The sequence below is a fragment of the Streptomyces sp. DSM 41931 genome, assembly GCF_050271085.1.
GTDB lineage: Bacteria > Actinomycetota > Actinomycetes > Streptomycetales > Streptomycetaceae > Streptomyces > Streptomyces albogriseolus.
In genome coordinates, this window is sequence record NZ_CP189902.1 from 2622367 (window position 1) to 2737709 (window position 115343).

General features: G+C 72.6%; 83 protein-coding genes, 1 tRNA gene, 3 rRNA genes and 1 other RNA gene (2 of these 88 only partly in view). 29 read left to right on the forward strand and 59 right to left on the reverse strand.

Features of this window, described 5'->3' with window-relative positions:
- From ACP7TJ_RS12160 to ACP7TJ_RS12180, 5 genes are all read right to left on the reverse strand, one after another.
- Positions 1-172 carry the 5' end (the start) of an IclR family transcriptional regulator gene (locus ACP7TJ_RS12160; RefSeq protein WP_093767105.1) on the reverse strand. The gene continues 470 nt to the left of window position 1, outside the view, so the window shows 172 of its 642 coding nt (coding positions 1-172); the start codon lies at positions 170-172; its stop codon lies off the left edge, out of view.
- A gap of 324 nt (positions 173-496) precedes the next feature.
- Complete coding sequence (locus ACP7TJ_RS12165) at positions 497-2320, reverse strand: DEAD/DEAH box helicase (protein ID WP_367548695.1); 1824 nt, start codon at positions 2318-2320, stop codon at positions 497-499.
- A gap of 87 nt (positions 2321-2407) precedes the next feature.
- On the reverse strand, positions 2408-2782 hold the full coding sequence (locus ACP7TJ_RS12170) for a type II toxin-antitoxin system death-on-curing family toxin (protein WP_189912457.1): 375 nt from the start codon (positions 2780-2782) through the stop codon (positions 2408-2410).
- The gene (locus ACP7TJ_RS12175; protein WP_037639831.1) at positions 2779-2979 is read right to left on the reverse strand and encodes a hypothetical protein; all 201 of its coding nucleotides are present in this window, start codon (positions 2977-2979) and stop codon (positions 2779-2781) included. Before ACP7TJ_RS12175 ends, ACP7TJ_RS12170 begins: the two co-directional genes overlap by 4 nt.
- A gap of 48 nt (positions 2980-3027) precedes the next feature.
- Complete coding sequence (locus ACP7TJ_RS12180; RefSeq protein ID WP_386002463.1) at positions 3028-4479, reverse strand: MFS transporter; 1452 nt, start codon at positions 4477-4479, stop codon at positions 3028-3030.
- A gap of 222 nt (positions 4480-4701) precedes the next feature.
- Here ACP7TJ_RS12180 and ACP7TJ_RS12185 point away from each other — a divergent pair.
- Positions 4702-4773, forward strand: a tRNA-Cys gene (locus tag ACP7TJ_RS12185).
- A gap of 119 nt (positions 4774-4892) precedes the next feature.
- On the opposite strand, the gene ACP7TJ_RS12190 is transcribed toward ACP7TJ_RS12185, so the two are convergent.
- The 10 genes from ACP7TJ_RS12190 to ACP7TJ_RS12235 all read right to left on the reverse strand — a co-directional run bounded on the left by ACP7TJ_RS12190 (position 4893) and on the right by ACP7TJ_RS12235 (position 17546).
- Positions 4893-6068, reverse strand: a complete 1176-nt coding sequence (locus tag ACP7TJ_RS12190; protein ID WP_189912459.1) for an SUKH-4 family immunity protein — start codon at positions 6066-6068, stop codon at positions 4893-4895.
- A gap of 227 nt (positions 6069-6295) precedes the next feature.
- Positions 6296-8602 (reverse strand): xanthine dehydrogenase family protein molybdopterin-binding subunit, encoded by a 2307-nt coding sequence (locus ACP7TJ_RS12195; protein WP_167741925.1) that lies wholly within the window; start codon positions 8600-8602, stop codon positions 6296-6298.
- A complete protein-coding gene (locus tag ACP7TJ_RS12200) occupies positions 8599-10434 on the reverse strand; it encodes a 2Fe-2S iron-sulfur cluster-binding protein (RefSeq protein WP_427763123.1) in 1836 nt (611 codons plus the stop codon). The genes ACP7TJ_RS12195 and ACP7TJ_RS12200 overlap by 4 nt, the downstream gene beginning before the upstream one ends.
- Positions 10431-11324 carry an FAD binding domain-containing protein gene (locus ACP7TJ_RS12205; RefSeq protein WP_093767098.1) on the reverse strand — a complete coding sequence of 298 codons (894 nt, stop codon included), beginning with the start codon at positions 11322-11324 and terminating at the stop codon, positions 10431-10433. The genes ACP7TJ_RS12200 and ACP7TJ_RS12205 overlap by 4 nt, the downstream gene beginning before the upstream one ends.
- 323 nt (positions 11325-11647) lie before the next feature.
- Entirely contained in the window at positions 11648-13291 is a 1644-nt protein-coding gene (locus ACP7TJ_RS12210; protein ID WP_427763125.1) for a beta-N-acetylhexosaminidase, read from the reverse strand.
- Positions 13292-13295: 4 nt separating this feature from the next.
- Positions 13296-14141 (reverse strand): carbohydrate ABC transporter permease, encoded by an 846-nt coding sequence (locus ACP7TJ_RS12215; protein ID WP_093767096.1) that lies wholly within the window; start codon positions 14139-14141, stop codon positions 13296-13298.
- Between the two features lie 29 nt (positions 14142-14170).
- Positions 14171-15133: a carbohydrate ABC transporter permease gene (locus tag ACP7TJ_RS12220; protein ID WP_427763127.1), complete on the reverse strand. Its 963-nt coding sequence runs from the start codon at positions 15131-15133 to the stop codon at positions 14171-14173.
- A complete protein-coding gene (locus ACP7TJ_RS12225) occupies positions 15130-16422 on the reverse strand; it encodes an extracellular solute-binding protein (protein WP_427763128.1) in 1293 nt (430 codons plus the stop codon). Before ACP7TJ_RS12225 ends, ACP7TJ_RS12220 begins: the two co-directional genes overlap by 4 nt.
- Before the next feature lie 239 nt (positions 16423-16661).
- Positions 16662-16943 carry a DUF3039 domain-containing protein gene (locus tag ACP7TJ_RS12230; RefSeq protein ID WP_006134439.1) on the reverse strand — a complete coding sequence of 94 codons (282 nt, stop codon included), beginning with the start codon at positions 16941-16943 and terminating at the stop codon, positions 16662-16664.
- A 30-nt stretch (positions 16944-16973) separates the two neighbouring features.
- Positions 16974-17546, reverse strand: coding sequence for a YqgE/AlgH family protein (locus tag ACP7TJ_RS12235; protein ID WP_167741930.1), 573 nt, complete (start codon positions 17544-17546; stop codon positions 16974-16976).
- Positions 17547-17856: 310 nt separating this feature from the next.
- On the opposite strand from ACP7TJ_RS12235, the gene murA reads away from it, so the two are divergent.
- The gene (murA, locus tag ACP7TJ_RS12240) at positions 17857-19203 is read left to right on the forward strand and encodes a UDP-N-acetylglucosamine 1-carboxyvinyltransferase (protein ID WP_093767092.1); all 1347 of its coding nucleotides are present in this window, start codon (positions 17857-17859) and stop codon (positions 19201-19203) included.
- 187 nt (positions 19204-19390) lie between these two features.
- Here murA and ACP7TJ_RS12245 read toward each other — a convergent pair whose 3' ends face one another.
- From ACP7TJ_RS12245 to ACP7TJ_RS12320, 16 genes are all read right to left on the reverse strand, one after another.
- On the reverse strand, positions 19391-19672 hold the full coding sequence (locus ACP7TJ_RS12245) for an HU family DNA-binding protein (protein ID WP_003990598.1): 282 nt from the start codon (positions 19670-19672) through the stop codon (positions 19391-19393).
- Positions 19673-20065: 393 nt separating this feature from the next.
- Positions 20066-21475, reverse strand: coding sequence for an NAD-dependent malic enzyme (locus ACP7TJ_RS12250; RefSeq protein WP_093767091.1), 1410 nt, complete (start codon positions 21473-21475; stop codon positions 20066-20068).
- A gap of 383 nt (positions 21476-21858) precedes the next feature.
- Positions 21859-24156: a HelD family protein gene (locus ACP7TJ_RS12255; RefSeq protein ID WP_266397595.1), complete on the reverse strand. Its 2298-nt coding sequence runs from the start codon at positions 24154-24156 to the stop codon at positions 21859-21861.
- 60 nt (positions 24157-24216) lie between these two features.
- Positions 24217-24981 carry an anti-sigma factor family protein gene (locus tag ACP7TJ_RS12260; RefSeq protein WP_093767089.1) on the reverse strand — a complete coding sequence of 255 codons (765 nt, stop codon included), beginning with the start codon at positions 24979-24981 and terminating at the stop codon, positions 24217-24219.
- 74 nt (positions 24982-25055) lie between these two features.
- Entirely contained in the window at positions 25056-25640 is a 585-nt protein-coding gene (locus tag ACP7TJ_RS12265; RefSeq protein WP_078492847.1) for a sigma-70 family RNA polymerase sigma factor, read from the reverse strand.
- Positions 25641-25945: 305 nt separating this feature from the next.
- A complete protein-coding gene (locus ACP7TJ_RS12270; RefSeq protein ID WP_189912466.1) occupies positions 25946-26533 on the reverse strand; it encodes a CGNR zinc finger domain-containing protein in 588 nt (195 codons plus the stop codon).
- Positions 26534-26687: 154 nt separating this feature from the next.
- Positions 26688-27845, reverse strand: a complete 1158-nt coding sequence (locus ACP7TJ_RS12275) for a uroporphyrinogen-III synthase (protein WP_266397600.1) — start codon at positions 27843-27845, stop codon at positions 26688-26690.
- 129 nt (positions 27846-27974) lie between these two features.
- On the reverse strand, positions 27975-29333 hold the full coding sequence (locus ACP7TJ_RS12280; RefSeq protein WP_266397603.1) for a nitrate/nitrite transporter: 1359 nt from the start codon (positions 29331-29333) through the stop codon (positions 27975-27977).
- Positions 29334-29506: 173 nt separating this feature from the next.
- Positions 29507-30361 (reverse strand): hypothetical protein, encoded by an 855-nt coding sequence (locus tag ACP7TJ_RS12285; protein ID WP_427763134.1) that lies wholly within the window; start codon positions 30359-30361, stop codon positions 29507-29509.
- Positions 30362-30513: 152 nt separating this feature from the next.
- Positions 30514-30750, reverse strand: coding sequence for a helix-turn-helix domain-containing protein (locus ACP7TJ_RS12290; RefSeq protein ID WP_164313931.1), 237 nt, complete (start codon positions 30748-30750; stop codon positions 30514-30516).
- 14 nt (positions 30751-30764) lie between these two features.
- A complete protein-coding gene (locus ACP7TJ_RS12295; protein ID WP_266397609.1) occupies positions 30765-31103 on the reverse strand; it encodes a helix-turn-helix domain-containing protein in 339 nt (112 codons plus the stop codon).
- A complete protein-coding gene (locus ACP7TJ_RS12300) occupies positions 31100-31483 on the reverse strand; it encodes a type II toxin-antitoxin system RelE/ParE family toxin (protein WP_266397611.1) in 384 nt (127 codons plus the stop codon). Before ACP7TJ_RS12300 ends, ACP7TJ_RS12295 begins: the two co-directional genes overlap by 4 nt.
- Positions 31484-31778: 295 nt before the next feature.
- Positions 31779-33101 carry an acyltransferase family protein gene (locus ACP7TJ_RS12305; RefSeq protein ID WP_427763137.1) on the reverse strand — a complete coding sequence of 441 codons (1323 nt, stop codon included), beginning with the start codon at positions 33099-33101 and terminating at the stop codon, positions 31779-31781.
- A complete protein-coding gene (locus tag ACP7TJ_RS12310; RefSeq protein WP_427763139.1) occupies positions 33098-35284 on the reverse strand; it encodes a polysaccharide deacetylase family protein in 2187 nt (728 codons plus the stop codon). The genes ACP7TJ_RS12305 and ACP7TJ_RS12310 overlap by 4 nt, the downstream gene beginning before the upstream one ends.
- Entirely contained in the window at positions 35284-36651 is a 1368-nt protein-coding gene (locus ACP7TJ_RS12315; RefSeq protein WP_427763141.1) for a hypothetical protein, read from the reverse strand. Before ACP7TJ_RS12315 ends, ACP7TJ_RS12310 begins: the two co-directional genes overlap by 1 nt.
- Positions 36652-36951: 300 nt before the next feature.
- Positions 36952-37935 (reverse strand): LysR family transcriptional regulator, encoded by a 984-nt coding sequence (locus ACP7TJ_RS12320; protein ID WP_427763143.1) that lies wholly within the window; start codon positions 37933-37935, stop codon positions 36952-36954.
- A gap of 84 nt (positions 37936-38019) precedes the next feature.
- Here ACP7TJ_RS12320 and ACP7TJ_RS12325 point away from each other — a divergent pair, with 84 nt between their 5' ends.
- Both ACP7TJ_RS12325 and ACP7TJ_RS12330 read left to right on the forward strand, forming a co-directional pair.
- Positions 38020-39324 (forward strand): MFS transporter, encoded by a 1305-nt coding sequence (locus tag ACP7TJ_RS12325; RefSeq protein ID WP_093767077.1) that lies wholly within the window; start codon positions 38020-38022, stop codon positions 39322-39324.
- 98 nt (positions 39325-39422) lie between these two features.
- A complete protein-coding gene (locus tag ACP7TJ_RS12330; RefSeq protein WP_189912694.1) occupies positions 39423-40430 on the forward strand; it encodes a LacI family DNA-binding transcriptional regulator in 1008 nt (335 codons plus the stop codon).
- Between the two features lie 3 nt (positions 40431-40433).
- On the opposite strand, the gene ACP7TJ_RS12335 is transcribed toward ACP7TJ_RS12330, so the two are convergent.
- The 6 genes from ACP7TJ_RS12335 to ftsE form a co-directional block, all read right to left on the reverse strand.
- Positions 40434-41414 carry an extracellular catalytic domain type 1 short-chain-length polyhydroxyalkanoate depolymerase gene (locus ACP7TJ_RS12335; RefSeq protein WP_427763146.1) on the reverse strand — a complete coding sequence of 327 codons (981 nt, stop codon included), beginning with the start codon at positions 41412-41414 and terminating at the stop codon, positions 40434-40436.
- A gap of 132 nt (positions 41415-41546) precedes the next feature.
- Positions 41547-41950: a transfer-messenger RNA gene (gene ssrA / locus ACP7TJ_RS12340) on the reverse strand.
- Between the two features lie 117 nt (positions 41951-42067).
- Complete coding sequence (smpB, locus tag ACP7TJ_RS12345; protein ID WP_093767074.1) at positions 42068-42547, reverse strand: SsrA-binding protein SmpB; 480 nt, start codon at positions 42545-42547, stop codon at positions 42068-42070.
- A 60-nt stretch (positions 42548-42607) separates the two neighbouring features.
- Positions 42608-43768, reverse strand: a complete 1161-nt coding sequence (locus ACP7TJ_RS12350) for a S41 family peptidase (protein WP_427763148.1) — start codon at positions 43766-43768, stop codon at positions 42608-42610.
- Positions 43769-43835: 67 nt separating this feature from the next.
- Entirely contained in the window at positions 43836-44753 is a 918-nt protein-coding gene (ftsX, locus tag ACP7TJ_RS12355; protein ID WP_093767072.1) for a permease-like cell division protein FtsX, read from the reverse strand.
- 29 nt (positions 44754-44782) lie between these two features.
- Entirely contained in the window at positions 44783-45472 is a 690-nt protein-coding gene (gene ftsE / locus ACP7TJ_RS12360) for a cell division ATP-binding protein FtsE (RefSeq protein WP_093767071.1), read from the reverse strand.
- A 310-nt stretch (positions 45473-45782) separates the two neighbouring features.
- On the opposite strand from ftsE, the gene ACP7TJ_RS12365 reads away from it, so the two are divergent.
- Entirely contained in the window at positions 45783-45974 is a 192-nt protein-coding gene (locus tag ACP7TJ_RS12365) for a hypothetical protein (protein ID WP_019525816.1), read from the forward strand.
- Between the two features lie 106 nt (positions 45975-46080).
- Here the strand turns inward: ACP7TJ_RS12365 and ACP7TJ_RS12370 are convergent, their stop codons facing one another.
- The 4 genes from ACP7TJ_RS12370 to ACP7TJ_RS12385 all read right to left on the reverse strand — a co-directional run bounded on the left by ACP7TJ_RS12370 (position 46081) and on the right by ACP7TJ_RS12385 (position 51271).
- The gene (locus tag ACP7TJ_RS12370) at positions 46081-46698 is read right to left on the reverse strand and encodes a hypothetical protein (RefSeq protein ID WP_193459120.1); all 618 of its coding nucleotides are present in this window, start codon (positions 46696-46698) and stop codon (positions 46081-46083) included.
- A 307-nt stretch (positions 46699-47005) separates the two neighbouring features.
- Positions 47006-48112 (reverse strand): peptide chain release factor 2, encoded by a 1107-nt coding sequence (prfB, locus tag ACP7TJ_RS12375; RefSeq protein ID WP_093767069.1) that lies wholly within the window; start codon positions 48110-48112, stop codon positions 47006-47008.
- Between the two features lie 161 nt (positions 48113-48273).
- The gene (locus ACP7TJ_RS12380) at positions 48274-49512 is read right to left on the reverse strand and encodes a serine/threonine-protein kinase (protein WP_093767068.1); all 1239 of its coding nucleotides are present in this window, start codon (positions 49510-49512) and stop codon (positions 48274-48276) included.
- A gap of 109 nt (positions 49513-49621) precedes the next feature.
- Positions 49622-51271 (reverse strand): serine/threonine-protein kinase, encoded by a 1650-nt coding sequence (locus ACP7TJ_RS12385; protein ID WP_093767067.1) that lies wholly within the window; start codon positions 51269-51271, stop codon positions 49622-49624.
- 508 nt (positions 51272-51779) lie between these two features.
- On the opposite strand from ACP7TJ_RS12385, the gene ACP7TJ_RS12390 reads away from it, so the two are divergent.
- The 9 genes from ACP7TJ_RS12390 to ACP7TJ_RS12430 all read left to right on the forward strand — a co-directional run bounded on the left by ACP7TJ_RS12390 (position 51780) and on the right by ACP7TJ_RS12430 (position 69283).
- Positions 51780-55181, forward strand: a complete 3402-nt coding sequence (locus ACP7TJ_RS12390; RefSeq protein ID WP_427763153.1) for an FHA domain-containing protein — start codon at positions 51780-51782, stop codon at positions 55179-55181.
- A 509-nt stretch (positions 55182-55690) separates the two neighbouring features.
- Positions 55691-57118, forward strand: a complete 1428-nt coding sequence (locus ACP7TJ_RS12395) for an ABC transporter substrate-binding protein (protein WP_427763155.1) — start codon at positions 55691-55693, stop codon at positions 57116-57118.
- Positions 57119-57124: 6 nt separating this feature from the next.
- Positions 57125-58474 (forward strand): carbohydrate ABC transporter permease, encoded by a 1350-nt coding sequence (locus ACP7TJ_RS12400; RefSeq protein WP_387749509.1) that lies wholly within the window; start codon positions 57125-57127, stop codon positions 58472-58474.
- Positions 58471-59385, forward strand: a complete 915-nt coding sequence (locus tag ACP7TJ_RS12405; protein WP_387580296.1) for a carbohydrate ABC transporter permease — start codon at positions 58471-58473, stop codon at positions 59383-59385. The genes ACP7TJ_RS12400 and ACP7TJ_RS12405 overlap by 4 nt, the downstream gene beginning before the upstream one ends.
- Before the next feature lie 147 nt (positions 59386-59532).
- The gene (locus ACP7TJ_RS12410) at positions 59533-61773 is read left to right on the forward strand and encodes a bifunctional glycosyltransferase/CDP-glycerol:glycerophosphate glycerophosphotransferase (protein WP_427763158.1); all 2241 of its coding nucleotides are present in this window, start codon (positions 59533-59535) and stop codon (positions 61771-61773) included.
- A gap of 172 nt (positions 61774-61945) precedes the next feature.
- A complete protein-coding gene (locus ACP7TJ_RS12415; protein WP_427763160.1) occupies positions 61946-64147 on the forward strand; it encodes a bifunctional glycosyltransferase/CDP-glycerol:glycerophosphate glycerophosphotransferase in 2202 nt (733 codons plus the stop codon).
- A gap of 1 nt (position 64148) precedes the next feature.
- Positions 64149-66365, forward strand: coding sequence for a bifunctional glycosyltransferase/CDP-glycerol:glycerophosphate glycerophosphotransferase (locus tag ACP7TJ_RS12420; protein ID WP_167741953.1), 2217 nt, complete (start codon positions 64149-64151; stop codon positions 66363-66365).
- Entirely contained in the window at positions 66362-67627 is a 1266-nt protein-coding gene (locus ACP7TJ_RS12425) for a hypothetical protein (RefSeq protein WP_387793322.1), read from the forward strand. The genes ACP7TJ_RS12420 and ACP7TJ_RS12425 overlap by 4 nt, the downstream gene beginning before the upstream one ends.
- Positions 67628-67723: 96 nt before the next feature.
- The gene (locus ACP7TJ_RS12430) at positions 67724-69283 is read left to right on the forward strand and encodes a hypothetical protein (protein WP_189912707.1); all 1560 of its coding nucleotides are present in this window, start codon (positions 67724-67726) and stop codon (positions 69281-69283) included.
- 3 nt (positions 69284-69286) lie between these two features.
- Here the strand turns inward: ACP7TJ_RS12430 and ACP7TJ_RS12435 are convergent, their stop codons facing one another.
- Entirely contained in the window at positions 69287-69700 is a 414-nt protein-coding gene (locus tag ACP7TJ_RS12435; RefSeq protein WP_093767060.1) for an organic hydroperoxide resistance protein, read from the reverse strand.
- 126 nt (positions 69701-69826) lie between these two features.
- On the opposite strand from ACP7TJ_RS12435, the gene ACP7TJ_RS12440 reads away from it, so the two are divergent.
- Both ACP7TJ_RS12440 and ACP7TJ_RS12445 read left to right on the forward strand, forming a co-directional pair.
- Positions 69827-70321, forward strand: coding sequence for a MarR family winged helix-turn-helix transcriptional regulator (locus ACP7TJ_RS12440; protein WP_093767059.1), 495 nt, complete (start codon positions 69827-69829; stop codon positions 70319-70321).
- Between the two features lie 85 nt (positions 70322-70406).
- Positions 70407-72017 (forward strand): glycosyltransferase, encoded by a 1611-nt coding sequence (locus ACP7TJ_RS12445; RefSeq protein WP_427763164.1) that lies wholly within the window; start codon positions 70407-70409, stop codon positions 72015-72017.
- Between the two features lie 439 nt (positions 72018-72456).
- Here the strand turns inward: ACP7TJ_RS12445 and ACP7TJ_RS12450 are convergent, their stop codons facing one another.
- Entirely contained in the window at positions 72457-73092 is a 636-nt protein-coding gene (locus ACP7TJ_RS12450) for a TetR/AcrR family transcriptional regulator (protein WP_093767057.1), read from the reverse strand.
- Between the two features lie 131 nt (positions 73093-73223).
- Between ACP7TJ_RS12450 and ACP7TJ_RS12455 the strand changes: the two genes are divergently transcribed.
- The 4 genes from ACP7TJ_RS12455 to ACP7TJ_RS12470 all read left to right on the forward strand — a co-directional run bounded on the left by ACP7TJ_RS12455 (position 73224) and on the right by ACP7TJ_RS12470 (position 78941).
- Positions 73224-74153 (forward strand): ABC transporter permease, encoded by a 930-nt coding sequence (locus ACP7TJ_RS12455; RefSeq protein ID WP_266397676.1) that lies wholly within the window; start codon positions 73224-73226, stop codon positions 74151-74153.
- Complete coding sequence (locus tag ACP7TJ_RS12460) at positions 74146-74937, forward strand: ABC transporter ATP-binding protein (RefSeq protein ID WP_266397678.1); 792 nt, start codon at positions 74146-74148, stop codon at positions 74935-74937. The genes ACP7TJ_RS12455 and ACP7TJ_RS12460 overlap by 8 nt, the downstream gene beginning before the upstream one ends.
- Positions 74938-75069: 132 nt before the next feature.
- Positions 75070-77265, forward strand: a complete 2196-nt coding sequence (locus tag ACP7TJ_RS12465) for a CDP-glycerol glycerophosphotransferase family protein (protein WP_427763167.1) — start codon at positions 75070-75072, stop codon at positions 77263-77265.
- The gene (locus ACP7TJ_RS12470) at positions 77265-78941 is read left to right on the forward strand and encodes a glycosyltransferase (RefSeq protein ID WP_427763169.1); all 1677 of its coding nucleotides are present in this window, start codon (positions 77265-77267) and stop codon (positions 78939-78941) included. The genes ACP7TJ_RS12465 and ACP7TJ_RS12470 overlap by 1 nt, the downstream gene beginning before the upstream one ends.
- A 32-nt stretch (positions 78942-78973) precedes the next feature.
- On the opposite strand, the gene ACP7TJ_RS12475 is transcribed toward ACP7TJ_RS12470, so the two are convergent.
- From ACP7TJ_RS12475 to ACP7TJ_RS12490, 4 genes are all read right to left on the reverse strand, one after another.
- A complete protein-coding gene (locus ACP7TJ_RS12475; RefSeq protein ID WP_427763171.1) occupies positions 78974-80494 on the reverse strand; it encodes a hypothetical protein in 1521 nt (506 codons plus the stop codon).
- Between the two features lie 130 nt (positions 80495-80624).
- On the reverse strand, positions 80625-85577 hold the full coding sequence (locus tag ACP7TJ_RS12480; RefSeq protein WP_093763915.1) for an NAD-glutamate dehydrogenase: 4953 nt from the start codon (positions 85575-85577) through the stop codon (positions 80625-80627).
- A gap of 422 nt (positions 85578-85999) precedes the next feature.
- Positions 86000-86680, reverse strand: a complete 681-nt coding sequence (locus ACP7TJ_RS12485) for an HAD family hydrolase (RefSeq protein ID WP_167741960.1) — start codon at positions 86678-86680, stop codon at positions 86000-86002.
- Positions 86681-86689: 9 nt separating this feature from the next.
- Positions 86690-87208, reverse strand: coding sequence for a DUF6912 family protein (locus ACP7TJ_RS12490; RefSeq protein WP_266397692.1), 519 nt, complete (start codon positions 87206-87208; stop codon positions 86690-86692).
- Positions 87209-87520: 312 nt separating this feature from the next.
- On the opposite strand from ACP7TJ_RS12490, the gene ACP7TJ_RS12495 reads away from it, so the two are divergent.
- Positions 87521-88117, forward strand: coding sequence for an Rv3235 family protein (locus tag ACP7TJ_RS12495; protein ID WP_380877302.1), 597 nt, complete (start codon positions 87521-87523; stop codon positions 88115-88117).
- A gap of 75 nt (positions 88118-88192) precedes the next feature.
- Here the strand turns inward: ACP7TJ_RS12495 and secA are convergent, their stop codons facing one another.
- Positions 88193-91033, reverse strand: a complete 2841-nt coding sequence (gene secA / locus ACP7TJ_RS12500) for a preprotein translocase subunit SecA (protein ID WP_093763912.1) — start codon at positions 91031-91033, stop codon at positions 88193-88195.
- Positions 91034-91311: 278 nt separating this feature from the next.
- On the opposite strand from secA, the gene ACP7TJ_RS12505 reads away from it, so the two are divergent.
- Positions 91312-91881 (forward strand): GNAT family N-acetyltransferase, encoded by a 570-nt coding sequence (locus ACP7TJ_RS12505; protein WP_427763175.1) that lies wholly within the window; start codon positions 91312-91314, stop codon positions 91879-91881.
- Positions 91882-91939: 58 nt separating this feature from the next.
- Positions 91940-93127, forward strand: a complete 1188-nt coding sequence (locus ACP7TJ_RS12510; RefSeq protein WP_427763177.1) for a winged helix-turn-helix domain-containing protein — start codon at positions 91940-91942, stop codon at positions 93125-93127.
- Between the two features lie 41 nt (positions 93128-93168).
- On the opposite strand, the gene ACP7TJ_RS12515 is transcribed toward ACP7TJ_RS12510, so the two are convergent.
- The 7 genes from ACP7TJ_RS12515 to mtnA form a co-directional block, all read right to left on the reverse strand.
- A complete protein-coding gene (locus ACP7TJ_RS12515; RefSeq protein WP_006132445.1) occupies positions 93169-93915 on the reverse strand; it encodes a response regulator in 747 nt (248 codons plus the stop codon).
- A gap of 204 nt (positions 93916-94119) precedes the next feature.
- The gene (gene hpf, locus ACP7TJ_RS12520; RefSeq protein WP_093763909.1) at positions 94120-94812 is read right to left on the reverse strand and encodes a ribosome hibernation-promoting factor, HPF/YfiA family; all 693 of its coding nucleotides are present in this window, start codon (positions 94810-94812) and stop codon (positions 94120-94122) included.
- 315 nt (positions 94813-95127) lie between these two features.
- Positions 95128-96030 (reverse strand): ComF family protein, encoded by a 903-nt coding sequence (locus tag ACP7TJ_RS12525; protein WP_380796985.1) that lies wholly within the window; start codon positions 96028-96030, stop codon positions 95128-95130.
- A gap of 118 nt (positions 96031-96148) precedes the next feature.
- Positions 96149-97987: an LpqB family beta-propeller domain-containing protein gene (locus tag ACP7TJ_RS12530; protein ID WP_193460438.1), complete on the reverse strand. Its 1839-nt coding sequence runs from the start codon at positions 97985-97987 to the stop codon at positions 96149-96151.
- On the reverse strand, positions 97977-100085 hold the full coding sequence (gene mtrB, locus ACP7TJ_RS12535) for an MtrAB system histidine kinase MtrB (RefSeq protein WP_266397711.1): 2109 nt from the start codon (positions 100083-100085) through the stop codon (positions 97977-97979). The genes ACP7TJ_RS12530 and mtrB overlap by 11 nt, the downstream gene beginning before the upstream one ends.
- 1 nt (position 100086) lies before the next feature.
- Entirely contained in the window at positions 100087-100776 is a 690-nt protein-coding gene (mtrA, locus tag ACP7TJ_RS12540; protein WP_004987303.1) for a two-component system response regulator MtrA, read from the reverse strand.
- A gap of 4 nt (positions 100777-100780) precedes the next feature.
- Positions 100781-101929, reverse strand: a complete 1149-nt coding sequence (mtnA, locus tag ACP7TJ_RS12545; RefSeq protein ID WP_167741966.1) for an S-methyl-5-thioribose-1-phosphate isomerase — start codon at positions 101927-101929, stop codon at positions 100781-100783.
- Positions 101930-102069: 140 nt separating this feature from the next.
- Here mtnA and ACP7TJ_RS12550 point away from each other — a divergent pair, with 140 nt between their 5' ends.
- The 5 genes from ACP7TJ_RS12550 to ACP7TJ_RS12570 are packed head-to-tail and all read left to right on the forward strand — an operon-like array spanning position 102070 to position 107641.
- Positions 102070-103398, forward strand: coding sequence for a hypothetical protein (locus ACP7TJ_RS12550; protein ID WP_380865956.1), 1329 nt, complete (start codon positions 102070-102072; stop codon positions 103396-103398).
- Between the two features lie 4 nt (positions 103399-103402).
- Positions 103403-104155: a DUF4129 domain-containing protein gene (locus tag ACP7TJ_RS12555; protein WP_266397722.1), complete on the forward strand. Its 753-nt coding sequence runs from the start codon at positions 103403-103405 to the stop codon at positions 104153-104155.
- The gene (locus ACP7TJ_RS12560; RefSeq protein ID WP_266546570.1) at positions 104152-105342 is read left to right on the forward strand and encodes a DUF4350 domain-containing protein; all 1191 of its coding nucleotides are present in this window, start codon (positions 104152-104154) and stop codon (positions 105340-105342) included. Before ACP7TJ_RS12555 ends, ACP7TJ_RS12560 begins: the two co-directional genes overlap by 4 nt.
- Positions 105339-106331: an AAA family ATPase gene (locus ACP7TJ_RS12565; protein ID WP_427763183.1), complete on the forward strand. Its 993-nt coding sequence runs from the start codon at positions 105339-105341 to the stop codon at positions 106329-106331. Before ACP7TJ_RS12560 ends, ACP7TJ_RS12565 begins: the two co-directional genes overlap by 4 nt.
- Positions 106331-107641 carry a DUF58 domain-containing protein gene (locus ACP7TJ_RS12570; protein ID WP_427763185.1) on the forward strand — a complete coding sequence of 437 codons (1311 nt, stop codon included), beginning with the start codon at positions 106331-106333 and terminating at the stop codon, positions 107639-107641. The genes ACP7TJ_RS12565 and ACP7TJ_RS12570 overlap by 1 nt, the downstream gene beginning before the upstream one ends.
- Positions 107642-107708: 67 nt before the next feature.
- Here the strand turns inward: ACP7TJ_RS12570 and rrf are convergent.
- The 4 genes from rrf to ACP7TJ_RS12590 all read right to left on the reverse strand — a co-directional run bounded on the left by rrf (position 107709) and on the right by ACP7TJ_RS12590 (position 114439).
- Positions 107709-107825, reverse strand: a 5S ribosomal RNA gene (gene rrf, locus ACP7TJ_RS12575).
- 90 nt (positions 107826-107915) lie between these two features.
- A 23S ribosomal RNA gene (locus tag ACP7TJ_RS12580) occupies positions 107916-111039 on the reverse strand.
- A 309-nt stretch (positions 111040-111348) separates the two neighbouring features.
- Positions 111349-112875: ribosomal RNA gene (locus ACP7TJ_RS12585) — 16S ribosomal RNA — on the reverse strand.
- Together the 16S, 23S and 5S rRNA genes form the textbook arrangement of a ribosomal RNA operon.
- 556 nt (positions 112876-113431) lie before the next feature.
- Positions 113432-114439 carry a stage II sporulation protein M gene (locus tag ACP7TJ_RS12590; RefSeq protein ID WP_093764862.1) on the reverse strand — a complete coding sequence of 336 codons (1008 nt, stop codon included), beginning with the start codon at positions 114437-114439 and terminating at the stop codon, positions 113432-113434.
- 126 nt (positions 114440-114565) lie between these two features.
- On the opposite strand from ACP7TJ_RS12590, the gene ACP7TJ_RS12595 reads away from it, so the two are divergent.
- Positions 114566-115343 carry the 5' portion of an RDD family protein gene (locus tag ACP7TJ_RS12595; protein ID WP_427763187.1) on the forward strand. The gene runs 188 nt beyond the window's last position, so the window shows 778 of its 966 coding nt (coding positions 1-778); the start codon lies at positions 114566-114568; its stop codon lies beyond the right edge, outside the window.

The following is a 115343-nucleotide window of genomic DNA, read 5'->3' on the forward strand; positions in this document are numbered from 1 at the left end:
CGCGGCGGACCAGCGCGTGCTGCTCGAGCGTGGCGAGCAGCCGGTACACCACGGTCCGGTTCACGCCCAGTTTGTGGGAAAGCTCGGTGACGGTCAGCCCGTGGTCCGTGTCGGCGAGCAGCTTCAGGACCCGTAGGCCCCTGTCGAGCGTCTGAGAGGTCTCCGCGGTCACGACGCCCACTCCTTCAGTGGTGAGGTCGACGGCCCCCTCGCCGCATGTGCGTCACCGCGTCCCGGCGGTCACGCGCTTCAGAGGGCCGCCGATCGGCCGGCGGCCCGGACCAGTCCCGGGCACAGTCGCTTCACGGCTGCGCTCCGCGGCGGCGCTGCCACGGGGCGTGTGCGTAGCGGGGACAGTAGCGAGCCGGTCCGCTGAGCGGAAGGCTCCGTCCAGAATCCGGTCACCAGTTGAACAAACCGGTCACTTTTGTCCCGGTACGCACGCAGGGTGACCGCTCTCGCACGCCTCACCGTCCACAGATGACGCCCAGGCGTCTCACCGCATACGCGTGGCCCACTCCTGCACCTTGGCGATCCGCTGGCGCAGCTGTCCCGCGGTGGCCTCGGCGGAGGGCGGGCCGCCGCAGACCCGGCGCAGCTCGGTGTGGATCACGCCGTGCGGCTTGCCGCTCTGGTGGACGTAGGCGCCGACGAGCGAGTTGAGCTTCTTGCGCAGCTCCATCATCTCCTTGTGGGAGACCACGGGCCGCCGCTCGGCGGGCAGTTCGAGCAGGTCGGCCTCCTCGGCCGGCTTCTTCCTGCTGTGCGCGATCTGCCGGGCCTGCCGCTTCTGCAGCAGCAGCTGCACCTGGTCGGGCTCCAGCAGGCCGGGGATGCCGAGGTAGTCCTGCTCCTCCTCGCTGCCGGGGTGCGCCTGCATGCCGAACTCGGCGCCGTTGTACATGACCCGGTCGAAGACGGCGTCGGACTCCAGCGCCTCGAAGGGCAGCATGTCCTGCTCGCCGGTGTCCTCGTCCTGCTGCTTGTTCGCCTCGTCCATCTCCTTCTCGGACTCGGCGTACGGGTCCTCCTCGCCCTCCTTCTTGGGCTTGTCGAGGACGTGGTCGCGCTCGCGCTCCATCTCGTTGGCGAAACCGAGCAGGTCCGGCACGGTCGGCAGGAACACGGACGCGGTCTCGCCGCGCCGCCGGGACCGTACGAAACGGCCGACGGCCTGGGCGAAGAACAGGGGTGTGGAGATGGTGGTGGCGTACACGCCGACCGCGAGGCGCGGGACGTCGACGCCCTCGGACACCATGCGGACGGCGACCATCCAGCGGTCGTCGCTCGCGCTGAACTCGTCGATCCGCTGGGACGCGCCGGCGTCGTCGGAGAGGACCAGCGTGGCCTTGTGGCCGGTGATGTCGCGGATCAGCTTGGCGTAGGCGCGGGCGGACTCCTGGTCGGACGCGATGACCAGGGCGCCGGCGTCCGGGATGGCCTTCCTGACCTCGGTGAGCCGCTGGTCGGCGGCGCGCAGCACGGACGGCATCCACTCGCCGCGCGGGTCGAGGGCGGTGCGCCAGGCCTGGCTGATCGCGTCCTTGGTCATGGGCTCGCCCAGCCGGGCGGCGATCTCGTCGCCCGCCTTGGTGCGCCAGCGCATGTTGCCGCTGTACGACATGAAGATGACCGGCCTGACGACGCCGTCGGCGAGGGCGGAGCCGTACCCGTAGGTGTAGTCGGCCGACGACCGGCGGATCCCGTCGTCGCCCTCCTCGTACGTCACGAACGGGATGGGGTTGGTGTCCGAGCGGAACGGCGTACCGGTCAGCGCGAGGCGGCGGGTGGCCGGCTCGAACGCCTCCAGACACGCCTCGCCCCACGACTTCGAGTCGCCGGCGTGGTGGATCTCGTCCAGGATCACGAGCGTCTTGCGCTGCTCGACGCGGTTGCGGTGCAGCATGGGGCGCACGCCGACACCGGCGTACGTGACGGCGACGCCGTCGTACTCCTTGCCGAGCGGGCCCGCGCTGTACTCCGGGTCGAGCTTGATGCCTATCCGGGCGGCTGCCTCCGCCCACTGCTTCTTCAGGTGCTCGGTGGGCGCGACGACGGTCACCTGCTGCACGACGTGGTGGTGCAGCAGCCAGGACGCCAGCGTCAGCGCGAACGTGGTCTTTCCGGCGCCGGGCGTGGCGACCGCGAGGAAGTCACGGGGCTGGGCCTGGATGTACTTGTCCATCGCCCCCTGCTGCCAGGCGCGCAGCTTGCCGGCCGTGCCCCAGGGGGCACGGCCGGGGAAGGCCGGGGACAGGTGGTGCGAGGCGGTGCCGGCGGTGGTAGTCACGATCTCCGAGGGGTGGGTCGGTCGGCGCATCTGGGTGAGACAACCGGGCCACCCTACCGATGCGGCGGTGACGCACATGCCGCTACACGGCCGTCCCGCCCGAGGGTGGGACCCACGTCACAACTGCCTCAGCCGCCGAGCGATTTCTCTCACATCACTCTCCGCCCCGGATGCCACGTCGACGACCAGCGTGTACGCCGTGTCCTGGTCCACGCCCGCGAGATCGACCCCGTTCACCGCGAGGAAGGTGGCAGTGGCCAGCCAGGCGGTGCGTTTGTTGCCGTCGACGAACGGGTGGTTCGTCGCGAGGGCGTGGAGGAGCGCCGCGGCCTGCTCGTGCGGATCCTCGTACGCCGCGGTGCCGAACATCCGGGCGCGGGGGCGGTGCACGGCCGAGGCCAGCAGGCCCGGCGCCCGGGTCTCGGGCGGCTGCCCGCCGAAGGCGACCTCGGCGATGGCCGTGACCTCGTCGACGGTGAGGTGCCGGGTCATTCGCCGAGCCTCCTCAGCAACTCGGCGTGCTCCCGCGCGATGCGCTCGGCGACGGCACGCACCAGCGTGCCCTCCTCGTGCAGGTGGCGGCGCAGCGCTTCCCGCGCAACCTCCTCCGGGGCGCGGTCCTGCGCGTCCGCGAGGTCGTGGAGAGCTTGGTGCACGTCGGGGTCGAGGCGGAGAACCAGTTCGGACATGGCGGGAGACTACTGTCGGCGATCACCCGACGACGACCGGTTTACGGGTCACCGCTCCCGGAGGCGGGTGGCTATCCAGACGCCCACCAGCGCCACCGCCGCCATCGGCAGGAACACCGCGGCGAAGGCGGCCGGGTGGGAGCCGGACGCCTCCGTCGCCGCGTGGCTGACGGTGCCGCCGCCGAGGGCGGCGAAAGCCGCGCCGCCGATCGCCAGCAGGAGGACGTTGGAGAGGCCGTCGGAGATCTGGAGGGCGGCGGAGTTGGTGCCGGCCTCCTCGGGGGCGGAGAGATGGAGCAGCAGCACGCTGGTGGAGGAGATCACCAGGCCCATGCCGAAGCAGCCGAACGCCCACGCGACCGCCAGCGTCCAGGCGGGCACGGCGTGGATCAGCACGCTCGGCGCGGCCGCGATGGCGAACGCGACCAGCAGCATCCCGGCGGTCATCAGCCGCTCCCGGTGCTGCTCCAGGCGGGGCCGGGACTGCACCCAGGAGCCCAGCGCCCAGGTGGCGCCGCCCGCCGCGAGGGAGAAGCCGGCCAGCGTCGGGCTGAGCCCCCGCTGGGTGACCAGCATCAGCGGGACGAAGGACTCCGCCGCGATGAAGGAGCCGGCGGCGACACCGCGCAGCAGCACCACCGACGGCAGACCGCGGGCCGCCCGCCAGGTGCCGGGCGGGAGCAGGCCGAGGACCGCGGGGACCAGCAGGGCCACGCCCAGCGCGCCCGGCAGCAGGGACAGCAGGCGCAGGTCCTGGGCGGCGTACTGGAGCAGGCCCGCGCCGACGGAGATCGCGAACGCCAGCCGGATGCGGCGGCGGTCGAAGGACGCCGGGGCCTCGGCGTCCCCGACCGGGCCGGCCGCGAGACGCCGGATCTGGGGCAGGGCGAGCGCCATCGGGAGCAGCACGATCACGGGTATGCCGAGGAACACCCAGCGCCAGCCGAGGTGCTCGGTCACCGCGCCGGAGGCGAGCGGACCGACGATGGACGGGACGACCCACGCGGCCGCGAACGCCGCCATGATCGCCGGGCGCAGCCGCTCCGGATAGGCGCGGCCGACGACGACGTACAGGGCGACGATCACCAGGCCGCCGCCGAGGCCCTGCACCGCCCGCCCCAGGATGAACAGCCACATCGCGCCCGCCGTGCCGCCGATCAGCAGCCCGGCCGCGAAGGAGGCGATGCCCCAGGTCAGCGGGGCGAGCGGGCCGCGCCGGTCGGACCACTGGCCGGACAGCACCATGCCGAACAGGCTGGTGGTGAAGTACCCGGAGAACGCGAACGCGTACAGCGGGACGCCGTTCAGCTCGCGGGCCGCGACGGGCATGGCCGTGCCCACCGCGGTCGCCTCGAAGGCGATCAGCAGCACCACGGAGACGACCCCGATGCTCAGCGCGCGGTACCGGCTGCTGAGGACGGTGTCGTCGGGGACGACGGCCGGGGCGGGCGCGCCGGCGGGCTCGGCGACACCCGTGTCGCGGGGGTTCGGGGCGGTCATGCCCGCCAGCGTAAGGGCCACGACCGTGTTTGACCCCTGTCGGGGGTCGGGTCCGGCACCGGGACCTTGGTCGTAGGACCGGCGCCTCCCCTTTGTGAACGGGGCATGGCAGTCACGTTGCACGCCACGGAGTTCCCTTGAGCCCCGCGAACCCACTCCGTACGGTCGACGTACCGGTTCGGGACGGTGAGGCGCCGCACGGCACCTCTCCCCCACCGACACGGCCGTGTGCCCGAGTGGTTCAGGGACTCGCCTGCAAAGCGAGTTACGCGGGTTCGATTCCCGCCACGGCCTCGGCGAAGGGCGGGGCGCTTCAGGCGCTCCGCCCTTCGACGCGCGCGGCGGTACGACTCACCCGCCGCGCTCCGGTGACACCGTGTCGAAGTGGCCCGCCCTCGTCGGGGCGACCCGCCTCAGAGCACCCCGCCCGCCTCGTCCTGGAAGAGCCGCGTCCAGTAGTGCCAGTCCGTGTCCGGGGTCGTGCCCGTGGGGTCGACCGAGGCGAGGACCTGGATCATCGTCAGGGCGAGCTGGTCGTAGGCGTCGCTGGTGAGGGCGTGGCCGGAGGCCTCGTCGAGGGAGCGCTCGCGGTGCAGGAGCCACAGCGTGAACGCCAGGGTGGAGATGTCCGTGTTCAGCGGGCGGAGCGCCCCGTCCCCCTCGCTCCAGCTGAGCACCGCTCCCGTCGCCCCGTCGACGACCAGGCTGTGGTCGTCGATCAGGTGCCCGACGCGTACCAGGCGGTCGGCGTGGGCGGGGAGGAGCGCCGGCGGGAAGCCGCCGCCGCAGTCGTCGGCCGCGTACTCCGTGAGCGTGCGCAGCGGCTGGTCGGTGTCCAGGGAGAACAGGAAGCCGTCCTCGGGCAGGCCCGTCTCGCGCAGGAAGCGGCGGGTCGGCTCGTGCGTGAGCGTCGCGGGGAAGTCGACGTCCTCGAAGCGGACCACGCCGCCCCGGCCGAACTCCTCGTCCAGCAGGCGCAGGGGGAGGTCCAGGGCGAGGCCGGAGGCCGTGCCGGGGCCCGCGACCAGGGCGAGGGGGCGGATCAGCGCCGCCATCCGCCAGAACGGCGCCGGCTCGCCGTCCGCGCCCTCCTCGAACACCGCGAGCAGTTGCCGTGAGGCCTCCGCGACCGCCTTGGTGCCGTACCGCCCGGCGTAGGCGGCGAACTGGCCGCGCAGTCCCGCCAGTTCGTCCGTGGCCGCGGCGAAGCGGACCAGGGTGGGCAGGGACGGGGCGAGCGGACGGCAGTCCATGAGGTCGGGCCGGTCGTGGACGTACGCGCTGGAGACCTCGCCGGTCGCGCCGTCGAGCAGCACCGCCTCCGGCTCCAGGCCCGCCGGGGCGGCGAACGCGCCGATGACGAGCTGGTCGCGCAGCGCGGGCGGCAGCCGGTCGGCGGCGCCCGTCGCCTCGGCGACCGTGTGCGGCCCGCCGGGGCGGGCCGGCTCCGTGAAGCGGAACAGGCCGGTGTCGCACGGCAGTCCGGGTCCGGTCAGCCAGCTCCGCGTCGACGCGTGCGTGACCTGGGGACCGAGGTCGTCCTCGGTGAGTGTGATCGCCCTCGCGACAACGGTGTCGGTCGTGCTCATGATTCCCCCGCGATACGTGTGCTCGGTCCCGGGCCCGCGAACGTCCCGCCCCGGGCAGGACGCCCCGCGCCCTGCCGGACACACGGCCGTCCCCCACTGCTCCGAAGAGTACGCGGCGCCACTGACAACGCCTCAGGACCGACAGGGCGCGACCGGCGCCCTGTCCTTCAAGACGCCCGGGAGGCCCCTCGCGTTGCCCGGATGCGGCGATCGCCCCGGAAATCGGCTCAGTTACCGGTGACCACGGCGGCCTGCGGGCGGATCGGCAGCCGGTTCACCGGCCGGCCGGTGGCGGCGCGCACGGCCGAGGCGATCGCGGCCGGCGAGGTCACCACCGGCACCGCGCTGACCGCCTTCGCGCCGAACGGCGCGACCACGTCCCGCTCCTCCACCAGCTTCACGATCCGGATGTCGGGCGCGTCCAGCGCCGTCGGCAGGGCGTACCCGGTGAGGTCGGGGTGGCGGATCAGACCGCGCGGGGTGCGCAGGTTCTCCGTGAGCGCGGCGCCCAGGCCCTGGGTCACGCCCGCCTCGATCCGCGCGGCGAGCTGCGCCGGGTTGAGCACCCGGCCCACGTCCTGCGCGACGGCCAGCTCCACCACCCGGACCGAGCCCAGCTCGATGTCGACGTCCACCACCGCGCGGATCGCGCAGAAGGAGATGCCGACGAAGGCGTCGCCCTGCCCCGCGTCGTCCAGCGGCTCGGTGGGGTGCGGCCGGCACTGCGCGGTCGCCCACAGCTCCTTGCCGTCCATCGCCTCGGTGACGGTCGTGGACAGCACCCCGTCGTACGAGGTGATCTTGCCGTCGGTGATCTGCAGCAGCTCGGTGGACATGCCGAACTTGTGCGCCAGCGGCTGGAGGAGCTGGGTGCGGACCATCTTGGCCGCGCGCTCCACCGCTCCGCCCGACACCCAGGTGTGGCGGCCGCGGCAGCCCGCCCCGGCCGGGGGCTGGTCGGTGTCGACGGGCACCACGTGCACCTCGTCGATGCCGAGGGTCTCCTGCACGATCTGCCGGGCCAGCGTGGAGAAGCCCTGCCCGGTCTCGACGGCCGCGCACAGCACGGTCGCCACGCCGTTCTGCACGCGCACGGTGGCCGTGGACACCTCGTCGGCGCCCTCCGCGCCCAGCATGTGCACCATGCCCAGGCCGTAGCCCACGCCCCGGCGCACCGCGGCCGGCTCGCCCGCGCCTTCGGGGCCGCCCGGCAGCAGCCACTCGTCCTCGGGGGTGTCCTTGGGCAGCGGGGGCAGCGGGAAGTCGCGTACGGCCTCCAGCAGTTCGGCGACGGGGGCGGGGCAGGTGACGGTCTGGCCGGTGGGCAGCACGTCGCCGGTGGCCATCACGTTGCGCAGGCGCACCTCGGCCGGGTCCAGGCCGAGCTTCTTGGCGAGCTTGTCCATCTGCGCCTCGTACGCGGCGCAGACCTGCATCGCGCCCTCGCCGCGCACATGGCCGGAGGGCGGGTTGTTGGTGCGCACCGCCCAGCCCTCGATGAAGGCGTTGGGCACGACGTACGGGCCGCACGCGAAGGCGACGGCCGCGGCCAGGGCGTCGGAGGAGGTGCCGGCGTAGGCGCCCGCGTCGAGCAGGATCTGCGCCTCGACCTTGACCAGCTTGCCCTCGGCGTCGGCGTGGTGGCGGTAGCGCAGCAGGGTGGGGTGGCGGTGGGTGTGGCCGAGGAAGGACTCCTCGCGCGTGGCGGCGAGCTTCACCGGGCAGCCGGTCTTCAGCGCGAGCAGCCCGAGGGGCAGCTGGAAGCTCTGGTCCTCGCGGTCGGCGGTGGCGCCGGGCACCCCGGTGACGACGATCTTGACCTGGTCCTGCTGGAGGCCGAACGCGGCGGCGGCGGTGTCCCGGTCGCCGTGCGGGTCGGTGGACGCCAGGTACAGCTCGACCCCGCCGTCCGGGCGGGGCACGGCGAGCCCGGCCTCGGCCCCTATGGGGGCGGGGTCCTGGCGGCCGATGCGGTACAGCCCCTCGACGACGACCTCGCCGACCGCCTCCGCGTCGCCGTGGCGCAGCGGGATGTGCCGGATCAGGTTGCCGTCGGGGTGCAGCGGTTCGGCCTCGAAGGCCTGCTCCGGGTCGGTCACCGGGTCGAGCACCTCGTACTCGACGATGACCGCGGCGGCGGCCATGCGCGCGGTGTCCGGGTGGTCGGCGGCGACGGCGGCCAGCGGCTCGCCGTGGTGGCGTACGACCTCGGAGGCGAAGACCGGGCGGTCGGCCTTGCCGCGGCCGGGCACCGGGGTGCCGGGGACGTCCTCGTGGGTGACGACCGCGCGGACGCCGGGCATCTCGCGCGCGTGCGTGGTGTCGATCGACGTGATGCGCGCGTGCGGGTGCGGGGAGCGCAGCACGGCGGCCCACAGCAGGCCCTCGGCCCACAGGTCGGCGGCGTACGGGAAGGTGCCCTCGGTCTTGGCGCGCGCGTCGGCGGCCGGGAGGGAGACGCCGAGTCCGCGCGGGGCGGCCTCCTCCTCGGGGGCCGCCTCGGCGGTCTGCACGGTGGCTGCCTCGTTGCTCACGCCTGGCCTCCGTCCTGGCCGTGGGGCTGGTCCTGCGGTGCGACGCCGAACGCCGAGGGGTTCACCCCGCCGGCGCCGGGGCCCGCCTGGTGCGGGATGCGGGGGGTGCCGTCGCCGTCGTCCGCCGCGGCCTCGGCGTGGGCCTCGCGTTCGGCGACGACCTCCTGCACGGCGTTCACCACGCCCCGGTAGCCGGAGCAGCGGCACAGGTTGCCGCACAGGGCCTGGCGGGTCTCCAGCTCGGTCGGGGCCGGGTTGCCCTCCAGCAGGTCGTGGACGGTCATCGCCATGCCGGGCACGCAGAAGCCGCACTGCACGGCGCCGCAGCGGGCGAGGGCGCGCTGCACGTCCGAGGGGCGGCCGTCCTGGGCCAGTCCCTCGACGGTGCGGACCTCGCTGCCGGCCGCGGTGACGGCGGGGACCAGGCAGGACGCGACGAGCCGGCCGTCCACCTGCACGTTGCACGCGCCGCACTCGCCCTGCGAGCAGCCGTCCTTGGCGCCCGCCAGGCCGAGCCGCTCGCGCAGCACGTAGAGCAGCGACTCGCCGATCCAGGCGTCGGTGACGGGCCGGTCGGTGCCGTTGACGCGGAGCACGTAGGAGGCGAGGGGGTGGTCCTCGTGGGGGGCCACGAGGACGTCGGCGACGGGAGCGTCCGGTGCGTCGGCGGCCTCCGGAGCGCCCGGACCGTCCGCGTCGGGGGCGTCGTCGCCGTCGGAGGGCTCCGGGGCCTCCGAGGGCCCTTCGGAGGGCTCGGCGGCCGCCTGGGCTTCCCCGGCGTCCTCGGGGGTGCCGTCGGCCTCGGACGCGCCGGAGGCGGGCTCCTCGGCGCCCTGGAGGGCGTGCGGGTGCTCGCGGCCTCCGGCGGCCTCGGCGTCACCGGCGTCCGCGCCGTCGCCGGACTGCCACGGCTGCTCGGGGTGTTCCTCGGCGGGCAGCGGCTGGGACGCGTGCGGTGCCTCGTGGGCGGGGGCGTCCTCGGCGGCGGGGCGCGCCTGCGGCTGGTCGCCGCCCTGCTGCCCGCCGTACGCGGGAGCGGCGCCGTGTTCGGCGCCCTGGGGGGCGTACGAGCCGGGCTGCTGTCCGTCGGCGCCGGGCTGCGGCGCGTACTCGTCGGCGGCGGGCCGCGGGTCGTGGGCGCCGGGCTGCTGCCCGTGCGGGCCCGCGCCCGTCCGCCCGTCGTGCTGCTCGTGGTCCTGCGGGACGCCGGGTACGCCCGGTCCCCACGGGGTGCCGATGGACTGCGACTCGGCCCAGGGGGCCGCGGCGCCGCCCGGGAGGGTCGCCGGAGGGGTGCCGCCCCACTGCTCGACCAGGGAGGACGTGGTGAACTCGCCGGACTCGTCCGGCAGGTCGCCGCCCGCCACGGGGATCGACCACTGCCCGGTGACGTCCTGCCCCGGCGCCTGGCCGTGCCCCTGGTGCTGCCCCGCGGGCTCCTGACCGTGGCCCTGCGCGTGGGGGTCGTAGGTCCACTGACCGCTCGCGCCGGGGTCGTAGCCGTACGGGTCGCCCGCCGCCGCGTCGTGCTCCGCGGACGCCGGGTCGTGCCACTGGGCACCGTCGACGGGGGCGCCGGGCGCGGCCCAGCTGCCGGTGGCCGCCGGGTCGGTGCCCGCCGTGGTGGCCGGCGTGACCGTTATCTGCGGCGGGACGTAACCGTGGCCGGGCGCGGCCAGCGGGCTCTCCATGGCGTCCAGCAGGGCGTCGATGCCGCCCTCCGGGAGGTTCACGAAGGCCGTGGCGCCGTCGTCGTAGTCGCCCTGCGGCAGCGGGTCCCAGCGGCTGCCGCCCGGAGGCGTGCCGCCCTGTCCGTGCTGGTCGTCGGTCACGACAACGCCCTCCCCAGTGCTCGTCGGGCCAGCGCGGCGACGGTGCGCCGCAGGTGCAGTACCGCGGGCGGCAGCGGCGGAACGGTGCCGTCCTCGCCGGGCGCGGCGTCGGGGATGCAGGCCGCGGCGACGTACTCCCCGAACGCGCTGAGCGCCTCCGGCACGATCGCGCGGTTGTTGTCCCAGTCGATGAGCTGCGCGACCCACTGCTCGGCGTCCAGGGGCCGCAGCGGCATCGGCGCTATGGCGCCCACCGCGCAGCGCACCCCGCGCCGGGCGGGGTCAAGCACGAGGGCGACGGAGGCGACCGCGCGGCCGGGTCCGGTGCGGCCGGTCGCCTTCAGGAAGACCTGGGGGGCGTGCAGCAGCGGCACGCGCACATAGCCGATCAGCTCGCCGGGGCGCAGGACGTCCATGCCGGCCAGCAGGTGCGACACCGGGACCTCGCGGCGGGCGCCGCCCGTGCCCGCGACGATCAGCGTCGCCTCCAGGGCGGCCAGCACGGGCAGGGCGTCCCCGGTGGGGGCGGCGGAGGCGATGTTGCCGCCGAGGGTGCCGGCGTTGCGGATGTGCGGGGGTCCCGCGGCCCGCGCGGCGGCGGCGAGCGCCGGGATGAGCGCGGCGAAGTCGGGGCGTCCCATGCGCGCGTGGGTGAGTCCGGCGCCGAGCAGCGCGTGTCCGTCCAGGTACTGCCAGCCGCGGATCTCGCTGATCTTGCCGAGGCCGACCAGCGCGGCGGGCCTGAGCTGCCCGGAGTTGACGGCGGCCATCAGGTCGGTGCCGCCCGCCACGGGCACGGCGGCGGGCATGGCGGTGAGCGCCGCCACGGCCTCGTCCAGCGTCGTGGGCAGCGTCACGGCCTGCGCCGCCTGCGGTGCGTGCGTGCTCAAAACCGGCTGCCCCTTCCCGCTGCCCCACCTGGTCCCACCCGTGCGCCGTACGGTACGTGCTGACAGGGCGGACGTGGCAACTCTGGCACATCTTGGCAGGTGCCGAGGACGGGGGTCCGCTAGGAGGCATTCGCCCGCCTGGGCCCGTACCTGGCCGACTCCGTCCCCGAATCGCCGCGGCGCCGCGCAATCACAGGCTTCGCAGGCTCTTGTGCCGTTATGGCCCGACCTGTTCGGCCCGCAGCGAACGCGGGGGGCACGGGTCGTCCCCCGGGGCGGAGGAGCACCGGGGGACGGCCGGGACACGCGCGACGGGGGCGCGTCTACACCGCGGGCGGAGGCCCGTCGACCGGGCGGCCGAGGACGCCCGGGCGGCGCTGCCACGGACGCGGGCCGCCGGGCGGACGGTAGGCGACGCCGAGGGCGTCCAGGCGCCGGTAGTGCTCGGTCATGCGCCGCTCGAAGCCGGGGAAGTCCCGGTCGGCGGGGGCGGGCAGCTCGCTCCAGGCGACCTCGGCCAGCGCGGCGAGCCGGGGGAACGTCTGGTAGTCGACCCGCCCCTGGTCCTCCATCACCTCGGTCCACACGTTGGCCTGCGTGCCCAGCACGCGCGTCCGCTCCTCGGGCGTCAGCTCCGCCGGGACCGGCTCGAAGCGGTAGACGTCCTCCAGGGTGCGCACGTACCCGATCGGCACCGGCTCGTCGGGGCCCGCGTCCTGGCGGTGGTCCAGGTAGACCTGCTGTTCGGGGCACATCACCACGTCGTGGCCCGCGCGGGCCGCGGTGACCCCGCCCGCGTAGCCGCGCCAGGACGACACGGCGGCGCCCGGCGCGAGTCCGCCCTGGAGGATCTCGTCCCAGCCGATGAGCCGCCGCCCGCGTTCGGCCAGCCAGCGGCCGAAGTGGCCGATGAACCAGGACTGCAGGGCGTCCTCGTCGGCGAGCCCGAGGGACGCGATCTGTTCGCGCGCGGTGGGCGAGGCGCGCCACTGGTCCTTGACGCATTCGTCGCCGCCGATGTGCACGAACGGCGAGAACGGCCCGGCGTCGGCGGGGAACAGGTCCAGGACTTCCTCCAGCACCCCCTCGTAGAAGCGCAGGGTGTCCTCGGTGGGGGCGAGGACGTTCGGATTGATGCCCCAGGTGTCCCAGACGGTCAGCGCGGCGGTGTCGGCGACGTCGGAGTTCCCGAGTTCCGGATACGCGGCGATGGCGGCCTGCGAGTGCCCGGGCACGTCGATTTCGGGGACGACGCCGATATGCCGTTCGGCGGCGTAGGCGACGATCTCCCGGAGATCGTCCTGGGTGTAGTGGCCGCCGTGCGGCCGGTCGTCCCAGAGCGGCGAGGCGCGGTGGCCGATTTTGGTGCGGGCACGCCAGGATCCGACCTCGGTGAGGCGCGGATACCGCTGGATCTCGACGCGCCAGCCCTGGTCGTCCGTCAGATGCAGATGCAGCACGTTGAGTTTGTGCGCGGACATCAGATCGAGATAACGCAGCACGCCTTCCTTCGGCATGAAATGGCGTGCCACGTCGAGCATCAGCCCGCGCCAGCGGAAGCGGGGCGCGTCCTCGACGGTCAGGTGCGGCACCGTCCACACCCGGTCGCGGCGGACGGGCGCCCTGCGGAACGCGTCGGCGCCGAGGAGCTGCCGCAGCGTCTGCGCGCCGTGCAGCACGCCCGCCGCGTCGCCGCCCTCGACGAGCACGCCCGTACGGTCGCTGACGAGCCGGTACGCCTCGGGAGCGAGCCCCGGCGCGAGCGCGAGCCGGACGCCGTCACGCGCCTCGGCGGGCTCCCGCGCCTCCCGCCAGGGCAGCCCGGTGGCGGCCCGCAGCACGCCCCCGAGCCACCGCCCCACGCCCTCCGTCCCGGCGCCGGCGTACAGCCCCGAGTCCTCCGTCAGGCGGGTCTCCCCGGCGCCGGCGACGACGCCACGGGGCGCCGGAATCAGTGCGGTCGGCATCACGTCAGTCCTTTACCGCGCCGCCCAGTCCGGAGACCAGACGCCGCTGCACGAGTACGAAGAAGATCAGCACGGGAATCGTCATCACGGTGGACGCCGCCATCACCCCGCCCCAGTCGGGGTCGTCGGGTTTGTAGAACACCAGCAGCGCCATCGGCAGGGTCGACCGGGAGATGTCGCTGATGATGAACGACTTGGCGAACAGGAAGTCGTTCCAGGCGGAGATGAACGAGAACACACTGGTGGCCACGAGGCCCGGCAGGACGAGCGGGAAAAGGATCTGCCAAAGGAACCGCGCACGGCTCGCGCCGTCCATGTACGCGGCCTCCTCCAGCGCCTCCGGAACGCCCTTCACGAACCCCCTGAGCATCCAGATCGCGAAGGGCAGCGAGAAGGCGATGTGCGGCAGGATCAGCGACCACAGGGTGTTCAGCTGGCCGAGATCCCGCATCACGAAGAACAGGGGGATCGTCAGCGCCTCCACGGGCACCATCTGGGCCACCAGAAACATGATCAGCAGGGTGGTCCGCAAACGGAACCGGAATCGCGTCACGGCGGTCGCGGCGAGAAACGCGATGAACGCGGAGGCGATCACCACGGCGACCGCGACGACGACGCTGTTGAGGAAGTAACGGCCGAAGTCCTGCTGCCCGAACACCCGCCGGAACGAGTCGAGCGTCGGTGCGAGCGTCCACGGCCGCGGCTCGCTCGACTCGATCTCCCCGGCCGGCTTGAAGGCGCTCAGCACCATCCAGTACAGCGGGAAGGCCACCACGGCGGCGACGACCAGGGCGGTCGCCTCGGCCGCCGTCCGGCCCGGGCGGCGCGTGAACCGGCGCAGAAGATTCACCCGGGATTCCCCGTCCTGCCTCACGAGACTCACAGTTCCTCCCCCTGGCGGCGCAGCAGCCGCAGGTACACCAGCGTCACGGCGAGCAGGATCAGCAGCATCACCACGCCGATCGCGGCGCCCAGGCTGTACTGCGAGGACGCGAACGCCTTCTGGTACGCGTACACGTTGAGCACCAGGTTCTGTCCCGCGATGCCCCCGCCGCCCGTCATGACGTAGATCTGCGTGAAGACCTTGAAGTCCCAGATGACCGACTGGATGGTCACGACCACCAGGATCGGGCGGAGCATCGGCGCGAGCACCGACCGCCAGATCCGCCACTGCGAGGCCCCGTCCAGGGCGGCCGCCTCCAGCACCTCGGCGGGCACGGCGCGGATGCCCGCGTAGACGGTGACCATCACGAACGGGAAGGAGCACCACACCACTTCGAGCAGCACCAGGAAGAACGCGCTGAACCGCCCGTACGTCCAGGAGTGGTCGCCGAGCCCCAGCACCCGGTTGACCGGGCCGAAGTCGGCGTCGAAGAGGAACAGCCACACCGTGGACCCGGTGATCGCCGGCGTCGCCCAGGCGCCCAGCGCGGCCAGCATCAACGCCAGCCGCGGCACCGCCCGCACCCGGGTGAGCAGCACGGCGAGCGCACATCCCACGGCCAGCGTGGAGACGACACAGGCCGCCGCGAACACCACGGTGGCCAGCAGCACCTCCCAGAACTGCCCGTCCCCGAACAGCTCGGTGTAGTTCCCGAACCCCTCGAAGGTGGTCGGCTCCCCGCCACTGACCTGAGCCTGGGTGTAGTGGAAGACGGAGATCAGCCCGAGCTGGTAGATCGGGTAGGCGAGCAACCCCCCGAGCACCACGAGCGCCGGCGCGAGATACAGCCACGGGGTCCGGGAACGCCCTGCTTGGGGGCGCGGGGAACTGCGCGCCGAGCCCCCACCGGCCCGCACCCGCGACCGCTCGAGAACCCCCGACCCAGTAGGCACCGTCATCCGACGGACCCGAACGCGTCGTTCATCTTCTTCGCAGCGTCCGCCGCGGCGGAGTCCACATCCTTCTTGCCGGACACGACCTCCTGGAACATCGTCGGCAGCACCTGCCCCGCGTCGATCTGCGCCCACGCCGGCGACGCCGGCACGAACTTCGTGTCAGCCGCGAGCGTCTCGACGAACGGCTTCACGAAGGCCTCCTTCGCGGCCACCTGCTGCCGCACGTCGGAGAAGGTCGGCAGAAAGCCCATCGCCTCGAACAGCTCGCCCTGCGCCTCCTTGGACGCGAGCCGCTTCATCAGGTCGACGGCGAGGGTGCGGTGGGTGGTGGACTTCACCACACCGAGGTTGTTGCCGCCGGCGAACGCGGGAGCGATCGACCCGGCCTTCACGCCCGGCAGCGGCACGACCGCGTACGCGCCCTTGACCGTGCCGGCCTCCACGGCGGCGTGGCTGAAGTCGCCGCCGATCGCCATGGCCGCCTTGCCCGCGGCGAAGGCGGTGATCGTGTCGTTGCCGGTCATCGCGGCGCACTTGGCGGCCGGGCAGTTGTCGTCGCCGAACAGCGAGGTGTACGCCTCGATGCCCTTGCGCGCGGCGGCACTGTCGATGGCGGCGGCGTACGACCCTCCCTTGCCGGTGGCGAGTTCGCCGCCGTGGGCCCAGATGAAGGGCATCGCGCCGTAGGTGTAGGCGCCGCCGACGGCGAGCCCGTACAGCTCGGGCTTCGCGGCGCGGATCCGCTTCGCCGTGGAGATCAGCTCGGCCTGGGTCCTCGGGACGTCCAGGCCCAGCTCCTCGAACACGTCGGTGCGGTAGTACAGCGCGCGGACGCCGACGAAGTAGGGGACGCCGTAGACCCTGCCGCCGACCGTGACGGACTGGCGGGCGGTGGGGTCGGTGTCCTCGGCCTCGTCCCAGGCGCGGAAGTCCTCGGTGACGTCGGCGAGTCCGCCGTCCTTCACATAGCCCGCGGTGTCGGTGTTGCCGTACTCGATGAGGTCGGGCGCGGACCCGGGGTCGTTGAAGGCGGCCTTGATGCGCTGGGCGCGGGTCTCGACGGGGATGTACTCGACGGTGACCTCGGCGCCCTCGTGCTCCTTCTCGAACTCGGCGAGGACGGAGTCGACGACCTGTTCCTTGGGCGTGTTGTTGACCTCCTGGAAGAGCCAGACGCGCAGGGTGCCGGTCTTCTCGTCCTTGTCGGAGGAGGAGGTGCCGGAGGTCTGAGGGGCGCAGGCGGCGGTGGCGAGGACGGCCGCGACGGCGACCATGCGGATGGACAGCTTCATGGAGTGCTCCTCCGAGCGCGTTGCAGCATATGCAATGGCGATTTCGCTGTGCACAACACACCGGAGGCTAGGGACTGGGTGAACCACGCCACAAGAGGTCTCCACCACTCTGTGACCGGCCGGCGCACCCTGCGCAACGGGCAAGCAGCACAAAGGCCCCCGCGGGCACGCAAAGCGCACCCCGGGGGCCTCGGAGGACTCGGACCGGCGTCAGGAGGGGAGGGGGACTACGAGGGGGACTACTTGTCGCCCTTGCCCTTGTCGTCGCCGCCGTCGCCCATGGACTCGTAGATCTCCTTGCACATGGGGCAGACCGGGTACTTCTTCGGGTCGCGGCCGGGCACCCACACCTTGCCGCACAGCGCCACGACGGGAGTGCCGTCGAGGGCGCTCGCCATGATCTTGTCCTTCTGGACGTAGTGGGCGAAGCGCTCGTGGTCACCGTCGCCGTGGGAGGTCTGCGGCGTCGGCTCGACGAGGGTCCCCGTACCAGTCCCGCGCTCGGGCTCAAGAGTGCTCATAACTGCCAAGGGTACTGAAGCCCGCCCGGCTCAGTTGAGCGAAGGGTCGTCCGGATACGTGGCGACCATCGCCAGCTCGTTGCGCTGCCGGCGCAGCACCTCGCGCCAGAGCCGCTCGGGCACCGGACAGGACACGTCACCGGGCTCGGACTCCACCACGTACCAGGCGCCGTCGACCAGCTCGTCCTCCAGCTGGCCGGGGCCCCAGCCCGCGTAGCCGGCGAAGATCCGCAGCGAGCCGAGGACGGAGGCGAGCAGCTCCGGCGGCGCCTCCAGGTCGACCAGGCCGATCGCGCCGTGCACCCGGCGCCAGCCCAGCGGCGGCTCCTCCCCCGCCGCCCCGCCCGGGACGACGGCGACGCCGAGGGCCGAGTCCAGCGACACCGGGCCGCCCTGGAACACCACGCCGGGTTCGCCGGCCAGGTCCGCCCAGCCCTCCAGGATGTCGCCCACGTCCACCGGGGTCGGCCGGTTGAGGACGACGCCGAGGGAGCCCTCCTCGTCGTGGTCGAGAAGGAGCACCACCGCGCGGTCGAAGTTCGGGTCCGCCAGAGCGGGAGTGGCCACGAGCAGCCGCCCTGTGAGCGAGGACACCTCGGTCATGCCAGACATGATCCCGCATCTTCCCGCCGCGCGGGGAGGCAATGCGGGTGACGGAGTGAACACGGCCGCCGCGCGCGAGAGCTTCCTGGTCGGGCGTCGTCCGGCCGAGGTGAAGGGGTGCGGACGGGCGGCCGGGAGCGCGCCCGGCGCACGGCCGCCCGTGGTGACCCCGCGTGGCCGCCGGGGAACGGTTCGTGTTGTGACAGACCCATGACGTCCCCGGGGCGTCCTCAGGCTTACGGAAGGGGGGTGGAGGGCGATTACCCTTTCCCTTCTGACCCTCTGCCCCACTCCACGGAACGCGAGATTCATGACCGTCAACGACGTCGATGACGTACTGCTTGTCCACGGCGGAACCCCGCTGGAGGGCGAGATCCGGGTCCGCGGTGCGAAGAACCTCGTACCGAAGGCCATGGTCGCCGCGCTGCTGGGAAGCTCACCGAGCCGGCTGCGCAACGTCCCGGACATCCGTGACGTCCGGGTCGTCCGGGGTCTGCTGCAGCTGCACGGCGTGACGGTCCGTCCGGGCGAGGAGCCCGGCGAGCTGGTGCTCGACCCCACGTACGTGGAGAGCGCCAACGTCGCTGACATCGATGCCCACGCCGGTTCCTCGCGCATCCCGATCCTGTTCTGCGGTCCGCTGCTGCACCGCCTCGGGCACGCGTTCATCCCGGGCCTCGGCGGCTGCGACATCGGCGGACGCCCCATCGACTTCCACTTCGACGTGCTGCGGCAGTTCGGCGCGACGATCGAGAAGCGCGCGGACGGCCAGTACCTGGAGGCCCCGCAGCGGCTGCGCGGCACCAAGATCCGGCTGCCGTACCCGTCCGTCGGCACCACCGAGCAGGTGCTGCTCACGGCGGTTCTCGCGGAGGGCGTCACCGAGCTGTCCAACGCGGCGGTGGAGCCGGAGATCGAGGACCTGATCTGCGTCCTGCAGAAGATGGGCGCCATCATCGCGATGGACACCGACCGGACGATCCGCATCACCGGTGTGGACAAGCTCGGCGGCTACACCCACCGCGCCCTGCCGGACCGCCTGGAGGCCGCCTCCTGGGCGTCCGCGGCGCTCGCCACCGAGGGCAACATCTACGTCCACGGCGCCCAGCAGCGCTCGATGATGACGTTCCTCAACACCTACCGGAAGGTCGGCGGCGCCTTCGAGATCGACGACGAGGGCATCCGCTTCTGGCACCCGGGCGGGCAGTTGAAGTCCATCGCCCTGGAGACGGACGTGCACCCCGGCTTCCAGACCGACTGGCAGCAGCCGCTGGTGGTCGCCCTGACGCAGGCCACGGGCCTGTCCATCATCCACGAGACGGTCTACGAGTCCCGTCTGGGCTTCACGTCCGCGCTCAACCAGATGGGCGCCCACATCCAGCTCTACCGCGAGTGCCTGGGCGGCTCCGACTGCCGCTTCGGCCAGCGCAACTTCCTGCACTCGGCGGTCGTCTCCGGCCCGACGAAGCTCCAGGGCGCGGACCTCGTGATCCCCGACCTGCGCGGCGGCTTCTCGTACCTGATCGCGGCCCTGGCCGCCCAGGGCACCTCCCGCGTCCACGGCATCGGCCTGATCAACCGCGGCTACGAGAACTTCATGGAGAAGCTCTCCGAACTGGGCGCGAAGGTGGAACTCCCGGGCAAGGCCCTCGGCTGACCCCCGGCCCGCGAACGCCGATGGGGCGGTCACCCGACTCGGGTGACCGCCCCATCGGCGTTCACTGCAACGCCCCGAAAGGGGCGCGGGGAACTGCGCGACCGGCCACGAGCGGCCGGCACACGGCACGGGCGCCCAGCCCGAACGGCGCTGACCCGCTCGGGCGTGAGGCGCCCGCAGAGGCGCCTTACTTGCCCTTGGCCGCTTCCTTCAGCTTCGAGCCCGCCGACACCTTCACGCTGTAACCCGCGGGGATCTGGATCGGCTCACCGGTCTGCGGGTTGCGCGCGGTGCGCGCAGCGCGGTGGGTGCGCTCGAAGGTCAGGAAGCCGGGGATGGTGACCTTCTCGTCGCCCTTGGAGACGATGTCGCCGACGACGTCGGCGAACGCGGCCAGCACGGCGTCGGCGTCCTTGCGGGTCACCTCGGCGCGGTCGGCCAGCGCGGCCACCAGCTCACTGCGGTTCATGTTCTTACTCCCGTGTTCTTCTTGCCGTTGAGGCGTGCCACGCGGCGGAGCCGCATGTCGGGCACGGCGAAAGCCGATGCTGCCAGGTTCCTCGGTGAGTCCCCGGACCCGGGTCCTTCGTCGGACCCTCGCGCCCAGGGACGCATCCTGCCTCTACCTGCGGCGGTAATGCCAATCCGGCACCCGCAGGAGTCGTGAGAACACCCGAGGGAGTCACACGAAGAGCGCCACGGCCTCCGCACGGTGACGCTCCGTCCGCTTCCGGCAGCGGACAGCAGGGGCCGGAGCCCAGGCCCGGCCGCCCACCCTAGAGGGCGGCCAGGACTACGGGTTCCGCGACGCGCCGGTTCAAACCCCGTGGCGATCCTCACAGCGTGCGGACCGCCGCGGAGGTCACGCGCCGGCGGCCTTCGCGGCTTCCCGGACGGCGCCGGCGACCGCGCCCGCGACCTTCTCGTTGAAGACGCTGGGGATGATGTAGTTCGGGTTGAGCTCGTCCTCGGTGACCACGTCGGCCAGGGCCTGCGCGGCGGCCAGCATCATCTCGGTGTTGACGGTGTGGGACTGGGCGTCCAGCAGGCCGCGGAAGACGCCGGGGAAGACCAGCACGTTGTTGATCTGGTTGGGGAAGTCGGAGCGGCCGGTGGCCACAACCGCCGCCGTCTGACGGGCGATTGCCGGGTCCACCTCCGGGTCGGGGTTCGCGAGCGCGAACACGATCGCGCCCTCGGCCATCGCGGAGACGTCCTCGGCGCTCAGCACGTTGGGGGCGGAGACGCCGATGAAGACGTCCGCGCCGCGCACGGCCTCCTTGAGCGTGCCGGTGAGGTTCTCCGGGTTGGTGTTGTCGGCGATCCAGCTCAGCGCGGAACCCGGGGCGGCGCCGGCCAGGTCCTCACGGCCGGCGTGCACCACGCCGTGGATGTCGGCCACCACGGCGTTCTTCACCCCGGCGGCCAGCAGCAGTTTGAGGATGGCGGTGCCGGCCGCGCCGGCGCCCGACATGACGACGCGGATGCTCTCGATGGTCTTGCCGGTGACCCGCAGCGCGTTGGTCAGGGCGGCGAGCACCACGATCGCGGTGCCGTGCTGGTCGTCGTGGAAGACGGGGATGTCGAGGGCCTCGCGCAGCCGGGCCTCGATCTCGAAGCAGCGAGGCGCGGAGATGTCCTCGAGGTTGATGCCGGCGAAACCGGGGGCGATCGCCTTGACGATCTCCACGATCGCGTCGGTGTCCTGGGTGTCCAGGCACAGCGGCCAGGCGTCGATGCCGGCGAACCGCTTGAAGAGGGCGGCCTTGCCCTCCATCACGGGCAGCGCGGCCTTGGGGCCGATGTTGCCCAGTCCCAGCACGGCGGACCCGTCCGTCACGACCGCAACGGAGTTGCGCTTGATGGTGAGGCGGCGGGCGTCCTCGGGGTTCTCGGCGATCGCCATGCAGACCCGGGCCACGCCGGGCGTGTAGATCATGGACAGGTCGTCACGGGTGCGGATGGGGTGCTTCGACGCCATCTCGATCTTGCCGCCGAGGTGCATCAGGAACGTACGGTCGGAGACCTTGCCGAGGGTGACGCCCTCGATCTGGCGCAGCTGTTCGACGATCTCGTCGGCGTGGGCGGTGGAGGTGGCCGCGATCGTGACGTCGATCCGGAGCCGCTCGTGGCCCGACGCGGTCACGTCGAGGCCGGTCACCAGGCCTCCGTGGGACTCGACTGCCCCGGTGAGCTGGGACACCGCGGTTCCTCCCGCGGGCACCTCCAGCCGGATGGTCATCGAGTAGGAGACGCTGGGCGCCGTTGCCATGGCCGACTTCCTCTGCTTTTCAACCGTGTCGCGAATCGTGCCGTCCGATCGTCGCACCTACCGCCGAGTACGTGGTAGCCGCCCCGGATTGCGGACGTTTTGTTCATGGCCGTCTGCCGGCAGACGGAAAGAGAGTTCCACCGTACGAGAGGAATCACGGCAACAGAAGAGGCCCCCGTCACATCTCGTGACGAGGACCTCCTGCACGCTCATGACACCGACCCGCCATGCTCGCCTCGCGGCAAGTGGTCGCTCGAAGCGACTAAGGTTGGGCCCGGGGGCTTGGATCGGGCCGGTGCCACGTCCAGGCTAACAAACGGATCGCCCGGGGCCATTCCCATGACCCGGGGATATTTCCCGCACCCCTCCGCGGCGCCGTCCGCTCAGTCCCGCAGCAGGTCGGGGACCCCCTCGGCGTCCGGTTCGTCGCGCTCCGCGGACACCACGGTGAGCTGCTGCGTCGCGCGCGTCAGGGCGACGTAGAGCACCCGCAGGCCGGCCGGGGACTCGTCGGCGATCTCCGCGGGCGAGACGACCACCGTCGCGTCGTACTCCAGGCCCTTGGCCTCCAGGCTGCCGAGCGCCACCACCCGGTCGCCGAGCCCGTCGAGCCAGCGCCGCGCCTCCTCACGCCGCCGCATGGCGACGACCACGCCGACCGTGCCGTCCACCCGCTCCAGCAGCCGGGCGGCCTCGGCGCGCACGGTGGCGCCCAGCGTCTCCCCGGCCACGGCGAAGCGCGGCTCCACGCCGGTGGAGCGCACCGCGCGCGGCGACTCGGAGCCCGGCATGGCGAGGGCGAGGACCTTCGCCGCCAGCCCGGCGATCTCGGCCGGGTTGCGGTAGTTCACGGTGAGCTCGAAGCGGCGGCGCGGACGGGTGCCGAGGGCCTCGTCGCGGGCCTGCGCCGCCTCGTCGGGGTCGGACCAGGAGGACTGGGCGGGGTCGCCGACGATCGTCCAGGTGGCGTGGCGGCCGCGGCGGCCGACCATGCGCCACTGCATCGGCGTGAGGTCCTGCGCCTCGTCGACGATGACGTGCGCGTACTCGACGCGCTCCTGGGCGAGCCGCTCGGCCCGCTCGCGCTGGGTCTCCTCGCGCACCGGCATCAGCTCCTCCAGGCCGGTGAGCTGGTCCAGCGGGTCGATCTCGCGCTTCTTGCGGGGCCGGGCGGGGGCGCCCAGGATCGCCTGGAGCTCGTCCAGCATCGCGATGTCGTGCACGGAGCGCCCGTCCCGCTGGAGGGCGCGCGCCAGCTTGCGCACCTCCCCCGGGTTGAGGATGCGCCGGGCCCAGCGGCCGAGGCGCCGCTCGTCGGCCATGGCGTCCAGGACGGCGGCGGGGGTGAGTTCCGGCCACCAAGCGCCGAGGAAGGCGGTGAAGTCGTCCTCCGAGGTGATGTCCTCGTCGAAGGAGGAGCGCAGCTCGGCGGCGAGCTCGGGGTCGGTGTGCCGGTTGCCGGCGCCGGAGCGCTCCCACAGGGCGTCCAGGAGCAGCTTGCGGGCGCGGGGGCGCAGCAGGTTGACCGGGGCGGTGCCGCCGAGGGCGGTGCGGCGGATGCCCGCCAGTTCCTCCGCCTCCAGCTCCAGGCGCCGGCCAAAGGCGACGACCCGCAGCCGCCGCGGCGAATCGTTCAGCTCCAGGGCGCCGCGCGCGGCCTTCCGCAGCACCTTGAGCATGCGGTACGAGCCCTTGATCCGGGCCACGGCCGGGGAGTCGTACACGGTGGCCTCGGCGCCGTCCACGAGGGAGCCGATGGCGCGGATGGCGACCTGGCCCTCCTCGCCGAGGGACGGCAGCACGCCCTCGGTGTAGGCGACCAGCAGCGGCGTCGGGGAGACGATCAGGATGCCGCCCGCGTAGCGGCGCCGGTCCTGGTAGAGCAGGTAGGCGGCGCGGTGCAGGGCGACGGCGGTCTTGCCGGTGCCGGGGCCGCCCTCGACGTAGGTGACGGAGGCGGCGGGGGCGCGGATCACCAGGTCCTGCTCGGCCTGGATGGACGCGACGATGTCCCGCATGGTGTGCGTACGGGCCTGGCCGAGCGCGGCCATCAGGGCGCCGTCGCCGATCACGGCCAGCTCGCGGCCGTCGAGGGCGGCCGTCAGCTCGGGGCGCATCAGGTCGTCCTCGACGCTCTGCACCCGGCGTCCCTTGGAGCGGATCACCCGGCGCCGCACGACCCGGCCGGGGTCGACCGGGGTGGAGCGGTAGAAGGGCGCCGCGGCGGGCGCCCGCCAGTCGATGACCAGCGGGGCGTAGTCCTCGTCGAGAACGCCGATGCGGCCGATGTGCAGGGTCTCGGCGATGTCGGCCGTGTTGTCGGGGCGGACGGCGCCCTCGGCGGGCTCGACGGCGGTGTACGCGCCGTCCGGGCCCTTCTTGCCGTCCTTGCCGAGCAGCAGGTCGATCCGGCCGAAGAGGAAGTCCTCGTACTCGTGGTGCAGCCGGTTGAGATGGACGCCGGCCCGGAAGACCTGGGCGTCCCGCTCGGCGAGGGCGCCGGGCGTGCCGACGTGGCCGCGCTGGGCGGCGTCGCGCATGAGGAACTCGGCCTCGGAGATCTTCTCCTCGAGGCGCCGGTACACCCGGTCCAGGTGTTCCTGTTCCACACGGATCTCCCGGTCGCGAACGGAGTCGTGAACCGGGACGACCGCGGTTTCCTGTTGAGCCTGAGCGGCCACCGGGCCCCCTTCTGACGTGCTGGGCAGCCGTCAACCGTACGCGAAGGGGACCCCGTGAGGCTACGCGTCGACCTCCACGAGCGTCTTGCCGTCGAAGGTCGCGATCACGAAGTGGTCGATCTGGTTGCGCTCGAAGGCGGCGCCGCCCTGGACGTACAGCGGCTGCTTGCCCTTGTCGGTCGTGGCGTCGGGCAGTCCGTAGCCCTCGCCGGTGACCGCCCAGGAGTTCACCGTCTCGCGCTCGCCGTTCTTGCCGACGGCGATGAGCGAGCACTTCTGTTCGCCCTTGACGTTCTTCAGCTCGGTGACGATCTCGGTGCCCCAGAGCTTGTCCTCCAGGGCCACGGTGGCGGTCACCCCGGTGCCGGGGTCCGTCGCCGTGATCTTCTCGGAGCTCTTGTCGAAGGCGTCCTTGACCGGGTTGGCCGCGAGGGTGCGGCCGGTGTTGCCCCCGCCGCCGCTGCCGCCGTCCCCGCCGCTCGCCGCGACGGCCACGAACGGGCCGCTGACGATCAGCGCGCCGGCCGCGGCGACCATGTAGAAGTTCCGGCGGCGCTTGCGCGCCCGGCGCTCGGCCACCTCGTCGACGAGCTTCTCCACCACGCGCGGCGACGGCTTCGCGGACAGCGACTCGCCGATCGCGGGCGATCCGGCGGCGTCGGGCAGGTCCGCCAGCGCGGCCAGCATCGGTTCCATCCCGGCGAGTTCGTCGAGCTGCTGGGCGCACCACTCGCACGTCGCCAGGTGGGCCTCGAAGGCGGTCGCCTCGGCGTCGTCGAGGATTCCGAGGGCGTAGGCGCCGACGGTCTCGTGCTCGTTCGGCACCGGTGATCCCTCCATGGCACCAGACATACCCGTCCCGCCTGTGCCGAATCCCTGGTTTCCCCCGTACACACTCATCACGCCGTCACCCCCCGCTCCTCCAGAGCCAGCTTCATCGACCGCAGGGCGTAGAACACCCGGGAGCGTACGGTGCCGCTCGGTATGCCGAGTGTCTGGGCCGCCTCATTGACGGTACGCCCCTTGAAGTAGGTCTCGACGAGGACCTCCCGGTGCGCCGGGGTCAGGTCGTCGAGTGCGTCCGACAGCGTCATCAGCCACAGCGCCTTGTCGATCTCGTCCTCCGCGGGGATGACCTCCAGCGGCGACGGATCGACCTCCTGCGGCCGGGCCTGCCGGCTGCGGTGGCCGTCGATGACGATGCGCCGGGCGACCGTCACCAGCCAGGGGCGTACCGAACCGGTCGCCCGATTGAGCTGACCGGCGTTCTTCCAGGCACGGATGAGCGTTTCCTGGACGACGTCCTCGGCGCGCTGCCGGTCTCCGGCGACCAGCCTGAGGACGTACGCCAGCAGGGGTCCTGCGTGCTCGCGGTACAGCGCACGCATCAGCTCCTCGTCAGGTTCCGAGGGCTGTGAAGACATGCGATGTCGGGCCCTCGTTCCACGTTCATTGGCCACGGCCGCATCCTTGCGCACGCCCACCTCCGGTGTCCGGGGGATCCCCCAGTCGGTCGCTCGACAACCGGTACGCACGGGGGGCGTTGGGTGTTCAAAGAGAGACGGCGGTTTTCTCGGGGACGTCACACCGACCGGGACATGAGCGCACATTCCCCCCGCCTCCCCTTCACATTTCCGACACACCGCGGAAGGGAGGTCTCCGACGGGCGGCCACCGGACCCCAACACGGGCGTGACGGAGATCACTTGAGTGATTTTCGGGATCCTCGGCGCGCGAAAACCGCGAAGGGGATAAGGGAGTTCAATCGGGCGCGGGTGGCAGCTGTCCGTTCAGGCGCGGGTGAGGGCTGCCGTGCGCCGGCGGTGGCGGGCCACGCGCTCGCGGTTGCCGCACACCTCGCTGGAGCACCAGCGGCGCCGCCGGCCCCGGGAGGTGTCGACGTACACGATGGGGCAGTTGTCGCCCTCACACTGACGCAGGCTCGCGCGGGCGGCCGGGTCGGTCAGCAGGTCTACCGCGTCCCGCGCCACCGCGCCGAGCAGCGCGTCACGGCCGGGCGGGCCGTCCAGCCGGCGCACCAGCGTCCCGTCCGCGCCCGGGACCGCCCGCGGCGCCGGAGGCGCGGAGCGCGCGAGGTCGTTGACCCGGGCGAGCGCGTGACCGTACGACGGGGAGCCGGGAGCGCGCACCAACGGGACAAGGCACGCGCGCAGTTCGCGGAAGGCGTCCAGCCAGGACGGGCCGGCGTGGGCGAGCGGGGTGCCCTCGGGGACGAGTCCGGCGCCGGTGATCCAGGCCCGCAGCGCGTCGACGGAGCCCAGCCGTTCCCCTGGATGGGTGGTCGCGAGCAGATCCAGGCAGACCCGCCCGGTGTCGAACCTCAGCTCGTAGGACGCCGTGACCGTGCCCAGTGCCATGTCCTGCCACCGCCTAGGTGGGCCCCCGCGCGCGTGGGGGGCCGTGCGCGAACCGGGAAACCGTGCTGTCTCCACAGTGCCCGCCCGCCCCGGCCCCCGGAACCCCTCCCGCCGCCCGCTTTCGGCCCGGCCCTTCCGCCTGGAGGGTTCGGACTCAGACCCCCGCGTCGTACTTGGCGTCCGCCGCCGGGTCGAGGGCGAGGCGGTAGCCGCGTTTGACCACCGTCTGGATCAGCTTCGGGGCGCCCAGGGCCGTGCGCAGGCGGGCCATCGCGGTCTCCACCGCGTGTTCGTCACGGCCGGCGCCCGGGAGCGCGCGCAGCAGGTCCGCGCGGGAGACGACCCAGCCGGGCTTGCGGGACAGCGCCCGCAGCAGGGACATCCCGGCGGGCGGCACGGGCCGCAGCTCGCCGTCGACCAGCACCGCGTGCCCCCGGATCTCCACCCGGTGCCCGGCGACGGGCAACGTGCGGGCACGGGAGGGGAGTTCGCGGCACAGCAGCTGGACAAGCGGGCCCAGGCGGAAGCGTTCGGGCTGCACCGTGCCGACGCCCCGCGCCTGGAGCGGCAGGGCGGTGACCGGTCCGACGCAGGCGGGCAGCACGTCGTGGCCGAGCGCGGCCAGCAGGTCGTCCAGCAGACCCCGCTCCTCGGCGCGGGACAGCAGCGACGCGGCGGCGGGCGCGCTGGTGAAGGTGACCGCGTCCAGGGTGCGGGCGACGACCGCGTCGACCAGGCGGTCCACCGGCCCGATGTCCTCCGGCGGCAGCCACCGGTACACCGGCACGCCCACCACCTCCGCTCCCCCGGCCCGCAGCGACTCCACGAACCCGGGCAGCGGCTCCCCGTGCAGCTGGACGGCGATGCGCAGGCCGTCCACGCCCTCCTCGAGGAGCCGGTCCAGCACCTCCGCCATCGACTCCGAGGCCGGCGACCACTCCTCGGTCAGACCGGCCGCCCGGATCGCGCCCTTCACCTTGGGCCCGCGCGCCAGGATCCGCACCTCGCGCAGCCGCTCCACCAGGTCCTCGCCGAGCCCCCAGCCGTCGGCGGCCTCCACCCAGCCGCGGAACCCGATGGCGGTGGTGGCGACCGCGATGTCCGGGGCCCGACCGATGATCTCCTTGGTGGCGGCCAGCAGCTCGCTGTCGTCGGAGAGCGGCACGATCCGCAGCGCCGGGGCGTGCAGCACCGCCGCGCCGCGCCGCTCCAGCAGCGCGCCCAGCTCGTCGGCCCGGCGCGCCGCGGTCACGCCCACGGTGAACCCCGCGAGGGGGCCGTGCTCCGGTGACTGCTCTCGTTCGTCGTACATCACTCTCGTCCCGGCTCGAGTCGGCGTCCTGCACGGAGGTGCGGCTCCACGTCCGTGCCGAGCGAGCCTGTCAACCAACCATGACAGGCTCGGTTCGGCTTCATGTCACCAGTGTTACGTCACCCGCCGTCACACCTCGGCGTAGCTGAGCTGCGGCTTCTCCTCCGTGGCGGGGGCCGCTCCGGCCGGGCGGGCGGCGGGCCGGCGAAGGTATACCGCCCATGTGACCGCGAAACAGACCGCGTAGCAGGCGAGGAACGCCACGAACGCGCCGGTGCCGGAGCCGTAGGAGAGGAAGGACTGGCGGAAGGCCAGGTTGATGCCGACGCCGCCGAGCGCGCCCACCGCGCCGATCAGCCCCATGGACGCCCCGGACAGCCGCCGCCCGTACCCGGCCGCCGCCTCCCCTTCGAGGCCCAGCGCGTGCGCCTTGGCCTGGAAGATGCCGGGGATCATCTTGTACGTCGACCCGTTGCCGAGGCCGGTCAGCACGAACAGCACCACGAAGGCGACGGTGAACAGCGCCAGCGACTCCCGCATGGAGGCGACGATCAGCACGGAGGTCGCCGCGCCCATGGCGACGAAGTTCCACAGCGTGATCCGCGCGCCGCCGTACCGGTCGGCGAGCGAGCCGCCCACCGGGCGGATCAGGGAGCCGAGCAGCGGACCGATGAAGGTGACGTAGGCGGCTTCGAGCGGGGTGCGGTCGAACTGGCTCTGCAGCACCTGCCCGAAGGCGAAGCTGTAGCCGATGAACGAGCCGAAGGTGCCGATGTAGAGGAAGGACATGATCCAGGTGTGCGCCTCCCTGGCGGCGTCCTTGGCGGCGCCGGTGTCGTTCTTCACCGAGGCGAGGTTGTCCATGTAGGACGCGGCGAGCACGGCGGCGACGACGATCAGCGGGATGTAGATGCCGAGCAGCACGCGCGGCCCGCCGCTCGCCCCGATGATCGCGAGGGCGGCGAGCTGGATCACCGGGACGCCGATGTTGCCGCCGCCGGCGTTCAGCCCGAGCGCCCAGCCCTTCTTCCTGAGCGGGAAGAAGGCGTTGATGTTGGTCATGGAGGACGCGAAGTTGCCGCCGCCGATACCGGCCAGCAGGCCGACGAGGAGGAAGGTGGAGAAGGACGTCCCCGGCTCCATCACGGCGAACGCGGCGACGGTGGGCACGAGCAGCAGCGCCGCGCTGATCACCGTCCAGTTCCGACCGCCGAAGATCGCGACGGCGAAGGTGTACGGCACCCGGACCACGGCGCCGACCAGCGTGACCAGCGACGTCAGCAGGAACTTGTCGGCGGGCGTCAGCCCGTACTCCGGTCCCATGAAGAGCACCAGCACGGACCACATGGTCCAGACGGAGAAGCCGATGTGCTCGGACAGGACGGAGAAGACGAGATTGCGGCGGGCGATCCGCTCTCCGGTGCGGTTCCAGAAGGTCTCGTCCTCCGGGTCCCACTGCTGGATCCAACGGCCGCTGCGGGCTGTCATGGGGCCTCCACTGCTCTCCGGGGCGCGGCGGTGCCGCGAGGGCTGATCCCGAAGGTAGGGAGGGAGCGTTTCCGGCCTGTGGCACGCGGTGACCGGCAGGGAACGTTGCTCTCACCCCCGCCGGGGGCGGGGTGAGAGAAGTCCGTCACCGGTCACCGACGGCGCGGTGAGGGTCAGTGCTGCGGGGGCTGCCCGTAGGGGCCGGGCGCCTGCTGCGGCGGAACGCCGTACGGACCCGGCTGGCCGTAGGCGGGCGGCTGCGGGGCGTACGGGCCGGGCTGCGCGTACCCCGGGGCGGGCTGCTGCTGCGGGAACGGCTGGCCGTACGCCGGAGGCTGCGGGGCGTATTCCGGGGCGGGCTGCTGCTGCGGGAACGGCGGCGCGCCCTGGGCCTGCGCGCCGTACGGCCCGTACGGGCCGGCCCCGTACGGGGTGCCGGAGCCCGGCGGCAGGTAGCGCACCCGGCCCGTCTCGTCCGCCACCGGTGCGAAACCGGCCGCCTGGAGCCGCGCCGCGAACTTGGCGTTGCGCTTGCGGGTGACGACGAACCCGATGCCGAAGACCGCCATGAGGGCCAGCCAGATGATCCCCGCGATCACGAAGTCGTCCGAGGTGCCGCCCAGCCGGTAGGCGATGATCACGGAGCCGATGGAGACGCCGATCGCGCCGTAGCCCATGCGCTTCTCGGCGCTCTTGCCCGTGAGGTCGAAGTTGATCCGCGCCTTGAGCAGTTCGAACGCGTCCGGCACGAGCGGCGGCACGGAGACGCCGTCGTGGGCGTTGGGGTACTGCGCCCAGTTCTGCGCGGCGCGGGCCCGCGCCTGCGGGCTGGGGTCGGGCACGATCAGCATCTTCAGCTGGCTGTTGTTCCCGCCGCCCTGCCGGACGTCGGCGTACTCGTAGCCGAACTGCTGGGCGACGAAGGCGAGTCGGGCGAGTTTCTTCACGGATGCCATGGGGCTGGTGAGCTCCACCGGCTCCCCGCTCGCCATCAACCGCAGCATCTTCTGCGTCTGCCGCTTGCTCATTCGCCCCGCGCCCCCTGGCCCACCGTTCACTTCAGCAACAGGGGCAGTGTGGCACGCCCGCCCACCTCACACCACGGGGGCTGCGGTTTCCTGGACGCGGAGACACAGGTGGCCAAGTACCGAGCCGTAAGTCCAGGAATTCCGCATGCGCGTCAAGCGGCTTTGTCGTGCGGGGTGAGGCTGATGGTCAGGTCGGCTCCGAGAGCCTGAGCCAGGCGGCGCAGGAGGGGAAGCGTGGGCACGGTCCCGCCGCCCTCGAAGCGGGAGATCTGCGGCTGTTTCATCCCGCACCGCTCGGCCAGCTCGGCCTGGGACAGCCCGAGCTCGATGCGCCGGTCGTGGACGAGTTGCCCGAGCTCACGGGCGAGCGCGGAAGGCGGGTCCTGCATGGCTGCTCCCCCTCTCAGGCCGCTGGGGCGACGATGGTGACGGTGGGCTCGTCTCCGCCGGCGAGGTGCACGTCAACCGTGAGGTCCAGTGCGCGGGCCAGGCGCATGATGACCGCGATGGGCGGCAGCTCGGTGGCCGTCTCGATGCCTTCGATGTCATCGACGTCGACGTGCATGCGCTCGGCGAGGTCGGCCTCGCTCAGGCCCAGCTGCTTGCGCCGGTTGTAGACGGCTTTACCCAACGTCATGGCGAGCCCGGCCTCTTCGTAGACCCGGTCGTACTCGGGGTCGGTGTCCAGGTGTTCGCCCAACAGCCGGCGGTGGCGACGGGTCCTCCATTCGCTGTGGTTCATCGGTTCTCCTTGAGGTTGCGGCTGTAGAGGTCGTGCTCGGCGGCGGCTTCGTGCTCTGCCTCGCACAATCGCTGTGCGTCGTGGGCGCGGTCCACTTCGGCCTGCTCGCGCATCTTGGTCTTACGAAACACAGTGAGCAGCACGACACGTCGGCCGGGCGCCAGCCAGTAGGTGATCCGCTGATGGGCATCGCCGAGGCGGAAGCGCAGCTCGCGGAGCTTGCCGCCCAAATGGCGGGAGTGCGGTTCGTCGAGCGTGGTGGGCTGCTCGGCGAGCAGGTCGGCGACGCGTTCGGCCTGCTTGTAGTGATGGGCGGGAATGGTCTCCAGCCACAGCCGCACCTCCGGCTCGATCTCGATCGAGTAGCGCCCGCCGTCCATAGCGCCGATGGTATATGACACGGCGGGCGAGAGCGCGACTTCGCAGTTCAGGTCGTATGCCGTTGCCGCGATCGCAGCCACTCCGGCGTCGTGTCCGCGTCTACGGCGTCACCCGCGAAGACGTTGTCGTCCGCGTCGGCGGCAGACTCCGGGTCTACCCCGGCGATGGGGCTCCGCCAACATCTACCTGCTCATCGGGGATGAACCGGCAGCGGCGCGGGTGAACGGACGGAGGGGCCGTCGGACGTGTCGTCCGACGGCCCCTCCACTCTCGGTGCCTCAGCAAACCTGGCGATCAGCTCCGGTGTGCCCCCGCCCTCGGGCGAGAACTCTTGCTTCCGTCCGGCCACAGCTGCGGCCTGCGCTTCGCCGCCACGTCCTCCATCCAGCCGAACCAGACGACGCAGCTGCCGATCAGCACCCAGGTCAGGGCCAGCACCGGCCACGAACTCTCCAGCAGCCAGGGCACGTTCTCGTACATCACGTCGAAGCCCCACAGCTGGTCCCAGAGCGTGGCCGCGACGACGATGCAGACGTTGTGCCACAGGTAGATCGTCACGGCTCGCGAGTTCAGCAGGGTGATCGCCTTGTCCCACCGGCGCAGCCAGCTCGGCCAGTCGGTCCACGAGGGGCTCAGGTGCAGCAGCAGGAGCACCGTCGCGAAGGACCACACCGCCTGGGCGAAGGGAATGGAGTCGAGGTCGTACCCCGTCTTGAACCCTTCCCTGAAGGCGTACCAGAGTCCCAGTGCCGCGATCACCGGCGCCACCGAGGGCACGATGTAGCGCGGGAGACGCTTCAGGATGCCTTCCTGGTGGGCCATGCCCAGGATCCAGCAGGCGCCGAAGGTGCTGAAGTCGGTGAGGGCCGAGGGGAACCGCTCACCGGGGAGTTCGAGGTAACCGAAGTGGAGCGCGGCCGAGAGCGCGAGCGGAGCCAGGAGCGTCACCCAGGGCAGGGCGCGAAGGGCACGCAGGAGGAGCGGGGAGAGCAGGACGTACCAGAGGTACGCGCGGATGTACCACAGCGGACCCGCGAAGTCGGCGGCCCAGTTCTCCGCCAGGATGCCGTGCACACCGGGGAGCCCTTCGCCGTAAGGCGGATCGCTCAGCGGCAGGATCCAGTAGACGAGGTGGAACCACCACCAGCCCGGGTGCCCGTCGGCGTCGGGTCCCCAGCCCTGGAGCACCATCGCCGTCACGCCGATCGCGCCCATCAGCCACAGCGGCGGCAGCAGGCGGCGCATCCGGCTCCGCACGACCTGGACGGCCGGGCGCTTCAGGGAACGCGCCATGAGGTTGCCGGCGAGGGCGAACATCACACCCATGGACGGGAAGACCACGGGCAGCCACGCCCAGCCCATCAGGTGGTACAGCACCACCCGGAAGAGGGCCACCGCGCGCAGGAAGTCGAAGTACCGGTCCCGGCCCGGCTTCGTCGGAGCGGCCGAGGTTTCCTCCGGAGCCGGCTCCACCGCCGCCGGTTCCGTCGTGTGCTGCCGCGGGAACGGATGCGCCGGCTCCGGAGCCACGCCCGCGGGGGCGCCGTACGGGGTCGGGAAAACGGGGCCGGCCGGGTCCGGGACCGGACCGGCGCCGGACGGGTGTCCGTGGGTCATGCCACCGGCCTCCGGTCGTCGTTGTACACCTGGCCGCCCTGCACGGTCCCGTTCACGGGCGCCCCGACGACGCCGGTGCGGCGCAGCTTCTGCCAGCGCAGCCGGCCGCCGGTGAGCGCCGTGATCCAGGACTGGAGCAGCACGACGTACATGAGCTGGCGGTACAGGATCTGCTGGAGCGGCAGCGAGATCAGATGGGTCATGCGTTCCTTGTCGAGGCGGAACGCGTACGCGGCGCACACCGCCTGGATGGCCAGGACGCCCAGCCACGCCAGGATCGTCTGCTGGGTCGGCCCGAAGACCAGGCCGTACAGCAGGAAGACGTCGATCAGCGGGGCCACGATCATGAACAGGGAGACGAAGGGCAGGCCCACCCGCCCGAAGCGGCCGGAGGGGCCCTTGTCGACGAGGGCGCGGCGGTGCTTCCAGATGGCCTGCATGGTGCCGTAGGACCAGCGGTAACGCTGGGACCAGAGCTGCTGCACGGTCTCCGGGGCCTCGGTCCAGGCGCGGGCGTTCTCCGCGTAGACCACGCGCCAGCCGGCGCGGTGCAGCGCCATGGTGACGTCGGTGTCCTCGGCGAGCGTGTCGTCGCTCATGCCGCCGATGGGCTCCAGCGCCGACTTCCGGAAGGCGCCGACGGCGCCCGGGATGGTCGGCATGCAGCGCAGGATGTCGTACATCCGGCGGTCCAGGTTGAAGCCCATCACGTACTCGATGTGCTGCCAGGCGCCGATGAGGCTGTCCTTGTTGCCGACCTTGGCGTTGCCAGCGACGGCGCCGACCCTCGGGTCGCCGAAGGGCTGGACGAGCTCGCGGACGGTGGACGGCTCGAAGACCGTGTCGCCGTCCATCATCACGACGATGCCGTAGCGGGCGTTGGCCAGACCCCGGTTGAGGGCGGCGGGCTTGCCCGCGTTGAGCTGGCGGATGACCCGGACGTTGGGCAGGCCCATCGCCTCGACGATGCGGGCGGTGCCGTCGGTGGACCCGTCGTCGATGACCAGCACCTCGATCGGATGGTCGCTGGCCATCAGGGAGGTGACGGTGTTCTCGATGCACTTGGCCTCGTTGTACGCCGGGACCAGCACCGTGACCGGCTCGGTGACCGGCGGGCCCCAGCGGAAGCCCTTGCGGCGCACCCGGCGGGCGTGGGCGCCGGACAGCAGCAGCATCAGCACGAAGCGGGCGATGACCAGGGTGCCGATGACGGCCAGGCCGACCACCAGCACGTCGGTGATCTTCTCGGAGGCCTGCACCAGGAAGATCCAGGCCTTGCCCTTCCACAGCTCGGGCCCGGTGACCGGGCTGTGCGCGCTGGGGGCGTCCAGGGCCTCGGTCAGGTTGTCGAACTCGTAGCCCTTGTCCTTCAGGTCGGGCAGGAACCGGTCGAGCGCGGCCACAGTCTGGCTGCGGTCGCCGCCGGAGTCGTGCATGAGGACGATGGCGCCCTTGCCGTTCTCCGGGGTGGCGCGGCGGATGATCTCGTCGACGCCGGGCCGCTTCCAGTCCTCGCTGTCGGTGTTGTTCACGACGGTGAGGTAGCCGCGGCTGCCGATGTATTTGGTGACCGGCCAGGACTCGTTGTCCATGGCGGCGGAGAAGGACGAGTAGGGCGGGCGGAACAGCGAGGTGCGGATGCCGGCCGCGCCGGTGAGGGCGAGCTGGTTCTGCGACAGCTCCCAGTCGATGCGCTTCGTGGACTGCAGCGACAGGTCGGGGTGGTTGAAGGTGTGCAGACCGAGCTCGTGGCCCTCGTCGACCATGCGCTGGACAAGGTCCGGGTGGCGGGAGGCCATGGTGCCGGTGACGAAGAAGACGGCGTGCGCGTCGTGCTTCTTCAGCACGTCGAGCACCTTCGGCGTCCAGGTGGGGTCCGGGCCGTCGTCGAAGGTGAGCACCAGCCGGCGGTCGGGGACGCTGAGGGTGGCGGCCTTGCCCGTGCGGGCGTCGATCACCGGGCCCCCCTCGAGTATCTCCTTGGGCACCTCGGTGGTGGGCGCCGGGTCCTGCACCCGGTGGTCGGCGAGGATCTCGCTGTGCACGTAGCCGCGGAGCATCAGCATGGCGGCGAGGGCGACCAGGACGAGCAGCGGCAGCGCAAGGCGCAGGGGGATGCGACGGCGCAGTGCGCCGCGCCGGTCCGGGCGGGGCGCCCGGCGGCGGTGGGACGGGGGTGCCATCAGAGGACGTTCTCCGGGGACGGTGCGGCCGGGGCGGAGTCGTCGCCCGCGGCGGGTTCGGCGGCGACCGGGCGGTCGGCGGAGGGAGCGGACAGGCTGTCGGTGCCGTCGGCCTGGCCGCCGCCGGTGGGGTCGGACGTCGCGGGGGGAGCCGTGTCGTCCGGGGTGATCGGCGTCGTGGGCTGAGTGGCGGTGCCGCCTCCGGCCGGGGGCGTCTCGACGGCGGTCCCGCCGCCTCCGTCGCCGCCGCCGGTGGCCGGCTGGGAGCTGGCGCGGTCCGCCGGACTGGTCGCCGGGGAGCCGCCCTCCGGCTGCCGCACCGTGCCGCCGGTGCCGCCCGCCGCGGGGGCGGAGGCGCCGGGCCCGGGCAGGTCGGAGGCGCCCGGGGTGGGCGTGCCGAGGCCCGGGTCGAGGCTGGTGCCGGAGCTGGGCACGGGGTCGGTCGCGGAGGGCCCGGGCGTGGTCTCGACCTGCTCGGCCGGCTTGCCCTCCTGGCCGGGAACGGGCATCCACGGGGCGTCGGAGTTGCCGGACAGCAGGGTGGCGACCATGACGACGGCGTAGCCCGCGCAGGCGAGGCCGACGGCCAGGCCGATGCGGCGGTAGAGCCGGTTGCGGCGGCCCGACTCGTCGACGAACACGGGGGCCGCCTCGGGCGCCGCGCCCGCTCCGGGTGTACGGCGCAGCACCGCGCCGGCGCCGATCTGCACGGCGTCGAGCTGGACCGTCACCTCGTGCGGGTCGTGGGTGGCCTCGTGGGTGCCGGGCTCCTCCTGCCACGGGTCGCGGACGGCGGTGCCGGCGTCGCCGGGGACCGCGGCGTCCACGGCGGGGATCCGGGCGGTGGCGCCGGCGTCCGGCGCCACCGCGGCCGGGCGCGGCACGCGCAGGGCGGTGGTGCGCTCGGAGTCGTAGGCGTCGTCGGCGGTCCGGCGGGCCGCGGGCGGCTTGCCGAAGGCGTCGAAGCGGTCGCGGCCGGCGGGTGCGGCGGGCGCGGGCGGCTTGCCGAACGCGTCGAAGCGGGCACGGCCCGCGGACGCGGCGGGGCCGTCGGCGCGCCGGGTACCGCCGGCCGGGCCGGGGCGGGAGGGCGGAGCCGGGCGGCCGCCCACCTCGGGCAGCACCTGCGTGCGGTCCTCGCCGGGCCGGGGCGCGCCGGACGGGCGGGGGCGGCCGCCCGTCCCGGGCAGGCCCTCGGTCCTGTCGTCGCTCCCGATCGGGGGCAGCACCTGGGTGCGGTCGTCGTCCCCGGCGTTCCCGGCGTTCCCGGCGTTCCCGCCGTTCCCGGACGGGAGGACACCGAGACGCGCCCAGCGTTCGTCCAGGGAATCGGAACCGGAACCGAGGCTCTCCGCGCCGTCTCTCACGCCGGGTTCGCCGGGTCTCTCCGCCAGGGGGAGCACCCGTGTCTCGCGGGCGTCCTCGTCCGCTTCCGCGAACCTCCAGGAACCGTCGGCCGGCTGCGGCCGCCCTGGTTGGGCGTCTTCTCGCCACTTCTCCACGCGCTCGCACATCCCCCCAACGGAACCATCGGCGCGCGTACGACCCGAGCACCCGTCGGCGGACCGGGCCCCCCACCCGCTCCGAGCGCCCCGTTTATCACACCGTGCTCGAGCATCGAATGTAGCGCACGCGGAGGTGGTGTGTTTGCGTGGAGACCTTTTGTGTCAGCAGCGAGACATTGGGTGCGCTCCCATCACCTGGGCGTCCGTTTCCGGGAGCCAGGAGTCCGCTGGGCGCTTCAACCAGCCCCGCTCGGCGGCGAGATCGGCCGCCGTCCTGCGCAGTTCGGTCAGAGCGGGATGGATCACGCCCTTCCGCCACACAAGAGACACGGGTGAGAGGGGGACCGGCTCGACCAGGGGCCGCGACACGGTTCCGGGAAGTGGCGGAAAAGCGACTACGGCGAGGATCGGGTTCCGGGTGCGCGCCATCACGCGCTGGAACTCCTCCTCCCCCACCGCCAGCGGGGCGGGCGACGCGAGCGCGATGCCCCGCCCGTCGAACAGCCGCCGCGCCAGGTCCGTCCACTCCTCGGTGCGGGTGTTGCCCGCCCCGGCGTAGACGGTCTCCCCGGCCAGCGCGGCCAGCGGCACCTCCGGCAGGCCGGCCAGCGCGTGGTCGTCGGGCAGCACCACGGCCATCGGCTCGTACCGCACCGGCTGCTGGTCGAGCCCGGCCCGCACGGCCGGGGCGAGCCCCGCGAACCGGCCGAACGACGCGTCGAGCCGCCCGGCGAGCAGCTCCCCCGCGGCCCAGGTCAGCCCGCTCTCGTAACGGGCCATCAGCTCGTGCCCGGGGGCCCGCTCCCGCGCCCGGTGCAGCACCTCGCGGTGGGTCTCCAGGCCCGGGGAGTTGAGGTCCACGAGCAGCGGGCGGCTCTGTCCGGCGGCGGCGAGCAGGTCGTCCTGCGCCTGGAGCGCCGCACGGGCGTAGGGCAGCAGGCGCTCGCCGTCGGCGGTGAGCGTGACCCGGCGCGTGCTGCGGACGAACAGCTCGCAGCCCAGCTCCCGCTCCAGGCGCCGCACATCCCGGCTGAGCGCCTGCTGGGCGACGTAGAGGCGGACCGCGGCCCGGGTGAAGTGCAGCTCCTCGGCGACGGTGACGAAGGCGCGCAGCAGGCGGGGGTCGACGTGGGCGGGGGCGGGCATGGCCGTGAACCTACAACACGGGTGCGTCAATCGGTGCGGAGAAGGTGTTGGACCGGCGCCACCGCCAGGGGCGACGGTGGGGCCATGCCGCAGCCGACCTCCGGGGACACCCGTCTGTTCACCGTCACCGCCGACACCCTCGTGGCCGTCGACTTCACTCCGCGCGCCCCGCGCGAGCCGGGCCCGTACCGCCGTCTGTTCGCCGTGCCGGGCGCCCGCGCCTTCACGGCGGGGAACCTGCTCGCCCGGCTGCCGATGGGGATGTTCGGGGTGAGCGCGATCGTGATGATCGCCGGGAGCCGCGGGTCGTACGCCCTGGCCGGCGCCGTCACCGCGACCGGGCTCGCCGCCACGGCGGTGGTCGCCCCGTGGACCGCGCGCCTGGTGGACCGCCACGGGCAGGCCCGCGTCGCGCTGCCGGCCACGCTGATCGCGGTGCTCGGCTCGCTGGCGCTGGTGCTCTGCGTGCGGTACGGCGCCCCGGACTGGACGCTGTTCGCCGCCTACGCCGCGACCGCCACCACCCCGAACACCGGGGGCATGTCCCGGGCCCGCTGGGCGCATCTGCTGAAGGGCAGACCCGACGCGCTGCACACCGCGAACTCCTTCGAGCAGGCCGCCGACGAGCTGTGCTTCATGCTCGGCCCGGTGCTCGCGGCCGTGCTGTGCGGGACGTTCTTCCCGGAGGCGGGGACGCTGACCGGCGCGGTGCTGCTGCTGACGGGCGTCGCCCTGTTCACCGCGCAGCGCTCCACGGAGCCCCCGGCCGTCCGCCGCGCCCCCGGGCGGGCTCCCCTGCGCGCGCCCGGCGTGCGGCCGTTGCTGCTGGTCTGCCTGGCGACGGGCGCGGTGTTCGGCTCGATGGAGGTCGTGACGATCGCGTTCGCGGACGGACAGGGGCACCGTACGGCGGCCGGTGCGGTGCTGGCGCTCCAGGCGGCGGGTTCCTGCGCGGCGGGTCTGCTGTACGGGGCGGCGCGCCCGGCCGGGTCGGCACGGTCCCGCCTGCTGTGGTGCCTGGCCGCGATGGCCGCGCTGATGACGCTGCCGCTGCTGGCCGCCGCCCTCACCGGTTCGCTCCTGGTCCTGGCGGGCGCGTTGCTGGTGGCGGGCATGGCCACCGCCCCGACGATGGTCACCACGATGACCCTGGTGCAGCGGCACACCCCGGAGGGGCGGCTGAACGAGGGCATGACGCTGGCGGTCACCGGGCTGCTGGGCGGGATCGCCTGCGGCAGCGCGACCGGCGGCTGGGTCGTGGAGCACGTTTCGGCCACCGCCGGGTACGGGGTGCCGGTGGCGGCGGCGCTGACCGCCTTCGCGGTCGCCGGGTCCCTCCTCTCGTTCGGCTCGTCGAACCGCTCCATGGATCACCGTCCGCACCATTGACGGCCACAGATCCCGCACATACCTTCACCCGTCGAAGCGCTTCGACAAGGGCGTCGGCCGCTTCCTCCCCCCACGGACCGTGCCCACGAGGACTCCCGATGGTGAAGATCACGGATGTGGCCCGGCGCGCCGGCGTCTCCCCCAGTACGGTCTCGTACGCGCTGAGCGGCAAGCGGCCGATCTCCGACGCGACCCGGCGCCGGGTGCAGGCCGCCGTGCGCGAGCTGGGCTATCGCGCGGACGGCGGCGGGCGCTCCAGGTCCGGCGCCAGGGCGAAGGTGCTCGCGCTGGCGGTGCCGATGCGGCCCGGCATCCATGTGCCGGTGGTCACCCAGTTCGCCGTGTCGGTGGTCACCGCCGCCCGGGCCCGTGACCACGACGTGCTGCTGCTCACCCAGGCCGAGGGCGACGAGGGCATCGGGCGGGTCACGGAGACGGGGCTGGCGGACGGGGTGATCGTGACGGACGTGCAGCTGCAGGACCCGCGGCTGCCGCTGCTGCGCTCCTGCTCCCTGCCGTCCGTGCTGATCGGCGTGCCCGCCGAGGCGGACGGCCTGACCTGCGTCGACCTGGACTTCCGGGCGGCCGGGGAGCTGTGCGTGGACCATCTGGCGGGGCTCGGGCACCGCGCGGTGGCGCTGGTCGGCTCGCCGCCGGAGGTGTACGTGCGGCGGACCGCGTTCGCCCGGCGGCTGGTGGAGGGCTTCACCGCGGCCGCCGACCGGCACGGGCTGGCCTCGGCGGTGCTGCCGTGCGGCACCGGCCGGGAGGCGGCCCGCGCGGTCGTGGAGCGGCTGCTGCGCGACCTGCCCGCGCTGACCGCGGTGGTGGTGCACAACGAGCCGCTCGTCGACCCGCTGATCGAGGCGTTCGAGGAGCTGGGGATGCGGGTCCCCGGCGATCTGTCCCTGACCGCCGTCTGCCCGGCCCCGGTCGCCGCGGCGGCCCGCGTCCCGGTCACCTCGGTGGCCGTGCCGGCCGCCGAGCTGGGCGCCCGCGCGGTGCATCTGCTGGTGCGGAAGCTGTCCGGGGCCCCCGTACCGGGCACCACCCTGCTGCCGCCCCGGCTGACGGAGCGGGCGAGCACGGCGCCGCGCGGGCACTGACGCTCAGCCGAGCTGCCAGGCCTTCCCCAGCCGGTAGGCGGCGCACAGGTTCACGTCCAGGAAGTACGCCCCGGCCGCCCCGCACTGCGCGTCGCCGGTCCCGGGGTCGACGGGCTGGCCGTGCCCCATCCCGGTGAGGCTGTACGTCTCCACGACGGCGTTCCCGCCGGGGCCGCGGTAGACGCGGTGCGGGTGGCCGGCGACGGTGTCGGCGACGTCGGCGGTGCGGTCGGCGCCGTGCACGTTCGTCCACTGGTCCACCAGGGCGGTCATGTTGACCGGCTTCACCGTGTAGTCGGCCGTGCCCTGGAACACGGTGAGCGCCGGCCAGGGCCCGGCGTACCCGGGCCGCGCGGCCCGCACCCGGTCGCCCCACTGCGCCGGGGTCTGGGTGGCCCCGACGTACATGCACACGTACGGCGACCCGGCGGCCTGGGCGCAGCCGTAGGGCAGTCCGGCGACGATCCCGCCCGCGGCGAACTTCTCCGGGTAGGCGGCCATCATCACGGCGGTCATCCCGCCGCCGGCGGACAGCCCGGTGACGTAGACGCGGGACGGGTCGCCGGAGACGTCGGCGAGCTGCCGGTCGACCATCTGGGCGACCGAGGCGGCCTCGCCCTGGCCGCGCGTGATGTCGGCGGACCCGAACCAGTTGAAGCACTGGCTGAGGTTGTTGCCGCTCTGCTGCTGCGGCAGCACGACGGAGAAGCCCCAGCGGTCGGCGAGCGTGGTCCAGCCGGTGCCGGAGGCGTACCCGGCGGCGTTCTGGGTGCAGCCGTGCAGGGCGACGACCACGGGGCGGCCGGCGGGCAGCCCGTCGGGGACGTAGCGGTACATCTTCAGGGCGCCGGGGTTGCTGCCGAAGCCGGTGACCTCCTGGAGGGAGGCGGCGGAGGCGGGCGCGGGGGCGAGCAGGACGGAGAGGAGGGCGGCCAGGAGGGCCGTCAGCACGGTGGGGCGCAGTGCGGCTCTGGTCTGTGTCATGGAGAGCGAAGGTAGAAGCGTGAACCACCCACCGATATGGGCGCGGCCCCCATATCCCGGGGGTGCACACATGTGGCCGGGCATGACAGAGGCCCCGCCGCTCGCGCGACGGGGCCTCTGCCCACATGGGGTCTGTGGAGATGGCGGGAATCGAACCCGCGTCCAACGGTGCGGAACCAGGGCTTCTCCGTGTGCAGTCGGCTGTGCTTTTCTCGGCCCCGGAGATCACGCCGACAAGTCTCCGACGGGCCCAGTCACTGTGAGATTTCCCTTTTCACCCCGTGACCGGGATCAAGGTTTAGTTCCCTAGCTGATGCCAGGATCCGGGTCGGGAACACCCCCGGGCTGACACTCCCTTAAGTAGGGGAGCCGCTGCTCGCTACCTGAAGATCAGGCAGCGAGGGCGAGCTCGCCCTGGGAGATGGATCGCTTGGAATTGGCGATTATTTTTTTCGGCCTGTGGTTTACGAGATCATGGCCGCTTCCTCGACACGCTTCCCCTGCTTCGACAGCCGCTGTCGAAACCGATCATCCCCATGTTGTGTTGTCAAACCCTCCCGGAGGAGGTGACCCGCACCTTCTGTGAGGTGCGAAGCCATCGTACGTGACCAACGCGGGTCGATGCCAGCCTATTCCCGCGGGGCCCGGGGGCCTCAGGCCCGCTGCTTCCTGCGCACCGCGGAGATCGCCCGCTCGGTCTCGCGCCGGTCCTGCTTCTCGCGCAGCGTCTGCCGCTTGTCGTACTCCTTCTTGCCCTTGGCGAGCGCGATCTCGACCTTCGCCCTGCCGTCCTTGAAGTACAGGGCGAGCGGCACGATGGTGTGGCCGGTCTCCTGGGACTTGGCCTCCAGCTTGTCGATCTCCTCGCGGTGCAGCAGCAGCTTCCGCTTGCGCCGGGCGCTGTGGTTGGTCCAGGTGCCCTGGCTGTACTCCGGGACGTGCACGTTGTGCAGCCACGCCTCGTGGTCGGTGAGCTGGACGAAGCCGTCCACCAGCGACGCCCGGCCCTGGCGCAGCGACTTCACCTCGGTACCGGTGAGCACCAGGCCCGCCTCGTAGGTGTCGATGATGAGGTAGTCGTGGCGCGCCTTCTTGTTCTGCGCGATCAGCTTGCGCCCTTTTTCCTTAGCCATAGTGCCGCCCATTTTCGCACTACGGAGGGGCTTCCCGGGAAGCCGATTACCGGGGGCGGGTCACCGGCCGAGTCCGCTGATGACCGTCTCGGCGCGCTTCAGCGCCTGCCCGCCGGCCTCCAGGTCGGGGGTGATGCCGTGGCCGTCGACGCCACGGCCGGAGGGGGTGCGGTAGTGGCCGACGGTCAGCTCGGCGACGGAGCCGTCGGGCAGCTCGGTCGGCATCTGCACCGAGCCCTTGCCGAAGGTGCGGGAGCCCACGACGACCGCCCGTCCGCGGTCCTGGAGGGCGCCGGTGAGGAGTTCGGCCGCGCTCATCGTCCCCGCGTCGACCAGCGCGACCAGGGGTCTCTTCGTGTCGCCGCCGGGCTCGGCGTGCAGGGCGCGCTGCTCGCCGGCGACGTCGTAGGTGGCGACCAGGCCGCCGTCGAGGAAGGCGGAGGCCGCGGTGACCGCCTCGGCGACCAGGCCGCCGGGGTTGCCCCGCAGGTCGAGGACGATGCCGGACCCCTTCGGCGCCTTGCGCACGGCGGCGCCGACCTGCTCGCCGGAGCCCTTGGTGAAGGCGGCCACCTGGATGACCGTGACTCCGGAGGCCAGGGAGCGGACGGTGACCGACTCCCGGGAGAGCCGGGCGCGCCGCACGGTCTCGCTCCACGAGCGCGAGCCGCGCTCCAGTCCGAGCCGCACGGTGCTGCCTGCGGTCTTGCCCGCCCTGTCGCCGCGCAGCAGGGAGACGACCTCGGTGACGGGCCGCCCGTCGACCTTCTCGCCGTCGACGCTGCGCAGCCGGTCGCCCGGACGGATGCCCGCCTCGGCGGCGGGCGTGCCGCTGCCGACCCTGCTCACCTCGATACGCCCGTCCCGCTCGCGGGCCCACAGGCCGACGCCGGTGTAGGCGCCGTCGAGGGTGGCCTCGAACTCCTCGTACTCGCCGCGTGAGTAGACGGCGCCCCAGCGGTCGCCGCTGCGGCTGACGGCGCGCTCCGCGGCCTCCAGCGGGGACGCCCCGTGGGCGGCGGCCTCCTCGGCCGCCCGGGCGACCTCGGCGTGATGGCCGACGGGAGCGGCCTTCCCCGCACCGTCCGCGGGGTCCCCGCGGTCGGCGCCGGGGAGGCTGCCCGTGGCCGCGCCGGCGACGAGCACGCTCGCGAAGACCAAGGTCAGGGCGGCGCCGCGGCGGACGCTGCGGGGCCGACAGAACGGGTCACGACCTGACATGCCGGTGAGTCTAGGACAACGGAAAGGGGCGCACGGCCCGTTGGCCGCGCGCCCCTGTTGGCAAGAGTCACACCTTCAGATACTTGCGCAACGCGAAGAACGCGGCCAACGCGGGCATCAGGAGACTGGTCGCCAGGATGAGCGGAAGCTTCGTCAGGACGGCGTCCCAGCCGATGAAGTTGATCAGGCTCAGCTTCTCCGACAGGGCGAGTCCGTGGTCGATGATGAAGTACCGCGCGAGGAGGAGGAAGGCGCACGCGAGGGTGCCGCCGATGAGTCCGGCGACCGCGGCCTCCATGATGAACGGCGCCTGGATGTAGAAGCCGGAGGCGCCCACCAGGCGCATGATCCCGGTCTCGCGCCGGCGGCTGAACGCGGACACCCGGACGGTGTTCACGATCAGCATCAGGGCGACGACCAGCATCAGCGCCATCACCGCCCGGGCCGCCCAGTTCATGCCGTTCAGCAGCTCGAAGAGGTTGTCCAGCAGGCCTTTCTGGTCCTGCACGGACTGCACGCCCTCACGCCCGTCGAAGGCGGTCGCGATGACCTGGTACTTCTCCGGGTCCTTCAGCTTGATGCGGTACGACTCCTGCATCTGGTCGGGCGTGAGGGAGCTGGCCAGCGGCGAGTCGCCGAACTGCTCCTTGTAGTGCTTGTACGCCTCGTCCTGCGACTCGTACGTCACCGTGTCGACGACCGACATCTTCTCCAGGTCGGCCTTGATCTGGCTCTTCTGGTCGTCGGTCACCGCGCCCTTGGCGCAGTTGGGGTCGGACTCGGCGTCGGACTTGTTGCAGAGGAAGATGGAGACGTTGACCTTGTCGTACCAGTAGCCCTTCATCGTGCTCACCTGGTCGCTCATCAGGAGCGACCCGCCGAACAGGGCGAGCGACAGGGCGACGGAGACGACGACCGCGAAGGTCATCGTCAGGTTGCGGCGGAGACCGACGCCGATCTCCGACAGGACGAACTGGGCGCGCATGGCGTCTGATCAAGCCTTTCCGTGGAGCGTCAGTGCTGGTAGCCGTAGACGCCGCGTGCCTGGTCGCGCACGAGGCGGCCCTTCTCCAGCTCGATGACGCGCTTGCGCATCTGGTCCACGATGTTCTGGTCGTGCGTCGCCATCACCACGGTGGTGCCCGTCCGGTTGATCCGGTCGAGCAGCTTCATGATGCCGACGGAGGTCTGCGGGTCGAGGTTGCCGGTCGGCTCGTCGCAGATGAGCAGCTTGGGCCGGTTGACGAAGGCCCGCGCGATGGCGACGCGCTGCTGCTCACCGCCGGACAGCTCGCCCGGCATGCGCTCCTCCTTGCCGCCGAGCCCGACCAGGTCGAGCACCTGCGGCACGGACTTGCGGATCTCGCCGCGCGACTTGCCGATGACCTCCTGGGCGAAGGCCACGTTCTCGGCGACCGTCTTGTTCGGCAGCAGGCGGAAGTCCTGGAACACGGTCCCCAGCTGCCGCCGGATCTGCGGCACCTTCCAGTTGGAGACGCGGGCGAGATCCTTGCCGAGGACGTGCACCTGCCCGTGGCTGGCCCGCTCCTCGCGGAGGACGAGCCGCAGGAAGGTGGACTTTCCGGAGCCGGAGGACCCGACGAGGAACACGAACTCGCCCTTCTCGACCTCCAGGGAGACGTCCCGGAGGGCTGGGCGGGTCTGCTTGGGATAGACCTTGGACACGTTGTCGAATCGGATCACGGATGCACCACGGGTAGCCGGGGGTAGATGAGCGTGACCTTACGCGACGCGGGTAGGCGTGCGCAGGCACCGGTAGGGGTTGCGTAAGACTTGCGCCCATTTGTTCCGGTGCCGGGTGAGGGCAGCATCCCCAGGGGCGCGGGGAACTGCGCGAGCAACTCCAACGGCGCCGCAGCCGCGTATCCTCATCAACCACCCTCTCTGGGAGCGACCCGGCGCAGCTTCCGCAGGAACCTGGCACAGTGGAAGGGGAACGTTCACGCGGTGGTGGGCGTTGAACCCCAGGAATCGGCGCGAGGAGGGCGAGCGCATGACGTACGACCGGCTGGTGTGCGCGAACTGCGCCGCGCCCGTGAGCGAGGGCCGGTGCCCCGTGTGCCGTGCGAACCGCGAGCGGATGCAGCAGGAGAACTTCTTCGCGGGGCTGACCCCGATGACCCTGATCGTCCTGCTGGCGGTGCTGGTCGCGGCGGTGGCCCTGCTCGCCCATCAGACCGTCTGACCAGGACGGACAGGGACCCCACAGACACGGCGAGGGCCCGGAGCGCGGCGGCGCTCCGGGCCCTTGCGTCACGTCGTGCGTACGGTGCGTACGCGCGCGGCCACCGTCAGGCGGCGGCGCCGCCGCGGCCGGTCATCAGGCGCGGCAGCACCCGGAAGCCGATACCGCCGGCGATCATCGTGGCGGCGCCGATCACCAGGAAGGTGGTCTCGGCGGCACCGGTCTCGGCCAGCTCCTTGCCGTTGCCCTGCGCCGAGGCCGCCGGGGCCTCCTCGCCGGTGTCGGTCAGGGAGGAGGAGCCCTCCTCCTGCGGGGAGGCGCCGCCGTCGGGGTCGAGGCCGCCGGGGGCGGACTCGGAGGGCTCCTCGGTGGGCTCCTCGGTCGGGTCCTCAGTGGGGTCCTCGGTCGGGTCTTCGGTCGGGTCCTCCGTGGGGTCCTCGGTGGGGTCCTCGGTCGGGTCCTCGGTGGGCTCCTCCGGGGTGGTCGGAACCTCGGTGGGCTCCTCCGGCGTGGTCGGAACCTCGGTGGGCGGCTCCTCCGGCTCGGTGGGGTCGTCCTCGTCCCCGTCGAGGCTCACGCCGAGGCCGAGGCCCGCGTCGTTCGCCTCGGCGCTCACGCCGATCTCGAGGGCGGAGGCGGCGCCGGCCGCCGTGAGCGAGGCGCCGGCCGCTATCACGGCACCGGCCGCGATACGAGCGACACGGATCCGCGTCTTCTTGGTCATGTGGTTGCTACCCCCAGTAGCTCATCGTCAGTGAGGCGGCGCCCGGGGCCGTGATCAACGGAGGTAACTGTGGTGAAACGCCCCCCGGTTCACATGCGCCCCAGAAATGCGCATGCCACGCTTCACCCTTCCCACTTTCCAAAAGAACGTCAAGGGCGTTGCGCGCGCGATGTCCCGCTCCGCACGCTTTGCCGGACACGGAAGCTGTGAGTGTGATGTAAATCCCGGACATCCCCGACACGACAAAGCAACTGCCGCTACAGAAGCGGCAGTTGCCTTGTCGACAAATCGGCGTGCGGGCGGAGCCTTACTTCTCCTGCTGCTTGCGCCAGCGAATCCCGGCCTCGAGGAAGCCGTCGATCTCGCCGTTGAACACGGCCTCCGGGTTGCCCACCTCGTGCTCCGTGCGCAGGTCCTTGACCATCTGGTACGGGTGCAGCACGTACGAACGCATCTGGTTGCCCCAGGAGTTGCCGCCGTCGCCCTTGAGGGCGTCCATCTTGGCCTGCTCCTCCTGGCGGCGCCGCTCCAGCAGCTTGGCCTGGAGGACGTTCATCGCGGTGGCCTTGTTCTGGATCTGGGAGCGCTCGTTCTGGCAGGAGACCACGATGCCGGTGGGGATGTGGGTGAGGCGCACCGCCGAGTCGGTGGTGTTCACGCCCTGGCCGCCGGGGCCGGAGGAGCGGTAGACGTCCACGCGCAGCTCGGACTCGTCGATCTCGATGTGGTCGGTCTGCTCGACGACGGGGAGCACCTCGACGCCCGCGAACGACGTCTGGCGGCGGCCCTGGTTGTCGAAGGGGGAGATGCGCACCAGGCGGTGCGTGCCCTGCTCGACGGAGAGGGTGCCGTAGGCGTAGGGCGCCTGCACGGCGAAGGTGGTCGACTTGATGCCGGCCTCCTCCGCGTACGAGGTCTCGATCAGCTCCGTCTTGTAGCCGCGCTGCTCGGCCCAGCGCAGGTACATGCGCTGGAGCTTCTCGGCGAAGTCGGCGGCGTCCACGCCGCCGGCCTCGGCGCGGATGTTGACCAGCGCCTCGCGGGAGTCGTACTCGCCGCTCAGGAGGGTGCGGACCTCCATCTCGTCCAGCGCCTTCCGGACCGAGACGAGCTCCGACTCGGCCTCCGCGCGGGTGTCCGGGTCGTCCTCCTCCTCGGCCATCTCGAAGAGCACGGCGAGATCGTCGATCCGCGAGCGCAGGGCCTCGGCTTTCCTGACCTCCGCCTGGAGGTGGGACAGCTTGCTGGTGATCTTCTGCGCCTCGTCCGGGTTGTCCCAGAGGGACGGCGCGGCCGCCTGCTCCTCGAGCACGGCGATGTCTGCCCTCAGCTTGTCGAGGTCCAGGACGGCCTCGATCGACTCCATGGTCGAGGAGAGGGACTTGAGCTCTTCGGAAACGTCGACGACTGCCACGCCCTCCAGCGTAACGGCTTCCCGCCGCGGGCCATGCCGGGCGGGGGTGCCCGGGGGCACTCTCCCGCGGTCTGGAGAGGTGCCGCGCGCTTCCCTCCCGTTCCTGGGGGCCGCGCCCCCAGACCCCCTTTCGCGCAGTTCCCCGCGCCCCTGAAGGGGGGCTACGGGACGGCCGGGGCCGAGTTCTCCGTGTCCGGGGGTGGGGGTGGGGCGTCGTCCGTGGTGGTCAGCCAGGTGGCCACGCCCGCTGCTGCCAGGAGGGTGGCCGCCACCGCCAGGGTGAGGCGGCGGCGACGGGTGACCGCCCGGTTGCGGGCCGAGCCGGGGCGGGGGGCGCCCGCCGCCCGGGGCGCGCGGGCCGTGCCGTGGGCTCCCCCGGCCAGTTCGTCCGGCGCGGGGACGCGCATCGACGTGTGCGTGTCGCGGTTGGAGTCGGACGGCTTGGCGCCCGGCACCAGCGGGACCGCGCCCCGGCGGCGTACCGGCTGTCCGGCGGCGGGGGCGGCGCCGGACAGCTCCTCGGCGGTCTCCTCGGCCGGGTCGGTGTCCGGCTCGTCCACGTCCAGCGGCGGCATCCCGGCCAGCATCGGCAGCAGCTCCCGCAGCCGGGCGGCCAGCTCGGAGGCGCGCAGACGCGAGGCCGGGGCCTTGGCCAGGCACTGCACCAGCAGCTGCCACAGCTCGTCCGGGATGCCGGGCAGCGGCACCACCGTCTCGGTGACGTGCCGGCGCAGCACCGCGCCCGGGTGGCCGCCGCCGAACGGGGTGAAGCCGGCCAGCAGCTCGTAGAGGACCGTGGCGAGGGCGTAGATGTCGACGGCGGCGCGCGGCGGCAGGCCCTCGACGATCTCCGGGGCCAGATAGTCCGGCGTGCCGATGATCTTCGAGGCGCGGGTGCGGCGCGGGGTGTCGATGAGTTTCGCCACGCCGAAGTCGGTCAGCAGGGCGCGGTGCGAGCCGCCGGGGCCGAGCGGGCCCTGCATGTCCAGCAGGACGTTCTCCGGCTTGACGTCGCGGTGGACGACCCCGGCCGCGTGCGCCGCCGCCAGGCCGTCCGCGACGTCCGCGGCGATCGCCACCGCGGCCTCCGGGGCCAGTCTGCGCTCGCGGTCCAGCCGGGTGCGCAGGTCGGTGCCCCGGACCAGGTCCATGACCAGGGCGAGGTCGTTGCCGTCGACCACCAGGTCCCGCACGGACACCACGTGCGGATGCTCCAGACCGAGCAGCGCCGTCCGCTCCTGCACGAAGCGGCCGACGAGCTCCTGGTCCGAGGAGAGATCCTCACGCAGCAGCTTGATGGCCACGGGCCCCTCGGGGCCCTCGCCCAGCCACACCGTGCCGGCGCTGCCCCGCCCGAGGATCTGATGGGCGGTGTACCGGCTGCCGATTCTCCGTGCCAAGACTGCTCCTACCGACGCGTGTTGTCGCCAAAGCTACGCGTCCGGACAGGTGACCTTCACCGGAGACCCGGAAATCGGGCCCCAGATGTCGACAAAGCGGCAAACAAGCTCAGTTCGTCGGCTCCGAGGGGCCGCCCAGGTCCTCGATCCAGCCCGTGACCGAGCCGAACCAGTCGCTGAGCTGGTCCCAGTAGCCCTTGCCCGTGCCGATCCAGTCCTGGAGCGGGCTCAGCTCCCAGATCAGCCAGCTCGCGACGAACAGGATGAGCAGCGTGAACAGGCACCCCTTCAGGCAGCCGAGGCCGGGGATGCGCATCGGGTTGGCGCTGCGCTGCCGGGGCGGGCGCGGCTCCCGGGCGGGGCGCTGCGGCTCCGGCGGGGGCGCGTACCGCTGCGGCGGCTGGGGCTGCTGCCGGCGCTGGCGCTCCGGCGGCGGGGCGTACTGCTGCGGCGCGGGCTGCTGCGGGTAGCCGTACCCGGGGCCGGGCTGCGGCTGCTGGGGGTGGCGCTGCGGCGGCTGCTGCGGGGGCCGGGCCACCTGCCGCTGGGGGCGGCGGCGCAGCGGGTCCTGGCCGGGGTCGAGGTACTGGACCTGCGTCTGCTCGTTGCGGTCGCGGGCCGCGCGGAGCTGGTTCTGCCAGGGGTGCGGGTCCTCGGGGCCGCCGCCGGGCTGCCCGGGCGGCACCGGCGGCATCACGGCCGTGGGGTCGGCCGCGCCGGACGGGCCGGTCTGCGGCAGGACGCTGGTCGCGGCGCTGGGGTCGTAGGCGCCGTTCGGGTTCTGCGGCAGCACCTGCGTGGGGTCGGAGGCGCCGGGGGCGGACGGCTCCCCGGGAACCGGCGCGGGCGCGGGGTCGGGGGCGAGGAGCGCGCCGACGTTCTCCGCAGCGGAGATCTGCGCCGAGTTCGCGTGCACGCCGATGCCCTGGGCGACGACCCGCAGGCCGCGCGCCAGATTCTCGGCGCTGGGCCGCTCCTCGGGGTTCTTGCGCAGGCAGCGCTCGATGACCGTCCACAGCGGGTCGGGCACGGTGGACGGGCGGCGCGGCTCGGCGCTCAGGTGCTGGTGCAGCACCTCCAGGGCGGACCCGCCGGAGAACGGCGGACGGCCGGTGACCAGCTCGTAGAGCAGGATGCCGGCGCCGTAGATGTCGACGGCGGAGGTCTGCGGGCGGCCCTCGGCCGACTCCGGCGCGATGTACGCGGGCGTGCCGACGAACTCGTGGGTGCGGGTCAGGCCCGGGGAGTCGGCGAGGCGCGCGATGCCGAAGTCGGTGAGCATCGGGTGCATCTCGCCGCCCTGCTGCTTGAGCAGGACGTTGGCGGGCTTGAGGTCGCGGTGGACGACGCCGTCGGCGTGGCTGGCCCCGAGCGCGTCGGCGATCTGCGCGGTGAGCAGGGCCGCGGCGACGGGCGTGAAGGGGCCGTTCTCCCGCAGGTGGCGGTGCAGGTCGGGGCCCTCGACGAGGTCCATGACCAGCGCCAGCAGCTCGCCCTCGACCACCAGGTCGCGGACCCGCACGATGTTGGGGTGGGTGAGCCGCAGCAGGACGGAGCGCTCGCGCAGGAAGCGCATCACGACGTCCGCGTCGCCCGCCAGCTCCTCCTTGAGGACCTTGATCGCCACGGTCTCGCCGGGCTGGCCCGGCACGGCCGCCTCGGCGCCCGCGGTCTCCCGCTGGCGCGCGCGCCAGACGGTGCCCGTGGCGCCGCGTCCGAGCGGCTCCTCGAGCAGGTACTTGCTCCCTACCGGCCGCACGTCATGCGCTCCCTGCTGCTTGCTGGCTGGCGTACACCGTGGTCCACCCTGCTGCGGAATGTTCCGACCCACTGTAGTGCCGCCGCACGGATAACCGGCCGGTCGACTTCTGCGTCGTCCTGTGCTGGGACTTACGCACCGGTTCCCGTTCCCGTTCGACGGTTTCGACGGTTCCGTTGATTTCTCCGTTGATCCCGCGTGTGCGGAGTCTGCCGGAAAGACGTCCGACTCTGTCCGTTGGTTGCCGCGGGCCGGACGTGACCGATCTCAAGTCATCGCGGAACGATCAATCGCACAGCACTGGTCAGGCATTTTTACGGGCAGAGCCGACCAATCAAGATCATTTGATGCCGGGAGGCGGGCGCGCTGTCGGTGACAGGTGCGAGGATGCGGGCAGTACTGGCCGTACGTGCGCGTGTGGCGGTGGGGGAAGTCCGCGGAGGGGGACCGCGGGGCGGCTTCGTCCCCCGTGTCGCGGGCGCTCGCGCAGAAGGGACCGCTGACGGCGATGCAGATCCGGCTGACCGTCGTAGACCCGCTGGGCCCCACCTCCCCCGTCCGGGAGCGGGCCGTGAGCTGCGACGTGCTGGTCACGGCGCCCGCGGGCACGGCTCTCGCCGCGGTCGCCTCCGCGCTCGCCTCGGCGGTCTCCGGCGGCGACGGCTCCTCCGGTTCCTCGGGCGCGCCCGTGCTGTACGCCGGTGACCAGCGGCTGGACGCCCAGCGCAGCACGCTGGGCGAGCCCCCGCTGATCGACGGCGCGGTGCTGGCGGTGGGCGCCCCGGGCGAGCCCGAGCCGCACCCCGAACTGGACGCCGCCCCCACCCGGCTGCACGTGGTCGCCGGGCCCGACGCGGGCGGGGTGCATCTGCTGCACGGCGGGGAGATCCGCATAGGCCGTTCGGCCGACGCCGACGTGCCGCTCGACGACCCGGACGTCTCCCGGCTGCACTGCGCGGTGACGGTCGGCGCGGACGGCCGCGTCTCCGTCGCCGACCTCGGCTCCACCAACGGCACCACGCTGGACGGCCGCCCCGTCGGCGCCCGCCCGGTACGGCTCACCCCGGGCGCGCTGCTGCGCATCGGCGAGTCGGCCCTGCGGCTGACGCCGGCGGAGGGGCCGTCCGCCCGCACGGCGACCACCCCGGACGGAGAGGGACACGTCCGGGTGCCGGGGCCGCGTACGGCGGACACGGAGAGCGGGCGCGCCCCCGGGGGGCCGCGCGCCCGGACCCACCACGCTTACGGCTCCGCGGACTGGGCCACGCCCGCCCGCGGCGACGCTGCACCCGAGGTCCGCCCCCCTGCCGCACCGGGCCCCGTCGCGCACGTACCGGAGCAGAGCGGCCCCCCGGGGGCCGAGCGAGGCGGCGGGACGCCCGGACAGCGCACCGTGCGGATCGCGGCCCACGGGGACGTGCCCCGTGTGCCCCAGGGACGCCGGGTGTCCCGGCCCGCCCCGGCCGACGAGACGCACGCGGGACGGGGACAGGCGCACGGCCTGTACGCCGGCCCCGTGCACGGCCAGACGCGGGACGAGGCGCCCGCCGCCCACCCCGCACCGCGTCCCGCCGGACCGCCCCCCGCCGGACCCACCGGACGAACCACGGGCGACGCCCGCGACGGGCGGTACGCCGACGCCACCGCCGCGCAGACCTCCGACGCCCCCGACGGCACCCGCAAGGGCACCCCCGTACGGGGCACCGACGCCCCCGAGCCGCCGCGGGCGCGCAAGCGGGGCGGGATCGGCACCTGGGCGCGGCGGCTCACCGGCGGGCGGACCGAGCGGGACGCCGACGCGGCCCTCCTCGACGACCCGGCGGCGGGACCGGCGTACGCCCCGGCGCCCGCCGTGCCCGCGCAGCCCGAGACCTGGCCGGACCCGGCCACCCTGCTGCTGACCGCGCTCGGCCCCGGCCCCCGGCTGTGGGAGCGCGGGCCGGGCCACCCCGAGGTGCTCGCCGTGCGGCTCGGCACCGCGGACCGGCCCGCTCCGGACGGCTCCGGGCTGCTGCCCGTCGTTCCCGTGACCGTGGGTCTGCGCGAGGTCGGCGCGCTGGGGCTGGCCGGACCGCGCGAGCGGCTCTCCGGGCTGGCCCGCGCGGCGCTCGCCCAGCTCGCCGCGCTGCACTCCCCCGACACGCTGGAGATCGTCCTGATCGCCGCGGACCCGTCCCGTCCGTCGGACGAGCGCACCGCCGAGTGGTCCTGGCTGGGCTGGCTGCCGCATCTGCGGCCCGGGCACGGCCAGGACTGCCGGCTGCTCCTCGCCCACGACCGGGAGCAGGCCGCGGCCCGCGCCGACGAGCTGCTGCGCCGCCTCGCCGACCACGACCACGCGGGCGTCCCGGCGGACGCCGGCCCGTACACGGTGGTCGTGGTGGACGGCGACCCCGGCGGCGCGGACGTGCGGGAGGCCGTGGCGCGGCTGGCGGTGGAGGGGCCGCGGGCCGGCGTCCATCTGCTGTGCCTCGCCGAGACGCCCGCCGCCTCGCCCGCGTCCCCGGTGACGGAGACGTACGAGGCGGCCTGCGCGGTGGCGCCCGCGTTCCGTGACTGCGGGGCGGTCGCGCTGCTCAGCGGGGACGTGGCGACCGCGCTCCGGCTGCTGCGGGTGGCGAGGACCGGCGACGGCTCCCCGCCCGGCCCGGTCGGGCACGGCGCCCTCGCCACCGTGGACGCGGTCTCCGCGGCCTGGGCCGAGCGGTTCGCGCGGGCGCTCGCGCCGCTGCGCCCCGACGGTCCCGCGGCCGGGCCGCACCCTCGGGTGTCGGCGCCGCTGCCCCCGTCGGCGCGGCTGCTCGACGAGCTGGGCCTGGCCCGGGCCACGCCGGCGTCGCTGATGGCCCGCTGGGCCGACGCGGCCGACGACACCGGTGCGCTCGGCGGACGCGCCACCGCCGTCCTGGGCGCCGGACCCCGCGGCCCGGTCACCGCCGACCTCGCCGCCGACGGACCGCACCTGCTGGTCGAGGGCCCGTCCGGCAGCGGCCGTACGGAGCTGCTGCGCGCGGTCGTCGCCTCGCTGGCCGCCGCCGAGCGGCCCGACCGGCTGGGCATCGTCCTGGTCGACGGGCGGGGCGGCCCGGTGACCGGCTCCGGCTCAGGCGACGGCCTGCGGGTGTGCACGGACGTGCCGCACGTCTCCACCCACCTGAGCGCCGACGACCCTGTGCGGATGCGGGAGTTCGCCCAGTCGCTGAGCGCCGAGCTGAAGCGGCGCGCGGAGCTGCTGGGCCGCTCGGACTTCGCCGAGTGGCACACGGGGCGGGAGCTGGCGGACCGGATGGTCGCCCAACGCACGGCCGCGAACGGGGACCTGGACAGCCCGCCCAGCGCGACCGTGCGGCTGCGTCCCGGCGCGGACCGCCGCAAGACGCAGGCCGCGCCGCCGCTGCCCCGGCTGGTGGTGGTCGTGGACGACCTCGACCAGCTGGTCGCCCCCGCGCTCGGCGCGCCGGGACGGCCGGCCGCCGGGTCGGTGATGCGGGCGCTGGAGGCGGTGGCGCGGGACGGCGAGCGGCTCGGGGTGCATCTGGTGGCCGCGACCGCGCCCTGTCCCCGGACGGCGCAGACCGAGCCGGTGAAGCAGGCGTCGCTGCGGGTGGCGCTGGACGCGCCGGTCGTGGGGCGCGGCCCGGACGACCCCGCGCCGGGGCGGGGACGGCTGGCCCGTCCGGACGGGCGGGGGACGGAGTTCCAGGGCGGCCGGGTCACGGGCCGCATCCCGCGCACGGCGACGCTGCGGCCGACAGTGGTCCCGCTGGAGTGGCACCGCATGGGCGACCCCCCGGCCCGCCGCCAGGTCCGCGAACTCGGCAACGGGCCTACGGACCTCGCGCTCCTCGCCAGCGCCCTGGACCGGGCGGCCCGCCAGGTCGCGTCACCCCGGGTGCCGTCGCTCCTGTAGGACGCCTGCGCGGGGCCCTTGCTGCGCGACCAGCCACCGACCACCCGCACCCGGCGCTGCAACGGTGCCGCCGCGCCCACCCGTGCCGCCCCAGCGGCACGACTGCCCGCAGCTGGGGCGACGGCATGTCGTCAGCCAGCTGCGGCGGAAACACCCCAGGGGCGCGGGGAACTGCGCGACCAGCCACCGACCACCCGCACCCGGCGCTGCAACGGTGCCGCCGCGCCCACCCGTGCCGCCCCAGCGGCACGACTGCCCGCAGCTGGGGCGGCGGCATGTCGTCAGCCGGCCGCAGCGGAAGCACCCCAGGGGCGCGGGGAACTGCGCGACCAGCCACCGACCACCCGCAGGATGCGGCACACGTGACGCTCAATCACGACGTGGTCACGATCCGCGAGTTGACACGGGACGCGCTCTTGCCACCCCCACGCCCCGGGCGTAGACCAGACCGCACGGGACAGCGCTCGAACGTTCGGCCAAGTACGACGGAGTACGAGAACGGGGCAGTGATGCGCAGGACGAGCAGGATCATCCGGATACGCAGGTCGCCCGAGCACGGGCCGACTCCCCCCACCCGACGGTCCGTCAGGGCCGCCGCGGCCCTGGCCGCCGGTGTGCTGGCGGTCTCCCTCACCGCCTGCGGAGGCGACGACGGCGGCGACGGCGGTGGTGGCGGAGACGACAAGGGCAAGGCGTCAGGCGACACCGGAACCACCGTCACCCTCCCGAAGCTGGACGGCCAGACCCTGGAGGTCGCGGCCGTGTGGACCGGTGCGGAGCAGAAGAACTTCAAGCAGGTCCTCGCGGAGTTCGAGAAGCGCACCGGCGCCAAGGTGACCTTCGTCCCCGCCCAGGACCCGATCATCAACTTCCTCGGCTCGAAGATCGCGGGCGGCGCCCCGCCGGACGTGGCGATGCTGCCGCAGCCCGGCGCGATCAAGCAGGCCGTGGAGAAGAACTGGGCCAAGCCGCTCGGCCCGGAGGCCACCAAGGAGCTGGCGAAGAACTACTCGCAGGGCTGGCAGGACATCGGCAAGGTCGACGGCAAGCAGTACGGCGTCTACTACAAGGCCGCCAACAAGTCGCTGATCTGGTACAACGCCCAGGTCTTCGAGAACGCCGGCGCGTCCGAGCCGAAGACCTGGGACGAGCTGCTGAACACCGCGCAGATGGTCTACGACTCCGGCGTCACCCCGTTCTCGGTCGGCGGGGCCGACGGCTGGACCCTCACCGACTGGTTCGAGAACATCTACCTCTCGCAGGCGGGCCCGGAGAAGTACGACCAGCTCGCGAAGCACGAGATCAAGTGGACCGACCCCTCCGTCAAGGAGGCGCTGACCACCCTCGCCCAGGTCTGGGGCAAGAAGGACTACGTCGCGGGCGGCGCGCAGGGCGCCCTCCAGACGGAGTTCCCGGCGTCCGTGACGCAGACCTTCACCGGCGGCGACCAGCCCAAGGCCGGCATGGTCTACGAGGGCGACTTCGTGCAGGTGAACATCGGCGAGACCAAGGCGAAGGTGGGCACCGACGCGAAGGTGTTCCCGTTCCCCGCGGTCGGCGACACCCCGCCCGTGGTGTCCGGCGGCGACGCGGCGGTGATCCTGGAGGACTCCGAGGCGGCGCAGGCGCTGGTGACGTTCCTCGCCTCCCCGGACGCGGCGAGCATCCAGGCGAAGCTCGGCGGCTATCTCTCGCCGAACAAGAACGTGCCGAGCTCGGCGTACCCGAACGAGGTCCAGCAGAAGATGGCCAAGGCGCTCATCGACGCCGGCGACGACTTCCGCTTCGACATGTCCGACCAGGCCCCGCAGGCCTTCGGCGGCACGCCCGGCAAGGGCGAGTGGAAGGCGCTGCAGGACTTCCTGAAGAACCCGGCGGACATCGCCGGCACCCAGGCGAAGCTGGAGGCCGACGCGGCCGCGGCGTACGGGAACTGACCGGCGATGGCGGCGGACACGGCGGCGGGGGCCGCGAAGACGGCCCCCGCCGCTCCCAGGTCGCGCAAGAGCGTCACCGGCACCCGCAGGACCGTGGCGGCGCTGTTCCTGCTGCCCGCCCTGGCGCTGCTCGGGGCGCTCGTGGTCTACCCGATCGGGTACTCGGTCATCCGCAGCTTCTACGACCAGTCCGGCGACTCCTTCGCCGGGTTCGACAACTACCGGGCGCTGTTCACCGACGACGGCATCCGCACGGCGCTGAAGAACAACATCATCTGGGTGGTGTTCGCCCCGACGGTCGCGACCGCGCTCGGTCTGATCTTCGCGGTGCTCACCGAACGGGTGCGCTGGGGCACGGCGTTCAAGCTGGTCGTCTTCATGCCGATGGCCATCTCCATGCTGGCGGCGGGCATCATCTTCCGCCTCGTCTACGACCAGGACCCGGACAAGGGCGTGGCGAACGCCGTCTGGGTGGGCGTGCACGACACCTTCGCCCAGTCCTCGGCGTTCCCGAAGGCGCACCCGGGCCGCGAGTCGCCGCTGGAGCCGGCCGGCGGGGGCGCGTTCGTCACCAAGGGCACCGTGAGCGCCGGGGACACGGTGACGCTGCCGCTGGTGGGCGTCGCCCCGGACGTGATGCCGGACGACGCGGAACCGGCCGCGGCGCCCGAGCCGCAGGACGACCGGATCACCGGCAGCACCTGGCAGGACTTCACCCGCGGCAAGGGCGTCGGCGCGCTCAACCAGGTGGACTCCTCCGAGCTGGGTTACGCCGGGATGCGGATCGAAGCGGTGAAGGACGGCACGGTGGTGGAGACGGCCACGGCCGCCGCCGACGGCACGTTCTCCTTCTCGTCGAAGGCCGACGGGGCGCAGCTGCGGCTCCCGGCGAGCAACTTCAAGGAGCCGTACAACGGGCTCGACTGGCTCGGCCCGTCGCTGGTCACCCCGGCCGTGATCGGCTCGTACATCTGGATGTGGGCGGGGTTCGCGATGGTGCTGATCGCGGCCGGGCTCGCGGGCATGCCGCGGGAGCTGCTGGAGGCCGCCCGGGTGGACGGCGCGAACGAGTGGCAGGTGTTCCGGCGGGTCACGGTGCCGCTGCTGGCTCCGGTCCTCGCGGTGGTCACCGTCACCCTGATGATCAACGTCCTGAAGGTGTTCGACCTGGTGTTCATCATCGCGCCGGGCTCGTCCCAGGACGACGCGAACGTCCTCGCGCTGGAGCTGTACCGCAAGGGCTTCTCCGAGGACCAGCCGGGCGTCGCCAGCGCCATCGCGGTGTTCCTGCTGCTGCTGGTGATCCCGGTGATGTGGTTCAACGTACGGCGGCTGAGGCGGGAGGTGCGGCGATGAGCGCGGACGCCGGAAGCGTCACCAAGGCGGGCGTGCGGCCCACCGGGCCCGTGCGGGCGGAACGGCCGCTGGGGTCCCGGCTCGCCCAGTGGGTGAGCGGCGGGGCGGTCCGCGTCTTCCTGATCGTCGTCGGCCTGTTCTGGCTGGTGCCGACGATCGGGCTGCTGCTGGCCAGTCTGCGCACGCCGGAGGACATGGCGGTGGACGGCTGGTGGACGGTGTTCACCGAGCCGTCCGAGCTCACCTTCGGCGCGTACCGGACCCTGCTGGAGAACGACGACATCACCGGCTCGCTGCTGAACACGGTGTACATCACCGTGCCGGCGACCGTGCTGGTGGTGGTGATCGGCGCGCTCGCCGGGTACGCCTTCGCGTGGATGGACTTCCCGGGCCGCGACTGGTGGTTCCTCGCCGTGGTGGGACTGCTGGTGGTGCCGGTGCAGGTGGCGCTGATCCCGATCGCCGAACTCTTCGGCAAGCTGGGCGTCTTCGGCTCCCTGACCGGTGTGGTGCTGTTCCACGTCGGCTTCGGCCTGCCGTTCGCGGTGTTCCTGCTGCGGAACTTCTTCGCGGAGATCCCCAAGGAGCTGCTGGAGGCGGCCCGGCTGGACGGCGCGGGCGAACTGCGGCTGTTCGTACGGGTCGTGATGCCGCTGGCCGGTCCGGCGGTCGCGGCGCTCGGCATCTTCCAGTTCCTGTGGGTGTGGAACGACATGCTGGTCGCGCTGATCTTCACCGACTCGGGGAGCCAGCCGATCACGGTCGCCCTCCAGACGCAGGTGCGGCAGTTCGGGAACAACATCGACGTGCTGGCGCCGGGCGCGTTCATCTCGATGGTGGTGCCGCTGGTGGTGTTCTTCGCGTTCCAGCGGCAGTTCGTCTCCGGCGTGATGGCGGGCGCCGTCAAGTAGGCACATCAAGGGCGCGGTTGAGGGGCGGACCGGCCGAGGTCCGCCCCTTCGTGCGATGTGATTCCCCCGGATGCCGCAGGGTGCGTAACCAAGGCGGGCCAACGGGCGTTGCCGGGCAGAACGCCCGCACCGACCGTTGGATGCCCCTTGCCCAGGTTCAGTGTCATTGTCCCCGTGTACCAGGTTCAGGCGTATCTGCGCGAGTGCCTGGAGTCGGTGCTGACCCAGTCGTACCCGGATCTCGAACTGATCGCCGTGGACGACTGCTCGCCCGACGCCTGCGGAGCGGTGATCGACGAGTTCGCGGCCCGCGATCCGCGGGTGCGGCCGGTGCACCTGCCGGCCAACGTCGGCCTGGGACCCGCCCGCAACGCGGGCATGGCCCGCGCGACCGGCGACTACCTGGTGTTCCTGGACGGCGACGACACCCTCACCCCGGACGCGCTGCTCGCCGTCGCCGACCGGCTGAAGGAGACCGGCGACCCGGACGTCCTGGTCTACGACTACGCCCGCGCCTACTGGACCGGCGAGACCGTGCGCAACCAGGTCGCCGCCCAGCTCGCGGAGCACGGCCCGGCGCCGTTCACCCTCGCCGACCGGCCCGGGCTGCTCAGCCTGCTCGCGGTGGCCTGGAACAAGGCCTACCGGCGGGAGTTCGTCGAACGCGCCGGGTTCGCCTTTCCGCCGGGCTACTACGAGGACACCCCGTGGACGTACCCGGTGCTGATGACGGCGGGGACGATCGCCACCCTCGACCGGGTGTGCGTGCACTACCGGCAGCGGCGCGCCGGGGGCATCCTGCACACCACCAGCGAGCGCCACTTCGAGGTCTTCGGCCAGTACGACCGGGTCTTCGCCCACCTCGACGCGCACCCCGGCCTGGAGCGCTGGCGGCCGGTGCTGTTCCGCCGCATGGTCGACCATCTGCTGACCGTGTACACCCGCCCGGACCGGCTGCCGCGCGGCTCCCGCGCCGCCTTCCTGCGCCGGGCCCGCGACCAGTACCGGCGCCACCGCACGCCCGGCGCGTCCCTCCCCGCCCGCGCCCGGGTGCGGCACGCGCTGGTCCGGTTCGGGCTGCACCGCACCTACCGCACCCTGCGCCTGGCCGCGGCCCTGGGCCGCCGCGCGGGCCGGCTGCGCCGCCGTGCGCTGCGCGGTCTGCGCCGCGTCCTGCTGCGCACCCACTACCGCGTGCAGCGGCTGCTCCCGCTGGACACCGGCCGCGCCCTGTTCACCGTCGAGGACGACGGCGGCTACGGCGGCGACCCTGCCGCCCTGGAGTCGGCGGTGCGCGACCACGCCCCGCACGTCCGCACCGCCTGGGCGGCCCGCCCCGAGCTGCACCACACCCTGCCCACCGCCACCCGCCGGCTGGCGCCCGGCACCGCCGCCCATCTCACCGCGCTGGCCCGCAGCGCGTACCTGGTGACCGACCGCACGCGCGTGCCCGGTCTGGTCAAGCGCAAGGGGCAGATTTTGGTGCACACCCCGCCCGGCACCCCGCTGGCGTACGCGGGGCTCGACCTCCAGGACCGTCCGGCGGCGGCCCGGCACACGGACTTCGCCCGGCTGCTGGAGGGCGTCGACCAGTGGGACCACGTCGTCACCGGCGACCGTCACTCCACGCTGACCTACGAGCGGGTGCTGCCCGGCCGCTACCGGACCCTGGAGTACGGCAGGCCGCGCACCGACCGGTTCCACACGGCGACCCCGGCCGACGTGGCCGTGCTGCGGGACTCCCTGGGCGTCCCCGCGGGCGCGGTGGCGATCCTGTACGCGCCCGCGCCCCGCGACTACCGCCGCACCCCGGTGCGCACGCTCGACCTGGAGCGCGTGGTGCGCCGGCTCGGCCCCCGGTTCGTGATCCTGTCCCGCGCCGCGCGCCCCGACGGCGAGCCGCCGGAGGCCGCCTCCGACCGGGTGGTGGACGTGAGCGCCCACCCGGACGTGATGACGCTGTGCCTCGCCTCGGACGCCCTGGTCACCGACTTCTCCCCGCTGATGTGCGACTACGCGGGCCTGGACCGGCCGATCGTGCTGCACGCGGAGGACCGGGAGGCGTACGCGGCGGCCCGCGGGCTGTACGTCGACCCGTGGACCTTCCCGCCGGGCGCGGTCGCGGACAGCGAGGACGAGCTGATCGAGATCTTCGCCGGGAGCCGCTGGTGCGGGCCGCGCGCGGCCCGGCTGCGGGCGGCGTTCCGGGACCGCTTCTGTCCGCACGACGACGGCCGCGCCGCCGAGCGGGTGGTGCGCACGGTGCTGCTCGGGGAGTTCGCCGAGCCGCTGTCCGTGCCGCCGGAGCGGCGCCGCCCGGTGCCGGCGGCCGCGAGCGCGCCGGAGACCCCCGTGGTGGCGCTGCCGCCGCAGCCGGCGGTCTTCTGACCGTCACCCACCCCGTCCGCCCGTCGTTGCCCCCCTTGGGAGTACGCGTGTCCCCCGGCTCGTCACGGCCCGCCCCGGCCCGGCCGCCCGCGCGGCGTCCGACGGGGCGGCCCGGGCGGCGGCCCGCCCGCTGAGCGGCCGCCGTCACGCCCTCGTCAACGGAAAGAGCAGAATGCCCCGCTTCAGCATCATCGTCCCGTCCCATGGGGTCGCAGGCCGGCTGGGCCAGGCGCTGGACTCGGTCCTCGCCCAGTCGTTCGGAGACTTCGAGCTGATCCCGGTCTGCGACGCGGCCGGGTCCCCGGCGGCCGGTGTCGCCGCCGGGCACGCCGAGCGGGACTCCCGGGTGGCGCCCGTGCACGCGCCGCCGTCCGAGGGGCTGGCGGGTGCGCGCAACGCGGGCGTGCGGGCGGCGACCGGGACGTATCTGCTGTTCCTCGACGGGGACGACGTGCTGGCGCCGGGCGCGCTGGCGGCGCTGGACGCACGGCTGGCGGAGACCGGCCCGGTGGACGTGCTGCCCTGCGAGCACGAGCGCGTCCCCTGGTGGGAGGGCGAGGTCACGCGCCCCGTGGCGCCGCTGCTGAAGCACGCCCCGGCCGGCGCCTTCGCCCCCGCCCGCGCCCCGCGCCTCACCGGGGTGGGGCTGCCCGCGTGGAGCGCGGCCTGGCGCCGCGCCTTCGTCGCCGAGCACGAACTGGCCTTCCCGCCCGGGTGGTTCACCGATGTCGGCTGGTGCGGGCGGGCGCTGCTGCGGGCGGAGCGGGTGGCGGTGTCGCGCCGGGTGCTGGTGCGGCACCGCGCGCGCCGCCAGGGCGACCGGCTGCGGCTGCCCGGGGCGCACCACCACGACCTGCTGGACCAGGCGGAGCGGGTGCTGGACGAGGCCGCGGGGCTCGGGCTGCCGGCCGAGCGGTCGGGGCCGTTGTTCGAGCAGCTGTTCGCGGCCGTGCTGAAGACCGCCGCGCATCCCCGGCGGCTGCCGTCCGGGCGCCGGGAGTTCTTCCGGCGGGCGAGCGTCCTGTACCGCCGGCACCGGCCCGCCGGGTTCCGGCCGCCGGGCGGCAGCCTGGGCGTGCAGCACCGGCTGCTCGCGGCCGGGTCGTACGAGGCGTTCGCCGCCCTGCGCGACACCCGGCGCGCGGCCGGGCGGGCGGCGGCCGCGCTGCCCCGTCCGCGCGGCCTGCGCACCCGGCTGCACTACGGCCTCCAGCTGCGCCGCCCGCTCGACCCGGACCTCGCGGTGTACTGCGCGTACTGGGGCCGGGGCTACGCCTGCAACCCGGCCGCGATCCACGCCAAGGCCCGCGAACTCGCCCCGCACGTCCGGGGCGTGTTCCTGGTGGAGGCCGACCAGGCGCACACCGTGCCCGACGGCGTGGAGTACGCGGTCCTCGGCAGTCACCGCGCCTGGGAGCTGCTGGCCCGCGCCACGTATCTGGTCAACAACGCCAACTTCGCGGAGGGCGTGGTCAAACGCCCCGGCAGCGTGCATCTCCAGACCCAGCACGGCACCCCGCTGAAGACCATGGGCGTGGACCAGTCGGTGTACCCGGTGGTCGCCGCCGCCACGGGCAGCTTCACCAAGCTGCTCGGGCGGGTGGACCGCTGGGACTACAACCTCTCCTCCAACCCGCACTCCACCCGCGTCTGGGAGCGCGCCTTCCCCGGCTCGTACGAGCATCTGGAGTACGGCTACCCGCGCAACGACGTGTATGTGACGGCCGGCGCCGACGACGTGGCCCGGGTCCGCGCCGAGCTGGGCGTGCCGGAGGGCGCGCGGGCCGTGCTGTACGCGCCGACCCACCGCGACCACCACACCGGGTTCGAGCCGGGGCTCGACCTGGAGGCGTTCTGCGAGGCGGCCGGCGAGGACGTGGTGGTGCTGCTGCGCGCGCACTACTTCTACGACCGGGGCCGGCGCGGGCGCGGCGGCCGGGTCATCGACGTCACGGCGCACCGGTCCTCGGAGGACGTGTGCCTGGCCGCGGACGCCCTGGTCACGGACTACTCGTCGATCATGTTCGACTACGCCAACCTGGACCGTCCGATCGTGGTGTACGCCGACGACTGGGAGGTGTACCGGGAGACGCGGGGCGTCTGCTTCGACCTGATGGCCGCCCCGCCCGGCCGGGTCGCCCGCACGCCTCAGGAGCTGGCCCGGGTGTTCCGCGACGGCTCGTACGCGGACCAGGAGGCGGCGGCGCTGCGGGCGGCGTTCCGGGAGCGGTTCTGCCCGTTCGACGACGGCCGGGCCGCCGAGCGCGTGGTGCGCCGGGTGCTGCTCGGCGAGCCGCCCGAGGCGCTGCCGCCCGTGATCCCGCTCGCGGAGCGCGTCCCCGCCCCCGCGGCCGCCACCCTGGTGAGGAGCTGACGTGCCCCGCTTCAGCGTCATCGTCCCCGTCCACCACGTGCAGGGCTATCTGCACGCCTGTCTCGACTCGGTGCTCGGGCAGTCGTACCGCGACCTCGAAGTGATCGCCGTCGACGACCGCTCCCCCGACGGCTGCGGGGCGATCCTCGACGACTACGCGGCCCGCGACGCGCGGGTGCGGGTGCTGCACCTGGAGGAGAACGTGGGCCTCGGCCGGGCCCGCAACGCCGGGATGCCGCACGCGACCGGCGATCATCTGCTCTTCCTGGACAGCGACGACACCCTCACCCCGGGCGCGCTGCGGGCCCTCGCGGACCGCCTCGACGAGACCGGCGACCCGGACGTGCTGGTCTTCGACTACGCCCGCACCTACTGGTGGGGCGGCACCCGCCGCAACGTCCTCGCCCATGTGCTGGCCGAGGCCGCCGGGAGCACCTTCACGGCCGCCGAGCGGCCGGAGATCCTCGACCTGCTGATGGTGGTGTGGAACAAGGTCTACCGCCGCGACTTCGTCGAGCGGGAGGGCTTCACCTTCCCGCCCGGCTACTACGAGGACACGCCCTGGACCTTCCCGGTGCTGCTCAGCGCGGAGCGCATCGCCACCCTGGACCGGATCTGCCTGTACTACCGGCAGCGCCGCCAGGGGAACATCCTGTCCACCACCAGCCGCAAGCACTTCGACGTGCACGAGCAGTACGCGCGGGTGTTCCGGTTCGTCGACGCCCGTCCGGCGCTGGCGCACTGGCGGCCGTTCCTGCACGCCAAGATGGGCGAGCACTGTCTCGACATCCTGTCCAAGCCGGACCGGCTGCCGCCGTCGGACCGGGCCGAGTTCTTCCGCCGCACCGCCGAGATGTTCCACGCGCACCGCCCGCCGGGCGTGCGGGTCCCCGCCGAACTGCGGGTCCTGGAGGGCGGCTACGCCGGGTACGTGCTGCGCCGCAGGGCCACGCGGACCGGCCGGGAGCTGCAGCGGCGGGCCCGGCAGGCGCGTGCGGCGACGGCCGCGCGGGCGGTGCGCGCCCGGTCGCTGCTGCGCCGGCCGCTGGACCCGGACCTCGCCGTGTACTCGGCGTTCTCGCACCGCGGGATGCTCGGCGATCCGGCGGCCGTCTACCGCGCGGCCCGCGAACTCGCCCCGCACATCCGGGGCGTGTGGGTGGTCGCCGACGAGGAGCGGGCCGCGGCCCTGCCCCCGGACACCCCGTACGTGCTCCCCGGCACACCGGAGTACCGCCGGGTCACCGAGCGGGCCACGTACTTCGTCAACAACGTCAACTGGGCGGGCACGCTGGTGAAACGGCCGGGCAGCGTGCACGTCCACACCCACCACGGCACCCCGCTGAAGTACGCGGGCGCCGACCTGCTGGAGAAGCCCGGCGCGCGGCTGCACTTCGACGTGCCGCAGATGCTGCGCCGGGCCGACCGCTGGGACCACAGCCTGGTCGCCAACCGCCACTCCGAGCTGGTGTGGGAGCGGGCCTTCCCGTGTCACTTCACCTCGCTGCGGTCCGGCTCCCCGCGCAACGACGTGCTGGTGCGCGGCGGCGAGGAGCGCGCCCGCGCGACACGGGAGCGGCTCGGGATCCCGGAGGGCGACACGGTGGTGCTGTACGCGCCGACCCGCCGGGACTACCGCAGGGACGGTCTGGTGGAGCGGATCGACCTGGCCCGCTTCGCCGCCGACCTGGGCGAGGGGCGCACCCTGGTGGTCCGGCTGCACCCCACGCTCGCCGAGGGACCGGCCCGCGGCCTCGGCCTGTCGGAGCTGCACCGGCGGGGCGTGCTGGTGGACGCCACCGACGAGCCGGAGGTGCAGGACGTGCTGCTCGCGGCCGACGTCCTGGTCACCGACTACTCGTCCGTGATGTTCGACTACGCCCTGCTGGACCGGCCGATCGTGGTGCACGCCGACGACTGGGACGCCTTCCGCGCGAGCCGGGGCGCGTATCTGGACGTCACGGCCGGACCGCCGGGTCATGTGACCCGCTCCTACCCGGAGCTGGCGTGGCTGTTCGCGTCGGGGACCTGGGCGGACGAGGAGTCGGCGCGGCTGCGGGCGGCGTTCCGGGAGCGGTTCTGCGAGTACGACGACGGCCGGGCCGCCGAGCGGGTGGTGCGCGCCGTGATGCTGGGCGAGCCGCTGCCGGAGCCCGCGGGCGACCCCGGCCTGGTGCCCGCGCAGACGGCCGGCCGCGACCTGCTGACCCCGTCGTGAGGCCGCGCACCTGGGTGCTGCTGCTGGCCGCCCTGTTCGCGCTGATGCAGCTGGCCACCGTGGAGGGCCGCGACACCCCCGACAGCAAGAACTACGTGTCGTACGCGCTGAGTCTGACCGGCGCGGACAAGCGGGAGGCGGCGGCCGCCACCATCGACCACTACTGCGCGGGGAAGGCGGCGATGGCGCACCGCGCGCAGAACGTGGACGTGGTGCGCTTCCACGCCCCGGACCCCGCGCCCCGGGTCCTTGAGGAGTGCCGGGAGCAGGAGTGGCGGCAGGTGGAGGCGCGCCTCGCGGCCGGGGACACCGCCGGGCACACGGTGCCGTTCATGCCGGAGCGGTTCATGCGGATCTTCGAGGTGCGGCCCGGCTACCCGCTGGTCCTGGCGCCGTTCGTCGCGCTGCTCGGGGTGACGTGGGGCGTGTGGGCGGCGGGCGTGGTGATCACCTGCGCGGGCGGGGTGCTCGCGTACCTGGTGCTGCGCACGCTGGCCGCGCCGGTGCCGCTCGCGCTCACCGGGATGACGCTGTACCTCGTCCTGCCGAGCGGGACGACGGCGATGCGCCCGATGACCGAGGGCCTGATGCTGGCGCTCACCCTGGCCGCGCTGTGGGGCTGCGCCCTGGTGCTGGGCGGGACGAGACCCCGGGCGGGCCTGGCCCTCGTCGGGGGCGCGCTGCTCGCGCTGTTCACCGTGAAGCACTCCCAGGCGCTGTTCCTCGGGGCGTGCCTGGCGGCGGCGGGCGTGGCGGTCGCGGTACGGCGGCGGTGGCGGGGGATGCCGGCGGGGCGCGGTCCCGCGGCGCTCGCCGCGGTGGGGTGCGCGGGGGTGCTGGGCACGGTGCTGGTGTCCCGGCTGCTGGACTACCCGTCGGTGTCGGAGAGCGTGCAGGACCTGCTCACCGGCCACTTCGCCCGGCCGGACCGGGAGCGGCCGTGGGCGGAGTTCCTCCAGCTCCAGGGGAACTTCTGGATGGAGTGGGCACGGCGGCAGCTGTGGGAGCCGTTCTTCGCGGCGGCGCTGGTGGCGGGCGCGCTCGGGGCGCGGCGGCGGCCGGCGTTCGGGGTCTTCCTGACCGCGGCGGCCTGCACGGGAATCCTCAACCAGGCGGGGCACCCGGACATCAACATCTGGGGCGACCGGCTGATCACGCTGGCCTGGCTGCTGCCCGTGCTGGGGGTGCCGCTGCTGCTGGAGCCGGTGCTGCGGCGGGCGGTGGTGCCCGCCCAGGGGGCGCCGGTGGAGCCGGTGGGCTGACCGGGCGTCACCCGAAGAGGTGACGGTCGGCCAGAAGCAGTCCATGGACGGGAACATTGGGCAAATGCCCCGAATGCCCCTTTCTCTTCGCATCCGATGAGCGCCGGCGTCCTCCTCCGGCGCCGCACGGTGGACGGCGCCACGGCGCTGCGCGGCGGCGGGTCCTGGCGCCCGACGCCGTACCAGTGCGCCGGCTTCCTGTTCTTCCTGGTGATGACCCTGGCGTTCTGGCGGGTGCCGCTGTGCTGCGACGCCGGCCAGCACGCGGCGGTCGTGGAGCGCCTCAAGGCCGATCTGCTGCACCCCCGGCACCCGATGGCGGACCTGCCCGGCGCGGGCAGCCCCTACTACTCGCCGTACGCCGTGGCGCAGGGCGCGTTCGCCCGGCTGACCGGGCTGGGCGGCTGGGAGGTGCTGCGGCTGACCGGGCCGCTGAACCTGCTGGTGCTGCTCACCGGCCTGGGCCGCTTCGTGCGGGTGCTCACCCCGCGCCCCTGGGCGCCGGTGCTGGCGCTCGCCGCGACGGCCCTGCTCTGGGGGGTGGAGCGCGCCTGGTGGAGCGGCTATCTGAACCTGATGTCGATGACGGGCAACTTGCCCTACCCGTCGGCGTTCGCGATCGGGCTCGCCTTCTGGGCGTGGGCGCTGACCGGCGCGCGGGCCCGGGACACCGGGGGCGTGCGGTATCTGGGGCCGGGCGGTCTGCGCCCGCCGGCCGGGTACGCGGGCCTCGGCCTGCTGTACGGGCTGATCCTGCTGGTGCACCCGATCACCGCGGTCGCGGCCGCGCTGGGGGCGCTGGCGCTGGTGGCCGGGTGGCAGCGGCGCTGGTCGGCGGCGCTGGCCGGGCGCTGGGCGCTGACCGGCGCGGTGGCGCTGCTGACGGCGGCCTGCTGGCCGTACTTCGACGTGTTCGCACTGGCCGGGGACGGCAGCGTGGACGCGATGCACCGGCGGCTGTACCTGGATCTGCCCGGGCAGTTCGGGCTGGCGCTGCTGGGGCTGCCGGCCTTGTGGCTGCGGGCCCGGCGCTCATGGCGGGACCCGCTGGTGCTGATGTTCGCCCTGGACTGCGCGGTCGTGGCGTACGGCTGGGTGAGCGGCCACTACACCTACGGGCGGGCCCTGGGCCTGACGCTGGTGCCGCTGCAGCTCGCCCTGGCGGTGGAGCTGGCGGCGCCCCGCCCGTGGCCGGTGTGGCGGCGGCTGCTGGGCGGGGCCGCGGCGGCGGGGGCCGCGGCCGGTTTCCTGACCGTGCACGCCGGGGCGCTGGTGCCCCCGGCGGCGGACCCGGTCGGCTTCCGGCAGCCCCCGGACTGGCCGGCGTACGACTGGGCCGCGCGGCACATCGCCCCGGGGGAGGTGGTGATCACCGACGGCTACTACGCCGTCCACGCCATCGCCGGGTACGGGCCGAACCTGGCCGCACCCGCCTGGCCGGACGCCTCGCTGGACGAGCGGGAGCGGCTGCGGCGGCTGGCCGATGTGCGCGCGTACCTGGATCCCGCCTCGACCCGCGCCCTGCGGGACACGGTGGTCCGCCGCTACTCGGTGCGCTGGCTGCTCCTCACGCCGTACCAGCGGGTGCCCGAGGAGGCCGTGGTGGTGGCCTGGAGCCGGCGCACCGGCGAGGTGCTGGCGCGGGTCTCGGGCTAGGGACTACTCGACGACGAGCTCGACGGGGATGTTGCCGCGGGTGGCGTTGGAGTAGGGGCAGACCTGGTGGGCCTGCTCGACCAGCTTGCGGCCGGTCTCCTCGTCGAGGCTGTCGGGCAGCTCGATGCGGAGCGTCACGGCGAGCGCGAAGCCCTCGCCCTGCTTGCCGATGCCGACCTCGGCGGTCACGGCGGCCTCGCTGACGTCCACCTTGGCGGCGCGGCCGACGGCGCCGAGGGCGCTGCCGAAGCAGGCCGCGTAGCCGGCGGCGAAGAGCTGCTCCGGGTTGGTGCCCTTGCCGTCGCCGCCCAGCTCCTTGGGGGCGCTCAGGCCGACGTCCAGCTTGCCGTCGGAGGTGACGGCGCGGCCCTCGCGACCGTGGGTGGCGGTGGCGACTGCGGTGTAGAGCGCGTCCATGGGGAGACCTTTCGTCTGCGGCGGGTGACCGGCCGGGTCGGGGGGACCCGGCCTCCGTGGGCTCAAGTAGAGCACACAATTCAATTGGGCACAACCAAATGGCTCGCACAGCGCTACCCTGGACGCATGACAGCCACACCCAGCCCCTCCCCGGCGACGGACGCGCCGGCCGTTTCGGACGACTGGCTCCGTCTCGACCAGCAGATCTGCTTCAGCCTGAACTCCGCCGTCCGCGCCTTCAACGGCGTCTACCGGGTGCTGCTGAAGGATCTCGGCCTCACCTATCCGCAGTACCTGGTCATGCTGGTGCTGTGGGAGGACGGCACGCTGCCGGTGAAGCGGCTGGGCGAGCGTCTGCGCCTGGACTCCGGCACCCTGTCCCCGCTGCTCAAGCGGCTGGAGGCGGCCGGTCTGGTGCACCGGGAGCGCAGCGCGCGCGACGAGCGGTCCGTCGAGGTGCGGCTCACCGAGGAGGGCGCCGCACTGCGCGAGCAGGCCGTGCGGGTGCCGCGCCGGATCGCCGCCGCCACCGGACTGCGGGCCGAGGAGATGCGCGCCCTCGGCGCCACCCTCGCCGACCTCACCGCCGCCCTGGACCAGGCGGCCGCCGAAGGGGCCTGACGCCCGCCGGGACCACCCCGGGGTGCGGGACGGCACGCGCCGGGCGAGCGTGGAGTGAACCTCCGCCGCGCGCCCCGAGGATGCCATGCGCCCCGACCCCACCCCGGCCGACGCCGACGCCGTCTCGGTCGTCGTCATAGGCCATGACGACATCGCCCATGTGGCCGACGCGGTGCGCTCCGCGCTCGGGCAGGGGACCGCCGTGCGGGAGGTCGTCGCCGTGGACGACTGCTCCACGGACGGCAGCACGGAGCTGCTGGACCGGCTGGCCGCCGCCGAGCCCCGGCTGCGGGTGATCCGGCTGCCGGTGAACAGCGGCGGCTGCGGCACCCCGCGCAACACCGGGCTGGACGCGGTGACCGGCCCGTACGTGATGTTCCTCGACAGCGACGACGTACTGCCGCCCGGCGCCGTGGACGCACTCATCGCCGCCGCCCGGGAGACGGACGCGCAGGTCACGGGCGGTCTGTGCGTGCGCCGCGAGCTGCCCTCGGGCCGCGAGGTGCCGTGGGAGCCCGCCCTGTACGCCGCCCCCGCCGTCCTCGCCCGCCCGGCCGACCGCCCGCGCCTGGTCCGCGACACCCTGAGCGTGAACAAGCTGTACGCGACGGACTTCCTGCGCGCGCACGGCATCCGGTTCCCCGACGGTCGCTTCCCCTACGAGGACATCGTGTTCACGGCGCGGGTGTGGGCCGCCGCGCCGCGCGTCGCCCTGGTCCCTGACCGGGTGTACGTCTGGCACGTGCGCCGCGCCGCGCGACGGCTGTCGATCTCGCTGGACCGCGCGGGCGTCGACAACTGGCGCGCCCGCACGCACGCCTGCCGCACCGCCCACACGGTCCTGCTGGACGCCGGGGAGAAACGGCTGGCGCGCGCCGTCCGCGCCAAGTTCCTCGACCACGACCTGCGCATGTACGTCCGCGAGCTGCCGCTGCGCGACGACGCGTACCGCCGTGCGTGGTGGGCCCACACCCGCGAGCACCTCGCGGAGTACGACGCCGCCGACCGCTCGGGCGACCCGGCCGCCCCCGGCACGCTGCTCGCGCGGGTGCTGCTGGCCTCTCCCGAGCCGCGCGACCTGCCCCGGCTGCGGGAGCTGGCGGCCCGCCCGGCCCGGCTGCGCCCGCCGTACGCCCGCACGGCCGACGGCACGCCCTGCTGGTCGGCGGAGCTGCCCGGGGTCACCCTGGAGTCCCTGCCGGAGCGCCCCGTCCGCCTGCTGCCGCTCGCCGTGGACGCGGAGCTGCGCGCCCGTACCCGCCTGCTGCGGCTGCGTCTGCACGAGCTGTACGGCGCGGTCGCGCGGGCCGGTCCCGTGGACGCGGAGGTGGAGTGGCGCCACCGGGACCGCGCGGGCCTGGTGCTGCGCCGTACCGTGCCCCTGCGTCCTGCCGCCGAGGGCGCCTGGACCGCCGAGGCGCCCGTCCCGCTGGAGCGGCTGGCGTCCCTCGGCGCGGGCGCCTGGGACCTGCGGCTGCGGCTGCGCTTCCGCGACGGCGCGGCCCGCACCGTCTCCGCCCACGCCCTCGCCGGCCCCGGACTGCTGCGCCCCCGCGCCGTCCCGAGCCGCCGGTACGGCCTGGTCCTCGTCCGCCCCTACGCCACCCATGGTGGCGCGCTGGCCCTGCGGGTGGCGGCGGGAGCGCAGGGCGCGGGGCGCGTGCTGGCCGGACGGCTGCGACGGTGGCTGCCTTGACGCCAACCCGCACCACCTCGACTGCTCCCTCCCCGCGGCCACCCCGAGCCCCCGCCACGGCCCGGTCGCCGTCCGCCCTCACCCACCCCCGGGGCGCACCGGCCCGCGGGTCGCGGCGGGCGCACGGGGCGCGGGGCGGGTGCTGGCCGGACGGCTGCGGCGGTTGCTGCCCTGACGCGCACCGCACCACCTCGGCCGCTCCGCCCCCGCGGCCACCCGAGCCACCAGCTACGGTCTCGTTGCCGTCCGCCCTCGCCCACCCCCAGGCGCACCGGCCCGCGGGTCGCGGCGGGCGCACGGGGCGCGGGGCGCGTGCTGGCCGGACGGCTGCACCGGTGGCTGCCTGAGCCGGGGGCCCACCGGTCCTGCGAGCCGCGACAGCGGCACAGCGCGCAGGCCGGGCACCTGCGCCGACGGTCCACCTGGCGCGAGCCGGGGCTCAGAGCGCCCTGAGCGCCTGGGCGGTCGCGCGGGACAGGCCGTCCAGGTAGCCCTTGGGGAGCTTCGGGCTGCGGATCACCACCGAGCGCCAGTACAGCGGCCCGGAGATCAGGTCGAGGGCCAGGGCGTGGTCCACGCCGGCGCCGATCTCGCCCCGCTCCTGGGCCGCGGTGACGATGCCCTTGGCGACCCCGTCCTGGCCCTCGCGCAGGGCCTTCTGCACGGCCTCGGCGATCTCGGGATTGCGGGCGGCCTCGGCCTGGAGGTCGGGGAGGATCTGCGAGGCGACGGGGTGGCGTAGGGCGCGCGAGCTGACCTCGTAGAGCAGGCGCAGGTCGCTCTCCAGGGAGCCGGTGTCGGGCGCGGGCAGGCCCTGGACGGCGAGCGCGGAGACCACGTCGAGGACGACGTGCAGCTTGGAGCGCCAGCGGCGGTACACCGCGGTCTTGCCGACGCCCGCGCGGCGCGCGATGCCCTCGATCGACATCCGGGCGTAGCCGACGGCGGCGAGCTCCTCGAAGACGGCCGTCCGGATGGCCTCGGTGACGTCCTCGCGCAGGACGGCGGCCCCGGCGGGAGCCCGGCGGCGCGGACGTGGCTCGGGCGCGTCGGCGTTCGTCATGCGCTCCAGCATAGGCCGCCCGCGTAGCGACGATACGGTTGCGTTCCGACGCGCATTCGACCTACGCTCGTCGACACGACGATACGGTCCCGTTCCGACGTCGGAATCGTCGTCCCACCCCCCTCCTAGCGAAAGCAGCGGATGTGAGTCAGGCACTCGACACACCGCCCGCCGCGTCGGCGCGCCCGGAACCGCCCGAGACCGACCTCGCGGCGCTCGCCGCCCGGCACGGCCTCACGGTCAGCGGCGCCCGCCCGCCCCTCGGCGCATACGTCCGCCAGCTCTGGGGGCGGCGCCACTTCATCCTGGCCTTCTCGCAGGCCAAGCTGACCGCCCAGTACAGCAAGGCGAAGCTCGGGCAGCTGTGGCAGGTGGCGACGCCGCTGCTGAACGCGGCGGTGTACTTCTTCATCTTCGGCCTGCTGCTCGGCGCCCGGAAGGGCATACCGAGCGAGGTGTACGTGCCGTTCCTGGTGACGGGCGTGTTCGTGTTCACCTTCACCCAGAGCTCGGTGCTCGCGGGCGTGCGGGCGATCTCGGGCAACCTGGGCCTGGTGCGGGCGCTGCACTTCCCGCGGGCGTCGCTGCCGATCTCCTTCGCGCTCCAGCAGCTCCAGCAGCTGCTGTTCTCGATGATCGTCCTGGTCGTCATCATGATCGGGTTCCGCAGCTACCCGGACGCGTCCTGGCTGCTGGTGGTGCCCGCCCTGGCGCTGCAGTTCGTGTTCAACACCGGCCTGGCGCTGATCTTCGCCCGCATGGGCAGCAAGACCCCCGACCTGGCGCAGCTGATGCCGTTCGTGCTGCGGACCTGGATGTACGCGTCCGGGGTGATGTTCTCCATCCCCGCGATGCTGGAGGACAAGAACGTCCCCGCCTGGCTGGCGGACGTCCTCCAGTGGAACCCGGCGGCGGTCTACATGGACCTCGTACGGTTCGCGCTGATCGACCAGTACGACTCGTCCTACCTGCCCCCGCACGTCTGGGCGTTCGCGCTGGGCTGGGCGGTGCTGGCCGGCGTGGTCGGCTTCGTCTACTTCTGGAAGGCAGAGGAGAGGTACGGCCGTGGCTGACACCCCCCAGGACAGGAGGCCGACGGTCGTCGCCGACGGCGTCGACGTGGTCTACCGGGTCAACGGCACCGGCGCCGGACGCGGCACCGCGACCGCCGCGCTCAACCGCATGCTCCGCCGCAAGCAGACCGAGAAGGCGTCCGGCGTGCGCCGGGTGCACGCCGTGCGGAACGTGTCCTTCGTCGCCTACCGGGGCGAGGCGATCGGGCTGATCGGCACCAACGGCTCCGGCAAGTCCACGCTGCTCAAGGCCGTGGCCGGACTGCTCCCGGTGGAGAACGGACACATCTACACCGACGGCCAGCCGTCCCTGCTCGGCGTCAACGCGGCGCTGATGGCCGACCTGACGGGCGAGCGCAACGTGCTGCTCGGCGGGCTCGCGATGGGCATGTCCCGCGAGGAGGTGAGGGCGCGCTACCAGGACATCGTCGACTTCTCCGGGATCAACGAGAAGGGCGACTTCATCACCCTGCCGATGCGCACCTACTCCTCCGGCATGGCCGCCCGCCTGCGCTTCTCCATCGCCGCCGCCAAGGACCACGACGTGCTCCTCGTCGACGAGGCGCTGGCCACCGGCGACCGCTCCTTCCAGAAGCGCTCCGAGGCCCGTATCCGCGAACTGCGCAAGCACGCCGGAACGGTGTTCCTGGTCAGCCACAACAACAAGTCCATCCGCGACACCTGCGACCGGGTGCTGTGGCTGGAGCGCGGCGAGCTGCGCATGGACGGGCCGACGGACGAGGTGCTCAAGGAGTACGAGAAGTTCACCGGAGCGAGCCGCTAGCAGGCCGGCGCGGGCGCGGCAAGCGCCGTTCGGGCGAACCCTCCGCCGTCCGATTCGTCCCATCGGTGTCACTATGACTGGATACGACCGACGGGACCGTCCGCGCCGACGAGCAGCCGAAGGAGCCCCGTGATGCCCCAGCTCAGCGTCATCGTCCACGGGCCGAACACCCAGGACCACCTGACCGGCCTGCTCGACTCGCTCGTCGCCCACCCGCTGCCGGACGTGGAGGTCGTCGTCGCCGCCGTCGGCGACTGGGCCCGTGAGACGGCCGAGCGGCACGCCCCGCAGCTCCAGGTGGTCCCGCTGCCCGACGGCGCCTCCGACGCGGCGGCGAGAGCGGCGGGGGCCGCGCGGGCCACGGGCCGCTGGCTGCACTTCGTCCGCGCCAAGGACGGCCTGCCGCCCGGCAGCCCCCGCACCGTCGCCGAGCGCACCGCCGAGCTGCCCGGCACCGTCGACGTCCTGCTGCTGGACCATCTGCGCAGCACCTGGCGCAGCTCCGCGCTGCCCTCGGCGGACGGCCCCCTCCTCGTCCGCGCCGGACGCACCGAGCCGGCCCTCGCCGACAGCGCCTACCTGCTGCGCCTCACCCCGCTGCTCGGCACCCGCGTGCTGCGCGCCGACTTCTGGCGGGCCCACGAGGAGCGGCTCACCACCGACGACGAGCCCCGCGCCGCCCTCGCCGCCCTGCTGCTCGCCGGGCGCGTCTCCTGTCTGCCGCACATCGCCTACGAGGACCGGCGGCTGCGCCCCGCGAGCCTCCCGCCCGTCACCCCCGAGCAGCACCTCGCCGCCGTCGACCGCTACGAGGCCCTGCTCGACCTCGCCCAGGACCGGCCCGCGGTCTACACCGTGCTCTACGAGATCATGGTCCGCGACTGCCTGCGCACCTTCGCCCGCGGCGCCGTGCCCGAGCCGGCCGCCCGGGAGTTCTTCCTGCGGGCCGGCGCCGCCGCCGTGCGCCGCCGCCCCGAGGGGTACCGCCGTCCCGGCGGCCCGGAAGGCGTGCGCCGCTCGCTGCTGGAGGAGGGCGCCTACACCCGCTACCGGGCCTTCCAGGCCGTCAACCACGCCCGCCGCGCCGTGCGGTCCACGGTGCGCACCGGACGGCGGCAGGCCGGCGCGCTGATCCGCGACCACCAGTACCGCGCGGCGCTGCGCCGCCCCGTCGACCCGCACCTCGCCGTGTTCTCCGCCTACTGGAACCGCGGCGTCGCCTGCAACCCGGGCGCGATCGCCGCGAAGCTCGCCGAACTCGCCCCGCACATCCACCCGGTGTGGGTGGTGACCGCGCGCAACGCGGCCCTGCTGCCGCCCGGCACCGACCACGTGGTCCCCGGCACCCGCCGCTACTGGGAAGTGCTCGCCACGGCGAAGTACCTCGTCAACAACGTCAACTTCCCGAACGCGGTGGTCAAACGCCCGGACGCGGTGCATGTGCAGACCCACCACGGCACCCCGCTCAAGCGCATGGGCCTCGACCAGATGGCCTACCCGGCCGCCGCCCAGGGCCTGGACTTCGACGCCCTGCTGGAGCGCGTCGACAAGTGGGACTACAGCGTCTCCGCCAACAGCCACACCACCCGCATGTGGGAGCGCGCCTACCCGTCCCGGTACGTCTCCCTCGACCACGGCTATCCGCGCAACGACGTCTACTGCACGGCGGGCGCCGACGAGGTGCGCGCGGTCCGCGAGCGGCTCGGCATCGCCCCCGGCCGCCGGGCCGTCCTCTACGCGCCCACCCACCGCGACTACGAGGCCGGCTGGACCCCGCGCCTGGACCTCGCCGCGCTCGCCGACCGGCTCGGCGAGGACACCGTCCTGCTGGTGCGCGCCCACTACTTCTACGACTCGGGCCTCTCCCCGCTGGCCGGCCTGCGCCGCTCGGGCCGCGTCGTCGACGTGTCCGCGTACGACCCGGTCGAGGAGCTGTGCCTGGCCGCCGACGCCCTGGTCACGGACTACTCGTCGATCATGTTCGACTACGCCAACCTGGACCGCCCGATCGTGATCCACGCCGACGACTGGGAGACGTACCGCACCACGCGCGGGGTGTACTTCGACCTGATGGCCGAGGCGCCGGGGCCGGTCGCGCGCACCCAGGACGACCTCACCGAGATCCTCGCCACCGACGCCTGGCACGACGAGGGCGCGGCGAAGGCGCGGGCCGCCTTCCGCCGCAAGTTCTGCGAGTTCGACGACGGCCGGGCCGCCGAGCGGGTCGTGCGCCGGGTGTTCCTCGGCGAGGACGAGGCGTCCCTGCCCCCGGTGCTGCCGCCGGAGGAGCGCACCCCGGCGCCGGCCCCCCAGGAGGTGACCGCGTGATGTCCACGTCCCGGCTCCCCGACGTCACCGTCACGGTGATCGTGCACAACGATGCCGGACGGCTGCCCCGCGCCGTGCGGTCCGTGTGCCGCCAGACCCACCGCGACCTGGAGATCGTCATCAGCGACGACCACTCCACGGACGACACCCCGCGGGTGGCGCGGGAGCTGGCGGCCGCCGACCCGCGCGTGCGGTACCTGCGGCTGCCGGAGAACAGCGGCGGGTGCAGCGCCCCGCGCAACCGCGCCCTGGAGATCGCCCGGGCGCCGTACCTGATGTTCCTCGACAGCGACGACGAACTGCCGGAGGGGGCGGTCGCCGCCCTGCTGGCCGCGCACCGGGAGCGGGAGATCGACTTCGCGATGGGCGCGGTGCGCCGGATCCGGGTGGACACCGGACGCCGCTCCACCTGGATGCCGCACCTGGTGGGCGAGCGCCGCACCCTGGACGGCGTCGAGGACGACCCGCGGCTGTTCTTCGAGCACCTCGCGACCAGCAAGATGTACGCCCGCGCCTTCCTCGACCGGCACGCGCTGCGCTTCCCGGAGGGCATCCACTACGAGGACCAGCTGTTCTCGGCGCAGGCCTACTGCCTGGCGGAGCGGTTCACGATCGTCCCCGAGCCGGTCTACCTCTGGTACATAGCCCCCTACGTGAGGTCCGACACCGCGTCCATATCCAACCAGCGGCACCTGATCGGCAACGTCCGCGACCGGATCCACGTGCAGCGGCTGATCGACGCGTTCCTCGCGGAGAGCGGGCACGAGGGGCTGCGCGAGGACAAGGACCACAAGTTCCTCAAGCACGACTTCCGGATGTACGCGGGCGACCTGCCGTACCGCGACGAGGAGTGGCTGGCCGCCTTCGCCGACGAGGTGAACCCGTACCTGGAGACGCTGTCCCCGGGCGCGTACGCCCGGCTGCCCCGCGCGGAGCGGGTGGTGCTCCAGCTGGTGCGGGACCGCCGCCTGCCGGAAGCCGCGCTCGCGGCGCGTGGGCTGGGGTACGGCGTCGCCCCGAGGCGGCTCACCGCCGACGCGGACGGCCGGGTCTACTGGGGCGACCGCGTGCCGGACACCGTGGCCGCACGCCGCGAGCTGGACCTGACCGAGCTGGAACCGGACACCCGCCCCTTCTCCGGAGCGCTGTTCCGGCACGAGATCACCGGGATCGCCCGCGTCCCGGGGGGCGGCGCCCGCGTGGACCTCACCGTGCGGACCTACGACCCGGCGCTGCGGCTGCCCGTCGGCCCGCAGCGGGCGAGCCTGGTGATCTCCCCTGGCCGGCGCCGCCTCACCGTGCCGTTCCGTCTGGACCCGGTGCGGCCCGGCGTGTTCGAAGGGACGGTACGGCTGGACCTGGCCGGGGCGCGGCTGCCGCTGGGCGGCTTCGCCGGGGTCCGGCATCCGCTGGTCCGGCTCAGCGGCGGCGGCCGGAACAACCAGGCGCTGCTGCTGGCGCCCCTGGAGTTCCCGGCGCTGACCGCCCGCGTCCCCTACCGCTCCGGCGCAGCCCCGCACCAGGTCACCATCGAACCGGAGGGACACAACCCGGGCCGCCTCCAGATCCGCTGGGAACCGGCCGGCGTCCCCGCCGCACTCCGCCCGCTGGCCGCCCACCTGGCCCACCCACGCCTGCGCCGGGCGGTGCAACTGGTGGCGGGCCTCGTCCGCTGACACCCCGCCGGGCTTCCGGCACGACAAGGCGCTCACGGCACCGCGTACAGCACCTCCCCGCGCGGCCCCCGGGCGACCGGCCGCAGCGCGGGGTCGTCCAGGGCGCCGCGGTGGTCCAGCACCCAGCGAACCTCGTACTCCCGCTCGGTGCGCCGTCGCTCGGCCGCGGACGTGCCCGCGGCGAAGTACGCCTCGGTGGCGGCCGTACGGCGCTCCTCGTCGGCGAGGAAGAAGTCCGGGTAGCCGGGGGCGACCGTGTAGGGGCCGTAGGCGGGCACCTGGCGGGCGACCCGGCCCTCGGCCATGACGACGTCGCCGTACCGCACCCAGCGGGTGATCCACCCGTACCCCGGCCACGGCCGCCGGTACTTCTCCGCGACCGGACCGGGCAGCGCGTCGGCCGGGACCACGTACCCGAGCGCGCCCGCCTGTGCCCAGGCGCCGGCCGACAGCGCCACGGCGAGCAGCGCCGCCCACACCGCCCGCGCCCGCCGCGCCCCCGCCTCCACGACCGCGAGCGCCGCCGCGAGCTGCGCCGGGATCACCACCGCGGGCAGGGCCCGGCCCCATGAGTAGTGGCCGGTGATCCGTCCCGCCGCGACGATCAGCACACCGAGCGCGCAGAACACCACGAGCGGGTCCCGGTGGTCGCGCCGCCCGCGCCCCACCAGCGCGGCCACCCCGAGCAGCACCAGACCGAACCGCGCCACCGGGTGCGCGTACAGCACCCGGTGCACCGTCTCCAGCCGTTCCCCGGCGTCCGCCAGCGCGAAGAAGTCGTAGTACGGCCACGCCCCCAGCACCGACACGCCCAGCAGCAGCGCGGCGCCCAGCCGGGGCCACACCGCGCGCCCGGGGCGCGCCGCGACGACCGTGGCGGCCGCGCCCACCGTGGCCACCACCCCGGAGAACTGGTGGCACAGCAGGATCACCGCCCACAGCACGCCCAGCCCCAGCCACGCGCTCCACCCGGCGGGCCCACGCAGCGCCCCGGTCAGCCAGGTCCAGAAGTGGAAGGCGAGCCCCAGGGTGAAGGTGCTCGGGTACGCGGCCGTCAGGGCCAGCGAGTGCAGCCCGGTGAAACCGCTCCACAGCAGGGGCTCGGTCCCCCACAGGAACAGCAGGGACAGCAGGGCGAGCGCGGGCGCGGCCGGGTGCGCGCTCAGCGTCCGCACGTACCGCCACACGCCCGTGACCAGCAGCGCCGACCCGGCCGCGGCGGCCAGCCGCAGCACCACGAACACGTCCAGGCCGGTCGCCCGGGCCACTCCGCCGAGCAGCAGCGTCCAGGGCGAGTAGTACGGGCTCGGGGTGCTCGCGTCGACGAGCGGGTTGCCCGGGGCGAGCGGGGAGTGCCGCAGCCGCTGCACCGTCGCGGCGTGGATGCCCAGGTCGCCCATCCACGGCAGCCGTACGACGACCAGGGTCAGCAGGAGCAGGACGAGTCCGGTGACGCCCGTGGCCAGGGCCCGGCCGACGGCGGCGGGACGGCTCGCGGAGCGGCGCGGGCCGGCCCCTCGGAACACCCCGGACGACGACGATCGGACAGTCACACCAGAGCCCTATCCCGTCCCCGGGCCGTCCCCACGGGTTCGCCGCCGATTCCCGCCTAAGGCACCACACACGGGCGAGGGGCGCCCCGGACCGTGACGGTCCGGGGCGCCCCTCGGCGGGCCCGGTGCGCTACGAGTGCGACCTCAGCAGCGTGCGCATGGTCCGCATCGCCACCGACAGGTTGGCGAGGTCGAACGCGTCGGAGCTGTGGATCTCCTCCAGGGTGGTGCGGGCGCGGCCCAGCAGCGCCGCGTTCTTCTGCTCCCACACCGCGAAGCGCTGCTGCGGCGTCGACGAGCCGTTGCCCTCCGCCAGCACGTCCGCGGTGACCGCCGCGTGCGCCGCGTACAGGTCCTCACGGATCGCCGCGCGGGCCATGGACTGCCACCGGTCCGCGCGCGGCAGTTCGATGATCCGGTCCATCAGCTGGGTGATGCGCAGCCGGTCGGCGAGGTCGTAGTACACCTCGGCGACGTCCAGCGGCTCCTTGCCCATCCGGTCGGCCACGGACACGATGTCGAGCGTCGGGAAGGCGGAGGAGAACCCGGCGACCCGGGTGGCCAGCTCGTCCGGGACCCCGGCCTCGCTGAGCTCGTCGTAGATCTTCTGGTACCAGTCCAGGTCCTCGCCGCGCAGCAGCTTCGGCAGCTCCGCCCAGACCTGCTCCACCCGCTCGGCGAAGAACGACACCGTCTCCTCGAGCTGCAGCGGCTGCGGCCGGTTGTTCAGCAGCCAGCGCGTGCCGCGCTCCACCAGACGGCGGGAGTGCAGCCGGATCCGGGTCTGGGTGGCCGCGTCGACCTTGGTGTCGAGCGCCTCCACGCCGTCCCACACCACCGAGGAGCGGAAGATCGCGCGGGCCGCGGTCTGCGCCCGGACGATCTCCTCCAGCGACGCCCCGGTCTCCTCGCGCATCCGGTGCAGATACGTGGTGCCGCCGGTGTTGACCGTGTCGTTGACCAGCACGGTCGTGGTGATCTCACGGCGCAGCGGGTGGCTGTCGATGTACTCCGCGAACTGCTCGCGCAGGGCGGTCGGGAAGTACGCGTGCAGCAGACCCTTGAGGTAGGGGTCGTCGGGCAGCGAGGTGTGCAGCAGCTCGTCGGCGACGGTGATCTTCGTGTACGCCAGCAGCACCGCCGTCTCCGGCCCGGTCAGGCCCTGCCCGGTGGCGAGCCGCTCGCGGATCTGCCGGTCGGTGGGCAGGAACTCCAGCGCCCGGTCCAGGTGGCCCTCGCGCACCAGGTGCTTCAGGAAGCGCTGCTGCGCGTGGATCATGTCCTTGGACTGGGCGAGCGCGTTGGCGATGGCGGTGTTCTGCGCGTAGTTGTTGCGCAGCACCAGCCGACCGACCTCGTCGGTCATCTCGGCGAGCAGCTTGTTGCGCTGCTTCACCGTCATGTCGCCTTCCTTGACCAGGCCGTTCAGCAGGATCTTGATGTTCACCTCGTGGTCGGAGGTGTCCACGCCCGCGCTGTTGTCGATGGCGTCGGTGTTGATCCGCCCGCCGTGCAGCGCGAACTCGATCCGGCCGAGCTGGGTCATGCCCAGGTTGCCGCCCTCGCCGACGACGGCGACCCGCAGGTCCTTGCCGTCGACGCGGATCGCGTCGTTGCTCTTGTCGCCGACGTCCGCGTCGGACTCGGTGGACGCCTTGACGTAGGTGCCGATGCCGCCGTTCCACAGCAGGTCGACCGGCGCCGTGAGGATGGCCTTCATCAGATCGGCCGGGGTCATCTTGGTGACGCCGGAGTCGATGCCGAGGGCCTCGCGGATGTGCGCGTTGACCGGCACGGACTTGGCGCTGCGCGGGAAGACTCCGCCGCCCGCCGACAGCAGTTCGGTGTTGTAGTCGGCCCAGGAGCTGCGCGGCAGTTCGAACAGACGGCGGCGCTCGGCGTAGGAGACGGCCGCGTCCGGGTTCGGGTCGATGAAGATGTGCCGGTGGTCGAAGGCGGCGACCAGGCGGATGTGCTCGCTGAGCAGCATGCCGTTGCCGAACACGTCGCCGGACATGTCGCCGATGCCGACGACCGTGAAGTCCTGGCTCTGGGTGTCCACGCCCAGCTCCCGGAAGTGCCGCTTGACGGACTCCCAGGCGCCGCGGGCGGTGATGCCCATGCCCTTGTGGTCGTAGCCGGCCGAGCCGCCGGAGGCGAAGGCGTCCCCGAGCCAGAAGTTGTAGCTCTCGGCGACCTCGTTGGCGATGTCGGAGAAGGTCGCGGTGCCCTTGTCGGCGGCGACGACCAGGTAGGTGTCGTCCTCGTCGTGCCGGACGACGTCCGCCGGCGGCACGACCTCGCCGCCCACCATGTTGTCGGTGATGTCGAGCAGCGCGGAGATGAAGGTCCGGTAGGAGGCGATGCCCTCGGCCATCCACGCGTCGCGGTCGACGGCCGGGTCGGGCAGCTGCTTGGCGACGAAGCCGCCCTTGGCGCCGACCGGCACGATGACGGTGTTCTTCACCATCTGCGCCTTGACCAGGCCGAGGATCTCGGTGCGGAAGTCCTCACGCCGGTCGGACCAGCGCAGACCGCCGCGCGCGACCTTGCCGAAGCGCAGGTGCACGCCCTCCACCCGCGGCGAGTACACCCAGATCTCGTACGCCGGGCGCGGCGCGGGCAGGTCCGGGATGGCCTGCGGGTCGAACTTCATGGAGACGTAGTCGTGCGACGCGCCGCCCGCCGTCTCCTGGAAGAAGTTGGTGCGCAGGGTCGCCTTGATGACGGTGAGGAAGGAGCGCAGGATGCGGTCCTCGTCGAGGCTGGCGACCTGGTCGAGGGCGGCGTCGAGCTCCTCCAGCAGGGCGTCCACCAGTTCGTACCCGGCGCGCTGCCGGTCCGGCGACATCCGCGCCTCGAACAGGGAGACGAGCAGCCGGGTGGTGTGGACGTTGTGGCGGAGGGTGTCCTCCATGTAGTCCTGGCTGAAGGTGGACCCCGCCTGGCGCAGGTACTTGGCGTACGCGCGCAGCACCATCGCCTGACGCCAGGTCAGCCCGGCGCTCAGCACCAGGGCGTTGAAGCCGTCGTTCTCCGCCTTGCCGGTCCAGGTCGCCGCGAAGGTGTCCTGGAAGCGCTCGCGGGCGTCGTCGCCGAGGTAGTCCACCCCGCCGCCGGGCGCCTGCGGCATGCGCAGGCCGAAGTCGTAGATGTAGGCGACACTGCGGTCGTCGCACCGCAGTTCGTACGGCCGCTCGTCGACGACCTCGACGCCGAGACGCTGCAGCACGGGCAGCACCGCGGACAGGGAGACGGCCTCGGTCGTGCGGTAGATCTTGAAGCGGCGCTCGTCGGGGGCCGCGCCCACCGGCTCGTACAGGCTGAGCGCGAAGTTCCGCTCCTCGTCCAGCTCCTCGAGGCGCACCAGGTCGGCCACGGCGCTGCGCGGGGAGTGGTCGGCCTTGTAGCCCTCGGGGAAGGCTCCGGCGTAGCGGCGCAGCAGTTCGGCGGCGCGCTCCTCGCCGAACTCGGTGTTCAGCGCCTCGGCGAAGCCGTCGGCCCAGGAGCGGGCGGCCTCGACCAGCCTGGCCTCGATGCGCTCCTTGTCGCTGTCGGACAGGGGACGCAGTTCGGTGCCCTGCGGGACGCGGACGACGAAGTGCAGCCGGGAGAGGACCGACTCGGTGTTCCAGGCGGTGAAGTCGACGCTGATGCCGCCGAGCTCCTCCTTGAGGATGTCGATGATCCGCAGCCGGACACCGGTGGTGTAGCGGTCGCGCGGCAGGTAGACGAGGGCGCTGTAGTAGCGGCCGTACTCGTCCTGGCGCAGGTACAGGCGCAGCCGGCGGCGCTCCTGGAGGTAGAGCACCGAGGTGACGATGGACTGCAGTTCCCCGGCCGGGGTCTGGAACAGCTCGTCGCGCGGGTAGGTCTCGAGGATCTGCAGCAGGTCGCGCCCGTCGTGGCTGTGCGGCGAGAAGCCGGCCCGCTCCAGGACGTCCTCGACCTTGCGGCGGATCACCGGTACCCGGCGCACGGACTCGGTGTAGGCGGCGGACGAGAACAGGCCGAGGAAGCGCCGCTCACCGACCACGTTGCCCTCGGCGTCGAACTTCTTGACGCCGATGTAGTCCAGGTACGACGGCCGGTGCACGGTCGCCCGGCTGTTGGCCTTGGTCAGCACCAGCAGCTTGTGCTCGCGGGCCTTGGCGCGGGCGTCGGCGGGCAGCCGCTCGAAGGACGGGCTGACCGGGTGGTCCTCGTCGGCCGCGTGGTGCGGGTCGGAGCGCAGGATGCCGAGGCCGGTGCCGGGCACGGCGGCCAGCGAGTCGTCGTCGCGCAGCTCGTACTCGCGGTAGCCGAGGAAGGTGAAGTGGTCGTCGGCGAGCCAGCGCAGCAGCTCGCGGGCCTCCTCGACCTGCATCGGGGGCAGGTCGGCGGGGACGGGCTCGTCGGGCAGCGCGTCGGCCAGCGCGGTCGCGGCCTGGCGCATCTTGCCCCAGTCCTCGACGGCCTCGCGGACGTCCGAGAGGACCCGCAGCAGGTCGGCGGTGATCTGCTTGAGGTCGCCGCGGTCGGTCTCGCGGTCGATCTCCACATGGATCCAGGACTCGACGTGGGCGTCGTGCGGCAGGTCGCGGGTGTCCTGCGGGAGGTCGCCGCCGACCGGGTCGGGGAGGACCTCGATCAGCTTGCCGGTCACGTCCCGGCGGACCACGAACTGCGGGTGGATCACGACGTGGATGCCGCGGCCCTGGCGGGTCAGCTCGTTGGTGACGGAGTCGACGAGGAAGGGCATGTCGTCCGTGACGACCTCGACGACGGAGTGGCTGCAGGTCCAGCCGTTCTCCTCGACGGTCGGGGTGTGCACCCGGACGTTCGCCGTGCCCTGGGGACGGTTCTCGGCGAGCCGGCGGTGCGAGACGGCGGCCCCGAAGATGTCGACCGGGTCGCGGTCGGTGAGGTCCTCAGGGGCGGTGTGCAGGTAGTAGCGCTGGAGGAACGCGAGGACGGCATCCCGGTCGGGCGTGTCCCCCTCCGCGGTCCCAGTCGGTAGTTTCCCCCCGGCCGGGCTGTTCTCAGCTACCCGGGCGGCCCGATCGAGCAGCTCGGCCTTGGCTTCGTCCAGCTTGGTCTGCATGATCCTCTGGCTCCTGTCGCGCGCCGTTGCGTGACGTAGAAGGAAGTACGGTCTCCGACCCTGTGGTGCGGCGGTACGACACGGGGTGTCCGGTCTGTGCCGACGGTATGCCGCAAGGTGAGAGGAGCGGGGGCTTCTCGGCGGTATTCGACGCGTCCGAGGGGTGTGACGTGGCTCTCCGTGGTGCCTGCCCCCCTGGGGTGCGCCGCGTCCCGCGCCGCCCGCGAGGATCAGCGGTCGCCACCCGGTCACGGATGTCCTCCGTGCTCGCCGGGCGCACAGCGGGGACGCCACAGTCCCCGCGAGCTATCGCGCTGATCACGCCACCTAGGCTATCGCCCTCCGGAGGGGCCCCGTCATGAGCCGTATGTGTACAAAACCGGGGGGCGAACTTTGACGTTTCGCACAGTGCGCCCGGGCCGTCACGGCCGGCCGGAGGCCGCCAGGCGCTCCGCCTGGGCCACGGCCTCGCTCAGGCTGTCGACCACCGGAACCCCGGCCGCCTCCAGGCCGGCCCGGCCGTGCGAGCCGCCGGTCCAGAGCACGGCGTGCGCGCCCGCGTGCCGCGCGGCCACCGCGTCGTCCGCCGCGTCCCCGATGACCACCGTGCGCCGTGGGTCCACCGTGTCGCGCAGCGCGTCCAGGTGGCGCACCATGTGCTCCGCCTTGCTGCCGCCGGAGGGGCCGGTGCGTCCGTCGACGCGCAGGAAGTGGGGGGAGATCCCGAAGTCCTCCACCAGCGGCACCAGGTCCTCGTGCCCGTACATGCTGAGGATCGACTGGCTGCGGCCCGCCGCCACCCACCCCTTCAGCAGGTCCTCCACGCCGTCGGCCAGCCCGCAGCGCACCCGGTGCACGGTGTAGTGGCGGTGGAAGACGGCGTCCATCACCTCCCACTCGGCCTGGCTGGGCAGCCGGCCCATCAGCCGCTCGTAGAACCGCGGCACCGGTACGCAGTACAGCTCCCGGTACCGCTCCAGCGTGATGGGCGCGAGGCCCAGCTCGGCGAAGGCCGCGTTCGTCGCCCCGATGACCGCGTCGACGTCGTGGAACAGCGTGCCGTTCCAGTCCCAGACGATGTGCGCGTCCGTGTGCGTCCCCATGCGGAAAACCTACCCGGGCCGTCGGGCGACGAGCTGCGGGATCTCCTGCGTCGCGAACCACAGCAGCTCGTGGTCCTCGGCGCCGTCCACGACGAACTGGGCGTCGTCGTCGCCGTCGTCCGCCGCGTCCAGCGCCCGTGCGGCGGCCGCCACGTCCTCCTCGGCGTCCTCCGCGTCCACGTGCACCGCGGCCGCCTTCGCCAGCCGTACGGGCCCGGCGAGGCGCACCTCGCCCAGCACGGCCGGGTCCGGGCCCCGGCCGGGGTCGGCGGAGGCCGCGCCGTCGGCCACGTCCACGGCGACCACGACCCGGCGGCGGGGCGCGGCGGGGTCGGCGGCGAGGAGACGCAGGGAGGCCAGCGCGGCGCGGCCGAGCGCGGCGTACTCCAGCTCCTCGATGTCGTCGGAGAGGTACCACTCGCGCAGCGCGGGCGTCACGGCGTACGCGGTGAACGGCCCGTCGCCCAGCTGCCCCGTCCTGTGCGCCTCGGCGAGCCCGGGGAGGGTCAGGGGGACGTAGACGCGCATGGTCGGCCGCTTTCGTCAGCTCGGATCACTTCTTCGGCAAGGTCTCAGAATACGTCGCACCCGTCCCCCTTCGAGCCCTCGCGGCCCCCTCCGGGGCCGTCAGCCTCCGTCCGCCGATTCACCCGCCCCACCCGCGTGAACGGAGGCCCGGCAGGCGGCCGATCACCCTGATAAGTGAACCTCCCACCCCTCCCCGCGTACCTCCGCCCTTCCTTGCCCCGCCCCCGCACGGCCCCGTACAAGATCCCCGTCACGAAGTTACTGCCCGGTACCCGGCTCCCCCGCCGGCCCGGCCTTCAGAACGGGGCCCTCGTGCACAAGGTCATGAGCAGAACACCACGCCGCTCCCCCGCCGCAGTCCCCCCACGCGTCCCCACAGCGGGCACCCCCCTCTCCCCGTCCCCGGGCGCCGGCCGCCCCCGAGGAACGACCCCCCGCCGCACCCGCCCCACGGACACCCGCCCAGCGGGCCGCGCCCCGATGCGCGGCAGCCGCACGGGCTCCGGGGCGGGGACAACGCCCGACAGCCGAGGCGGCTCCTCAGGCACGCCACCTGAGCACCTGGGCGGGGCGCCCCTGGGCGTCCCGCAGCCTCGGCCCACCGACCGGTTCGCGGAGCTGCTCGTCGCCGTGCTGAGCGGGCAGCGGCCCGTGCACGCGATGTTGCGGCACAGTGCCGGGCAGGCCTACGACGAGCTGATCCGGCTCGCGGAGCGAGGGCCCCTGCGGACGCGGGGCGCGCGGCCCGTCGTGCGGGACATCGGGTGGTTCGTGCCGCGGGAGGGCGCCATCGAGGCGTTCGCGCGGATCGGCGCCGGGGACAGGCTCCGCGCCATGGCGTTCCGGCTGGAGCGCGGCCGGGACCTCCGCTGGCGCTGCACCGCCGTCGAGCTGGGCGGACCCCGCTGACGACCGCGCACAACGGCCGGGGCCGGGCACCCTCAGGTGCCCGGCCCCGGCCGACAGTGCCGCCGTGCGGCGACGTCACTTCTTGCGGCGACGCCCGCCCCGCGCCTGCTTCCGGCGCTCCGCGCGGGTCAGGCCGTCCGCCGACGAGCGCACCGGCTCCTCGTCGGTGGCCAGCTCGCCCTCGATGGTGCCGCCCTCGCCGTCCACCGTGGGAGCGGAGAAGTGGAGGTTCCGCCGCTGCGGGGCGTCCAGCCCCTTCGCGCGGATCTCCGGCCGTGCCTGCGCGGGCACCGCCTCCTGCTTCTCCAGGTCGGCGGTCGGCTTGACGTCCTCGACCGGCACCTCCTCGACCTGCTGCTCGACCTGGACCTCCAGGTTGAACAGATAGCCGACGGACTCCTCCTTGATGCCGTCCATCATCGCGCTGAACATGTCGAAGCCCTCGCGCTGGTACTCGACCAGCGGGTCCTTCTGGGCCATCGCGCGCAGGCCGATGCCCTCCTGGAGGTAGTCCATCTCGTAGAGGTGCTCGCGCCACTTGCGGTCCAGCACCGACAGCACGACCCGCCGCTCCAGCTCACGCATGATCTCGGAGCCGAGCTGCGTCTCGCGCGCCTCGTACTGGGCGCGGATGTCGTCCTTGATGGACTCGGAGATGAACTCGGCGGTCAGACCGGCACGGTCGCCGGCCGCCTCCTCCAGCTCCTCGACGGTGACGCTCACCGGGTAGAGCTGCTTGAACGCACCCCACAGCCGGTCCAGGTCCCAGTCCTCGGGGAAGCCCTCGGCGGTCTCCGCCTGGACGTACGCGTCGATGGTGTCGTCCATGAAGTGGTGGATCTGCTCCTGCAGGTCCTCGCCCTCCAGGACGCGGCGGCGCTCGCCGTAGATGACCTCGCGCTGCCGGTTGAGCACCTCGTCGTACTTCAGGACGTTCTTACGCGTCTCGAAGTTCTGCGTCTCCACCTGCGACTGCGCGGACGCGATCGCACGGGTGACCATCTTGTTCTCGATCGGCACGTCGTCCGGCACGTTCGCCATGGACATCACGCGCTCGACCATCTGCGCCTTGAACAGCCGCATCAGGTCGTCGCCGAGGGAGAGGTAGAAGCGGGACTCGCCCGGGTCGCCCTGACGGCCGGAACGACCGCGGAGCTGGTTGTCGATGCGCCGCGACTCGTGCCGCTCCGTGCCCAGCACGTAGAGGCCGCCGAGCTTCTCGACCTCCTCCTTCTCGGCCTTCACGGCCTGCTCGGCGCGCGCCAGCGCCTCCGGCAGGGCCGCGGCCCACTCCTCGATGTGCTCCTCGGGGTCGAGGCCGCGCTGCCGCAGCTCCGCCTCCGCGAGGTCCTCGGGGTTGCCGCCGAGCTTGATGTCCGTACCACGGCCGGCCATGTTCGTCGCGACCGTGACGGCGCCGCGGCGGCCGGCCTGGGCGACGATCTGCGCCTCACGCTCGTGGTGCTTGGCGTTCAGCACCTCGTGCTGGATGCCCCGCTTGCTGAGCTGCTGCGACAGGTACTCGGACTTCTCGACCGAGGTGGTGCCGACGAGGATCGGCTGGCCCTTGCGGTGCTTCTCCTCGATGTCGTCGACGACCGCCTCGAACTTGGCGACCTCGGTGCGGTAGATCAGGTCCGACTGGTCCTTGCGGACCATCGGCCGGTTGGTCGGGATGGGCACCACGCCGAGCTTGTAGATCTGGTGGAACTCGGCGGCCTCGGTCATCGCCGTACCGGTCATGCCGGACAGACCCGGCAGCTCCTTGCCGTTGTGGTCGTGGCGCTTGTAGAGGCGGAAGAAGTTCTGCAGCGTGATCGTGGCGAGCGTCTGGTTCTCGTCCTTGATCGGCACGCCCTCCTTGGCCTCGATGGCCTGGTGCATGCCCTCGTTGTACCGGCGGCCGGCGAGGATACGTCCGGTGTGCTCGTCGACGATCATGACCTCGTCGTCGATGATGACGTAGTCCTTGTCCTTCTTGAACAGTTCCTTCGCCTTGATGGCGTTGTTCAGATAGCCCACCAGCGGCGTGTTCACCGACTCGTACAGGTTGTCGATGCCGAGCCAGTCCTCGACCTTGGCGACGCCGGACTCGTGGATGGCGACCGTGCGCTTCTTCTCGTCGACGTCGTAGTCGCCGGTCTCCTCGATGCCCTTGAGCGGCTGGCCGGCCTCGCCGCGCTTGAGGCGCTTCACCAGCTTGGCGAAGTCCCCGTACCACTTGGTGGCCTGGTCGGCCGGGCCGGAGATGATCAGCGGCGTACGGGCCTCGTCGATGAGGATGGAGTCGACCTCGTCGACGATGGCGAAGTTGTGGCCGCGCTGCACCAGCTCTTCCTTCGACCACGCCATGTTGTCGCGCAGGTAGTCGAAGCCGAACTCGTTGTTCGTGCCGTAGGTGATGTCGCAGGCGTACTGCGCGCGGCGCTGGGCCGGCGTCATGTTGGCGAGGATGCAGCCGACCTCCAGGCCCAGGAAGCGGTGGACGCGGCCCATCATCTCCGAGTCGCGCTCGGCCAGGTAGTCGTTGACCGTGATGATGTGGACGCCCTCGCCGGACAGGGCGTTGAGGTACGCGGGAAGCGTGCCGACGAGGGTCTTGCCCTCACCGGTCTTCATCTCCGCCACGTACCCCATGTGCAGGGCCGCGCCGCCCATGATCTGGACGTCGTAATGGCGCTGGCCCAGGACGCGCCGGGCGGCTTCGCGGACCGTGGCGAAGGCCTCGGGCAGCAGGTCGTCCAGGCTCTCACCGTCGGCGTAGCGCTGCTTGTACTCATCGGTGAGGGCCCGCAGCTCGGCGTCGGAGAGGCCTTCGAAGTCCTCTTCGATGGAGTTGACCTGGTCCGCGATGCGGTGCAGCTTGCGCAGGATTTTGCCTTCGCCTGCACGCATGATCTTCGAGAGGACGGACACGGGGGTTGGTCTCCTTGCCGGTCGGGCCTGGGACGGTCGGTTTCCGTTTCACTGACTGAGCAACGGCCATCGTATGCGAGGACCCCGTCACGCCGGGAGGCCTGCCGGGGCGGTGACCGTCCGCCGCGGCCGAACCGTGGCACGGCCGCTACACGGACAACGCCTCAGGCGTCCGGATGGTGCCGCGGGCCCGGGGCGAATCACGCGCAGGGTGATCATCGGTTCGCCCCCGGCCGAAGGGATGGCGCCCGCCGTCGCGACGTGCGCAGAATCGCCCGATGGAACCCGTCACGCTCACCACCGGCCGTCTGCTGCTGCGCACCGTCGGCCCGCAGGACACCGACACGGTGTACCGGATCTGCCAGGACCCCGACATCCAGCGCTGGACCACGATCCCTTCGCCGTACCTCCTCGAGCACGCGCGGGGTTTCACGGAGCAGATCGTCCCGGACGGCTGGGCGAACGGCACGATGTTCACGTTCGGCGTCTTCCTGCCCGCCGGGGAGCTGACGGGCATGCTCGGCCTCACCATGCGGTCGTTCGCGACGGGCGAGATCGGCTTCTGGGGCGCCAAGGAGCACCGCGGCAACGGCTACATCACCGAGGCCACCGTGGCCGCGTGCCGCTGGGCCTTCACCCGGATGTCCGTCGACCGCGTGGAATGGCGCGCCGAGGTGGGCAACACGGCCTCCCGCGCGGTCGCCGAGCGGGCCGGTTTCACGATCGAGGGCATGCTGCGCTCCTCGCTCGTCAACAAGGGGGTGCTGCGGGACGGCTGGGTGGGCTCCCTGCTCCCCTCCGACCTGGGCCTTCCGTCCACCACCCCGTACATGCCCGCCCGCGCCTGACGTCCCTGGCGTGCAGCGGGGCCGCCGTTGTCAGTGGCGCCCTCTAGGGTGCGGACGTATGACGACCCTGCCGCGTCCGACCACGGAACTCTCGGCCGACGAGGCCCGCCGCATCGCCCTGCGTGCCCAAGGGCTCCTCGGCGCCCCCGACCGGCGCGCCGGTGTGCGCGGCGTCCTGCGCCACCTCGGTGCGGTGCAGCTCGACACGATCTCCGTCCTCGCCCGCTCGCACGAGCTGATCCCGTACGCCCGTCTCGGCGCGGTGGGCCGCCGCACGGTGGAGGAGGCGTACTGGAAGCAGGGCGACCAGCCTGCACACACGTTCGAGTACTGGTCGCACGCCGCGTGCATCCTCCCCGTCGAGGAGTGGCCGCACTTCGCCTTCCGCCGCCGCGCCTACCGCAACCGCCCCCTCTGGAACCACGAGCTGCCCGACGGCGTGTACGACCAGGTCGTCAAGCAGCTGCGCGCCGAAGGGCCGCTGACCGCCACCGAGTTGGGCGGCGCCAAGCGCACCAGCGAGTGGTGGGACTGGTCCGGCACCAAGGTCGCCGTGGAGCGCGCCCTGATGTACGGCGAGGTGGTGTGCGTGGAGCGGCGCGGCTGGAAGCGGGTCTACGACCTGGCCGAGCGGGCCGTGCCGGCCGGGCTGCTGGCCGAGGAGCCGTCGGACGAGGAGTGCCTGCGCCGGCTGGTGGGGCTGGCCGGGCGGGCGCTGGGCGTGGGCACCCGCGCGGACATCGCGGACTACCACCGGCTGAAGGGCGAGCAGGTCGACGCGGTGATCGCCGACTCGGGTCTTGTGCCCGTCACGGTCGAGGGCTGGTCCAAGCCGGCCTGGGCGGATCCGGAGGGGCTGGCCACGCCGCCGCGCGGCCGGCACCGCACGACGCTGCTGTCCCCGTTCGACTCCCTGATCTGGGAGCGGGCGCGCACGGAGCGGATCTTCGGCTTCACGCACCGCCTTGAGGCGTACGTCCCCAAACCCAAGCGGGTCCACGGCTACTTCGCGATGCCGGTGCTGGCGGGCGGCCGGCTGGTGGGCCGGGTGGACCCGGCGCGCGAGGGCCGCACGCTGGTCGCCAGGCAGGTCACGCTCGGCGGCCGTGCGGCGGTGCCGCAGGTGGCGCAGGCGCTGGTGGAGGCGGCGGGCTGGGTGGGCTGCGCGGACGTCCGGGTGGAGCGGGTGGACGCGCCGGAGCTGCGCGAGCCGCTCACGGCGGAGCTGGCCCGGCTGCTCGCCTGAGCTCCGCGCCTTCGTCCGCCGGCCGGACGGAGGCGCGGAGGTCAGCGGATCTCGAGGATCTTCTCCCGCATCGCGTAGACCACGGCCTCCATCCGGGAGTGCAGCTGGAGCTTCTCCAGGATGTTGCGCACATGGTTCTTCACGGTGTTCTCGGAGATGAACAACTCCTTGGCGATGTCCCGGTTGTTCATCCCCGTGGCGACGAGTTTGAGGACCTCCAGCTCACGGTCCGTCAGCCGGGGCGCGGGGACGAGCCGGCGCTCGTCGGTGCGCTGGATCATCGACTTGAACTCGGTGAGCAGCTTCGACGCCATGGAGGGGCTGATCTGCGACTGTCCGTCGGCGACGGCGCGGATGGCGGTGGCCACCTCGTCGGTGGAGATCTCCTTGAGCAGGTAGCCGGTCGCGCCCGCCTTGATGGCGTCGTAGAGGTCCGCCTCCTCGTCGCTGATCGTCAGCATGATGATCTTGGCGCTGGGGGCGACCTCCTTGATGGAGGTGCAGGCCTCGATGCCGCCCCGCTTGGGCATCCGCACGTCCATCAGGACGATGTCGGGCAGCAGGTCGGCGGCCTTCTCCACGGCCTCGGCGCCGTCGCCGGCCTCGCCGACGACCTGGATGTCCTCCTCGGCGGCGAGCACGATCTCCAGACCGCGGCGGAACAGCGCGTGGTCGTCCACCACAAGGACTCTGATCGGCTCCTTGCGCGGAGTGTCCGCGTCCGGGCCCATGCCGACGACGCCGTCGTCGGCATCCTCGTCCCGCATCGGTCCGAAGCTGTCCGCCATCGTGTTCCTCCCCCTGAAGGCTGTGGCCTGTGGTCCTGACCATCGCCAACCCAAGGCAACGGCCCACCGGTTGAGCCGCTGCCGCCATGATTCCATGCCGCACCGTCACCGGGGTGCCGGTGTGGTCGCCGGGCGGTGGCACGCCGGTGCCCCTGGGGGCGCACACGCGCACCAGGGGCACCTGCTGTGCTGTCGCCCGGCGGGTCAGCCGCCGAGGGTTCCGCCCGCCTCGGGGGAGTGGTTCTCGGTGACCATCGTGTCGGTCCTGAGGTGGATCACGCCGTAGTCGTAGGCGTGGCGCCGGTAGACGACGCTGGGCTCCTTGGTCTCGGAGTCGACGAAGAGGTAGAAGTCGTGCCCGACCAACTCCATCTCGTAGAGCGCCTGGTCGAGGGTCATGGGGGCGGCCACGTGGTTCTTCTCACGGACGACCAGCGGCCCGTCGCCCTGGACCTCCAGGGAGCCGATCTTCTTGGTGGGGACCGCCTGCTCCTCCTCCTGCGCGGTGCTCGCGCCGGTCCCGTTGAGGGTGGCCACCCCGGGCACGTGGTCGGGGACCTCGGCGGCGGGGATCCTGCGCGCGCCGCGCCGTGAGTAACGCTTGTCGTGCTGCTTGCGCAGCCGGGCGTCGAGCTTCTCCGCTGCCAGGTCGAGCGCCGCGTACGGGTCGCTCGCCGCCGCCTCCGCCCGGATCACCGGGCCGCGGGAGCGGAGCGTGATCTCCACCCGGTCGCAGCGGTCGGCCTGTCGGGGGTTGGGCTCCTTGGACACCTCGACGTCGAGGCTCATCACCTTGCCATCGAGCTTCTGGATCTTCTCCAGGTTCAGCTTCTCGGCCACGTGCTTCCGGAACCGCTCGGGCACCTCGGTCTTGCGGCCCTTGACGACGATGTCCACGCAGAACTCCGTTCCCGGATCACTCCGCTTCGCTGCGGATGTGTCTCCCTTTTGCACCAGGCTCCGGTGTCGTCCGGAGCCTCGGACTCGGTGACGTGTGCACCTCCTCCCCCACGAACGAGATCTCCAGTCCACCGGTGCGGGTGAAGTCGAAGAAACCCGCACCACCGCATTCCCACCGGAGGGGTGTGGCCTGCGGCTTTCCCTCACAACCGAACATATCTCGCGTGGACGGATGACGTCACCCTCTACCGCGACCTACCTCCATTCAGGGGAATTAACCCTCTGATCACCTGCAACGACGTAAGTTCTCAGTCAGTTTCGGTGTATTCCGAACGCATCCGGCGACGCCGCCACGACGGCCGCGCACACCACGCCGGGCGTTCCGCCGGTGTATTTCCCGCCCGCCTCCTTCGACGTCCGGCCGGGCTGCCGGTCCGCTCCGCTCCACGCCGGCGGCGGTGTCCGCCGTTGCCCTGACCCTTCCCCTGTCTCACCCAGGTACACGAACACGGGCCGCGAATTGCTCGATGCCTCCCGGCCCTTTCCGGCCGGTTCCGTTTCCGGGCCGGACGGCCCTTGTGCGTCCCGTATCGCGCGCGCCGCCTCGGCGAGGGTCGCCCCGGTCGTCATGAGGTCGTCGACCAGGACGACCCGGCCCCGGCGGAGCAGCCGGGCGCAGCCCGGCGCCACCCCGAGGGCGCCCGCGACGTTGGCCAGCCGCTGTCTCGATCCGAGTCCCGACTGGTCGGCCACCGGCCGCCGTTGCCGCAGCGCGGCGAGTACTGCGGCGGGTACCCCCGTCCGCCGCAGCTCACCCGCCGCCGCGTAGGCGATCCGCCGCGCGGGGTCGTGCCCGCGCGCCCGCACGGCCCGCCGGGCGGACGGGACGGGGACGAGCAGCACCGGGCCGCGTGCCGCCGGGGCGCCCAGTCCCGCCCGCACCGCGCCCGCCAGGGCCTCGCCCAGCGGCCGGGCGAGGGCCAGGGCGCCGCGCTCCTTGTGGGCGAGCAGGGCGGCGCGCACCTCGTCGGCGTAGGGGGCGGCCGCGTGCACGGGCGGCAGTCCACGGGGCTCGGGCGCCGGCCGCACCCGGCGCGGCGTCCTGCCGCTCAGCGCCGTCCGGCACCGGTCGCAGAGCACGGCGCGGGGCCTGCCGCATCCGCCGCACTCGGCCGGAAGCACCAGGTCGGTGAGGTCCCGCCACCAGCTCCGCATGGGCTCACTGTGCCAACGCCCCGGCGACCCGGCCACCCCTGTGGACAACCGTGTGACCAGCCCCGAAACCGCTCGAACACCGGAGCGAGAATCGGCCGCGCGCGAACCCGGAACCCGCTCAGCCCGGATAGACCGGCGCCGTCCCCTGCGTCACCTTCTGCCACTGCGCCCCCGACGGCAGCCGCACGATGCCGTCCACCGAGTACGCCACCAACGGCGCGTTCTCGTCCCCGGCGGCGGTGAGCGCCTTCACGCCGGTCAGCGCGGCGGGCGGCGGCACGTCCGGGGTGGAGCCGTCGACCTCGACGTACTTCATCTGCTCCACTCCGCCGTGCTCGCGGCCGACGACCACGAGCCGGCTGTCCCCGGCCCACGACATGGCGGTGACCTGCTCCAGCTCGGGTGTCGCCGACCTGAGCTCCACCACGGTGACCGTGGTGCGCTCGCTCGACCCGGCCTCGTCCGGGCCGCTGCGCTCGATCCGCCCGACGAGCAGCGACCGCTCGTCGCCCTTCTCCACGACGAGGGCGATCCGCACCCCGTCGGCGGCCACCCGCACCGCCCGGATCCGGCCCTCCAGACCCGGCGTGCGCACCTGCAGCGGCTGGTCCGCGCCCTGCGGCAGCAGGTAGAGACCGGGGCGGGCGGGGTCGCGGTCGGCGACCCACAGGCCGCCCTGGGCGTCCCAGCTCGGCGGGGTCAGCCGGTCCTGCTCGGTCTTGCCCTGGCTGCGCAGCACCGGTTCGCCGAGGGTGGCGCCCTGCGCCAGCGCGGAGACGAACAGCTCCTGGCCGTTCAGTCCGACGCCGGCGGCCGTGCGCTCGTCCCGCGCGACGGCGACCGACCGCAGGCCCTGCTCGCCCTGTCCGAGCGCGCCGGGCGCCGCTTCGGGGTCGGCGCCGGGGCTGCCGGCGGCGATCCGGACGAGCTTGTGCTCCCTGTCGAGGAAGTACAGGTGGTCGGGCTGGTTGAGCGCGCCCCGGGTGGCCACGGTCTCGGCGCCGTCCTGGGTGAGGGAGCACAGCTGCCCGCCGTCGGCCCGCAGTTCGACCTCCTCCACCGCGGGGCTGAGGCCGCGCAGGGTGAACAGCAGCTGGGCGGCCATCTCCTCGCAGCGGCCGGTGCCGATCTCGGACGCCCGGTCGTTGAGCGGCACGGTGAGCGTGCCCCGGTCGTCCGGGGTGAGCGGTCCCGCGCCCTTGCGCAGCTGGGTGCCCGTGGGGAAGCTCGACCGGACGACGGGGTCGAGCCAGCTCGTCGGCCCGGAGATCAGCGAGCGCACCATCCGCGTCGTGGGGTCGACGTGCCGGCGCACGTACACGGGGTCGGCGACCGCCATCGGCAGCGAGGACCCGTTCACGTCCACGTTCGAGGCGAAGTAGTACTTGTTGAAGGACGTGTAGTTGCGCTGGAAGTCCGACTTGCCCATGACGACGCCCTGCGGCACCGCGTCGATGCGCCACTGGCCGCTCTTGTCGTCCTTCACCAGCCGCACCAGCTCGCTGTACTGGCCGGAGGCGGGCGCGTACGCCTGCTGCGCGTCCACGGTCGCGAACTTGGTGCCGGTCAGCGTGTACGTCAGGGCGGTGCTGTCCTCGCGGGGCTCCCGGTCGGCGCGGGCGCCCGGCCCGTCGGAGAGCACGGTCGTGGACTGCTCCGGCCGCCAGTACTTCGACGCCTCGGGGGTCAGATACTGGCGCGCGGTCTTGTAGTCGGCGTCGTCGCTGGTCAGCGCCTCCAGGAAGCCCTGGACGATCTGCGCGGGGGTGGCGTCGTCGCTCGGCGGCATGGCGTACACCCGCACCTGCGTGTCCTTGCGCGGGGTGGACTCCACCCCGCGCAGGTCGCCGCTGTCCGGCATCGAGGCGCACCCGGCCAGCAGGACCGCCCCACACGCGGCGTACGCGACCGTCCTGGCCGGTGTCCCCCGCCCGCGCCTCACACGCTCACCGCCCACGCGTAGCCTCCCCGTCCGTCCCCGCACCGCGCGGTTCACCGTCCCCGCCCTCGCCGGCCGCCGGCCGGTCCGCGTCTCCCGGGGCGCCCTCGTCCGTCCCGCCGTTCGTGCCGGGCGCCGCGCCCGGCGTCATCCGTGTGCTGCCCGAGCGGGCCACCACGCGCGCGCCGCTGCCGGGCAGGGCGGTGGGGTCGGCCGTGGGCGCCGATCCGCCGGGCCTGCGGCCCAGCGGGTCGCGGGCGGACTGCGCCGGGTCGTCGGCGCCGGGCTGCCGCACCGGCACCGTGGCGCGCTTCTCGCCGTCGCCGCGCGGCAGCCCCGCGTCGTCGAGGCCGCGGTTGCGCCGCGAGTCCCTGGGCTCCAGGGGTATCGGGGACCCGCGCAGCGGCTCGTCGGCCGTCCTGGGCAGCGTCAGCCGGAACTGCGAGCCGCCGCCCGGCTCGCCCCACGCCTGGAGCCAGCCGCCGTGCAGCCGGGCGTCCTCCAGGGCGATGGACAGCCCCAGGCCCGTACCGCCGGTGGTGCGGGCGCGCGCCGGGTCGGCCCGCCAGAAGCGGCTGAACACGCGCGTGGCCTCGCCGGGCTTGAGCCCGACGCCGTAGTCGCGCACCGCGACCGCCACCGCGCCTCCCGCGGCGGCCAGCTTGACGACGACGTCCCTGCCCTCGCCGTGCTCGACGGCGTTGACGACCAGATTGCGCAGCACCCGCTCCACGCGCCGCGCGTCGGCCTCGGCGACCACGGGCTGCTGGTCGCCGACGACCTTGATCGTGCTGCCCTTGCGCTCGGCGAGCGGCTCCGCGCCGCTGACCACGCGCCGCACCACCTCGCGCAGGTCGATCGGCTCCGCCTCCAGGGCGGCCGCGCCCGCGTCGAAGCGGCTGATCTCCAGCAGGTCGGCGAGGAGCGACTCGAACCGGTCGAGCTGGTCGGCGAGCAGTTCGGCGGAGCGCGCGGTCACCGGGTCGAAGTCCTCGCGCGCCTCGTGGATGACGTCCGCGGCCATCCGCACGGTGGTCAGCGGGGTGCGCAGCTCGTGCGACACGTCCGACACGAACCTGCGCTGCATCCGGGACAGGTCCTCAAGCTGGCTGATCTTGAGCTGGAGGTTCTGGGCCATCTTGTTGAAGGCCTCGCCGAGCCGGGCGATGTCGTCCTCGCCGGTGACCTTCATCCGTTCCTGGAGCCGCCCCGCGGACAGCCGTTCGGCGATCCCGGCGGCCATCCGGACCGGCGTGACCACCTGCCGCACCACGAGCCAGGCGATCGCCCCGAGCAGCACGACCACGAACAGCCCGGCGGTCGCCAGGGTGCCCTTGACCAGGCTCAGCGACTTCTCCTCCTGGGTGAGCGGGAAGAGGTAGTACAGCTGGTACGGGTCGCCGTTGGGGTCGTTGACCTGCTTGCCGATGACCAGGGCCGGCTGGGAGTCCTTGTCGGTGTCGTAGACGATGCGCGTGTAGCTCTGCGCGGCCGTGGTGCTGGTGTCGATCCGCTCGCGCAGCGCCGCGGGGACGCTGGCGGTCGGGTTGACCTCGCCGGAGGCGCGCGGTCCGCGCCCGCTGCCGCTGTCGCCGCCGGAGGGCAGGGTCACCACGTCGAAGGCGCCCTGGCCGCCGCTGGACAGCGAGGCGACGAGGTCGCTCATCCACTGGATGACGCTCTGCGAGGGACGGCCGTCGGGTGCGGTGCCCTCCTCGCCGGTGACGCTCACGGCCTGCTCGGCCTGCTGCTTGGCCACGGCGAAACCGCCCGTGGCCTGGCTCTGCGACGCGTTCACCTTGGCGTCCAGCAGGCCGTTGCGCACCTGGCCGATGACGACGAAGCCGAGCAGCAGGACGACGCCCAGCGACATCAGCAGCGTCGTGACGACGACCTTGAGCTGGATGTTGCGCCGCCACAGCCGCATGACGGGCAGCAGCGGACGCCGTACCCAGCGCATGACGAGCCGGACGACCGGGCTGCCCTGGACCCCGCCCTGGAGCAGGTCGCCGTCGAAGAGGTGGCGCCAGCGGGAAGCGGCCGTCCGCCGGCCGACAGGCCGCCCCGGGCGGTCCCCGGACCGGCCGGGCGCCGAAGCGGCACTGTCACCGGACATGTCAGCTCGGTCCTGCCTTGTATCCGACGCCTCGGACGGTCACCACGATCTCGGGCTTCTCCGGGTCCTTCTCGACCTTGGAGCGCAGCCGCTGCACATGGACGTTGACCAGGCGGGTGTCCGCCGCGTGGCGGTAGCCCCACACCTGCTCCAGCAGCACCTCACGCGTGAACACCTGCCACGGCTTGCGCGCGAGGGCGACCAGCAGATCGAACTCCAGCGGGGTCAGGGCGATGGACTGCCCGTCCCGCTTCACGGAGTGACCGGCCACGTCGATCACCAGGTCGCCGATGGCGAGCTGCTCCGGCGCCGGCTCCTCGGACCTGCGCAGCCGCGCACGGATCCGGGCGACCAGCTCCTTCGGCTTGAACGGCTTGACGATGTAGTCGTCGGCCCCGGACTCCAGGCCCACCACCACGTCGACGGTGTCGCTCTTCGCCGTGAGCATCACGATCGGCACCCCGGACTCCGCCCTGATCAGGCGGCAGACCTCGATGCCGTCACGGCCGGGGAGCATCAGGTCCAGCAGGACCAGATCCGGCTTGGTCTCACGGAAGGCGGCCAGCGCCTTGTCGCCGTCGGCTACGAAAGACGGCTCAAAACCTTCACCGCGCAGCACGATGCCGAGCATCTCGGCCAGTGCGCTGTCGTCGTCGACGACAAGGACTCGTCCCTTCATAAACGACATCATCCCATTAGCTAATCGTTACCTGGCGTGACCTGGCACACAGGGCAGCCAGAGCCTCGGTGGTCACGGGCGAAACGACGCCCTCTTCGGTGACGACGGCCGTCACCAGCTCCGGCGGTGTCACGTCGAACGCCGGGTTGTACGCGGTCGTCCCCAACGGGGCCACCGGAATTCCGCCTCCCGCCTCCGCTCCGGCCACCGGCACCTGCGGCGCCGTGATCTCCGTCACCTCATGACCGGGACGCTGTTCCACCTCGATGGACGCCCCGTCCGGCGTCCGGGGATCCACCGTCGTCACCGGCGCCACCACGATGAACGGCACATGGTGGTACCGCGCGAGCACCGCGAGCGGATAGCTCCCCACCTTGTTCGCCACCGAACCGTCGGCCGCGATGCGGTCCGCCCCGATCAGCACCGCGTCCACCTCGCCCGCCGCGAACAGCGATCCCGCCGCGTTGTCGGTGAGCAGGGTGTACGCCATGCCGCTGCGGGCCGCCTCGTACGCCGTCAGGCGAGCACCTTGCAGCAACGGACGCGTTTCGTCCACCCACAGGCGCCGCAGCCGCCCCGCACGGTGCGCCGCGAGCGCCACCGCGAACGCCGTCCCCTCGCCGCCCGACACCAGCGAACCGGTGTTGCAGTGCGTGAGGATCCGGTGCCCGCCGCCGGGCAGCAGCTCGTCGAGGAGCGCCAGCCCGTGCTCCGCCATCCTGACGCTGGCCTCGGCGTCCTCCCGGTGCAGCTGCCGTGCCGCGGCCAGCGCCGCCCCGGCCGCCTGCCGCGGGTCGCCGCCGCCGTCCACCACCGCCCGGTACGCGGAGTGCGCGCGCCGCACCCCGACCGCCAGGTTCACCGCCGTGGGCCGGGCGCTCTCCAGGGCCGCCGCCGCGTCGTCCACGTCGTAGCCCCGCACGGCCGCGAGCGCGACGCCGTACGCGCCCGCGATGCCCAGCAGGGGGGCGCCGCGCACGGCGAGCGAACGGATCGCCTCCACCAGTGCGGGCGCGTCCGTGCAGACCAGCTCGACCTCCTCGGCCGGGAGCCGCGTCTGGTCGAGCAGGACCAGCACCGGGCCTTCGGGAGGCTCCTCCCAGCGCAGTGCCGGCATTCCGGTCGGCCGCTTGTTGTCGCCGCTGTGCGCGTACTGATCAGCCATGCCGCCAGTCTGCCCCCTCTCAGGCGGACAATAGAAGGCGAGCGGCCCCGACCTCGGCAGGTCCGCCGGGAAGCACCGCATGGCACGATGGCTGCCCAAGCCGCCACCGCGACCGCGGCGGGCACCGTGAAGGAGCGACGATGAACGACACTCCGGGCTGGGCCTCGCCCGGATCCGCCCCGTCCGACGGGCGGGAACCGGGCGCGTCCGGGCCCGCCGGGTCCGACGGCCGTCCCGGACCCGAGCAGTCCGCCGACCGGCCGCGGCAGTCGGGTGACGCCTCGCGGGAGCCGGGCGTGAAGTGGTCCAAGGAGCAGCCCCCTGGAGGCCAGTGGTCCGCGCCCACCGGCACCCCCGGTGCGGGCGGCCCCGGGCAGGCCCCTCCGCCGCCCCCCGGCCCCGGCTGGGGCGCCCCGCCGCCCGGCGGTCCCGGCGGCCCCGGCGGCCAGGGCCCCTGGGGAGGCTGGGGCAGCGGCTGGGGAGGCCCCCCACCCGCGGCGAAGCCCGGCGTCATCCCGCTGCGCCCCCTCGGCGTCGGCGAACTCCTCGACGGCGCCGTGTCGACCATGCGCACCTACTGGCGCACGGTCCTCGGCATCTCGCTGACCCTCGCCGTCCTCACCGAGATCGCCGCGGTGCTGCTGCAGGGCCTCGTCCTGGACGACACCAACACCGAGGTGCTCAACGACCCGAGCGCCACGCTCGGCGAACTCACCGACGTCATGGGCGACCTGCTGCTCAGCTCCGCCGCGCTCTACGGGATCACCCTGATCGGCACGGTCGCGGCGACCGCCCTGCTCACCACCGTCACCAGCCGCGCCGTGCTCGGCCGTCCGGTCACCACCGGCGAAGCCTGGCGCGACGCCCGCCCCCAGGTCCTCAAGCTCTTCGGCCTGATCCTCCTGCTGGCGCTCATCGCGGTGGGCATCGCCGCCGTCGGCGCGCTGCCCGGCATCCTCGTCAGCGTCTCGGCCGGCGCCGAGGTGGGCTTCGGGCTGACCCTGCTGGGCCTGATCGCCGCGGCCGTGTTCGCCGCGTGGCTCATGGTCCGCTTCTCCCTGGCCTCCCCCGCGCTGATGCTGGAGAAGCAGGGCATCGTCACGGCGATGCGCCGCTCCGCCCGGCTGGTGCGCGGCTCCTGGTGGCGGGTCTTCGGCATCCAGTTGCTGGCCGCGATCATCGCCTACGTCGTCGCGGCGATCATCGTCATCCCTTTCACCTTCCTCGCCGCCGCGTTCAGCGGCGACGGCGTCACCAGCTTCATGAACACCGCCGGCGGGGACATCGGCTGGACGTTCCTGATCATCAGCGGCATCGGCTCGGTGATCGGCTCCATGATCACGTTCCCGATCACCGCCGGCGTCACCGTGCTCCTCTACATCGACCAGCGCATCCGCCGCGAGGCCCTCGACCTCGAACTGGCGCGCGCCGCGGGCCTCCAGGGTCCCGACGCCACCGGCGGGAGCTGATGCGGTGACCTTCACGGGGGGAGTTCTCCAGGCCGTACCGGCACTGCCGACGGCCGCCGACACCGCCGTACGCCTGCTGGCACGCGGCGACGACGAACCGCCCGTCACCCTCCCGCGCGACCCCGCGCGGGAGGCGGCCCGGCGCGAGCTGTCGAAGCAGATGTACCACGAGAACGACCCCAGCTGGCTCCAGCGGGCGCTGGAGGCCTTCTGGGACTGGGTCGACGAGCTGCTCGGCGCCGCGTCCACCGCGACACCCGGCGGCGCGCTCGGCCTGGTCGTCATCGTCGTCGCCGTGCTCGTCGTCGTGGCCGCCCTGTGGTGGCGCCTCGGCACCCCGCGCCGTCGCCCGGTCACCGCCCCCGCCCTGTTCGACGAGCGCCCCCGCAGCGCCGCCGAACACCGCGCCGCCGCCGAGGCGCACGCCGCCCAGGGCCACTGGAACCAGGCCGTCCAGGAACGCATGCGGGCCGTCGTCCGCGCCCTGGAGGAACGCGCCCTCCTCGACCCCCGCCCCGGCCGCACCGCCGACGAGGCCGCCGCCGAGGCCGGCCGCGCCCTGCCCGCCCACACCGACCGGCTGCGCACCGCCGCCCGCGACTTCGACGACGTCACGTACGGCGGCCGGACCGCCGGCGAGGACACGTACCGCCGGCTCGCCGCCCTCGACGGCGACCTGGAGCGCACCAGGCCCGCCCTCGCCGGCAGCGGCGCACACGGCACGGACCCCGACGCCCGCCAGGGAGCCGCCGGATGACGACCGAGGTCACCTCGCCACCCACCTCGGCCTCCCCCACCGCCCGCCAGGTGTGGACCCGCACCCGGGGCGTCGCCCTCGCGCTGGTGCTGCTCCTCGTCGCGGCCGTCGCCATCGCCGTGGTCCGCTCCGACGCCCGGCACGGCCGGCTCGACCCGCGCTCCGCCGACCCCTCCGGCAGCCGCGCCGTCGCCGAACTGCTCGCCGACCGCGGCGTCGCCACCCGCGTGGTCACCACCCTCGACGAGGCCGCCGCCGCGGCCGGCCCCGACACCACCCTGCTGGTCGCCGTGCCCGACCTGCTGACGCCCCGCCAGCAGACGCGGCTGCGCGCGGCCACCGAGGACTCCGGCGGCCGCACCGTCCTCGTCGCCTCAGGCATCGCCTCCGTGGAGCGCCTCGCCCCCGACGTCATGGCCGACCCGGCCAACAGCCTCGACTCCACCCTCGAACCGGGCTGCGACCTCCCCGCCGCCGTACGCGCGGGCAACGCCGACACGGGCGGCATCCGCTACTCCTCCGCCCACCCCGACGCCGACGAGTGCTACCGCAGCCACCGCCTGGCCACCCTGCTGCGCGTCCCCGCCCCCTCCGGCGCCGGCGACACCGTCCTCCTCGGCGCCCCCGACATCCTCCTCAACGACCGCCTGGACGAACACGGCAACGCCTCGCTGGCGCTCCAGCTCCTCGGCTCCCGCCCCCACCTCGTCTGGTACCTCCCCACGCCCGCCGACGCCGCCGGGACCGAGGACGAGAAGAGCTTCTTCGACCTCCTCCCCTCCGGCTGGCTCTGGGGCACCCTCCAGCTCTTCGTCGCCGCAGCCCTGGCCGCCCTGTGGCGGGCACGCCGCCTCGGCCCCCTCGTCCCCGAGCAACTCCCCGTGGCGATCCGCGCCTCCGAGACCGTCGAAGGCCGCGCCCGCCTCTACCGCACGGCCGACGCCCGCGACCGCGCCGCGCTCGCTCTCCGCTCCGCCACCCGCACCCGCCTCGCCCCCCTCGTCGGCGTCCCGGGCACCCAGGCGCACGCGCCCGAGGCCCTGATCCCCGCACTGTCCGCCCGCCTCGACGGCGACGGACCGTCCCCGCACACCCTTCTCTTCGGCCCGCCCCCCGGCGACGACGCGGCTCTGATCCGGCTCGCCGACCAACTCGACGCCCTTGAAAGGCAGGTACGCCGTCCATGACGGACCCGACCACCGACAACGCCGCGCCCACCGGCGACCCGGCCTCCGCACGGGCCGCCCTGGAGGCCCTGCGCGCGGAGATCGCCAAGGCCGTGGTCGGCCAGGACCCCGCCGTGACCGGCCTCGTCGTCGCCCTCCTCTGCCGCGGCCACGTCCTCCTCGAGGGCGTCCCCGGCGTCGCCAAGACCCTGCTGATCCGCTCCCTCGCCGCCGCCCTCGAACTCGACACCAAGCGCGTCCAGTTCACGCCCGACCTGATGCCGAGCGACGTCACCGGCTCCCTGGTCTACGACGCCCGCACCGCCGAGTTCTCCTTCCAGCCCGGCCCGGTCTTCACCAACCTCCTCCTCGCGGACGAGATCAACCGCACGCCCCCGAAGACCCAGTCGTCCCTGCTGGAGGCCATGGAGGAACGCCAGGTCACCGTCGACGGCACCCCGCGCGCCCTCCCCGACCCGTTCCTGGTCGCCGCGACGCAGAACCCCGTCGAGTACGAGGGCACCTACCCCCTGCCCGAGGCGCAGCTCGACCGCTTCCTCCTCAAGCTGACGATCCCCCTGCCGTCCCGCGAGGACGAGATCGACGTCCTCACCCGGCACGCCCAGGGCTTCGACCCGCGCGACCTGCGCGCCGCCGGCGTCCGCCCCGTCGCGACCGCCGCCGACCTGGAGGCCGCCCGCCACTCCGTCGCCGCCACCACCGTCTCGCCCGAGATCACCGCCTACGTCGTCGACATCTGCCGCGCCACCCGCGAGTCGCCGTCCCTCACCCTCGGCGTCTCCCCCCGGGGCGCCACCGCGCTGCTCGCCACCGCCCGCGCCTGGGCCTGGCTGACCGGCCGCGACTACGTCATCCCCGACGACGTGAAGGCCCTCGCCCTGCCCACGCTCCGCCACCGCATACAGCTGCGCCCGGAGGCCGAGATGGAGGGCGTGACGGCCGACTCGGTCATCAACGCGGTCCTCTCCCACGTCCCCGTGCCCCGGTGATGGCCCCCACCGGACGCGCCGCCCTCCTCGCGGCCCTCGGCTCCCTCCCCGTCGGCATCTGGGAACCCGGCTGGACGGGCCTCCTCGCCGTCAACGCGCCCCTCGCGGTGGCCTGCGCCTGCGACTACGCCCTGGCCGCCCCGGTCCGCACACTCGGCCTGACCCGCTCCGGCGACACCTCGGTACGGCTCGGCGACACCGCCGACGTCACCCTGACGGTCACCAACCCGTCCCGCCGCCCGCTGCGCGCCCGCGTCCGCGACGCCTGGCCGCCGAGCAGCTGGACACCCGGCACGGAGACGCAGGCGTCCCGGCACCGGCTGACCATCCCCGCGGGCGAACGCCGCCGCGTCACGACACGGCTGCGCCCGACCCGCCGGGGCGACCGCCGGGCGGACCGCGTCACCGTCCGCTCCTACGGCCCGCTCGGTCTGTTCACCCGCCAGGGCACCCACAAGGTCCCGTGGACGGTCCGCGTCCTGCCGCCGTTCACCAGCCGCAAGCACCTGCCGTCGAAGCTGGCCCGCCTGCGCGAACTGGACGGCCGCACCAGCGTCCTCACCCGCGGCGAGGGCACCGAGTTCGACAGCCTCCGCGCCTACGTCCCCGGCGACGACACCCGCTCCATCGACTGGCGCGCCACCGCCCGCCAGTCCGAAGTCGCGGTACGCACCTGGCGCCCGGAGCGCGACCGCCACATCCTGCTCGTCCTCGACACCGGCCGCACCTCCGCCGGCCGCGTGGGCGACGCACCGCGCCTGGACGCCTCCATGGACGCGGCCCTGCTCCTCGCCGCCCTGGCCTCCCGCGCCGGCGACCGCGTCGACCTGCTGGCCTACGACCGCCGGGTCCGCGCCCTGGTCCAGGGCCGCGCCGCCGGCGACCTCCTTCCGTCGCTGGTGAATGCGATGGCCACGCTGGAACCCGAACTGGTGGAGACGGACGCCCGCGGCCTGACGGCGGCGGCGCTCCGTACGGCCCCGCGCCGGTCCCTGATCGTGCTTCTGACGACGCTGGACGCGGCACCCGTGGAAGAGGGCCTGCTGCCCGTCCTGAGCCGCCTGACACAGCGCCACACGGTCCTGCTCGCCTCGGTGGCCGACCCGCATGTCGCATCCATGGCCCAGGGCCGTGGAGACGTCGACGCGGTCTACGAGGCCGCGGCGGCCGCACAGGCACGCACGGAACGCGACCGCACGGCCGAACAGCTCCGTCGCCGCGGAGTGACGGTCGTGGACGCGACACCGGAGGAACTGGCGCCGGCGCTGGCGGACGCGTATCTGGAGCTGAAGTCGGCGGGGCGGCTGTAAAGGAGGGGCTTCGGAAACGCAGAAAGCCCCCGTGCCGAATGGCACGGGGGCTTCCTATTCAAGAATTGTTCGGCGGCGTCCTACTCTCCCACAGGGTCCCCCCTGCAGTACCATCGGCGCTGTAAGGCTTAGCTTCCGGGTTCGGAATGTAACCGGGCGTTTCCCCTACGCTATGACCACCGAAACACTATGAAACACTCAACCGCCGGCATGCCGTGACCATGGCATGGGGTTGTTCGTGGTTTCAGAACCAACACAGTGGACGCGAGCAACTGAGGACAAGCCCTCGGCCTATTAGTACCGGTCAACTCCACACGTTACCGTGCTTCCATATCCGGCCTATCAACCCAGTCGTCTACTGGGAGCCTTACCCTCTCTAGGAGGTGGGAGTCCTCATCTCGAAGCAGGCTTCCCGCTTAGATGCTTTCAGCGGTTATCCCTCCCGAACGTAGCCAACCAGCCATGCCCTTGGCAGAACAACTGGCACACCAGAGGTTCGTCCGTCCCGGTCCTCTCGTACTAGGGACAGCCCTTCTCAAGACTCCTACGCGCACAGCGGATAGGGACCGAACTGTCTCACGACGTTCTAAACCCAGCTCGCGTACCGCTTTAATGGGCGAACAGCCCAACCCTTGGGACCGACTCCAGCCCCAGGATGCGACGAGCCGACATCGAGGTGCCAAACCATCCCGTCGATATGGACTCTTGGGGAAGATCAGCCTGTTATCCCCGGGGTACCTTTTATCCGTTGAGCGACGGCGCTTCCACAAGCCACCGCCGGATCACTAGTCCCGACTTTCGTCCCTGCTCGACCCGTCGGTCTCACAGTCAAGCTCCCTTGTGCACTTACACTCAACACCTGATTGCCAACCAGGCTGAGGGAACCTTTGGGCGCCTCCGTTACCCTTTAGGAGGCAACCGCCCCAGTTAAACTACCCATCAGACACTGTCCCTGATCCGGATCACGGACCCAGGTTAGACATCCAGCACGACCAGACTGGTATTTCAACGACGACTCCACCCGAACTGGCGTCCGAGCTTCACAGTCTCCCAGCTATCCTACACAAGCCGAACCGAACACCAATATCAAACTGTAGTAAAGGTCCCGGGGTCTTTCCGTCCTGCTGCGCGAAACGAGCATCTTTACTCGTAGTGCAATTTCACCGGGCCTATGGTTGAGACAGTCGAGAAGTCGTTACGCCATTCGTGCAGGTCGGAACTTACCCGACAAGGAATTTCGCTACCTTAGGATGGTTATAGTTACCACCGCCGTTTACTGGCGCTTAAGTTCTCAGCTTCGCCTGGACGAATCCAAGCTAACCGGTCCCCTTAACGTTCCAGCACCGGGCAGGCGTCAGTCCGTATACATCGCCTTACGGCTTCGCACGGACCTGTGTTTTTAGTAAACAGTCGCTTCTCGCTGGTCTCTGCGGCCACCCCCAGCTCAGAGCGCAAAGCTCATCACCGGATGTGGCCCCCCTTCTCCCGAAGTTACGGGGGCATTTTGCCGAGTTCCTTAACCATAGTTCACCCGAACGCCTCGGTATTCTCTACCTGACCACCTGAGTCGGTTTAGGGTACGGGCCGCCATGAAACTCGCTAGAGGCTTTTCTCGACAGCATAGGATCATCCACTTCACCACAATCGGCTCGGCATCAGGTCTCAGACTACGTGCCAGGCGGATTTGCCTACCTGACGTCCTACACCCTTACCCCGGGACAACCACCGCCCGGGATGGACTACCTTCCTGCGTCACCCCATCACTCACCTACTACCAGCTCGGGTCACCGGCTCCACCACTCCGACCTCGTCCGAAGACTCAGCCGGCGGCTTCACGGGCTTAGCATCACTGGATTCGATGTTTGACGCTTCACAGCGGGTACCGGAATATCAACCGGTTATCCATCGACTACGCCTGTCGGCCTCGCCTTAGGTCCCGACTTACCCTGGGCAGATCAGCTTGACCCAGGAACCCTTAGTCAATCGGCGCACACGTTTCTCACGTGTGAATCGCTACTCATGCCTGCATTCTCACTCGTCAACCGTCCACAACTCGCTTCCGCGGCTGCTTCACCCGGCAGACGACGCTCCCCTACCCATCACAGCACCCGTTGGGGCTATCTGCTGCAATGACACGACTTCGGCGGTACGCTTGAGCCCCGCTACATTGTCGGCGCGGAATCACTAGACCAGTGAGCTATTACGCACTCTTTCAAGGGTGGCTGCTTCTAAGCCAACCTCCTGGTTGTCTGTGCGACTCCACATCCTTTCCCACTTAGCGTACGCTTAGGGGCCTTAGTCGATGCTCTGGGCTGTTTCCCTCTCGACCATGGAGCTTATCCCCCACAGTCTCACTGCCGCGCTCTCACTTACCGGCATTCGGAGTTTGGCTAAGGTCAGTAACCCGGTAGGGCCCATCGCCTATCCAGTGCTCTACCTCCGGCAAGAAACACACGACGCTGCACCTAAATGCATTTCGGGGAGAACCAGCTATCACGGAGTTTGATTGGCCTTTCACCCCTAACCACAGGTCATCCCCCAGGTTTTCAACCCTGGTGGGTTCGGTCCTCCACGAAGTCTTACCTCCGCTTCAACCTGCCCATGGCTAGATCACTCCGCTTCGGGTCTTGAGCATGCTACTGAATCGCCCTGTTCGGACTCGCTTTCGCTACGGCTTCCCCACCCGGGTTAACCTCGCAACACACCGCAAACTCGCAGGCTCATTCTTCAAAAGGCACGCAGTCACGAGAACAAGGCAAGCCTTGTTCCGACGCTCCCACGGCTTGTAGGCACACGGTTTCAGGTACTATTTCACTCCGCTCCCGCGGTACTTTTCACCATTCCCTCACGGTACTATCCGCTATCGGTCACCAGGGAATATTTAGGCTTAGCGGGTGGTCCCGCCAGATTCACACGGGATTTCTCGGGCCCCGTGCTACTTGGGTGTCTCTCAAACGAGCCGCTGACGTTTCGACTACGGGGGTCTTACCCTCTACGCCGGACCTTTCGCATGTCCTTCGCCTACATCAACGGTTTCTGACTCGTCTCATGGCCGGCAGACCATGAAAGAGAGATCCCACAACCCCGTATGCGCAACCCCTGCCGGGTCTCACACGCATACGGTTTGGCCTCATCCGGTTTCGCTCGCCACTACTCCCGGAATCACGGTTGTTTTCTCTTCCTGCGGGTACTGAGATGTTTCACTTCCCCGCGTTCCCTCCACTTGCCCTATGTGTTCAGGCAAGGGTGACAGCCCATGACGACTGCCGGGTTTCCCCATTCGGACACCCCCGGATCAAAGCCTGGTTGACGACTCCCCGGGGCCTATCGTGGCCTCCCACGTCCTTCATCGGTTCCTGGTGCCAAGGCATCCACCGTGCGCCCTTAAAAACTTGGCCACAGATGCTCGCGTCCACTGTGCAGTTCTCAAACAACGACCAACCACCCATCACCCCGAACATGACGCTCGAGTGCACTGGGGCCGGCACTGAAGGCGACCTTGCGGCCGAACCCTCAGACACCCAACAGCGTGCCCGGCCAACTCCCGTCCGGAGATCATGCGTTCCACGCTCTTGCGAGCAGTACTAGCAGCCTCCGGCCCAGAACCTGGCCGAGTAGTCAACGTTCCACCCATGAGCAACCAGCATCAGACGTTCGCCGATGTACTGGCCTCTGACCAACCGAAGTTGGTAAGAAGTGCTCCTTAGAAAGGAGGTGATCCAGCCGCACCTTCCGGTACGGCTACCTTGTTACGACTTCGTCCCAATCGCCAGTCCCACCTTCGACAGCTCCCTCCCACAAGGGGTTGGGCCACCGGCTTCGGGTGTTACCGACTTTCGTGACGTGACGGGCGGTGTGTACAAGGCCCGGGAACGTATTCACCGCAGCAATGCTGATCTGCGATTACTAGCGACTCCGACTTCATGGGGTCGAGTTGCAGACCCCAATCCGAACTGAGACCGGCTTTTTGAGATTCGCTCCACCTCGCGGTATCGCAGCTCATTGTACCGGCCATTGTAGCACGTGTGCAGCCCAAGACATAAGGGGCATGATGACTTGACGTCGTCCCCACCTTCCTCCGAGTTGACCCCGGCGGTCTCCCGTGAGTCCCCAACACCCCGAAGGGCTTGCTGGCAACACGGGACAAGGGTTGCGCTCGTTGCGGGACTTAACCCAACATCTCACGACACGAGCTGACGACAGCCATGCACCACCTGTACACCGACCACAAGGGGGCGCCCATCTCTGGACGTTTCCGGTGTATGTCAAGCCTTGGTAAGGTTCTTCGCGTTGCGTCGAATTAAGCCACATGCTCCGCCGCTTGTGCGGGCCCCCGTCAATTCCTTTGAGTTTTAGCCTTGCGGCCGTACTCCCCAGGCGGGGCACTTAATGCGTTAGCTGCGGCACGGACGACGTGGAATGTCGCCCACACCTAGTGCCCACCGTTTACGGCGTGGACTACCAGGGTATCTAATCCTGTTCGCTCCCCACGCTTTCGCTCCTCAGCGTCAGTATCGGCCCAGAGATCCGCCTTCGCCACCGGTGTTCCTCCTGATATCTGCGCATTTCACCGCTACACCAGGAATTCCGATCTCCCCTACCGAACTCTAGCCTGCCCGTATCGACTGCAGACCCGGGGTTAAGCCCCGGGCTTTCACAACCGACGTGACAAGCCGCCTACGAGCTCTTTACGCCCAATAATTCCGGACAACGCTCGCGCCCTACGTATTACCGCGGCTGCTGGCACGTAGTTAGCCGGCGCTTCTTCTGCAGGTACCGTCACTTTCGCTTCTTCCCTGCTGAAAGAGGTTTACAACCCGAAGGCCGTCATCCCTCACGCGGCGTCGCTGCATCAGGCTTTCGCCCATTGTGCAATATTCCCCACTGCTGCCTCCCGTAGGAGTCTGGGCCGTGTCTCAGTCCCAGTGTGGCCGGTCGCCCTCTCAGGCCGGCTACCCGTCGTCGCCTTGGTGAGCCATTACCTCACCAACAAGCTGATAGGCCGCGGGCTCATCCTGCACCGCTGGAGCTTTCGAACCGCTTGGATGCCCAAGCGGGTCAGTATCCGGTATTAGACCCCGTTTCCAGGGCTTGTCCCAGAGTGCAGGGCAGATTGCCCACGTGTTACTCACCCGTTCGCCACTAATCCCCACCGAAGTGGTTCATCGTTCGACTTGCATGTGTTAAGCACGCCGCCAGCGTTCGTCCTGAGCCAGGATCAAACTCTCCGTGAATGTTTACCCGTGATCGGGTGCACACATCACGAGAGCGGAACATCGGGAGGAATAGTCCCGACGTTCACAGCGTCCTCGCTGTGTTTTCTTCAAAGGAACCTCGACCATCCGAAACCGGATGGACGGGGTATCAACATATCTGGCGTTGACTTTTGGCACGCTGTTGAGTTCTCAAGGAACGGACGCTTCCTTTGTACTCACCCTCTCGGGCTTTCCTCCGGGCGCTTCCCTTCGGTCTTGCGTTTCCGACTCTATCAGATCTTTCCGATCCGATTTCCTCGGTGCTTTCCAGGTCGACGCTTTCGCGCTTTCCTTTCCGGCGGATCCGACTTTATCAGAAGTTTCGAGGCGGATTGACCGGCCTTGATTTCCGATTTATCGGGGGTGCTTCCGCGGGATCTGCGTCCCGGCGGGAAGCCAGTAGATGTTCACCGTCGCCCTCAGGGTCAGACCCCATCTCCAGGCAACTGTTCTAATCTACCTCCCCACCGCCACCGCGTCAACGGCTCCTGTGGGGCGAAGAGGAGACTAGCAGCTCACCGGGGCCGGTCGCACATCAGGCGGCCGTGGGCACGTCGGCGCTTCGCTCGGACGCCTCCAGATCCCCGGTGGCGCCGGCCCGGGCGGCGCGTCCGCCCAGGACGTAGACGTACGCCAGGAAGGCCAGCTCCGCGACGACGCCGATAGTGATCCGGGCCCAGGTGGGCAGGCCCGACGGGGTGACGAAGCCTTCGATGGCGCCGGAGACGAACAGGACGAGGGCGAGACCGATCGCCATGGCGAGGGCGGCCCGGCCCTCCTCGGCGAGTGCGGTGCGGCGGGTGCGTGGCCCCGGGTCGATGACGGTCCAGCCGAGTCGCAGTCCCGTGCCGGCGGCGACGAAGACCGCGGTGAGCTCCAGCAGGCCGTGCGGGAGGACCAGCCCGAGGAAGGTGTCCAGGCGTCCGGCGGACGACATCAGACCGAAGCCGACGCCCAGGTTGAGCATGTTCTGGAAGAGGATCCACAGGACCGGCAGGCCGAGGAAGACCCCGAGGATGAGGCACAGGGCGGCGGCCCACGCGTTGTTCGTCCACACCTGGGCGGCGAACGAGGTCGCCGGGTTGCTCGAGTAGTACGTCTCGTACTGGCCGCCAGGACGGGTCATCTCGCGCAGCTCCGCGGGCGCCGCTATGGAGGCCTGGACCTCGGGGTGGGTGCCTATCCACCAGCCGAGCAGCGCGGCCACGGCCGTGGAGATCAGCGCCGTCGGCACCCACCAGTGACGCGCGCGGTAGACGGCCGCGGGGAAGCCGTGGGCCAGAAACCGCGTGACGTCGCGCCAGGACGCCCGGCGGGTGCCCGTCACCGCGCTCCGCGCGCGGGCGACCAGCTGGGTGAGCCGGCCGGTGAGCTGGGGGTCGGGGGCGGCCGACTGGATCAGTGAGAGGTGGGTCGCGGCGCGCTGGTAGAGGGTGACGAGTTCGTCGGCCTCCGCGCCGGTGAGCCGGCGGCGTCTCCCGAGCAGGGCGTCGAGGCGGTCCCACTCCGCACGATGGGCGGAGACGAAGACGTCGAGGTCCATCGGTGTGCCTGCTCCTCGGCTGTTCGTCGGCGGGTGCGCTGTCCGGCTGCTCGTACTGCGGTGCGATGTGCCCTCAGCTTGGCAGACTGGCGGTGTTCGGGGCAGACCCAGGGAAGGGCGGCGGGCGTGAGTGAGCTGGTGACGGGCGAGGCGGTGGCGTTGGAACTGCGCCCCGCGAAGCTGCCCAGCAGGGGGCTGGCCGTGCTGCTTGACCTGGCGGCGGCCGTGACCGTCTACATCCTGGTGACCCTCGGTCTGGTGGCGGCGACCGCCTCGCTGGACGAGGCGGCGCGGACGGCGGTGTCCATCGCGACGTTCGTCCTGGTGCTGGTGGGCGGGCCGATCCTGGTGGAGACGCTGACCCACGGGCGGTCGCTCGGGAAGCTGGCGTGCGGGCTGCGGGTGGTACGGGACGACGGCGGACCGATCCGGTTCCGGCACGCGCTGGTCCGGGGGCTGCTCGGGGTGATCGAGATCCTGATGACGTTCGGCGTCGTGGCCTGCGTCGCCTCCCTTGTGTCGGCGCGCGGCCGGCGGCTGGGGGACGTGTTCGCGGGGACGCTGGTCGTGCGGGAGCGGGTGCCGGCCGGCGGGCAGGGCGGTTTCGTGCCGCCGCCTCCGCCGTGGCTGGCGGGACGTTTCTCCGGGCTCGATCTGTCGGCGGTGCCCGACGGTCTGTGGCTCGCCGTCCGTCAGTACCTGACGCGGATGCGGCAGCTCGATCCGCAGGTCGGCTGGTCGATGGCGGAGCGGCTGGCGTCGGACGTGGCCGGGCGCACCGGGGCGCCGGTGCCTCCGGGGGTGCCGCCCGCGATGTATCTGGCGGCGGTGCTGCAGGAACGGCAGGCGCGGGAGGCGCAGCGGACGTTCGGCGGTGGAGGCGCCCCGGCTGCTCCCGCTCCCA

Excerpts from the sequence above, each read along its gene's own strand:
- ACP7TJ_RS12165 (WP_367548695.1), bottom strand. The coding sequence starts at position 2,320 with ATGCGCCGACCGACCCACCCCTCGGAGATCGTGACTACCACCGCCGGC.
- ACP7TJ_RS12170 (WP_189912457.1), bottom strand. The coding sequence starts at position 2,782 with ATGACCCGGCACCTCACCGTCGACGAGGTCACGGCCATCGCCGAGGTC.
- ACP7TJ_RS12175 (WP_037639831.1), bottom strand. The coding sequence starts at position 2,979 with ATGTCCGAACTGGTTCTCCGCCTCGACCCCGACGTGCACCAAGCTCTC.
- ACP7TJ_RS12180 (WP_386002463.1), bottom strand. The coding sequence starts at position 4,479 with ATGACCGCCCCGAACCCCCGCGACACGGGTGTCGCCGAGCCCGCCGGC.
- ACP7TJ_RS12190 (WP_189912459.1), bottom strand. The coding sequence starts at position 6,068 with ATGAGCACGACCGACACCGTTGTCGCGAGGGCGATCACACTCACCGAG.
- ACP7TJ_RS12210 (WP_427763125.1), bottom strand. The coding sequence starts at position 13,291 with ATGCCGACCGCACTGATTCCGGCGCCCCGTGGCGTCGTCGCCGGCGCC.
- ACP7TJ_RS12220 (WP_427763127.1), bottom strand. The coding sequence starts at position 15,133 with ATGACGGTGCCTACTGGGTCGGGGGTTCTCGAGCGGTCGCGGGTGCGG.
- ACP7TJ_RS12225 (WP_427763128.1), bottom strand. The coding sequence starts at position 16,422 with ATGAAGCTGTCCATCCGCATGGTCGCCGTCGCGGCCGTCCTCGCCACC.
- ACP7TJ_RS12230 (WP_006134439.1), bottom strand. The coding sequence starts at position 16,943 with ATGAGCACTCTTGAGCCCGAGCGCGGGACTGGTACGGGGACCCTCGTC.
- ACP7TJ_RS12235 (WP_167741930.1), bottom strand. The coding sequence starts at position 17,546 with ATGACCGAGGTGTCCTCGCTCACAGGGCGGCTGCTCGTGGCCACTCCC.
- murA (WP_093767092.1), top strand. The coding sequence starts at position 17,857 with ATGACCGTCAACGACGTCGATGACGTACTGCTTGTCCACGGCGGAACC.
- ACP7TJ_RS12245 (WP_003990598.1), bottom strand. The coding sequence starts at position 19,672 with ATGAACCGCAGTGAGCTGGTGGCCGCGCTGGCCGACCGCGCCGAGGTG.
- ACP7TJ_RS12250 (WP_093767091.1), bottom strand. The coding sequence starts at position 21,475 with ATGGCAACGGCGCCCAGCGTCTCCTACTCGATGACCATCCGGCTGGAG.
- ACP7TJ_RS12270 (WP_189912466.1), bottom strand. The coding sequence starts at position 26,533 with ATGGCACTGGGCACGGTCACGGCGTCCTACGAGCTGAGGTTCGACACC.
- ACP7TJ_RS12275 (WP_266397600.1), bottom strand. The coding sequence starts at position 27,845 with ATGTACGACGAACGAGAGCAGTCACCGGAGCACGGCCCCCTCGCGGGG.
- ACP7TJ_RS12280 (WP_266397603.1), bottom strand. The coding sequence starts at position 29,333 with ATGACAGCCCGCAGCGGCCGTTGGATCCAGCAGTGGGACCCGGAGGAC.
- ACP7TJ_RS12285 (WP_427763134.1), bottom strand. The coding sequence starts at position 30,361 with ATGAGCAAGCGGCAGACGCAGAAGATGCTGCGGTTGATGGCGAGCGGG.
- ACP7TJ_RS12290 (WP_164313931.1), bottom strand. The coding sequence starts at position 30,750 with ATGCAGGACCCGCCTTCCGCGCTCGCCCGTGAGCTCGGGCAACTCGTC.
- ACP7TJ_RS12295 (WP_266397609.1), bottom strand. The coding sequence starts at position 31,103 with ATGAACCACAGCGAATGGAGGACCCGTCGCCACCGCCGGCTGTTGGGC.
- ACP7TJ_RS12300 (WP_266397611.1), bottom strand. The coding sequence starts at position 31,483 with ATGGACGGCGGGCGCTACTCGATCGAGATCGAGCCGGAGGTGCGGCTG.
- ACP7TJ_RS12305 (WP_427763137.1), bottom strand. The coding sequence starts at position 33,101 with ATGACCCACGGACACCCGTCCGGCGCCGGTCCGGTCCCGGACCCGGCC.
- ACP7TJ_RS12310 (WP_427763139.1), bottom strand. The coding sequence starts at position 35,284 with ATGGCACCCCCGTCCCACCGCCGCCGGGCGCCCCGCCCGGACCGGCGC.
- ACP7TJ_RS12320 (WP_427763143.1), bottom strand. The coding sequence starts at position 37,935 with ATGCCCGCCCCCGCCCACGTCGACCCCCGCCTGCTGCGCGCCTTCGTC.
- ACP7TJ_RS12325 (WP_093767077.1), top strand. The coding sequence starts at position 38,020 with ATGCCGCAGCCGACCTCCGGGGACACCCGTCTGTTCACCGTCACCGCC.
- ACP7TJ_RS12330 (WP_189912694.1), top strand. The coding sequence starts at position 39,423 with ATGGTGAAGATCACGGATGTGGCCCGGCGCGCCGGCGTCTCCCCCAGT.
- ACP7TJ_RS12335 (WP_427763146.1), bottom strand. The coding sequence starts at position 41,414 with ATGACACAGACCAGAGCCGCACTGCGCCCCACCGTGCTGACGGCCCTC.
- smpB (WP_093767074.1), bottom strand. The coding sequence starts at position 42,547 with ATGGCTAAGGAAAAAGGGCGCAAGCTGATCGCGCAGAACAAGAAGGCG.
- ACP7TJ_RS12350 (WP_427763148.1), bottom strand. The coding sequence starts at position 43,768 with ATGTCAGGTCGTGACCCGTTCTGTCGGCCCCGCAGCGTCCGCCGCGGC.
- ftsX (WP_093767072.1), bottom strand. The coding sequence starts at position 44,753 with ATGCGCGCCCAGTTCGTCCTGTCGGAGATCGGCGTCGGTCTCCGCCGC.
- ACP7TJ_RS12365 (WP_019525816.1), top strand. The coding sequence starts at position 45,783 with ATGACGTACGACCGGCTGGTGTGCGCGAACTGCGCCGCGCCCGTGAGC.
- ACP7TJ_RS12370 (WP_193459120.1), bottom strand. The coding sequence starts at position 46,698 with ATGACCAAGAAGACGCGGATCCGTGTCGCTCGTATCGCGGCCGGTGCC.
- ACP7TJ_RS12390 (WP_427763153.1), top strand. The coding sequence starts at position 51,780 with ATGCAGATCCGGCTGACCGTCGTAGACCCGCTGGGCCCCACCTCCCCC.
- ACP7TJ_RS12395 (WP_427763155.1), top strand. The coding sequence starts at position 55,691 with ATGCGCAGGACGAGCAGGATCATCCGGATACGCAGGTCGCCCGAGCAC.
- ACP7TJ_RS12400 (WP_387749509.1), top strand. The coding sequence starts at position 57,125 with ATGGCGGCGGACACGGCGGCGGGGGCCGCGAAGACGGCCCCCGCCGCT.
- ACP7TJ_RS12405 (WP_387580296.1), top strand. The coding sequence starts at position 58,471 with ATGAGCGCGGACGCCGGAAGCGTCACCAAGGCGGGCGTGCGGCCCACC.
- ACP7TJ_RS12415 (WP_427763160.1), top strand. The coding sequence starts at position 61,946 with ATGCCCCGCTTCAGCATCATCGTCCCGTCCCATGGGGTCGCAGGCCGG.
- ACP7TJ_RS12430 (WP_189912707.1), top strand. The coding sequence starts at position 67,724 with ATGAGCGCCGGCGTCCTCCTCCGGCGCCGCACGGTGGACGGCGCCACG.
- ACP7TJ_RS12435 (WP_093767060.1), bottom strand. The coding sequence starts at position 69,700 with ATGGACGCGCTCTACACCGCAGTCGCCACCGCCACCCACGGTCGCGAG.
- ACP7TJ_RS12440 (WP_093767059.1), top strand. The coding sequence starts at position 69,827 with ATGACAGCCACACCCAGCCCCTCCCCGGCGACGGACGCGCCGGCCGTT.
- ACP7TJ_RS12445 (WP_427763164.1), top strand. The coding sequence starts at position 70,407 with ATGCGCCCCGACCCCACCCCGGCCGACGCCGACGCCGTCTCGGTCGTC.
- ACP7TJ_RS12450 (WP_093767057.1), bottom strand. The coding sequence starts at position 73,092 with ATGCTGGAGCGCATGACGAACGCCGACGCGCCCGAGCCACGTCCGCGC.
- ACP7TJ_RS12465 (WP_427763167.1), top strand. The coding sequence starts at position 75,070 with ATGCCCCAGCTCAGCGTCATCGTCCACGGGCCGAACACCCAGGACCAC.
- ACP7TJ_RS12470 (WP_427763169.1), top strand. The coding sequence starts at position 77,265 with ATGTCCACGTCCCGGCTCCCCGACGTCACCGTCACGGTGATCGTGCAC.
- ACP7TJ_RS12480 (WP_093763915.1), bottom strand. The coding sequence starts at position 85,577 with ATGCAGACCAAGCTGGACGAAGCCAAGGCCGAGCTGCTCGATCGGGCC.
- ACP7TJ_RS12485 (WP_167741960.1), bottom strand. The coding sequence starts at position 86,680 with ATGGGGACGCACACGGACGCGCACATCGTCTGGGACTGGAACGGCACG.
- ACP7TJ_RS12490 (WP_266397692.1), bottom strand. The coding sequence starts at position 87,208 with ATGCGCGTCTACGTCCCCCTGACCCTCCCCGGGCTCGCCGAGGCGCAC.
- ACP7TJ_RS12505 (WP_427763175.1), top strand. The coding sequence starts at position 91,312 with ATGGAACCCGTCACGCTCACCACCGGCCGTCTGCTGCTGCGCACCGTC.
- ACP7TJ_RS12510 (WP_427763177.1), top strand. The coding sequence starts at position 91,940 with ATGACGACCCTGCCGCGTCCGACCACGGAACTCTCGGCCGACGAGGCC.
- ACP7TJ_RS12515 (WP_006132445.1), bottom strand. The coding sequence starts at position 93,915 with ATGGCGGACAGCTTCGGACCGATGCGGGACGAGGATGCCGACGACGGC.
- ACP7TJ_RS12525 (WP_380796985.1), bottom strand. The coding sequence starts at position 96,030 with ATGCGGAGCTGGTGGCGGGACCTCACCGACCTGGTGCTTCCGGCCGAG.
- mtrB (WP_266397711.1), bottom strand. The coding sequence starts at position 100,085 with ATGTCCGGTGACAGTGCCGCTTCGGCGCCCGGCCGGTCCGGGGACCGC.
- mtrA (WP_004987303.1), bottom strand. The coding sequence starts at position 100,776 with ATGATGTCGTTTATGAAGGGACGAGTCCTTGTCGTCGACGACGACAGC.
- mtnA (WP_167741966.1), bottom strand. The coding sequence starts at position 101,929 with ATGGCTGATCAGTACGCGCACAGCGGCGACAACAAGCGGCCGACCGGA.
- ACP7TJ_RS12550 (WP_380865956.1), top strand. The coding sequence starts at position 102,070 with ATGAACGACACTCCGGGCTGGGCCTCGCCCGGATCCGCCCCGTCCGAC.
- ACP7TJ_RS12560 (WP_266546570.1), top strand. The coding sequence starts at position 104,152 with ATGACGACCGAGGTCACCTCGCCACCCACCTCGGCCTCCCCCACCGCC.
- ACP7TJ_RS12565 (WP_427763183.1), top strand. The coding sequence starts at position 105,339 with ATGACGGACCCGACCACCGACAACGCCGCGCCCACCGGCGACCCGGCC.
- ACP7TJ_RS12570 (WP_427763185.1), top strand. The coding sequence starts at position 106,331 with ATGGCCCCCACCGGACGCGCCGCCCTCCTCGCGGCCCTCGGCTCCCTC.
- ACP7TJ_RS12590 (WP_093764862.1), bottom strand. The coding sequence starts at position 114,439 with ATGGACCTCGACGTCTTCGTCTCCGCCCATCGTGCGGAGTGGGACCGC.